This is a genomic window from Larkinella knui (assembly GCF_003858645.1).
Taxonomy (GTDB): domain Bacteria; phylum Bacteroidota; class Bacteroidia; order Cytophagales; family Spirosomataceae; genus Larkinella; species Larkinella knui.
The window spans coordinates 230,687-346,029 of sequence record NZ_RQJP01000001.1 but is presented as its reverse complement, the minus strand read 5'-3'; the positions used below and the strand labels follow the sequence as shown (position 1 = coordinate 346,029).

General features: G+C 50.8%; 95 protein-coding genes and 1 tRNA gene (2 of these 96 running past the window's edge). 57 read left to right on the top strand and 39 right to left on the bottom strand.

The window, feature by feature from the left end; translation table 11 throughout:
* The 4 genes from EHT87_RS01375 to EHT87_RS01360 form a co-directional block, all read left to right on the top strand.
* On the top strand, positions 1–3,397 hold the 3' portion of the coding sequence (locus tag EHT87_RS01375; RefSeq protein WP_124903097.1) for a methylmalonyl-CoA mutase family protein. It extends 8 nt beyond the left edge of the window; 3,397 of the gene's 3,405 nt are visible here — the last part of the coding sequence; the start codon falls outside the window, past its left edge; it ends in the stop codon at positions 3,395–3,397.
* A 139-nt stretch (positions 3,398–3,536) separates the two neighbouring features.
* Complete coding sequence (locus EHT87_RS01370) at positions 3,537–6,698, top strand: SusC/RagA family TonB-linked outer membrane protein (RefSeq protein WP_229320785.1); 3,162 nt, start codon at positions 3,537–3,539, stop codon at positions 6,696–6,698.
* A 50-nt stretch (positions 6,699–6,748) separates the two neighbouring features.
* Positions 6,749–8,074 carry a RagB/SusD family nutrient uptake outer membrane protein gene (locus tag EHT87_RS01365; protein ID WP_310587499.1) on the top strand — a complete coding sequence of 442 codons (1,326 nt, stop codon included), beginning with the start codon at positions 6,749–6,751 and terminating at the stop codon, positions 8,072–8,074.
* Positions 8,075–8,467: 393 nt separating this feature from the next.
* On the top strand, positions 8,468–11,143 hold the full coding sequence (locus EHT87_RS01360; RefSeq protein WP_124905947.1) for an MGH1-like glycoside hydrolase domain-containing protein: 2,676 nt from the start codon (positions 8,468–8,470) through the stop codon (positions 11,141–11,143).
* 66 nt (positions 11,144–11,209) lie between these two features.
* Here the strand turns inward: EHT87_RS01360 and EHT87_RS01355 are convergent, their stop codons facing one another.
* The gene (locus EHT87_RS01355; RefSeq protein WP_124903095.1) at positions 11,210–11,578 is read right to left on the bottom strand and encodes a hypothetical protein; all 369 of its coding nucleotides are present in this window, start codon (positions 11,576–11,578) and stop codon (positions 11,210–11,212) included.
* Positions 11,579–11,873: 295 nt separating this feature from the next.
* Between EHT87_RS01355 and EHT87_RS01350 the strand changes: the two genes are divergently transcribed.
* Positions 11,874–14,030 (top strand): tetratricopeptide repeat protein, encoded by a 2,157-nt coding sequence (locus EHT87_RS01350; RefSeq protein WP_124903093.1) that lies wholly within the window; start codon positions 11,874–11,876, stop codon positions 14,028–14,030.
* A gap of 143 nt (positions 14,031–14,173) precedes the next feature.
* Positions 14,174–14,608: a DoxX family protein gene (locus EHT87_RS01345; RefSeq protein ID WP_124903091.1), complete on the top strand. Its 435-nt coding sequence runs from the start codon at positions 14,174–14,176 to the stop codon at positions 14,606–14,608.
* 6 nt (positions 14,609–14,614) lie between these two features.
* Here EHT87_RS01345 and EHT87_RS01340 read toward each other — a convergent pair whose 3' ends face one another.
* Positions 14,615–15,544 carry an AraC family transcriptional regulator gene (locus EHT87_RS01340; RefSeq protein ID WP_124903089.1) on the bottom strand — a complete coding sequence of 310 codons (930 nt, stop codon included), beginning with the start codon at positions 15,542–15,544 and terminating at the stop codon, positions 14,615–14,617.
* A gap of 223 nt (positions 15,545–15,767) precedes the next feature.
* On the opposite strand from EHT87_RS01340, the gene EHT87_RS01335 reads away from it, so the two are divergent.
* The 7 genes from EHT87_RS01335 to EHT87_RS01305 all read left to right on the top strand — a co-directional run bounded on the left by EHT87_RS01335 (position 15,768) and on the right by EHT87_RS01305 (position 21,483).
* Positions 15,768–17,306 (top strand): aldehyde dehydrogenase family protein, encoded by a 1,539-nt coding sequence (locus tag EHT87_RS01335; RefSeq protein ID WP_124903087.1) that lies wholly within the window; start codon positions 15,768–15,770, stop codon positions 17,304–17,306.
* Between the two features lie 99 nt (positions 17,307–17,405).
* Positions 17,406–17,789 (top strand): DUF779 domain-containing protein, encoded by a 384-nt coding sequence (locus tag EHT87_RS01330; RefSeq protein WP_124903085.1) that lies wholly within the window; start codon positions 17,406–17,408, stop codon positions 17,787–17,789.
* 142 nt (positions 17,790–17,931) lie between these two features.
* On the top strand, positions 17,932–18,810 hold the full coding sequence (locus tag EHT87_RS01325) for a cell division protein FtsX (RefSeq protein WP_124903083.1): 879 nt from the start codon (positions 17,932–17,934) through the stop codon (positions 18,808–18,810).
* Positions 18,811–18,868: 58 nt separating this feature from the next.
* Positions 18,869–19,072 (top strand): DUF3098 domain-containing protein, encoded by a 204-nt coding sequence (locus EHT87_RS01320; protein WP_229320783.1) that lies wholly within the window; start codon positions 18,869–18,871, stop codon positions 19,070–19,072.
* Complete coding sequence (locus tag EHT87_RS01315) at positions 19,069–19,848, top strand: undecaprenyl-diphosphate phosphatase (RefSeq protein WP_124903079.1); 780 nt, start codon at positions 19,069–19,071, stop codon at positions 19,846–19,848. Before EHT87_RS01320 ends, EHT87_RS01315 begins: the two co-directional genes overlap by 4 nt.
* A gap of 4 nt (positions 19,849–19,852) precedes the next feature.
* Positions 19,853–20,551 carry a tRNA pseudouridine(55) synthase TruB gene (truB, locus tag EHT87_RS01310; protein ID WP_124903077.1) on the top strand — a complete coding sequence of 233 codons (699 nt, stop codon included), beginning with the start codon at positions 19,853–19,855 and terminating at the stop codon, positions 20,549–20,551.
* On the top strand, positions 20,548–21,483 hold the full coding sequence (locus EHT87_RS01305; protein ID WP_124903075.1) for a bifunctional riboflavin kinase/FAD synthetase: 936 nt from the start codon (positions 20,548–20,550) through the stop codon (positions 21,481–21,483). The genes truB and EHT87_RS01305 overlap by 4 nt, the downstream gene beginning before the upstream one ends.
* Before the next feature lie 96 nt (positions 21,484–21,579).
* Here EHT87_RS01305 and pheA read toward each other — a convergent pair whose 3' ends face one another.
* Both pheA and EHT87_RS01295 read right to left on the bottom strand, forming a co-directional pair.
* Entirely contained in the window at positions 21,580–22,656 is a 1,077-nt protein-coding gene (pheA, locus tag EHT87_RS01300; protein ID WP_185716165.1) for a prephenate dehydratase, read from the bottom strand.
* Positions 22,657–23,338: 682 nt separating this feature from the next.
* Positions 23,339–25,231 carry a DNA topoisomerase IV subunit B gene (locus EHT87_RS01295; RefSeq protein WP_124903071.1) on the bottom strand — a complete coding sequence of 631 codons (1,893 nt, stop codon included), beginning with the start codon at positions 25,229–25,231 and terminating at the stop codon, positions 23,339–23,341.
* Between the two features lie 320 nt (positions 25,232–25,551).
* Between EHT87_RS01295 and EHT87_RS01290 the strand changes: the two genes are divergently transcribed.
* The 22 genes from EHT87_RS01290 (at position 25,552) to EHT87_RS01185 (ending at position 49,819) form a co-directional block, all read left to right on the top strand.
* Positions 25,552–28,140, top strand: coding sequence for a polysaccharide biosynthesis/export family protein (locus EHT87_RS01290; protein ID WP_124903069.1), 2,589 nt, complete (start codon positions 25,552–25,554; stop codon positions 28,138–28,140).
* Positions 28,141–28,264: 124 nt separating this feature from the next.
* On the top strand, positions 28,265–29,287 hold the full coding sequence (locus EHT87_RS01285) for a hypothetical protein (RefSeq protein WP_229320782.1): 1,023 nt from the start codon (positions 28,265–28,267) through the stop codon (positions 29,285–29,287).
* Positions 29,288–29,402: 115 nt separating this feature from the next.
* Complete coding sequence (locus EHT87_RS01280) at positions 29,403–30,242, top strand: ABC transporter permease (protein ID WP_124903065.1); 840 nt, start codon at positions 29,403–29,405, stop codon at positions 30,240–30,242.
* A 95-nt stretch (positions 30,243–30,337) separates the two neighbouring features.
* Complete coding sequence (locus tag EHT87_RS01275) at positions 30,338–31,609, top strand: ABC transporter ATP-binding protein (protein ID WP_124903063.1); 1,272 nt, start codon at positions 30,338–30,340, stop codon at positions 31,607–31,609.
* A complete protein-coding gene (locus EHT87_RS01270) occupies positions 31,602–32,675 on the top strand; it encodes a DegT/DnrJ/EryC1/StrS family aminotransferase (RefSeq protein ID WP_124903061.1) in 1,074 nt (357 codons plus the stop codon). Before EHT87_RS01275 ends, EHT87_RS01270 begins: the two co-directional genes overlap by 8 nt.
* Positions 32,676–32,681: 6 nt before the next feature.
* Complete coding sequence (locus EHT87_RS01265) at positions 32,682–34,724, top strand: ArnT family glycosyltransferase (RefSeq protein WP_124903059.1); 2,043 nt, start codon at positions 32,682–32,684, stop codon at positions 34,722–34,724.
* Between the two features lie 56 nt (positions 34,725–34,780).
* Positions 34,781–35,479, top strand: coding sequence for a WbqC family protein (locus tag EHT87_RS01260; protein ID WP_124903057.1), 699 nt, complete (start codon positions 34,781–34,783; stop codon positions 35,477–35,479).
* Between the two features lie 14 nt (positions 35,480–35,493).
* Positions 35,494–36,147 carry an acetyltransferase gene (locus tag EHT87_RS01255; RefSeq protein WP_124903055.1) on the top strand — a complete coding sequence of 218 codons (654 nt, stop codon included), beginning with the start codon at positions 35,494–35,496 and terminating at the stop codon, positions 36,145–36,147.
* Between the two features lie 10 nt (positions 36,148–36,157).
* The gene (locus EHT87_RS01250) at positions 36,158–37,354 is read left to right on the top strand and encodes a glycosyltransferase family 4 protein (protein WP_124903053.1); all 1,197 of its coding nucleotides are present in this window, start codon (positions 36,158–36,160) and stop codon (positions 37,352–37,354) included.
* On the top strand, positions 37,338–38,048 hold the full coding sequence (locus EHT87_RS01245) for an NAD-dependent epimerase/dehydratase family protein (RefSeq protein ID WP_229320780.1): 711 nt from the start codon (positions 37,338–37,340) through the stop codon (positions 38,046–38,048). Before EHT87_RS01250 ends, EHT87_RS01245 begins: the two co-directional genes overlap by 17 nt.
* A complete protein-coding gene (locus EHT87_RS01240) occupies positions 38,045–39,028 on the top strand; it encodes a glycosyltransferase family protein (RefSeq protein ID WP_124903051.1) in 984 nt (327 codons plus the stop codon). The genes EHT87_RS01245 and EHT87_RS01240 overlap by 4 nt, the downstream gene beginning before the upstream one ends.
* A gap of 98 nt (positions 39,029–39,126) precedes the next feature.
* Positions 39,127–39,960: a DUF5672 family protein gene (locus EHT87_RS01235; protein ID WP_124903049.1), complete on the top strand. Its 834-nt coding sequence runs from the start codon at positions 39,127–39,129 to the stop codon at positions 39,958–39,960.
* Positions 39,944–40,972 carry a glycosyltransferase family 2 protein gene (locus EHT87_RS01230; protein ID WP_124903046.1) on the top strand — a complete coding sequence of 343 codons (1,029 nt, stop codon included), beginning with the start codon at positions 39,944–39,946 and terminating at the stop codon, positions 40,970–40,972. Before EHT87_RS01235 ends, EHT87_RS01230 begins: the two co-directional genes overlap by 17 nt.
* Positions 40,973–40,980: 8 nt before the next feature.
* Positions 40,981–41,955, top strand: coding sequence for a hypothetical protein (locus tag EHT87_RS01225; RefSeq protein ID WP_124903044.1), 975 nt, complete (start codon positions 40,981–40,983; stop codon positions 41,953–41,955).
* 197 nt (positions 41,956–42,152) lie between these two features.
* Positions 42,153–43,508, top strand: a complete 1,356-nt coding sequence (locus EHT87_RS01220; protein WP_229320778.1) for an O-antigen ligase family protein — start codon at positions 42,153–42,155, stop codon at positions 43,506–43,508.
* Between the two features lie 17 nt (positions 43,509–43,525).
* Positions 43,526–44,686 carry a glycosyltransferase family 4 protein gene (locus EHT87_RS01215; protein ID WP_124903042.1) on the top strand — a complete coding sequence of 387 codons (1,161 nt, stop codon included), beginning with the start codon at positions 43,526–43,528 and terminating at the stop codon, positions 44,684–44,686.
* Positions 44,687–44,703: 17 nt separating this feature from the next.
* A complete protein-coding gene (locus tag EHT87_RS01210) occupies positions 44,704–45,882 on the top strand; it encodes a glycosyltransferase (RefSeq protein WP_124903040.1) in 1,179 nt (392 codons plus the stop codon).
* Positions 45,879–46,802 carry a glycosyltransferase family 2 protein gene (locus tag EHT87_RS01205; protein WP_124903038.1) on the top strand — a complete coding sequence of 308 codons (924 nt, stop codon included), beginning with the start codon at positions 45,879–45,881 and terminating at the stop codon, positions 46,800–46,802. The genes EHT87_RS01210 and EHT87_RS01205 overlap by 4 nt, the downstream gene beginning before the upstream one ends.
* A complete protein-coding gene (locus tag EHT87_RS01200; RefSeq protein ID WP_124903036.1) occupies positions 46,762–47,337 on the top strand; it encodes a WcaF family extracellular polysaccharide biosynthesis acetyltransferase in 576 nt (191 codons plus the stop codon). The genes EHT87_RS01205 and EHT87_RS01200 overlap by 41 nt, the downstream gene beginning before the upstream one ends.
* Complete coding sequence (locus tag EHT87_RS01195; protein ID WP_124903034.1) at positions 47,334–48,086, top strand: glycosyltransferase family 2 protein; 753 nt, start codon at positions 47,334–47,336, stop codon at positions 48,084–48,086. The genes EHT87_RS01200 and EHT87_RS01195 overlap by 4 nt, the downstream gene beginning before the upstream one ends.
* A gap of 138 nt (positions 48,087–48,224) precedes the next feature.
* Positions 48,225–49,433 (top strand): glycosyltransferase family 4 protein, encoded by a 1,209-nt coding sequence (locus EHT87_RS01190; RefSeq protein WP_124903032.1) that lies wholly within the window; start codon positions 48,225–48,227, stop codon positions 49,431–49,433.
* 77 nt (positions 49,434–49,510) lie between these two features.
* Positions 49,511–49,819, top strand: coding sequence for a hypothetical protein (locus tag EHT87_RS01185; protein ID WP_124903030.1), 309 nt, complete (start codon positions 49,511–49,513; stop codon positions 49,817–49,819).
* A gap of 89 nt (positions 49,820–49,908) precedes the next feature.
* On the opposite strand, the gene msrA is transcribed toward EHT87_RS01185, so the two are convergent.
* Complete coding sequence (gene msrA, locus EHT87_RS01180) at positions 49,909–50,565, bottom strand: peptide-methionine (S)-S-oxide reductase MsrA (protein WP_124903028.1); 657 nt, start codon at positions 50,563–50,565, stop codon at positions 49,909–49,911.
* Between the two features lie 241 nt (positions 50,566–50,806).
* Positions 50,807–51,100, bottom strand: a complete 294-nt coding sequence (locus EHT87_RS01175) for a hypothetical protein (protein WP_124903026.1) — start codon at positions 51,098–51,100, stop codon at positions 50,807–50,809.
* Positions 51,101–51,303: 203 nt separating this feature from the next.
* On the opposite strand from EHT87_RS01175, the gene EHT87_RS01170 reads away from it, so the two are divergent.
* Positions 51,304–51,513, top strand: coding sequence for a hypothetical protein (locus EHT87_RS01170; RefSeq protein ID WP_124903024.1), 210 nt, complete (start codon positions 51,304–51,306; stop codon positions 51,511–51,513).
* A 15-nt stretch (positions 51,514–51,528) separates the two neighbouring features.
* On the opposite strand, the gene uvsE is transcribed toward EHT87_RS01170, so the two are convergent.
* Positions 51,529–52,464 (bottom strand): UV DNA damage repair endonuclease UvsE, encoded by a 936-nt coding sequence (gene uvsE, locus EHT87_RS01165; protein ID WP_124903022.1) that lies wholly within the window; start codon positions 52,462–52,464, stop codon positions 51,529–51,531.
* Between the two features lie 342 nt (positions 52,465–52,806).
* On the opposite strand from uvsE, the gene EHT87_RS01160 reads away from it, so the two are divergent.
* Positions 52,807–53,706 (top strand): bestrophin family protein, encoded by a 900-nt coding sequence (locus EHT87_RS01160; protein ID WP_124903020.1) that lies wholly within the window; start codon positions 52,807–52,809, stop codon positions 53,704–53,706.
* Here EHT87_RS01160 and EHT87_RS01155 read toward each other — a convergent pair whose 3' ends face one another.
* Positions 53,707–54,486: an SGNH/GDSL hydrolase family protein gene (locus EHT87_RS01155; protein WP_124903018.1), complete on the bottom strand. Its 780-nt coding sequence runs from the start codon at positions 54,484–54,486 to the stop codon at positions 53,707–53,709.
* A 184-nt stretch (positions 54,487–54,670) separates the two neighbouring features.
* On the opposite strand from EHT87_RS01155, the gene EHT87_RS01150 reads away from it, so the two are divergent.
* Positions 54,671–55,501: a phosphatase PAP2 family protein gene (locus EHT87_RS01150; RefSeq protein ID WP_124903016.1), complete on the top strand. Its 831-nt coding sequence runs from the start codon at positions 54,671–54,673 to the stop codon at positions 55,499–55,501.
* Between the two features lie 146 nt (positions 55,502–55,647).
* Here the strand turns inward: EHT87_RS01150 and EHT87_RS01145 are convergent, their stop codons facing one another.
* On the bottom strand, positions 55,648–56,190 hold the full coding sequence (locus EHT87_RS01145) for a lipocalin family protein (RefSeq protein WP_185716115.1): 543 nt from the start codon (positions 56,188–56,190) through the stop codon (positions 55,648–55,650).
* A 572-nt stretch (positions 56,191–56,762) separates the two neighbouring features.
* On the opposite strand from EHT87_RS01145, the gene EHT87_RS01140 reads away from it, so the two are divergent.
* A complete protein-coding gene (locus tag EHT87_RS01140; protein ID WP_124903012.1) occupies positions 56,763–57,959 on the top strand; it encodes a hypothetical protein in 1,197 nt (398 codons plus the stop codon).
* An 80-nt stretch (positions 57,960–58,039) separates the two neighbouring features.
* Here EHT87_RS01140 and EHT87_RS01135 read toward each other — a convergent pair whose 3' ends face one another.
* The gene (locus EHT87_RS01135) at positions 58,040–58,420 is read right to left on the bottom strand and encodes a DUF4242 domain-containing protein (protein WP_221621970.1); all 381 of its coding nucleotides are present in this window, start codon (positions 58,418–58,420) and stop codon (positions 58,040–58,042) included.
* Between the two features lie 839 nt (positions 58,421–59,259).
* Complete coding sequence (locus EHT87_RS01130) at positions 59,260–59,688, bottom strand: hypothetical protein (protein ID WP_124903010.1); 429 nt, start codon at positions 59,686–59,688, stop codon at positions 59,260–59,262.
* Positions 59,689–59,759: 71 nt separating this feature from the next.
* On the opposite strand from EHT87_RS01130, the gene EHT87_RS01125 reads away from it, so the two are divergent.
* Together EHT87_RS01125 and EHT87_RS01120 are read left to right on the top strand one after the other, a co-directional pair.
* Positions 59,760–60,383, top strand: a complete 624-nt coding sequence (locus tag EHT87_RS01125) for a Crp/Fnr family transcriptional regulator (protein WP_229320776.1) — start codon at positions 59,760–59,762, stop codon at positions 60,381–60,383.
* A 103-nt stretch (positions 60,384–60,486) separates the two neighbouring features.
* On the top strand, positions 60,487–61,323 hold the full coding sequence (locus tag EHT87_RS01120; protein WP_124903008.1) for a DUF2306 domain-containing protein: 837 nt from the start codon (positions 60,487–60,489) through the stop codon (positions 61,321–61,323).
* Positions 61,324–61,377: 54 nt separating this feature from the next.
* Here the strand turns inward: EHT87_RS01120 and ppsA are convergent, their stop codons facing one another.
* The 4 genes from ppsA to EHT87_RS01100 all read right to left on the bottom strand — a co-directional run bounded on the left by ppsA (position 61,378) and on the right by EHT87_RS01100 (position 68,070).
* On the bottom strand, positions 61,378–63,987 hold the full coding sequence (gene ppsA, locus EHT87_RS01115) for a phosphoenolpyruvate synthase (protein WP_124903006.1): 2,610 nt from the start codon (positions 63,985–63,987) through the stop codon (positions 61,378–61,380).
* 1 nt (position 63,988) lies between these two features.
* The gene (locus tag EHT87_RS01110) at positions 63,989–64,450 is read right to left on the bottom strand and encodes a MarR family winged helix-turn-helix transcriptional regulator (protein WP_124903004.1); all 462 of its coding nucleotides are present in this window, start codon (positions 64,448–64,450) and stop codon (positions 63,989–63,991) included.
* Positions 64,451–64,617: 167 nt separating this feature from the next.
* Positions 64,618–65,682, bottom strand: coding sequence for a DUF6268 family outer membrane beta-barrel protein (locus tag EHT87_RS01105; RefSeq protein WP_124903002.1), 1,065 nt, complete (start codon positions 65,680–65,682; stop codon positions 64,618–64,620).
* A gap of 12 nt (positions 65,683–65,694) precedes the next feature.
* Positions 65,695–68,070, bottom strand: coding sequence for a TonB-dependent receptor (locus EHT87_RS01100; protein WP_124903000.1), 2,376 nt, complete (start codon positions 68,068–68,070; stop codon positions 65,695–65,697).
* Between the two features lie 176 nt (positions 68,071–68,246).
* Here EHT87_RS01100 and EHT87_RS01095 point away from each other — a divergent pair, with 176 nt between their 5' ends.
* Positions 68,247–69,224: a helix-turn-helix transcriptional regulator gene (locus EHT87_RS01095; RefSeq protein WP_185716114.1), complete on the top strand. Its 978-nt coding sequence runs from the start codon at positions 68,247–68,249 to the stop codon at positions 69,222–69,224.
* 371 nt (positions 69,225–69,595) lie between these two features.
* Here EHT87_RS01095 and EHT87_RS01090 read toward each other — a convergent pair whose 3' ends face one another.
* Both EHT87_RS01090 and EHT87_RS01085 read right to left on the bottom strand, forming a co-directional pair.
* On the bottom strand, positions 69,596–72,394 hold the full coding sequence (locus EHT87_RS01090) for a PIN domain-containing protein (RefSeq protein WP_124902996.1): 2,799 nt from the start codon (positions 72,392–72,394) through the stop codon (positions 69,596–69,598).
* Positions 72,395–72,560: 166 nt separating this feature from the next.
* Positions 72,561–72,645: transfer RNA gene (locus EHT87_RS01085), tRNA-Ser, on the bottom strand.
* Between the two features lie 138 nt (positions 72,646–72,783).
* Between EHT87_RS01085 and EHT87_RS01080 the strand changes: the two genes are divergently transcribed.
* The 9 genes from EHT87_RS01080 to EHT87_RS01040 all read left to right on the top strand — a co-directional run bounded on the left by EHT87_RS01080 (position 72,784) and on the right by EHT87_RS01040 (position 80,391).
* Positions 72,784–73,029, top strand: coding sequence for a 4a-hydroxytetrahydrobiopterin dehydratase (locus EHT87_RS01080; RefSeq protein WP_124902994.1), 246 nt, complete (start codon positions 72,784–72,786; stop codon positions 73,027–73,029).
* A 77-nt stretch (positions 73,030–73,106) separates the two neighbouring features.
* Positions 73,107–73,775, top strand: a complete 669-nt coding sequence (gene rsmI / locus EHT87_RS01075) for a 16S rRNA (cytidine(1402)-2'-O)-methyltransferase (protein WP_124902992.1) — start codon at positions 73,107–73,109, stop codon at positions 73,773–73,775.
* 25 nt (positions 73,776–73,800) lie between these two features.
* Complete coding sequence (locus tag EHT87_RS01070) at positions 73,801–74,985, top strand: Lnb N-terminal periplasmic domain-containing protein (RefSeq protein WP_185716113.1); 1,185 nt, start codon at positions 73,801–73,803, stop codon at positions 74,983–74,985.
* Complete coding sequence (locus tag EHT87_RS01065) at positions 74,972–75,832, top strand: inositol monophosphatase family protein (RefSeq protein ID WP_124902988.1); 861 nt, start codon at positions 74,972–74,974, stop codon at positions 75,830–75,832. The genes EHT87_RS01070 and EHT87_RS01065 overlap by 14 nt, the downstream gene beginning before the upstream one ends.
* 11 nt (positions 75,833–75,843) lie before the next feature.
* The gene (locus tag EHT87_RS01060; RefSeq protein WP_124902986.1) at positions 75,844–76,827 is read left to right on the top strand and encodes a hypothetical protein; all 984 of its coding nucleotides are present in this window, start codon (positions 75,844–75,846) and stop codon (positions 76,825–76,827) included.
* Positions 76,828–76,831: 4 nt separating this feature from the next.
* Positions 76,832–77,368: a YfiT family bacillithiol transferase gene (locus tag EHT87_RS01055; RefSeq protein ID WP_124902984.1), complete on the top strand. Its 537-nt coding sequence runs from the start codon at positions 76,832–76,834 to the stop codon at positions 77,366–77,368.
* 90 nt (positions 77,369–77,458) lie between these two features.
* A complete protein-coding gene (locus tag EHT87_RS01050; protein ID WP_310587498.1) occupies positions 77,459–77,635 on the top strand; it encodes a FeoB-associated Cys-rich membrane protein in 177 nt (58 codons plus the stop codon).
* A 33-nt stretch (positions 77,636–77,668) separates the two neighbouring features.
* Positions 77,669–79,093, top strand: a complete 1,425-nt coding sequence (locus tag EHT87_RS01045) for a DUF4403 family protein (RefSeq protein ID WP_124902982.1) — start codon at positions 77,669–77,671, stop codon at positions 79,091–79,093.
* 86 nt (positions 79,094–79,179) lie between these two features.
* On the top strand, positions 79,180–80,391 hold the full coding sequence (locus EHT87_RS01040; RefSeq protein ID WP_124902980.1) for a metallophosphoesterase family protein: 1,212 nt from the start codon (positions 79,180–79,182) through the stop codon (positions 80,389–80,391).
* A 12-nt stretch (positions 80,392–80,403) separates the two neighbouring features.
* Here EHT87_RS01040 and EHT87_RS01035 read toward each other — a convergent pair whose 3' ends face one another.
* Positions 80,404–81,021: a DNA-3-methyladenine glycosylase family protein gene (locus tag EHT87_RS01035; protein WP_124902978.1), complete on the bottom strand. Its 618-nt coding sequence runs from the start codon at positions 81,019–81,021 to the stop codon at positions 80,404–80,406.
* A 259-nt stretch (positions 81,022–81,280) separates the two neighbouring features.
* On the opposite strand from EHT87_RS01035, the gene EHT87_RS01030 reads away from it, so the two are divergent.
* Entirely contained in the window at positions 81,281–82,261 is a 981-nt protein-coding gene (locus EHT87_RS01030; protein WP_124902976.1) for a c-type cytochrome, read from the top strand.
* A 16-nt stretch (positions 82,262–82,277) separates the two neighbouring features.
* Here EHT87_RS01030 and EHT87_RS01025 read toward each other — a convergent pair whose 3' ends face one another.
* The 5 genes from EHT87_RS01025 to EHT87_RS01005 form a co-directional block, all read right to left on the bottom strand.
* Positions 82,278–83,306 (bottom strand): sensor histidine kinase, encoded by a 1,029-nt coding sequence (locus tag EHT87_RS01025; RefSeq protein WP_124902974.1) that lies wholly within the window; start codon positions 83,304–83,306, stop codon positions 82,278–82,280.
* A 213-nt stretch (positions 83,307–83,519) separates the two neighbouring features.
* A complete protein-coding gene (locus EHT87_RS01020) occupies positions 83,520–83,819 on the bottom strand; it encodes an Ada metal-binding domain-containing protein (protein WP_124902972.1) in 300 nt (99 codons plus the stop codon).
* Positions 83,816–84,511, bottom strand: coding sequence for a 2OG-Fe(II) oxygenase (locus EHT87_RS01015; protein ID WP_221621968.1), 696 nt, complete (start codon positions 84,509–84,511; stop codon positions 83,816–83,818). Before EHT87_RS01015 ends, EHT87_RS01020 begins: the two co-directional genes overlap by 4 nt.
* A 25-nt stretch (positions 84,512–84,536) precedes the next feature.
* Complete coding sequence (locus EHT87_RS01010; protein ID WP_124905936.1) at positions 84,537–85,388, bottom strand: methylated-DNA--[protein]-cysteine S-methyltransferase; 852 nt, start codon at positions 85,386–85,388, stop codon at positions 84,537–84,539.
* Positions 85,389–85,467: 79 nt separating this feature from the next.
* Positions 85,468–86,202, bottom strand: a complete 735-nt coding sequence (locus EHT87_RS01005; RefSeq protein WP_185716112.1) for a T9SS type A sorting domain-containing protein — start codon at positions 86,200–86,202, stop codon at positions 85,468–85,470.
* 113 nt (positions 86,203–86,315) lie between these two features.
* On the opposite strand from EHT87_RS01005, the gene EHT87_RS01000 reads away from it, so the two are divergent.
* The gene (locus EHT87_RS01000; protein WP_124902966.1) at positions 86,316–87,734 is read left to right on the top strand and encodes a hypothetical protein; all 1,419 of its coding nucleotides are present in this window, start codon (positions 86,316–86,318) and stop codon (positions 87,732–87,734) included.
* Between the two features lie 80 nt (positions 87,735–87,814).
* Here the strand turns inward: EHT87_RS01000 and acs are convergent, their stop codons facing one another.
* The 4 genes from acs to EHT87_RS00980 form a co-directional block, all read right to left on the bottom strand.
* Positions 87,815–89,728 carry an acetate--CoA ligase gene (gene acs / locus EHT87_RS00995; RefSeq protein ID WP_124902964.1) on the bottom strand — a complete coding sequence of 638 codons (1,914 nt, stop codon included), beginning with the start codon at positions 89,726–89,728 and terminating at the stop codon, positions 87,815–87,817.
* Between the two features lie 47 nt (positions 89,729–89,775).
* The gene (locus EHT87_RS00990) at positions 89,776–89,997 is read right to left on the bottom strand and encodes a DUF6814 family protein (protein ID WP_124902962.1); all 222 of its coding nucleotides are present in this window, start codon (positions 89,995–89,997) and stop codon (positions 89,776–89,778) included.
* A 12-nt stretch (positions 89,998–90,009) separates the two neighbouring features.
* Positions 90,010–91,536 (bottom strand): MFS transporter, encoded by a 1,527-nt coding sequence (locus EHT87_RS00985; protein ID WP_124902960.1) that lies wholly within the window; start codon positions 91,534–91,536, stop codon positions 90,010–90,012.
* 162 nt (positions 91,537–91,698) lie between these two features.
* Entirely contained in the window at positions 91,699–92,583 is an 885-nt protein-coding gene (locus EHT87_RS00980) for a cation diffusion facilitator family transporter (RefSeq protein ID WP_124902958.1), read from the bottom strand.
* Positions 92,584–92,715: 132 nt separating this feature from the next.
* On the opposite strand from EHT87_RS00980, the gene EHT87_RS00975 reads away from it, so the two are divergent.
* A complete protein-coding gene (locus tag EHT87_RS00975; protein WP_124902956.1) occupies positions 92,716–95,283 on the top strand; it encodes a TonB-dependent receptor in 2,568 nt (855 codons plus the stop codon).
* A gap of 9 nt (positions 95,284–95,292) precedes the next feature.
* Here EHT87_RS00975 and EHT87_RS00970 read toward each other — a convergent pair whose 3' ends face one another.
* Together EHT87_RS00970 and EHT87_RS00965 are read right to left on the bottom strand one after the other, a co-directional pair.
* Positions 95,293–95,976 carry a carbonic anhydrase gene (locus EHT87_RS00970; protein WP_124902955.1) on the bottom strand — a complete coding sequence of 228 codons (684 nt, stop codon included), beginning with the start codon at positions 95,974–95,976 and terminating at the stop codon, positions 95,293–95,295.
* Positions 95,942–97,558 (bottom strand): SulP family inorganic anion transporter, encoded by a 1,617-nt coding sequence (locus tag EHT87_RS00965; RefSeq protein ID WP_124902954.1) that lies wholly within the window; start codon positions 97,556–97,558, stop codon positions 95,942–95,944. Before EHT87_RS00965 ends, EHT87_RS00970 begins: the two co-directional genes overlap by 35 nt.
* 140 nt (positions 97,559–97,698) lie before the next feature.
* Between EHT87_RS00965 and EHT87_RS00960 the strand changes: the two genes are divergently transcribed.
* Both EHT87_RS00960 and EHT87_RS00955 read left to right on the top strand, forming a co-directional pair.
* On the top strand, positions 97,699–98,946 hold the full coding sequence (locus EHT87_RS00960) for a THUMP-like domain-containing protein (protein WP_124902953.1): 1,248 nt from the start codon (positions 97,699–97,701) through the stop codon (positions 98,944–98,946).
* On the top strand, positions 98,943–99,653 hold the full coding sequence (locus EHT87_RS00955; RefSeq protein WP_124902952.1) for a hypothetical protein: 711 nt from the start codon (positions 98,943–98,945) through the stop codon (positions 99,651–99,653). The genes EHT87_RS00960 and EHT87_RS00955 overlap by 4 nt, the downstream gene beginning before the upstream one ends.
* A gap of 117 nt (positions 99,654–99,770) precedes the next feature.
* Here EHT87_RS00955 and EHT87_RS00950 read toward each other — a convergent pair whose 3' ends face one another.
* From EHT87_RS00950 to rbfA, 9 genes are all read right to left on the bottom strand, one after another.
* A complete protein-coding gene (locus EHT87_RS00950; protein WP_124902951.1) occupies positions 99,771–102,269 on the bottom strand; it encodes a bifunctional UDP-N-acetylmuramoyl-tripeptide:D-alanyl-D-alanine ligase/alanine racemase in 2,499 nt (832 codons plus the stop codon).
* A 97-nt stretch (positions 102,270–102,366) separates the two neighbouring features.
* On the bottom strand, positions 102,367–103,446 hold the full coding sequence (gene corA, locus EHT87_RS00945; RefSeq protein WP_124902950.1) for a magnesium/cobalt transporter CorA: 1,080 nt from the start codon (positions 103,444–103,446) through the stop codon (positions 102,367–102,369).
* A 111-nt stretch (positions 103,447–103,557) separates the two neighbouring features.
* A complete protein-coding gene (locus tag EHT87_RS00940; RefSeq protein WP_124902949.1) occupies positions 103,558–104,421 on the bottom strand; it encodes a universal stress protein in 864 nt (287 codons plus the stop codon).
* A gap of 157 nt (positions 104,422–104,578) precedes the next feature.
* The gene (gene polA, locus EHT87_RS00935; RefSeq protein WP_124902947.1) at positions 104,579–107,551 is read right to left on the bottom strand and encodes a DNA polymerase I; all 2,973 of its coding nucleotides are present in this window, start codon (positions 107,549–107,551) and stop codon (positions 104,579–104,581) included.
* Positions 107,552–107,667: 116 nt separating this feature from the next.
* Complete coding sequence (locus EHT87_RS00930; protein WP_124902945.1) at positions 107,668–108,162, bottom strand: hypothetical protein; 495 nt, start codon at positions 108,160–108,162, stop codon at positions 107,668–107,670.
* Positions 108,163–108,282: 120 nt separating this feature from the next.
* Positions 108,283–109,359 carry a 3-keto-disaccharide hydrolase gene (locus tag EHT87_RS00925; protein ID WP_221621967.1) on the bottom strand — a complete coding sequence of 359 codons (1,077 nt, stop codon included), beginning with the start codon at positions 109,357–109,359 and terminating at the stop codon, positions 108,283–108,285.
* 37 nt (positions 109,360–109,396) lie between these two features.
* Positions 109,397–111,955, bottom strand: coding sequence for a M1 family metallopeptidase (locus EHT87_RS00920; protein ID WP_124902943.1), 2,559 nt, complete (start codon positions 111,953–111,955; stop codon positions 109,397–109,399).
* Positions 111,956–112,022: 67 nt separating this feature from the next.
* On the bottom strand, positions 112,023–113,252 hold the full coding sequence (locus EHT87_RS00915; protein WP_124902941.1) for an ABC transporter permease: 1,230 nt from the start codon (positions 113,250–113,252) through the stop codon (positions 112,023–112,025).
* Between the two features lie 15 nt (positions 113,253–113,267).
* Positions 113,268–113,645: a 30S ribosome-binding factor RbfA gene (gene rbfA, locus EHT87_RS00910; RefSeq protein WP_124902939.1), complete on the bottom strand. Its 378-nt coding sequence runs from the start codon at positions 113,643–113,645 to the stop codon at positions 113,268–113,270.
* Between the two features lie 242 nt (positions 113,646–113,887).
* On the opposite strand from rbfA, the gene EHT87_RS00905 reads away from it, so the two are divergent.
* Positions 113,888–115,315 (top strand): hypothetical protein, encoded by a 1,428-nt coding sequence (locus EHT87_RS00905; RefSeq protein WP_124902937.1) that lies wholly within the window; start codon positions 113,888–113,890, stop codon positions 115,313–115,315.
* Here EHT87_RS00905 and rpiB read toward each other — a convergent pair.
* On the bottom strand, positions 115,305–115,343 hold the 3' end of the coding sequence (rpiB, locus tag EHT87_RS00900) for a ribose 5-phosphate isomerase B (protein WP_124902935.1). 396 nt of this gene lie beyond the right edge of the window; 39 of the gene's 435 nt are visible here — the last part of the coding sequence; its start codon lies off the right edge, out of view; it ends in the stop codon at positions 115,305–115,307. The genes EHT87_RS00905 and rpiB overlap by 11 nt on opposite strands.

Sequence of the window (115,343 nt, the reverse complement as noted above, 5' to 3'; positions counted from 1 at the left end):
TCAACAATCGCCAAAACCGTATCAGCCCCAAAATCACGTTCGCATCGTCACGGCGGCTTCGCTGTTCGACGGTCACGATGCGGCCATCAACATTATGCGCCGGATTATGCAGGCATCCGGTGCCGAAGTGATTCATCTGGGCCACAACCGTTCGGTCGCCGAGATTGTCGATTGCGCCATTCAGGAAGATGTGCAGGGCATTGCCATCACCTCGTATCAGGGCGGGCACCTGGAGTTTTTCAAATACATAATCGATTTACTTCGGGAACGGAAAGCGGCTCATATCAAGGTATTTGGCGGGGGCGGAGGCACCATTTTGCCCTCGGAAATTGACGAGCTACACGGCTATGGCGTGACCCGGATTTATTCCCCGGACGACGGGCGAACGATGGGTTTGCAGGGAATGATCAATGATCTGCTGGAAAAATGCGATTACGCAACGGGAGCGGCCAGTCACCTGAAGGAATTAAACGGTCAGCTTACCAATCTGGCCCGGACCAAGGATGCCAAACTGATCGGGCAGCTAATTTCTGTGGCCGAAAATGAACCGGATTCTTATGAGCAAACCGGTAAGGTCTTGAGGACTTTACCGGTTTCGAAAACCGTTCCCGTTCTCGGCATTACCGGCACGGGTGGCGCGGGCAAATCGTCGTTGGTCGATGAACTGGTGCGCCGGTTTCTGGTCACTATTCCCGACAAAACCGTTGCCATTATTTCCGTCGATCCGTCGAAGCGCAAAACCGGCGGGGCCTTGCTGGGCGACCGCATCCGGATGAATGCCATCCACCCCGACCTGGCTGCGGGCCGGGTTTATATGCGTTCGCTGGCCACCCGCCAGGCAAATCTGGCCCTGAGCAAACACGTTCGGGATGCCATTGAGATTTGTAAATTGGCCCAGTTCGACCTGATTATCATCGAAACGTCCGGCATTGGGCAGTCGGATACGGAAATTACCGAGCATTCGGATGTTAGTCTATACGTCATGACGGCCGAATACGGCGCGGCAACGCAGCTGGAAAAAATCGATATGCTCGACTTTGCGGATGTTATCGCCATTAACAAATTTGATAAAAGGGGTTCGCTCGATGCGTTGCGCGATGTTCGGAAACAATACCGCCGGAACCACGGGTCGGCCCATGCCGCCATCTGGGAAACCGCGGATGAAAATCTGCCCATTTTTGGAACTATCGCATCGCAGTTCAACGACGGTGGAATGAATGCCTTGTTCACGAAATTGATGCAGCTTGTTGAGCAAAAAACCGGTGTTCATTTTGGAGAGAACGCGATTATCAATTCTTCCGCCACTCCGCCTGCCTCCATCATTCCGCCCGAGCGCGTTCGCTATCTGGCCGAAATTGTCGAAACCAGTGGCCAGTATGACACGTTTGTCAACGAGCAGGTGGCGATTGCACGGAAAATGTATCAGTTAAATGGGGTTTTGGAAACCTTGTCTAACGCGTCCAATACCGCCGATTCGGTCGAGGTGGCGCTCAAAGATCTATTTGCGGATTTCGAAAACCGGCTTCACCACGATTGTCGGCAACTTTTGAAAGCCTGGCCGGAACTGAAGCTAAAATACCGGGCCGACACCTACCAGTACCAGGTTCGTGACAAAACCATTCACCAAAGCCTATTTTCGACGTCGTTGTCCGGGTTGCGGATACCGAAAATCAGTTTGCCCACCTACGAAGACTGGGGTGATATTCTGCGCTGGCTGCTGACCGAAAATGTGCCCGGCGAGTTTCCCTATGCCGCCGGTGTGTTTCCGCTGAAGCGCGAGGGCGAAGATCCGGCCCGAATGTTTGCGGGAGAAGGCGGGCCGGAACGCACCAACCGCCGGTTTCATTACGTCTCGAAAGGTATGTCGGCCAAACGGCTTTCCACGGCGTTTGATTCGGTCACGCTGTATGGCGAAGATCCGGATTACCGGCCGGATATTTACGGAAAAATTGGCAATTCCGGCGTCAACATCTGCACGCTGGATGATGCCAAAAAACTCTACAGCGGTTTTAACCTCTGCGATCCGGCCACGTCAGTTTCGATGACCATCAACGGACCGGCACCCATGCTGCTCGGCTTTTTCCTGAATGCCGCCATCGATCAGCAGTGCGAATTGTATGTAAAGCAAAAAGGAGAGCCTCTGCCAGATTTAACGAAAGACGGTTTAGCGGCTTATCAGGGCGAATTACCGGACAGCAACAACGGATTGGGCCTGCTGCTGCTTGGCACAACCGGCGATCAGGTAGTACCGAAGGAGGTGTATGAAAAAATCAAAGCCGATACGCTTCGGCAAGTGCGCGGAACGGTTCAGGCGGATATTTTAAAGGAAGATCAGGCGCAGAATACCTGCATCTTTTCGACGGAATTTGCCCTGCGGATGATGGGCGATATTCAGCAGTATTTCACCGATCAGCAGGTGCGAAACTTCTATTCCGTTTCCATTTCGGGGTATCACATTGCCGAAGCGGGGGCCAATCCGATTTCGCAACTGGCTTTTACGCTGTCCAACGGGTTTACATTCGTTGAATATTACCTCGCACGCGGCATGAAAATCGACGATTTTGCGCCGAATCTGTCGTTCTTTTTCTCCAACGGCATGGACCCGGAATATTCGGTACTGGGCCGGGTGGCACGTCGGATCTGGGCGAAAGCCATGAAATATAAATACAAAGGCAACGACCGTTCGCAAAAGCTGAAATACCATATCCAGACATCGGGCCGAAGTTTACACGCGCAGGAAATCGCGTTCAACGACATTCGCACCACGCTTCAGGCACTAACCGCCCTGTCGGACAACTGCAATTCGCTGCACACCAACGCCTACGACGAAGCCATTACGACGCCGACGGAGGAAAGTGTCCGCCGGGCCATGGCCATTCAGTTGATCATCAACAAAGAATTCGGGCTTACCAAAAACGAAAATCCGTTGCAGGGCGCTTTCATCATCGAAGAACTGACCGATCTGGTCGAGCAGGCGGTTTTGAATGAATTTCGGAGCCTCAACGAGCGGGGTGGCGTTCTGGGAGCCATGGAGCGGATGTACCAGCGCAGTAAAATTCAGGACGAGTCGATGGTGTATGAAATGCAGAAACACAGCGGCCAACTGCCGATCGTGGGCGTCAACACGTTTCTGGACCCGAACGGTTCGCCCACGATCGTTCCGCAGGAAATAATCCGCTCAACCGATGAAGAAAAACGCTACGCCATCGAGTCGCGCAAGGCGTTTCAGGAACGAAATCGGGAAGCCGCCGGTGCGGTTTTGAAACGGGTGCAAACGACGGCTTTGTCGAACGGCAACGTCTTCGAAGCCCTGATGGAAGCTACCAAAGTTTGTTCCCTGGGCCAGTTATCCCGGGCTTTGTACGAGGTGGGCGGCCAATACCGGCGCAATATGTAACCCGCAACCGATTCAACCGGGTCGATATAATAATGAAAAGTACTTGTTTTTAAATTCCAAGATAGTACCGGTCTGCTTTGTTAAAGTTGGGGAGAATGATGAAATTATGTCCAAATCTAACCTTCATCTTCCCACCTGTATGACAAAGATCTATACGATCCGGTATCATTGTATCGGGCTTCTTCTGGCAATGCTGTGTTTATCAGACATTGCTTTTGCACAAAATCAACGTTACACGCTAACCGGCCGCGTCACGGATGCCAACGGCCAGGCTTTACCCGGCGTCACCGTGGTCATAGTCGGAACCACGCTGGGTTCGGCTTCGGATGAAAATGGAAATTATACGTTCGGCGTTTCCCTGCCCGCGGGTACTTATTCCCTTAATTTCAGTTTCATCGGTTATGCGCCGGTCCGGCAATCCATTTCGCTGGGTAGCCAGCCCACCCTTACGACCAATGCGTCGCTGAAAGAAGACGTCATGAATCTGGACGAAGTAGTGGCTACCGGTTCGACCACCCAGACCTCCCGGCGCGAACTGGGCAACGCCATCAGCACCATCCGGGCCGAAAGTCTATCCCAAACCGGTACGGGAGGGCTCCTTAATAGCTTGCAGGGCAAAGTGCCGGGGGCGCAAATCACCCAGAACTCCGGCGATCCGGCGGGCGGTATGTCCGTCCGGTTGCGGGGGGTCAAATCCCTGACCGGCCCCTCCGATCCGCTTTATGTGGTCGATGGTGTCATCGTCAGCAATGCCAGTACCAACGTGTCGCAGCTGGCAGCTGGCGGCCAGATTGGTCAGTCCAATCCCAGTCAAAACCGGTTGGCGGATATCAATCCGGCCGACATCGAAACGGTCAACGTGCTAAACGGCGCGGCTGCTGCGGCCCAATACGGTTCAAGGGCGGCCAACGGTGTGGTGCTGATCACGACGAAACGCGGGAAGACGGGCGCGCCCCGAATTTCGTTTACCACCAGTTTCAGCACCAACGAGCTGCGAAAAAAAGTATACATCACCACGTATCCCAAGCAATTCGGTTTTGCCGATTTACGCCTGCACACCATCGGCGTACCGACAGCCGCCCAGCTCGCGGCCAATCCCGGCGTAACGACCACGCCCATTATCCGGGATGGTGTTCCTGCCAACCTTGCTACAAATCTGGTCGATGTAACCCGCTATGATTATTTTGACCAGCTATTCCGCCAGGGCATCGGGACCGACAACTCAATTTCGGTTTCGGGAGGTCGGGAAAACACCCAATACTACGTTTCCTTCGGGTATTTATACAACCAGGGCATTCTCAAAAACACCGACTTTCAACGCTACAACCTGCGCGCGCGGCTCGATCAGCGGCTGACCAACTGGGCTAAAATGACCGCCGGTTTGAGCTACAGCAATAGTTTCTCGAATGAGAAAGCCAACGGCAACGTGTTTTACAGCCCGATCAACTCGGTCAACATTACCAACAACATCTGGGACATTACTAAACGCGATGCCGCCGGGAATTTGCTGGCCGTTGAGCCGTCGCGCGTCAACCCGCTGTCGACAATCGAAGATATGCGTTCGACCCAGAGCACCAACCGCACCATCGGCGACGTTCAGTTGAACCTGACCCCTTTGAAAGGATTGAGCGTCGACTGGATTCTGGGCGTCGATTCGTATTCGCAGGTCGGGCAGAATTACATCCGGCCCTACCCCTATCAGGCCACGGCCAATTTGCCGCTGGAACGGTATCCGAACGGTTTTGCCGCTACGGCCAACAACCAGGTGCTGCTGCTGAATTCCGATTTCAACGTGTCGTATGAGCGTCAGTTCAATGAAAGTTTCAAGCTGAACGCCATCGCCGGTTTCAACTACCAATACAACCAGTCAGACATTACGGTGGCGAGTGGCCAGAATCTGGCGCCGTTTATCGAAACCGTCAGCGGGGCCGCCAGTACAACCGTTGGGGCGACTTACAACCTCGACCGGTATAATTTGAGCGGTTATTTTGGGCAGGTAACGCTGGGCTTCAAAAACCTGGCGTTTTTAACGGCGGCCGTCCGGCGCGACCGTTCTTCGAAATTTTCGCCCACCGAAACCAACCAGATTTACCCCAAATTCAGCGGTTCGTTGGTGGTATCGGATCTGAATTTCTGGAAAAACATTTCTTTCAATAATGTCTGGAACGGTTTGAAGCTCCGGGCCTCCTACGGCGAATCGGGTAATTTGTCGGGATTGGGCACCTACAGCCGGTTCTGGCAATTCAACCCGACGCCTTTCATCGGAAAAAACACCATCATTCCGGGCGGTATTCTCGCCAATCCCCGCGTGCGTCCCGAGCGCATGTCCGAAGTCGAAGGCGGTGCGGATTTGTCGTTTTTCAACAACCGGCTTAACGTAACGGCCACCGCCTATTACCAGAAAATCACCGATCTGGTGGTAAACCGGGTGTTGGCTCCCTCCTACGGCGGCACCACGATTGTGAACAACGTGGGCCAGATGGAAAACCGGGGCGTTGAACTCTCGCTCGATGTGACACCGATCAAAACCAAAGACTGGTCCTGGGATGTGACGTTCATTTACAACCGAAACCGCAACAAAGTACTCGAACTCGGTAGCCCGGTGATCAACATTTCAACCGCAGCCGGGTCGATTTACCTGTTGAAAGGGCAACCCGCCGGTGTTTTTTACGGAACGACTTACGCAACCAACCCCGACGGTTCGATGCTGCTGACGCCCCAGGGATTCACGCAGGTTGAACGCGGAACCCAAACCCCGGGATCGGTCGATTACGTGGTCGATCATACCGGCCCGGATGGACAGCCGAAAGGCACGCCGGTCAGTGCGGTCATCGGCAATCCGAATCCGAAATGGACGGGGTCGTTTTCGAGCAGTCTGTCGTATAAAAAGTTGTCGCTGCGGTTTTTGCTCGATGCCGTTCAGGGTTTCGACGTATACAATTCGGATAAACGGACCCGTCAGGGCGTCGGAATTGGTGAATACGCCGAGAAGGAGTTGAAAGGCGAATTGCCGCGCGGGTATATTTATTCGATCTACAACACCGAAGCCTGGCGGATTGAAGATGGCTCGTTTGTCAAACTCCGCGAGCTGGCGTTGAGTTACAAGCTGCCGAATCTGGTCAAAAACATGAGCAATTTCAGCATTTCGCTGGTGGGCCGGAACCTGCATTCGTGGGATAACTACACCGGTTTTGACCCCGAAACCAACGCGGGCGGCACCTCCGACCTGGTTCGCGGTCTCGACTTCGGGAATGTGCCTATTCCCAGAACGTACCAGGTGCAACTCTCGGCGACGTTTTAAGGCCGGTGAAAGATGCTAAATGAAGAGTCATTGTTTAACTTCTTACGATCATGATCCTGAAAAAATATAAGTTAATTCTTGGTTTGATTACCATCCTGATCAGCCAGAATGCCTGCCGGGAAGAATACCTGAATCCCAGCGCGGCCAGTGAACAACAGGTTATCAACTCCCCTGATGGCCTGATTGCGCTGGCCAACGGACTTCAATCGCGGTATACGTCCGGTCGTTTGGGGGCTATTTACAACGCCGTTGCGGCCGGAGGGCTCACCACCCGGGAATTCCGCGTGCTGAATGCGGGAAACGTCGATGAAATTGCGCTGGAAGCGGGATTGGCCAACGTCACGAATCAGAACTCGATTGTCCGCCAGCTCTGGACCAGTTGCCTGATCACGAATGCGAACGCCGACATTATTCTGGCCAATGCCGACAAGATAACTGAAGCCGGGACGCGAAGCGGTGTTGTGGCGTATGCGGCCATTTTCAAGGCGTTGTCGCTGGGAACTCTGGCCCAGTTTTTCGAGCAGGCTCCGATCAAAGCGGGCGAAAATGCCGCCTTTGTTCCCCGGGCTCAACTGCTGAAAGAAGCCGTCACCCAACTGGAAGCGGTCGCCACGCTGGTCGCATCGACGCCGTTGTCGGATAAGTTCAAACTTAACATTGCCCCCGGTATTGACATTCCCAATACGATTCAGGCCCTGATTGCCCGCTACAGCTTGTTTGCCGGTGACTATACCAAAGCACTGGAAGCGGCCGGAAAAGTCGATCTGACCAAACGATCCTTTTTCTCGTTTGACGACAATACGCGGAACCCCATTTTTGAAACCGCCTTCAGTAACCGGAACGTCATCGAACCCGTTAGTGCCACGCTCGGGTTGCCAGCCGGTTTAACGCCCGACCCGGCCGACAAACGCATTCCGTTTTACGTTCGGACCGCGCCCGGCACCACGCAGAATCTGGGTGCCGGTTTTGCCACGGCCAATACCGCTCCGATACCGGTCTATCTGCCGGGGGAGATGCTCCTCATCCGGGCCGAGGCCCTGATCCGTTCCATTGCAACGGGGGGATCGCCGAACAATGTCGATCGTGCGATTGACGAATTGAATAAAGTGCTCACCAAAAAACCGGCTGCCGATGTCTGGGGTGTAGGGGCCGACTTACCGGCTTATCCCGGGCCGGCTCAGGCTGCGAATGTGCTGACCGAAATTTACCGAAACCGGGCTATCGAGCTGGCTTACAGCGGCTTCCGCCTGGAAGACAGCCGCCGTTTTGGCCGTTCGGGGCCGAGTGTGACCGGCGAGCGCAATCGCAACTTCATGCCGTATCCGCGAACGGAGCGCGATAACAATACCAACACCCCCCTCAAAGATCCGGATTGACGGCGATTGCAGGACTTCTGAACAAACGCAACGGGCGATATAGGATTTTATATCGCCCGTTGCATTTCCGGACTCTGAACCGAATAAGAACATTTATCAGACATGCCGTAAGTATGGCTCGAAAAATGTACCGGGTTTCTTCAGGTCTAAAATCCATTTTGTTTTGTCTGGCAATCGTCCATTCACGCCGTTTTTGGTTGACAAAGAACCGCCGGTGGACGTATTTTGGACCGAAAAAAGCAAAAATAATAGCCGTTACAGGATACCAATTTTGGATCTGAACACTAAATTAAGGCGATAAATGACTTCATACCAGTTTATTCGTCTAACTTGTATACGAAGAGTTTTGCCGTAACACTGTACTTGAAGCTTCACATGGAATACAACCTCAAGATGGAAAATAGCATCGAACGCGAACGCATTTATACCCGCGCCGATAACAAAGGGTGGAAGAAATGGGGACCTTATCTGTCGGAACGCTCCTGGGGCACCGTCCGCGAAGACTATAGTGTCCACGGCAATGCCTGGGGTTTTATTACCCACGATATGGCCCGCTCCCGCGCCTATCGGTGGGGAGAAGACGGTATTGGGGGACTTTCTGACAATAAGGGGCACGTTTGCTTCGCTCTGGCGTTCTGGAATCACAGTGACAGCATCATTAAAGAACGGCTTTTTGGCCTGACCGGGCCGGAAGGCAACCACGGAGAGGATGTGAAGGAAATGTACTATTACCTGGATAGTACGCCAACGCATTCGTACATGAAAATGCTGTACAAGTATCCACAACAGCCTTTTCCTTACAGCCGTCTGGTGGACGAAGGCCGTCGCCGAAACCGGCTGGAGCCGGAGTTCGAACTGGTGGACACCGGCATTTTTGATTCGAACCAGTATTTCGACATTTTCATCGAATACGCTAAAAACAACGAGAACGATATTCTCATAAAAATTACGGCCCATAATCGCTATACCAAAGCCGCCAAACTTACCATGCTGCCCACGCTCTGGTTCCGGAATACGTGGTCGTGGGGGTATGAGCAATATGCCTACAAACCCATTCTGAACGGCATTGCGACAACCCAGATCGCAGTCGATCACAAGCTGTTGGGCAAGTATAAGCTGTATTGCGAAGAGGCCGACGAGTTGCTTTTTTGCGAAAACGAAACCAATACCGAACGGCTGTACGGTATTCCGAACGAGTCGCTTTTTTGCAAGGATGGTATCAACGACTACATCATTTCGGGAGAAAAAAAACACGTCAATCCGAATCAAATTGGTTCAAAAGCTTCAGCGCGGTATGTCCGGACGGTTCCAGCCGGTGATTCAGTAACGATTCGGTTGCGGTTTAGTCAGGATACGCACATCAGCCAGCCCTTTGCGGATTTCGATCCTATTTTCAATGAAAGACTCCGGGAAGCCGACGAGTTTTACGATCAGTTGCAAAACAACGTCACCGATCCCGAGTTGCGCATCATTCAGCGACAGGCCTACGCTGGGATGTTGTGGAACAAGCAATTCTACTATTACAACGTGAATGAGTGGCTGAAAGGCGATCCGAAAATGCCTACGCCCTTTCACGGGCGGGCCTACCAGCGTAACTCCGGCTGGCGGCATATGTATACCGCCAACATCCTGTCGATGCCTGACAAATGGGAATATCCCTGGTTTGCTGCCTGGGATTTGGCTTTTCATACGCTCACACTGGCCCGGCTCGACCCTAATTTTGCCAAGCGACAGCTGGCGGTCATCCTGCGGGAGTATTACATGCATCCCAATGGGCAAATACCGGCTTACGAGTGGAATTTCGGCGACGTGAATCCGCCCGTCCATGCCTGGGCCACATGGAAGGTCTACGAGATTGACCGGGATATGAACGGCAAAGGCGACATCAACTTTCTGGAACGGGTGTTTCACAAGCTGCTGCTCAACTTTACGTGGTGGGTAAACCGCAAAGACGTCAGCGGCAACAGCGTTTTCGGGGGCGGTTTCCTCGGTTTGGATAACATTGGGGTGTTCGACCGCAGCCAGCCCTTGCCGATGGGCGGTCACATTGAGCAGGCCGACGGAACGGGCTGGATGGCCATGTATACGCTGAACATGCTGCGGATTTCCTGCGAAATTGCGCTGACCCGCCCCACGTATCAGGATATGGCGTCCAAGTTTTTCGAACACTTCCTGCACATTGCCGCTGCCATGAAAAACCTGGGCGGACAAGGCATCAGCTTGTGGGACGAAGACGATCAGTTTTATTACGACGTTCTGCACACACCGGATAACGCCAGTATGCTATTGAAAATCCGCTCGATGGTGGGGCTGATTCCGCTGTTTGCGGTTGAGATTCTGGACGACAGTTTACTGGAAAAACTGCCGGATTTTAAACGCCGGGTCGAGTGGGTACTGACCAACCGCCCGGATCTGGCATCGATGATTTCGCGCTGGCACGAACCGGGTAAAGGCGCCACGCACCTGCTTTCGCTGCTGCGGGGTCACCGGATGAAAATGCTCCTCAAGCGGATGTTCGATGAAACGGAATTCCTGTCCGATTACGGTATCCGGGCGTTGTCGAAATACCACGGAGAAAAACCGTATGAGTTTAACCTGAACGGGGAGATTTTTCAGGTAAAATACGTCCCGAACGAATCGGAAACGAGCCTTTTTGGCGGTAATTCAAACTGGCGCGGGCCCATCTGGTTCCCTGTCAATTACCTGCTCATCGACTCGTTGCTCAAGTTTTACAATTATTACGGGGATGATTTCGAGATCGAATACCCGACGAATTCGGGTCAGGTGATGAGTATCAAGGAAGCAACGGTGCTGGTGGCCGAACGGCTGGTCAATATTTTCCGGCGTGATGAAAACGGCAAGATTCCGGCTTACAATGGCTACAAAAAATACCAGGACGATCCCCATTTCAAGGATATGCACCTGTTCTTCGAATATTTCCACGGCGATAACGGCAGCGGCCTTGGCGCCAATCACCAAACTGGCTGGACGGGTCTGGTTGCGGATCTGATCGAGTTCTTGTACCAACACCGGTTACAAAAAGAACCCGTACACGCGAAAGTGTTGTAAAAAAACGGTCAAAGGTTTAGGAAGACAGAAGTTTAAAACGCCTTCCTAAACCTTTGACCATCTAATTTACCGAACTTTAGGCGCGCATTTATACTGATACTGAAAGGTCGGTTTTGTAATTATAAGACTAGTCGCTTCTTTGGATGGCGCTATTTTGTTGCCTTTATAAAGGCAATCATCCCCTGCCGAAGAAATCTCATTTGGATCAAGCACGGCAGGCGCATCAGCGGCAGGAACAGCGCCGATGGGATCATTCGTTGTGGTATTGATGGTAACAAACAGTTGATAGCCACCCGAGCAACCGGCCAGCATGGCACTAATTTGTGAACAGGAATCAACCCGATAATGATCGGGCACGGTGCAACTTCCAAACACGCACGTTAAGAAAGTAAAACCTAAAAAAGTACGGGAAACTTGTGTGTAAATTGTTTTCATTTAGAATTGAGTTTAAGGGTTATTACGCAGCAAAGATAGATGTTCATTCAAGTTTCATACTATTTAATTATCAGACTCAATTAATTAGTATTCACTACTAAAAATAAATTTTGTATTATTTAATGATCCCCATCACAAATTAATCTTGAATTATACCCGCCAGAATTTCGCTTAAGTAAAATTCCCTTTCATTTTCCAGACGAACTGCCTGCTCAAAAGTACCGGCAGCTTACTTTTTTTGGCTCATAAAACCAAAAACTGTATCTTCACCTGCCCGTCCTAATAAAAGCCGCCAATGCCGAAACTTTTACGCCCTGCTAGTGTATTGTTGTGTTTTATCGTTTTTCAATCGATAGCAGGGAAGTCATTCGGGACGGTTTCTGATTTAAAACCGGATGCGGATTCCGTTTCGCGTTTAAACAATACCGCCATTAAACTGGCCCGGAACAAGAACTATTCCGGCGCCCTGCAACTGCTGCAACGGGCTTCTGCCGGTCGCCCTTCCGATACACTGCTTTACAATCAGGCCATTATCCTGAGTCGTTTGAAACGGTATGAAGAAGCCAATCAACTCCTGCAACAAATCCCGGCTTTTCCGCACGCACAGGCCAATCAAGGCATATTTTTTTGCATGAGTGGCGATGTTAAAGTGGGTATGGCTTTGCTGGAGACGGCCTCCGGTGGCAAAGGAGCCGATAAAGTATCCTTCAATCGGGCCGTTGCGCATCTTCACGCCGGCGAATTTGAAGAAGCCCATCGGCTGGCTGCGGAGGTAGTTCGGATGCGACCCGGCGAAGCGGTTTACCGGCTGGTTAAAGGCGATGCGTTGCTGGGTTTAGGAAAATACCGGGAAGCACTTCGCGCGTATGAGGCCGCTGAAAAAGAGCCGGAACTCACCCACATGCTGCCGGTTCGGATCGGGAATGCACTCCTGGGGCTGAAGCAGTATGAAGAAGCTGCCGAAAAGTTTACCAATTATCTGCTGTCGGGCGACCGTACGTTTCAGGCTTCCGCCCGCTTCGGCCTGGCGAATGCCTTGTATGGTCAGAAAGAATTTACCAAAGCCGTAGCCGAATACCGCCGGGCAGTGCAGTTTCGTCCCCAGTGGATTCAGGCCCGCACGGGCCTTGGCAACGCCCTATGCAGCATTCGCGATTACCGCTCAGCCCGAATTGAGTTTGAAACCGCGCTGGCTTTAGACCCTGATAACCAGCACATTCACCTCGGCCTGGGTGTCGTTAGCCACCGGCAGGGTTTACACGAGGAAGCGATGGAACATTTTGCCCAGGCACCGGACTTATTCAATGAAAAAGAAAAAGACCTGGCCGATTGCTTTCTGAGTCGTGGACTTACGCACCTGGAATTGAATCAGTTAGACACGGCTTTGGTGAATTTAAATACCGCCATGCGGTTGAACAAAGACCACCCGGCGGCTTACGCAGGCGCTAGTGAGGTGTATCGGAAAAAAGATAGTTACCGCTACACCTTAGTGTATTTGGAAAAAGCCATCCGCTTGTCTCCGCAAAACGATCGCATGCTGACCAACAAGGGAAACATGTATTTAAAGTCCGGAAATATGGAAGAAGCCTATGACAATTTTTCCTGGGCGCTACACCATAACCGACTGAATCTGAATGCGTTGAATGGACTATCCATTTCATTACTGGAAAAAGACCGCATTGAACAGGCCGAATCGGTGCTCGACAGTGTCATCAACCGGGGGCATCACAAAGCGTTTCTGTACAATAACCGGGGAATTGTTCGGTCGTATCTGGCCCTGAAACACGAAAAACAGAAGGATTTTCACAACGCGAAACAATACTATTATCGCTCCGTTCGCGATTACGAGCGGTCGCGCGACCTTGACTCAACCCATAAAACGTACTTCAATAATTTAGGAAACGTTTATAAAAACACGGAAGAATTCGACAAAGCCATTACGAGTTACCTGGGTCACCTGGACAAAAGTGCCATCAATAATTTGGGCGTACTGTATGCACGCAATGGAAAAGGCGAGTTTGGGCGGCATTACCTGGACATTGCCATGACGATTGATTCGGCCAGTATGGTCTACCAGTTTAACCGCTACAAGGTTTATAAAGAGTATTTTAAGGACTCGCTGGCAAAACGACCGGATATTATTCAGGCTCAGAATTTGATGCCAACGAACTCAATCAGTTCAAAATATAGCAAAGACGGTTACATCAATATTTATCTCTACGACTACGATTTCGACCGCTACGAGTTTCCGGGCGATCACTATTTTCCCGTTCAGACTGACGCGCCAACCCCACCGGATTACCGGCCGCTGGACGACCTGCTGTCGATGGAAATCATCGTTACGCCTTCTAAAGCCAAAGCCCCGGAACCGATCCGGCTCACCAGCAAACGGATGCCCAAACCCCGGCGATCCCGGCTGGCAGGAAGCACAAAGTGCCCCAAAATTATTTAATCGGCAAGCAATCCCGCCATTTATGCCAATCACTCACCCATTCGCTGAGAGGGTCTCATTCCATAAAAAATATCACAACTAAATCTTGCTTTTGTCTAATAAAAATACCTAACTTAGGCTAGTTATACCAAAAAAGCTAAGCCATGAATGTTCTACAACGGGTTGAACACTGGGGTGATACACACCATCCCGCCTGGATTGACGCTCTTCGCATTATGCTGGGAATTATCCTGTTCCTGAAAGGAATTAGTTTCATTGGTGACACCACGTATCTTTCCTCGCTCGTTGGCGGCAGCCGGTTTGGGTTGACACCGGTTATTCTGGTTCACTACGTAGCGTTCGCCCATCTGGTGGGCGGTTTGCTGATCGCCTGCGGTTGCCTGACACGGCTGGCCATTCTGGCTCAATTACCGATTCTGGTGGGAGCGGTTTTTTTCATCAACATCAGCAAAGGCTTCTCCGCGCTGAATTCGGAACTTTGGTTATCGATCGTTGTGCTGGGGCTGATGTTGCTTTTTCTGGTGGTCGGTTCCGGCAAGTTCTCAATGGATGACTACATGCGCCGGCACGAGCACTAAAACCGCTTACGACAATTGCTGCTTATACTGACGGGGGCTGATGCGTTCGACGGTTCGGAAGGCACTGCTAAAATGCGTCAGGCTGTTGAAGCCAGATTCATAACAGGCATCCGTTATCGACTTGGCCGGATTGCTTAAAATCTGTTTGGCCAGCCGGATGCGTTCCTGAAGAATAAACTGGATCGGCGAAATGCCAAGTTCATTTTTGAACAACCGAAAAAAATGCGACTTGGATAAACAGGCCTGATTGGACAATTCTTCGATCGCCAATGCCTTCGTCAGATTGTTGCGAATATACTCCACCACAAAGGCCAGCCGGTGCGAACTCATGTATTTCCGCGCCTGATCGACCAGCACCCGCCGGGCCTGCGTCTGCATGAGCCGCACGATCAGTTCTTCCAGCGAGTTATGAATGAAGAACGGTTTCAACACATTGTTTTCCCGGTAAAGCCGGATGATTTTATCGATCAGTGAGCTGATTTCGAAGTTGTTCTGTAAATGATAATTATTGGTATTCACTTCCCACACTTCGCTCGGCTCACAACGCGGGTATTCTTCATTCAGGTGGTTGACCGTCTGCTGAATAAATTCGTCTGAAATCGTCAGCGCAAGGCAGCGCGTTGGCGACTGAAGCGTGGCTTCCGGAAAGTCAATTTTCATCGGCTTGTTGGCCGGTAAAACCAGCGATTCACCGGGCAGGTAGTCGAACGGTTTCAGCGCATCGATGTGCATTACCTTCTTTCCTGTCAACATGCTGGTCAGAACCGGAGAATCAAATGTTAGTTCCACCAGTTGCGCCCGCTGAAAGGTTTCATACAGATGCAACTCGGCCACATCATGGCTTAATGTCAGTTTATTTTCGACAAGTGCATCCAAACGGCCACCCCAGGCCGGTAAGGCGTCCGAATTCGACAATGACTTTCTTCCCGATGACATAAATTACTGGTTCTATTCAGTTTACAAATCCGATTCCGGGTCGGTTGGCTCCCAAAAACCGGTCCCCTTTCGGGCGTTTCTCTTTTTTGAATCGCTATTCTTTACAAGCATAAAGAGATCATAGCGCAAGTTTTTGAGACAATACCGAAAAAACTTTAGAACGATTTCGGCAAAATTTGTCACAATTCAAATTTAGAAAATCAGTTTAACATATTCTTATTCCATGGAAACCTTAGAAGCACCCGTGGCCACCCGCCCGGCTACCCAACTGGAACGACCGCAATTCAAGAATCAGTATGAAAACTTTATTGGTGGCAAGTGGGTGCCGCCCGTCGGTGGTGAATACTTTGAAAATAATTCACCCATCGACGACAGCCTGATTTCGCGAATGCCCCGTTCAAAAGCCGCCGACGTTGAGTTGGCGGTCGATGCGGCCCACAAAGCGTTTGCGACCTGGTCGCGCACGTCGGCCACCGAACGCAGCAATATTTTATTGAAAATAGCCGACATTGTTGAGAAAAATCTCGAATTCCTGGCCCGGGTCGAAACCGTCGAAAACGGCAAGGCCGTCCGGGAAACGATGGCCGCCGACTTGCCCCTGGTAGTCGATCACTTCCGGTATTTTGCCGGCGTCATCCGGGCCGAAGAAGGATCAGTTTCGGAACTGGACGCCGATACGGTTTCGATGATTATCAAAGAGCCGATTGGCGTAGTGGCCCAGATCATTCCGTGGAATTTTCCGCTGCTGATGGCCACCTGGAAACTCGCTCCGGCCCTAGCCGCGGGCTGCTGTGTGGTGTTGAAACCCGCCGAACAAACGCCAACCTCAATTCTGGTCCTGATGGAGTTGATCGAAAACGTCGTTCCTCCCGGCGTCATCAACGTCATCAACGGTTTCGGGCCGGAAGCGGGAAAACCGCTGGCCCAATCGAAACGGATCGCCAAAGTGGCTTTCACGGGCGAAACCACCACCGGCCGGCTGATTATGCAATACGCGTCGGAAAACCTGATTCCGGTTACGATGGAACTCGGTGGCAAATCGCCCAATATTTTCCTGCCATCGATCATGGATGCCGACGATGCGTTTTTCGATAAGTGCATCGAAGGGGCCGTCATGTTCGCGCTCAACCAGGGCGAAATCTGCACCTGTCCGTCCCGTTTACTGGTCCACGAAAGTATTTTCGACGGTTTTATGGAACGGGTGATCGAACGCACCAAAGCCATCAAACTGGGCCATCCGCTCGATACAACCACCATGATGGGCGCTCAGGCTTCCAATGACCAGTACGAAAAAATTCTGTCTTACATTGACATTGGCAAACAGGAAGGGGCCGAAATCATGACCGGCGGTGGTGCGGCCAAACTGAACAATGGGTTGGAAAATGGGTATTACATTGAGCCGACGATTTTCAAGGGCAACAATAAAATGCGGATTTTCCAGGAAGAGATTTTCGGTCCCGTGGTTTCGGCTACCACCTACAAAACCGTCGACGAAGCCATTGAAATGGCTAACGATACGCTGTATGGCTTGGGTGCGGGGGTCTGGACGCGCGACGCCCACGAGTTGTACCAGGTTCCGCGGGCCATTCAGGCGGGTCGGGTTTGGGTCAATTGCTATCATAATTATCCGGCGCACGCATCATTTGGCGGGTACAAGAAGTCGGGCTTTGGCCGTGAAAACCACCTGTCGATGCTCAACCACTACCGCCAGTCGAAAAACCTGCTGATTTCCTACAGCAAGAATAAACTGGGATTCTTTTAATCAATTGTGAATGAGCGAATGAGTGATTGAGTGAATAGCTGACGCCTGCTTTTTTATTCACTCAATCACTCATTCGCTCATTCACCCATTCACAAAAACATGGAAATATCACGCGTTGAGGTTACGAAGGCGGGCGAAATCATCATCGACAAACTGCGCCGGGAGCACGGCGAACTGATGTTCCACCAGAGCGGAGGGTGCTGTGATGGCTCTTCGCCCATGTGTTTTGAAAAAGGCGACTTCCTGATTGGCTCCTCCGACGTCTGGCTCGGCCAGATTCACGGCTGCGACTTTTATATGTCGGAAGATCAATTTGAATATTGGAAACATACCCAGCTGACTATCGACGTAACGCCCGGCCGGGGTGCCAGTTTTTCGCTCGAAATACCGCTTGGGGTTCGCTTCTTAATCCGATCGCGGCTGTTTGAACTGGAAGAAATGGACCAGCTAACGCCCATCCGCGTCGGTGTTGACCAGGAATAACGTTCCGAAAGACGCACCTAATTCTTAATTTTTCCTAAATCTCCCGTCTCTAAACGACAGAATGGGTTGGGGTTTGGGCAAAATCCGTATTTTTGTGACGGATGTCGGTATGGCGGGATGAAACTGCCCGACGGAGTTTTATATGGCTTCAAAAAAGAAAGTGGGTGCGTATCCGAGCGGGATGATTCTTTTCAGCCTGACTTCGGCTTTGTTTTTGATTGGCTTTTGCGGAATGCTCGTGCTGCAATCAAAGAAATTGGTACGCTACATCCGGGAAAACAACGAAGTGCGGGTGTTTCTGGACAAAGATCTGGATGCTGACAAGCTCGAAAAACTACACGCAGAAGTCATCAAAAAACCGTACGTGCTCTACAACGGCACGACTCCACAGGTTACTTTTGTCAGCAAGGACGTGGCCGCCAAGGAATTCATGGCCGACACCAAAGAAAACTTCACTAATTTCCTGAACGAAAATCCGCTCCGCGACAGCTACCGCATCAAGTTGCAGGAAGATTATTTTGAGGAATCCCGGCTTCAGGATGTGAAAGCCGACCTCGAAAGCGTCAACGGCGTTTTTGAAGTCATTTACCAGGAAAATATCGTCGATGAAATCAACAAAAACATCACCAAAATCTACATCATCATGTCGGTTTTTGCGGTGATTATGCTGGTCATCATCATCGTTCTGATGAATAATACCATCCGGCTGGCCCTGTATTCACAGCGGTTATTGATCCGGAGTATGCAGCTGGTTGGGGCCACGAACGGTTTCATTCAGCTTCCGTTTCTGCGTCGCGGAATGACGCAGGGCCTTTTAAGCGGTCTTATTGCGGCATCCCTCCTGTTTATTTTGTTGCAGGTTGCCCTCCGGAATATTGACGGTTTGGCCACCTTGCAGGAGCCCGAAAAAATTGCCTATTTGCTCGGGGCCGTTATTATTCTGGGCATTATTATCGGTTTAATCAGCACCTTCCAGGCCGTTCACCGGTATTTACGTTTATCCCTGGATGATTTATATTAATCCGCTGGATGGGTTTCTAACTTGTTTAACCATTCGGCCATTCAACCATTCTACGTATATGAACAAACTTCCCTTCGGACGCGCCAACTACACCCTGATGGTGATCGGCGTGGTCATTATTCTGCTTGGTTTTATCGTCATGAGCCTCGACACGGAAGAATTCGGCTTCGGTGCCCTGGGCCTCACCATCGGACCACTCATCGTAATGGGCGGTTTTATCCTTGAATTTTTTGCCATCCTGCGCCGACCAACGAATCAATGAGTTTACTCCACGCGATTATCCTTGCCATTATTGAAGGATTGACTGAGTTTTTGCCGGTATCGTCAACGGGCCACATGATTATTTATTCGTCACTGGTCGGCATCAGCAAGTCGGAATTCACCAAATTATACACGGTCAACATTCAGTTTGGCTGCATTATTTCGGTATTGGTTCTCTACCGACGCCGGTTTCTTCAAACAACCGACTTCTATTTCAAGCTTTTCGTCGCTTTCCTGCCAGCCGCCGTTATCGGTTTTCTGCTCAACGACTTTATCGATTCCCTGCTGGAAAACGTCACGGTTGTGGCCGTTACCTTGCTGCTGGGCGGTATTTTACTGATTTACATCGACCGGATTTTCAAGCAAATCCCGCGCGATTACGACGTTACGTTCCCCGAAGCGTTGAAAATCGGATTTTTCCAGTGCATCGCCATGATTCCCGGCGTCTCGCGCTCGGCCGCTACGATTATTGGCGGTATGACCCAGGGACTGACGCGGAAACAGGCCGCCGAATTTTCGTTCTTTCTGGCCGTTCCCACCATGGCAGCCGCATCGGGCTATAAACTGCTGAAAACCTACAAAACCATTCAATCCGACGACATTCAGATTCTGCTCATCGGTAACGTCATTGCGTTTATCGTCGGCCTGCTCGCCATTCGCGGCTTTGTCGGTTTTCTGACAAAATACGGTTTCAAAGTCTTTGGTTATTACCGCATTGCGCTCGGATTGTTACTGCTTGGATTACTGGCAGCTGGCGTAAAACTGGATATAGTCTGAGCCGATGGATCAACCCGACGAAGGTCAGCTAATTCTCATCGACAAACCGCTGACCTGGACATCATTCGACGTTGTCAAAAAGCTCAAGTTTGCCTGCAAATTCAAAAAAATTGGTCATGCCGGAACCCTCGATCCCCTGGCGACCGGTCTTCTGATTCTATGCACGGGTAAAATGACCAAGCAGATTGACAGTTACCAGGCGCAGGAGAAAGAATACACCGGTACGCTCGTGCTGGGAAAAACCACGCCTTCCGTCGATCTGGAAACCGAGTTCGATGCGGAATTCGATGTTTCCGGTATCACAATGGAAGCCATTCAAACCGCTGTTCAGCAATTAACCGGGGTTATCGACCAGATTCCGCCCATTTATTCGGCCGTTCGCGTCAACGGCGAACGACTCTACGAAAAAGCGCGACGGGGCGAAACCGCCGATAAAGTAGAAGGTGGAATTAAATCCCGTACCATTACGGTTTCTACATTTGAAGTCGACACCGACCGATTTCCCGAAATTGATTTCCGGATTGTTTGCTCAAAAGGGACATACATCCGTAGCTTAGTACGCGATTTCGGACTGTTTTTGCAGAATGGGGCTTATATGAAAGCCCTCCGCCGAACCCGCATTGGTGAATTTCGGATTGAAGAAGCCGACACCATCGACGGATTTATCAGCAAAAACCGCCCGGTTGAGCCATTACGTTCATGAAGATTTACCACGGAACCGATACGTTTCAACCCATCCCCAACGCCGTTGTCACCAGCGGTACGTTCGATGGCGTTCATTTAGGCCACCAGAAAATTTTAACCCGGCTCACGGAGATTGCCCGCCGGGGTGATCAGGCGGGCGAAACCGTCGTGCTAACTTTTTGGCCGCACCCGCGCACGGTGGTTTCCAACGACAGCCAGGGGCTGAAATTACTGTCGACTCTGGAAGAAAAAACCGAGTTGCTGGCCGCTGCGGGCGTCGACAATCTGGTGGTTATTCCCTTTACGCGTTCTTTTTCGGAGCTGTCATCGGCCGAATTTATCGAACAGATTCTGGTTGATAAAATCGGTACCAAGAAGCTCGTGATCGGGTATGATCATCATTTTGGCCGAAACCGGGAAGGCAGTTTTGAGTATCTACAGCAGCATGCCCCAGAATACGGTTTTGAGATCGAAGAAATTCCGCGTCAGGATGTGGAAGATGTGGGCGTCAGCTCGTCCAAAATCCGGACGGCTTTGCTGGATGGTGATCTGAAAACCGCTACCAAATTTCTGGGACGGCCTTACAGCCTGAGCGGAACCATCGTTAAAGGCCAGCAGCTGGGTCGCACCATCGGTTTTCCGACCGCCAACATTCAGGTCGATGACCCGAGCAAACTGGTTCCGGCCAACGGGATTTATGCCACCGAAGTCATTTACAAAGGCGAAAAGCTGGGCGGAGCTATGAGCATCGGCACCCGGCCCACCGTCGGCGGAACCTACCGCACCATCGAAGTTTTCATCTTTGACTTCAATCAGGAAATCTACGGCGAACACCTGACGGTTCGGTTTATCGAATACCTGCGCCCGGAATTGAAATACGATGGATTACCGGCTCTGGTCGTTCAGATGAAGCTGGATGTGGAGAAGGCAAAAACGATTCTAGGGATTTAGACAAAATCGTGATAAACAAGAGAGGGCGAATGTAAACCTACCCGGTTGGGAAACGCATTTACATTCGTCCTCTCTTGTTTGAAAATCAGCCGGTTGTCAACCCTGCGACCGCACGTAACTTCCCAGCCATTTGACATCCGCGCCGTGGTGTTCCAGAATTTCCTGAACGCCGGGGTCGTTGGCGTGGCCTTCAAATTCAATCAGAAACCAGTACTTGAAAGTCGCTCCCTCGCGTAGCGGACGACTTTCGATTTTGGTTAGATTGATGCTGCGGGCGTCGAACTCCTGCAGGAATTGCGCCAATACCCCCGGTTTGTTCGTATTTGGTAGTCGGGCCACGATGGTTGTTTTGTCATGGCCACTTTTTTGATTTGTGAAATCCTTCGCCAGCACCAGAAACCGGGTCCGATTGAGGTCGGTATCTTCGATGTTGTCGAACAAAACCGGCACGCCAAACAATTTGGAGGCAATATTGGAGCAAATCGCGGCCGCCCGGGGCTGTTGAGCAGCCAGTTTAGCGGCTTTCGAAGTCGACTCAACCGGCACCAGTTCGGCGGACAACCCGTCGAAATAATCCCGCAGAAATTTGCTGCACTGACCAAAAGCGATGTCTTTGGAATAAATGTGCGTGATTTCGCTCAGCACGTCGGTTTGGGTGGCAAACGTGAAGTGAATCGGAATTTGAGCTTCGGCCGCAATCAGCAGGTCTTTTTCAAACAGCAGATCGATGGTTTCGTTGACCACGCCCTCCTGGTTGTTTTCAATCGGCACGACGCCAAACCGCGAGCGACCGGTTTCGACACTTTCGAAAACCGAACGAATGTTGGGCAAGGCTATGTAGTCACTCATCGCGCCAAAGCGGCTTTCGGCAGCCTGGTGCGTAAAACTTCCTTCCGGCCCCAGGTAGGCGACCCGTTCCGGCATTTCCAGATTCCGCGAAACGGCGAAGATTTCCAGGTAAATGGCGTCGATGGCCGCCGGTGTCATGAGCCCGGTATTCAGCTGGTGCAGCCGATCCAGAATCTGCTTTTCGCGTTCGGGACGGTAAATGACTGATTTATTTGTCTTTTTCAATTCGCCAACCTGGCGGACCACTTCCATGCGTTGGTTCAGGAGTTGCAACAACTGGTCGTCGATGCCATCGATCTGCGTACGGAGGGATTCGAGCGTCACTTTCAAAAAATTAGGAGTAAAAAGTTCGAAACGGTTTGAAAATCGGGCCGTTTTTTGTCGGGTTAGGCTCATCAAATGAACCCAGCACACAATATTACCCAAAAAGCCGCAAAAATGTATTCGTAAACGATGAATCAACCATTCGAACCATTTTCCAACAACTATTTTTTACATCTGGAAACCCGGCAGGACGGTTTTTTATCGTTCTGAATCCGGTCGCGTTCATCCGGCAAACCGCTGCCCGGCCTGCCTACACCAATCGTATCTGTTTTGTGCCGATAAAATAAAGAGCAAGGCGATTAGCGTCCCTCCAAGCCCATCACATTCCGATTAGCCGGAATGCCGACGCCCAGATCCTGACCGCTGTTTTCAACGACAAGCGTTGGAAAAAGAGTGAAGCATGAAGAGTGATAAGTTAAAAATCAACCAGCAAACGTAAACCAACCGCATTGACAACCCGGACTTAACGCGTTGAAGGCGTTTGAATTAACCCCGGAGAGGTTGGCTGTTACGAGTTACCACCGAGCAGCCTCATGTGGTTAGTTAGCTCCGGAGGAGCGGTCTGAGAATGTTTTTAGACCGCTCCTCCGGAGCTAACCGGTATTTACTTTTCTTCTTTTCTATCAACAGACCGCCCTTCCAGGGCACAGCGGTCAACTCTTCATTCTTACCTCATCACGCCTTACTCCAGCACCAGGGCCACTTCCTCCATATCTTTCTCGATGCGGAGGTTGTCGATGATAAACCGCTGACGATCAGGGGTATTTTTACCCATGTAATAGCTGAGCAGCTTCGGAACCGATGTTTCTTTCTCCATAATGACCGGCTCCAGGCGCATGTTATCGCCAATGAACAGGCCAAATTCTTCCGGTGAAATTTCCCCCAAACCCTTAAAGCGCGTTATCTCCACTTTTTTACCGCCTTTCATCAATTTATCGGTAGCCTGCTGTTTTTCCTGTTCCGAATAACAATAAATCGTCTCCTTGTGATTTTTCGGATTCCGAACCCGGAACAGTGGGGTTTCCAGAATGTAAAGGTGACCATTCCGAACCAGATCCGGAAAAAATTGCAGGAAAAAAGTCATCAGCAACAGCCGGATGTGCATTCCATCGACGTCGGCATCGGTGGCTACCACAATGCGATTGTAGCGCAGCGTCTCCAGACCGTCTTCAATGTCGAGTGCGTGTTGCAGCAGATTGAACTCTTCGTTTTCATACACCACTTTCTTAGTCAGCCCGAAACAGTTCAGCGGTTTTCCGCGCAGACTGAATACCGCCTGGTTTTGCACATTCCGCGATTTGGTGATGGAACCACTGGCCGAATCGCCTTCCGTGATAAAGAGCGTGGTGTTATAGCGGTCGTCGGATTTAGCATCAGGCAGGTGATTCCGACAATCGCGCAGTTTTTTATTGTGCAGGTTGGCTTTTTTCGCCCGATCATTCGCCAGCTTTTTAATACCGGCCAGTTCCTTTCGTTCCCGCTCCGACTGCTCGATCCGCTTCTTGAGAGCTTCCCGCGTTTCGTTGTTCATGTGCAGGAAGTCGTCCAGCTGATTTTTCACGAAGTCGATCACAAACGAGCGAACCGTCGTGCTGTTGGAGTCGGGGGCCATGTTGATCGACCCCAGTTTGGTTTTGGTCTGCGACTCAAATACCGGTTCCTGCACCCGGATACTGATGGCCGAAATGATGGACGCCCGGATATCGGCAGCGTCATATTCTTTTTTGAAGTATTCGCGGATGGTTTTGACGAAGGCTTCGCGCAATGCCGCCAGGTGGGTTCCGCCCTGGGTCGTATACTGGCCGTTCACAAACGAATAATATTCTTCGCCATACTGGTTGCCGTGCGTCAGTGCGATTTCAATATCCGGCCCTTTGAGGTGGATGATCGGGTAACGCAACGCTTCTTCATCCGTCTTGTTGCGCAGCAAATCGAGCAGGCCGTTTTGGGAAACAAATTTCTGGCCATTGAAACTGATTGTCAGCCCCGCATTGAGGTAACAATAGTTCCAGATCATGTTTTCCAGAAACTGGGGAATGTAATGGAAATTCTTAAAAACCGTATTGTCCGGCTCGAAAACCACCAGTGTTCCGTTGCGCTGATTCGTGATTTCTTCCCCCTGACGAACCAGAATACCGCGTTCGAATTCGGCCCAGACGGTTTTTCCTTCCCGATACGACTGCACGCGGAACAAGGTCGAAAGGGCATTGACGGCTTTCGTACCGACGCCATTGAGGCCAACCGACTTCTGAAATGCGCCCGAATCGTATTTCCCCCCCGTGTTGATTTTGGATACGACATCGACCACTTTACCGAGCGGAATGCCCCGGCCATAATCACGCACTTCGACACGGTGGTCGGTCACTTTAATGTCGATGAGCTTTCCGTTGCCCATGACGTGTTCATCGATACAGTTGTCAACTACTTCCTTGATCAGTACATAAATACCATCATCCGCAGCCGACCCGTCGCCGAGTTTGCCGATGTACATTCCGGGCCGAAGCCGGATGTGTTCCCGCCAGTCGAGCGACCGGATGCTGTCTTCTGTGTACTGAACCTGATTACTGTCTGCCATAGGACTGTTAAACTAATTTTTAGGTCAGAAAACACCGGAAGAACCGTTTTCCAGAGCAGAAGTCGGCCCTGTACAGTTCATCGTATGTTCGCAAAATATGAAATTTTAACCTTTAAAAAGAAAATGTTTAAAAAGTAGTAAAAGTTCGTTTACTTTGTAGCGCAAAGTGCGTTAAAAACCGTCAATGCACGATTTACTACCGACAGCAAACAAAAGCAAATGAGATTGAGCGCCTAAAAGCGGCCGTATACTTTCTTAAAAATATGCAAAAATCTCCACATTTACGTTGTTTTAGCTCAAATTTTTTCGCCTACTCTTCGATGCAATTTTTCCGTAAAACCATTCTTGGTGTACTGCTGGTCTGCACTGGCCTAAATGCGTCTGCTCAGGTCATTCAGGCCCCTTCTGCGCCTTCAGCCCCAGCATCGGCCCCGGCTACAATCCCGTCCGGCGTACCGCGCCCCACGCAAGGTCAGGCTCCGGCAGGCCAAACTCAGGGCCTGCCCGGCAACGCTCCCCGCAGCCAGCAACAAGGCACTACGGGAACCAACCAACAAGGAACCCGCGGCCAGCAGGGCGCTACCGGAACGAACCAACAGGGCACCAACCAGCAGGGTACGCGCGGACAAGCCGGACAACAGGGAACCGGTACAACCCAGCAGGGACAGCAAACGGGCACCGATGCCAACGGCACCAAAAGTGCCAACGCCACGGATGAACCCAATCAGGATCAGGCCGACGCCCAGCTAAAAACGGAACAGGAACTGCTGCGCGACCGCGAACTGGCGGCCCAACGCCGTAAACTGTTCGGCTACCAGCTTTTCAATGACCCCGCCAACGGCAGTGTTTTTCAGCCCAATGTAAATATAGCAACACCGAAAGGGTATGTTGTAGGGCCGAATGACCAGTTGAACATCAACATCTACGGTTTTTCGGAAGCCACCTACCAGACCACGGTCAACCCCGACGGTTTTATCTACGTTCAGCGGGTAGGGCCCATTCACGTTTCGGGGCTCACCATCGAGCAGGCCAAAGGTCGTATTCTGGACCGCCTGTCGAAGATCTACGTTGGCTTGAAAAGTGGCCCTTACGGCCCGGCTAACACGTACATGGTGGTTACGCTGGGCGACATCCGCAGCATCCGGGTAACGGTTACGGGCGAGGCTGTCCGGCCCGGAACCTACACGGTTTCGTCTCTTTCCACGGCCATGAACGTCATTTATCAGGCCGGTGGCCCGAGCGAAATTGGTTCATTCCGGAATGTGCAGGTCATCCGCAGTAACCGGGTCGTGGCTTCAATTGACCTTTACGACTTCCTGACAACCGGTATTCAGCGGAATGACATTCGCTTGCAGGATAACGATAACATCCGTTTCCAGACGTTCAAATCCCACGTTGAAATCAACGGATCGACCAAACGAAATAACATTTTTGAAATGCTGCCCGGCGAACCAATGTCCCGCTTGCTGGAACTGGCCGGTGGATTCAGCAGCAATGCCTATAAAGCGCGTATCAAGGTCACCCGTTTTACCAATCGCGAGTTGAAGGTGATCGATGTAGTGGAGTCCGAATTTCCGAATTTCCCCATGGAAGATGGTGACCAGGCAGTGGTTGAAGCCGTTTTGATTCGGTACGAAAACCAGGTCGGGATTCAGGGGGCCGTTTTTCGGCCGGGCATTTATTCGCTGGATCAAAACAAAACCCTGAAGCAGCTGATTACCAGCGCCGAGGGGCTGAAAGGTGAGGCATTTATCGGTCGGATTCAGATTGTACGTACCCGCGAGGATATGGCAATCGAAAATATCTCTTTAAATTTGGCAGATATTATAAACGGCAGTAAACCGGATGTGGAGTTGAAACGCGAAGATCAGGTCATTATTCCTTCCCGGTTCGAGATGGCTGAATTTGCCGAAATCAGTATTACCGGTGAAGTAATTACCCCCATCGAGGCCACGCCCTACGTTGCCAATATGACGCTTGAAGATTTGATTCTCCGGGCGGGTGGCTTGAAAGAGTCGGCTGCCGCTGCGCAGATTGAGGTTGTCCGCCGGAAGAAAGATGTCGATATCAACTCGAAATCGGCCCAGGTTTCCGAAATTTTCCGATTCAACGTCGACCGTGATCTGAGCATTAAATCGACCGACAGCAATTTTCCGTTGTTTCCCTACGATCAGGTAATTGTGCGCCGGTCGCCGAATTACCGCATCCAGACGTTTGTCAATGTTGAAGGTGAGGTCGTTATGCCCGGTGAATATCCGGTAATTACCAAAGATCAGCGGATTTCGGATCTGGTTAAAATGGCGGGCGGTATTACGCCTTTTGCGTATGTTCAGGGCGCCACACTGGTCCGGGAAATTCGGCTCAGCGAAGCCGAAAAGCAATTACGGCAGCAAACCATTACGGAATTGGCCGACGACAGCCCCAAAGCGGTTGTGGCCCCCGAAGTAACGTCCCAGGAGACGCAGCAGCTGATCGGCATCAGTTTACAAAAAATTCTGAGCAACCCCGGCTCGCTGGAAGATATGATTTTGCAGGAAGGCGACATCCTGCGGATTCCGAAACAACTGGAAACCGTACGGGTTGGTGGAGAGGTGCTGTTGCCAACAACGGCGAAATACCGCAGAGGTCAAACCTTTCAGGATTACATTTCCCAGGCGGGTGGTTTTACAAGCCGGTCGGCGCGGAAAAGAGCCTATGTCGTATACGCCAACGGGTCTGCCGATCGTACGCGCCGGTTTGGCTTTTTTAACGTCTATCCCCGGGTTGAGCCAGGTTCCGAAATCATTGTTCCTCAATCGACCAAGGGTGAGCTGACACCGTTGCAGATTATCCAAAGCACAACCGGGATTGCCGGCTCGATCATCGGATTGGTGACTACCTTAGTAGCCTTAAGAGCATTATCCAGATAATAACGGTCAATCAGTTTATATGGAAACCATTGATTCAAGAAACACAGACAAAAATCAGCTGCCTCCCGATCAGATATCGCCCAAGGTCGTTGTAAACCGGGTTATTTTATTCAAGAATCAACTGATGCGCAGTTGGAAACTGCTGGCCATCTTTATGGTGATTGGCGGGGCCATTGGTTTCATCATCGATTTGAATCTGGACAAGCGCCCTACTTACACGGGTTACATTACCTTCAACCTCGGTGGCGGTTCAAGCCAGGGCGGGATGGGCGAACTGGGCAACCTGGCCGGGATGTTTGGTCTGGGCGGTGGTGCTCCGGACGCCAACATCTTTACGGGTGAAAACTTCATGTACTACGTGGTTTCCAAGCCTATCATCGCCCGGTCGCTGATGAAAGAAGTCGATACGACGGGCAATTTTACCCCGCTCGCCAAAACACCGTCTAACCACAAGGACCTGATGATCAATTACTACATCCGGAAAAGTGGGATTCAGGATGATGAGTGGGAGAAAGACGATACGTTGAAAAACTTTCGTTTTATCCGGGGAAAAGGGCTGAAAGAGTTCACAAAACTGGAAAATAAAGCGCTCGACGGCGTTTTCAACCGCATTAAAGGCGAAACCTCGATTGCCCAGCTCGATCGGAAATCATCGTTTCTGACTTTACGAACGGGTATGCACGCGGAAATGCTGGCCGCCACCTGGTTGAATGTCCTGCTGGAAACCGTGCAGGAGGATTTTACGGAAAAACAGAATCGTAAAACCAATGAAATGCTGAAGTTGATGGAAGCCCGGCGGGATTCGCTGGGGAGTGTACTGGGTCGCAATGATTCGAATCTGGCGCGCTATATCGATCAAAACCAGCAAATTGTCGTTGCGGAAGGGCAGCTTCAGCAATCGAAGTTAACGCGTAACTCCACGTTTCTGCAGCAACTTTACTACGGAGCCGTTCAAAGTGTGGACAACCTGAAGCTCAGCCTGATCAAGGAAGCCCCTTTGTTTACCATTGTTGAACCCGTATCGCTGCCCCTCTTCAAGGAAGCACACGAACCATTTGCCATGCAGGCCGGTTTACTGTTGGGCCTGATGCTGGGGTTAGTCTTTATATTCCTGAGACAGACCTATCAAAGCATCATGCAGAGCTAACGTCACGAATGACCCCGTGCGGAGCCGATAAACTGAATTTTGTTTCCGGCGCCGTTGGCCAGATCTCTGTCCAGTATTGATCCTACATACTTACACTATTCACTGAATAAAGTTTGTGAAAACACACGAAGTGGTTATTGAATCCGGCCGGTCGGAAAAAAATTACTGGCGGGATCTCTGGAAAAACCGGGAGTTGCTGTATATTCTGTCGATGCGTGACATTTCCGTCCGCTACAAACAGACAATTCTGGGTACGTCCTGGAGCCTGATTCGCCCGCTGATTACGATGATGATTATGTTCTTCGTATTCAGCAAAGTAGCCAAACTCAAAGGCGATCCCGGCATTCCGTATCCCCTGATGATTCTGGCCGGTTTAACCATCTGGACCTTTTTCTCGAACTCCTTCACCCAGATCAGTACCAGCATCACCGCCAATTCGAACCTGGTGACGAAGGTGTATTTTCCCCGGCTGATCATGCCGCTCAGTTCCTCGGTCGTTAGTTTTATCGATTTTCTGGTGGCGCTGGGGCTGTTCGTTGTTCTGACCATCTGGTATCAGTTCTGGCCCGATTGGCACATTTTGTTTCTCCCTTTCTTTATAATTCTGGCGCTACTGGCATCGTTTGCATTTGGTCTTATCTTTGCGGTATTGAACGTCAAATTTCGGGACATTGGCCAGCTAATTCCCTTCATCGTTCAGATCGGTTTTTATGCCTGCCCGATTGCGTACAGTAGTCGGCTGGTGGAAGAAAACGCCGGCGAATGGTGGCACCCCATCTATTACCTGAACCCGATGGTGGGCATCATCGATGGATTCAAATGGTCGCTTTTGGGTGATAAAGCTTTTTTTAATCCGAACAGCGTAATCAATTCGGTCGTGGTCATCGGTATATTTTTGTTTATCTCCATCTATTTTTTCCGGAAACGGGAAAATTCATTTGTAGACGATATTTAAAATAGTTGCGACGTCAGTTATCGTTTTGAACAGAAAATGTTTATTTACCTTAGTAACTGAAAACAAACAACTTACAACGGGCAACTCAGTAAGCTATGGCGGTCATCACAGCAGAAGACATCAGCAAACGATACATTATCGACCATAAACGCGGCAAGGGCAGCAGCAGTATTAAAGATGCCCTGGGCGAACAGATACGGAAGATTTTTAATGGTAAAAAGTCTCCGCATCAGGAGGCTGAGCACATTGAGCATGAAGATTTCTGGGCGCTTCGGGATGTCAACTTTTCGGTTGAGCAGGGCGATCGGATCGGTATTGTCGGTCATAACGGAGCCGGAAAATCAACGCTTCTGAAAGTTCTCAGCAAGATTACCGAACCCACTACGGGCCGAATTCACATTCGCGGCCGAATCGCCAGCCTGCTCGAAGTCGGAACCGGTTTTCACCCCGAATTGACCGGTCGCGAAAATATCTTTCTTAACGGTGCCATTCTGGGCATGACCCGGGAAGAAATCCGCAAACAGTTTGATGCCATTGTCGATTTTGGCGGTATCGAGAAATTTCTGGATACGCCCGTCAAACGGTATTCATCGGGGATGTACGTTCGGCTTGGGTTTGCCATTGCCGCCCACCTCGACCCCGAAATCCTGATCATCGACGAAGTACTGGCGGTAGGCGATGCCGAATTCCAGAAGAAAAGCCTGGGTAAAATGCGGGACGTTTCGGCCAGCGGCCGGACCATCCTCTTCGTGAGTCACAACATGACGGCGGTGCAGGCGCTGTGCAACCGGACGCTTTATTTCGAACGCGGCCGGCTCATCGAACAGGGAGAAACCAATCAGGTGGTGGCTTCGTATCTGAGCAAAATTTCCAAAACCAAGCTCATCCGCGAGTGGAACACCCCGGAAGAAGCTCCGGGCAACGATTTGGTGCGGGTCAAGAAAATTGAAATCCTGCCCGAATACGTGGATAACCAGATTTTTATCGACGTTCGGACCCCGTTCCGCGTCCGCTTCGAGTACTGGAATCTCATGGACAAGGCCAACCTGAATCTGAGCCTGCACATGAACTCGATGACCGGCGAATGCATCTTTAACGTCGGTACGCAATCGCAATCCTATTCAAAAGGGCTGATTTCGGGCGAGTGCCTGGTACCGGGTCATTTTTTGAACGATGGAACGTATAACGTTTCCATGATGATCGTAAAAGATACCGTGACTCCGCTCTACAATATGGAAGAAGGACTTATCTTTGACGTTGCCGACTACCGCGATGGTGTGGCCTGGTATGGCAAATGGCCTGGCTATGTGCGTCCGCAACTGAAGTTCCACACCGAAATGATGGAAGAAAACATTCTGAATGATTAACATCACCAAATCGTACCTGCCTCCCCTCGAAGAATACGTCAAGCATCTGGAGGGAATCTGGGAACGAGTCTACCTGACCAATAACGGTCCGCTCGTCCAGCAACTGGAAAAAGAGCTGAAAGACTACCTTGACATTAAAAACCTGCTGTTTTGCGGAAATGGTACCATCGTTTTGCAGATGGCCATCAAGGCGCTGGGACTCACGAAAGAGATCATTACCACGCCCTTTTCGTATTGCGCCAGCACTCACGCCATCCTGTGGGAAAACTGTACCCCGGTTTTCGCCGATGTTCGGGCCGATGATTACACCATCGATCCACTCAAGATCGAACCGCTGATCACCGAACATACGGAGGCTATTCTGGCGACTCACGTCTACGGAAACCTGTGTCAGATCGATGCCATTGAAGCACTGGCCAAAAAGCACAACCTGAAAGTGATCTACGACGGAGCACATTCGTTTGGGGCCACCTACAAAGGTAAATCAGCGTTGTCGTATGGCGATATCAGTACGTGCAGTTTCCACGCGACCAAGGTTTTTCATACCATCGAAGGTGGTCTGGTGACCTGCAACGACGATGCCATTGCGGACAAACTCAACCTGTATCGCAGTTTCGGGCACCGTTTCGATGACTACATCGACATGGGAATCAACGGTAAAAACTCCGAATTTCATGCCGCGATGGGGCTTTGCAACCTGCCCGTCGTTCCGGCACTGATCGAAGCCCGCAAAGAGCGGTTTGCCCGGTATGATGCACAACTCGATCTTTCCAAACTGCAACGGCCGGTTATTCAGCCCGAAACAGGGTATAATTACGCTTATTATCCGATTGTGCTCGAATCGGAAGCTAAATTGCTGGAAATAAAAGCCGCACTGGAACAGGTGAAGATCAATCCCCGGCGGTATTTTTACCCCTCGCTGAATACCCTGCCGTTCCTGAAAACCACCCAGCCTTGCCCCATCTCGGAGGACATTGCGCTCAGGGCACTCTGCCTGCCGATGTATCCCGATCTGGAAGAGGAAGTGATCGATCAGGTTTGTACCATTGTTAATAGTTATTTGTAAAAGGGAATGACATTCTTTTACCTGCTTACGTTTGCCCTGTTCATCGTTTACATTGGCAACACCGCAGCCGGTATCAGCCGACGATCGCTGACCGAGTGGTTGCTGGTTTCGTTTATTCTTTTTGCCGCGAGTGTCATCCTGACCGGTTTTTGCCTGTCGGCTCTGTATCTGACGGCCAGCACGCCGGTTTGGGCCTTCTCCGTTTTCCTGACCGCAACGGTTCTTCGCGTCACCTTCGGGCGGTTGGTCAACCAGCCCCGCTGGTCGGTCAATCGTTTGCTGCGGGAACGGCGGGAAACGTTTGGCGACTGGTATCGCTCCCTATCCGTGTATTTCAAGGTTCTGTTCACCGTCTTGCTGGCAACGCTGGGCGTTATTGCCGTCACCAATCTGTTGCTCGTTCTGTTTACGCCCCCCAACGAATGGGACAGCATGACCGGCCACCTGAACCGGGTCATGCAATACATCCAGCGCGGAACCATGCGGCATTTTGGGGGTACGAACTGGAACATGGATACGTACCCGAAAAGCGTCTGTACGATCCAGATCTATTCGTTTTTGATCACGGGCCGCTTCGAAAATGCCTTCAAACTCATTCATCATCTGTCGTACTGGATGGCGATTATTGCGGTTTTCGGTATTTCGCAACGCATTGCCCGGAATCTGTCGGCGAGCTTTTTTGCCGCCCTGTGTTACGCGCTGCTGCCCGATTTTCTGATGCAGGCCGTTACCACCGAAACCGATATCGTGCTGACTGCCTATATGGGCAGCTTCCTGTATTTTCTGTTTGCCTACCGCGAATCGGGCACGGAAACCACCCGCGACGCCCGGTATCTGTACCTCGCCGGTATGGCGTTTGGTATTGCCTACGGTCATAAAATCACGTTTACGCTGCTCCTGCCGTCGCTGTTTGTCGTGATGATCTATACGGTTTTCTGGGCTCCGAACCGGCTGGTTTTCTTTGATCGGCTGAAACACGTCGTACCGGCTTTCATCGTTGGCGTGTGTTTGTGGATGCTGCCAACGGGTTATCTCAAGAACATCGAGGTATTTGGTCACCCCATCGGGCCACCGACGGCCCTCCGCCACCAGTCGGTAGAACGGGCGGGGCCGTTGCGGAATTTGCTGGAACAAGGCACCCGCAATGTCATTCGGTATGGCTATGACCACATCAATCTCGACGGATTACGGAACACGCAATGGGGGCTGGACGCGAACGTAGCCATGCGAAAACCGCTGGTTAAGTTGGAAGAAGTGACCAAACTGCGGCTGGACGAGGAAACGGATTTCACCATTTTCCCGTTTGTTTTCAGTCGGCGGTTTGAGTTTTACAACGCCAATCCGTATTGGAGCATCATCGGCTTCGGCCTGATTCTGCCTCTGGTTGCGTTGTCATTGCTGGGTCTTATGCGCTCGAAAGCTCATTTTTTTCTGGCGATAGCCTTCGTGCTCCATTTCCTGGCCCTCTCCTACTCGGCTCCATACGATCCGTTCAAAGGGCGGTATTTCATCGAAACCGGTTTGATTGGTTCTTTATTTCTGCCTATTCTCTTCACCAACCGCTGGCTTACCATTTTAAAACCGGGCCGCGTAGCCTTGAAAATGTATGTGGCTTTAGTCATTGGCGTTGGCAGTCTTTCGGCCCTCTTTACGGTCTTTCTAAATGAGCGTTGCCTGCCGCTTCCGGCCTACGGTCGGCCGTCGGCCTTTCGTGCCGAACGGATGTATCTGCAAATGATGTTCCGCCCCGATAGCTACGTGCCTTATAAGCGGTTCGATACGCTGGTGCCCGAAAACGCAACCGTTGCCCTGGGAACGATCAACGATGATTTTGAATATCCCCTGTACGGAAAACACCTGTCCCGGCGGCTCATTCCGATCAACCCTTTCGAAAAAGGGGTGCAGCCGATTCCGAAGGACGCCGATTATCTGTTTTTCTCTAAAAACGTTATCAAACCGCAGCCGGGTGATCTGCGACTCGGCACGGATACGACGATGACGCACCTGATTGTACCGGGCGAAGATTACTATTTACGAAAGCTAAAATAGAGCGGTTTAAATACCGCACACCATACTAAAGGCGGTTTTCAAACCGTCCGATCGAGATGACAATTGCCATCATGCAACCCTATTTTTTGCCCTACATCGGTTATTTGCAACTGATGAATACCGTCGATAAATTCATTTTCTACGACGATGTTGCCTTCATCAACCGGGGCTGGGTGAATCGGAACCGCATTTTGGTCAATGGAAAAGACTTTATGCTGACCGTTCCGCTTAAAGAAGCCAGCCAGAACAAACGGATTGCGGACATCGACCTGAGCGACGACCCGAAATGGCGGCAAAAACTCCTGCAAACCCTGGGGCAATCCTACCGAAAAGCACCTTTTTATAAAACGGTATATCCCTTGCTGGAAAAAATTGTAAACTTGGAGGTTCGTACGATTGCCGAACTGGTTCGTGATAGTTTCCCGTTGATAAACGACTACCTGGGCATCCAAACCGAACTCGTTCCGTCGTCCGCCATTTACAACAACCATGAACTGCGGGGTCAGGAGCGGATTCTGGATATTTGTCGTCAGGAAAAAGCCACGCGGTACATCAATCCCATCGGTGGAATGGAACTGTATGACCGCCAACGGTTTGCCGATGCGGGCATCGAGCTGTTTTTTATTCAATCGAGACGAGTTGACTATGCCCAGTTTCAGAACGAATTCGTTCCCTGGCTGTCCATCGCCGATGTGCTGATGTTCAACGACGTGCCGACGGTGCAGAAGATGCTGGATGAATTCGAATTGGTTTAACAACATTACTCGCTATGGCAAAAGTTATCATATTTGGCGTACTGGATACCGCCGAACTCGCGCATTTCTATTTGACCCACGACTCGGAACACGAGGTCGTTGCGTTCGCATTAAACCGCGAGTATCTGAAAGAAACCGAGTTCAAGGGGTTGCCGGTCGTTGCCTTTGAAGACGTTGAGACGGTTTATCCTCCGCAGGAGTTTAAGTTTTTCGCCCCGATGACGGGTCGGAAAATGAACAAAAACCGGGAAAAAATCTACCTGGAAGCCAAAGCAAAAGGGTATGAATGCATCTCGTACATCAGCTCAAAAGCGACGCTTTTCAATAATCAGATTGGCGAAAACTGCTTTATTCTGGAGGATAATACCATTCAGCCCTTCACGACCATTGGCAATAACGTTGTTTTGTGGAGCGGCAACCACATCGGTCACCACGGAGAAATCAAAGATCACGTCTTTTTTACGTCTCATGTGGTGCTTTCGGGCCACTGCGTGGTCGATTCCTACAGCTTTTTTGGCGTCAACAGCACCATTCGCGACTACCTGCACATCGCCGAAGGAACGTTGGTAGGCATGGCCGCAGCCGTCATCAAGTCGACCGAAGCCTGGGGTGTGTACATGGGCAATCCGGCCGAAAAACGCCCGATACCGAGTCATAAAGTTTATTAAACGTTTTCTCTTGACGAAGATCCTTTTCATCGGCCACGATGCCAACCGGGCCGGAGCGCAATATTTACTGCTTCACCTGCTGACTTTTTTACAAAAGGCGGGGGTGGAAACAGCCCTGTTGCTGGGTGATGGCGGACCACTCGTTTCAGACTATGAGCGCGTGACCACTGTTTACGCCGGTTTTGTGCCGCCCACTCCTCCGCAACCCAACAGCCTGATTACCCGGGCCATTAAACGCCTGGGCGTGGGTTCTTCGAACCCGGAAAGTGATCCGAAAACTGAACTTTTTACCGAACTCCTGCCGGTTTTACGGGCAAAGGCCTTCGACCTGATCTTTTCAAATACCATTGCCAACGGTGGTTTACTCCGACGGCTGCAACCCTTAGGCCTGCCCTTCATATCGTACGTCCACGAACTGGAAACATCGATTCACATCTACACCAAACCGGACGAACTGCGGTATCAGCTCGACCACGCCACGTTGTTTCTGTGCGGCTCGGATGCGGTTCGCCAGAATCTGGTTCAGAATCATGGGCTGGCGTCCGAAAAAACCGAGGTACTCAACTCGCTCATTCGCACCGAATCGCTGCTGAACACGCTGCAAAGCGTTGATCGGCCTGCCGTCCGTACTCGCCTGGGAATCCCACTCGATGCCGTCGTGGTGGGCGGCTGCGGCAATGCGGAATGGCGCAAAGGTGTCGATTTGTTTGTGTTGATGGCCCAGCAAGTTCTAAAAACCCATCCCGATGCATATTTTGTCTGGATCGGCGTCCCCAAAAAGAGCGAAGAATACCGGCGACTGACGTATGATCTGGAACGGATGCAACTCAATGACCGGGTTATCCTGATTGAACCGGGGGGTGATTACCTGACTTATTTTGCCTGTTTCGACATCTTTACGTTAACCTCCCGCGAAGATCCCTATCCGCTGGTGATTCTTGAAGCCGGGCTGAACCAGATTCCCGTTCTCTGCTTCCGGGATTCAGGCGGGAGTCCGGATTTTGTCGGCGAAGATACGGGGTGTCTGGTGAATTATTCCGATGTTGCCGCCCTGTCGGACGTGATCCGTCGGCTGGCCGACGCGCCGGAGGAACGCCGTCGGCTTGGGGCTATTTTTTACCAGCGAGCCATGCATCACGACGCCGGTGTGCTGGTGCCGCGTCTGCTGGCTATCCTTGAAACCGCTTTGAATGAACACAATACGTAGCATGGTCGTTGGAAACGGTATGATTGCCCGGCGTTTTTCAGATTTTGACGACCGGGATGACGTCCTGATTTTTGCCTCCGGGGTTTCCAATTCCAAGGAAAACCGCCCCGCGGAGTTTGCCCGGGAGCAAAAGCTCGTCGAAGAAAGCATCGCGTGGTCCGAAAACCGGCTTTTTATTTATTTCAGCACCTGCAGTGTTACCGATCCGACCGAACAGGGTTCGCTTTATGTTCGGCATAAGTTGTTTCTGGAAACGTATATCGCGGAAAATTGCGCTCACTACCTGATTATCAGAGCGTCCAACGTGGTGGGCGGAACCGAAAATCCGCATACGGTTTTGAATTTTTTTGTCAACCGCATTCGGAACCAGGAACCGTTCGACGTCTGGCAGGGAGCCAGCCGGAATCTGATCGATGTCGATGATGTATACCGGATCGTGACGGACTACATCGCCCGGGGACCAAACGACTGGAATCAGATCATCAATGTCGCTAACCCGTACAGTGTCAGACCGTTGGAGATTGTTCAGGCTATTGAAACTCATCTGGGTGTAACCGCCCGGTACCGGTTGATCGACAAAGGTGAACCGTTTGCCATCGACACGACAAAAAGTAAAGCGGTTTTGCACAACAAACTGACCGAACTTCAACCCAATCGCTACCTGCCATACCTGTTGCAGAAATATTACGTATGACGCTAGCCTTCACCATTTGTTCGATCAATTACCTGGCCCAGGCCCGAACGCTGGGCGATTCGCTGCGGCAAACCAATCCCGACTGGCAGTACGTCATCGGGTTGGTCGACAAGCTGGATCAGGCCAACCTGCCAGCCTCGCTCCTGCCCGACTATCCGATGCTGGAAATCGACCAGATCGAGATCGAGGATTTTGCGGGTATGTGCGACCGGTATGACATCACGGAGTTGAATACCGCCGTCAAACCATTTTACATCGACTACTTTTTCAAGCACAACCCCGAAGCTACCGAAGTCATTTATTTCGACCCGGACATCATTGTTTTTCAGCCGCTTACCCGGCTGAAGCAACATTTGGGCGAATACAACCTGGTGGTGACGCCCCATATCTGCCAACCCATCAATGACTGGCTGATTCCCAACGAGTTAAACCACCTCAACACCGGTACGTTTAATTTGGGATTTATTGGGCTGCAAAAAACGGAAGAATCAAACCGGTTTGTTCAGTGGTGGAAAAAACGGCTGGTGAACGAATGCCGCATCGATCTCTGCAACGGTTTATTCGTCGATCAGCACTGGGTTAATTTTGCCCCTATTTACTACGATAAAGTCTGGATTGAAAAACATCCCGGTTACAATGCTGCCTACTGGAACCTTCACGAGCGGCATTTCTCGGAACAGAATGGCGTCTGGCGGGTCAACGAAACGGCCGATTTGCAGTTTTTCCACTACAGCGGTTACGGCATTCATAAACCGAAGGAAATTTCCAAATACCAAAACCGGTTTACGTTTGAACAGCGCCCGGATGTGGTTGCGTTGTTTGACCTATATCGGCAGCGACTGCTTGATAATCAGAACGAAACGTACCGGAATTACCCCTGCTTTTACATTAAACCGCCGAAGACGCTCTATTACCAGAGTATCCGGAAATCGCTGAAATCTCCGATCAATACGTTAATTTCGGCACTCGAAAACCGGTAATTAGTTTACAGTTTTCGGATAACCGTTTTCGGTGCTAACGCGATCCTTTGAATGCGTCAGCCTCCGTAAACTGAAAACCGAAAACCGAAAACCAAAAAATGAACACTCTACGTAAGACTCCGCAGCTGGCCTGTGTCGTGATTCCGGTTTATCAATCGTCACTGACGGACTATGAACAAATTGCGCTCACCCAGTGTCTGCGTGTTCTGGGGCATTACCCGGTTATTCTGGTCAAACCCAGGTCGCTGGATGTTTCGTACCTGACCCAACCGTATCCCCAGCTTCAGGTTCGGGAATTCGACAATGCCTATTTCAAGGATGTACAGGCTTATAACCGGCTGATGCTGTCGGAGGAATTTTATCAGGCTTTTACGGACTTCGAATACATGCTAATTTACCAGTTGGATGCGTTTGTGTTTCGGGATGAACTGGCCGACTGGTGCCGGAGCGGCTACGAATACGTCGGCGCACCCTGGCTCCGCGACCGTGATTTTACCGGCTGGAAGGATGAAACCGTGTTTAACATCAAGAAAAAGATTGCCATCTGGCTGGATCTGAAGAAGGACGACGGCGTTACGCCCCGGGAAATTACGGCCCTGAATGGCGTGGGAAACGGCGGTTTTTCGCTGCGAAAAATTCCGTCGCTCCTGCGCTGGATTCGCTTTTACAAGAAAAAAATTGCCAATTACGAGAAAATTCACGCCCATCAATACAACGAAGATGTGTTTTGGGGCATCGAAATCAACCGGTATTTCCCTATTCTGAGCGTGCCGGATTTCCGGACGGCCCTGCGGTTTTCAGTTGAGTTTTATCCCGAGCGGGCCATTCAGACGTACAACAAAGGCCAGCTTCCTTTCGGTTGTCATGCCTGGAACATCCACGGAACCGACTACTGGCGACCCATTTTTGCAACCTATGGCTATACCATCTGATCCGACCCACCCAACCATCTCGGTGGCGCTTTGTACGTATAACGGCGAAGCGTATCTGGAAACTCAGTTGCAAAGCCTGCTGAAACAGAGCCGCTTACCGGATGAACTTATCGTTTGCGATGATGATTCGACCGACCAGACGCGAGCGGTTTTGGAACAGTTTGCCGCCAGAGCGCCATTTCCCGTACAGATTTTTCACAATACGACGCGGTTGGGCTTTAACAAAAATTTCGAGAAAGCCCTTTCGCTTTGCCAGAACGAATTAATCTTTATCTGTGATCAGGACGATTGCTGGTTGCCCGAAAAAATTGCATCCCTGAGTGATTACCTGATTCACCATCCGAACGTCGATCTGGTGTTTTCTAACGCCATCATTACCGACAGCAACCTGAATGACACGGGTCGTCTATTCTGGGACACCGTGCGGTTTACCGAGCCCATCCGCGAGCGGTGGCGCCGGGGTGAAGCCGTGGAAGTGTTGCTGGATGGCAATCGGGTGATGGGCTGCACATCGGCTTTGCGCCGGCGGTTGCTGGCGTCGTTTTTACCGATTCCCAACCTGCCCAATTACATCTATGATGGCTGGATGGGCCTGGTTGCGGCCGCCAAAGGCACCATTGATTTTTACGAAAAACCGTTAATCTGGTACCGTACCCACGAAAAACAGCAAGTGGGCACCCGTCCTCCGGTGGCGGGCAAACTGGTAAAGTTCACCGATCGGTTTTCACGCCCGCACAGCGAGAAGCTCGGCCCTTTGCTTCATAAATACCACGAATTGCGTAGCTTATACGAATTAGTAAAAGCGCGCACGCCGGTCAAAACGCCGGGAATCGAACAGTTTGAACGGCGGCTGGCCCATTATAACCGCAGAAGCACCCTGCCCGACGGGCGGTTTTTGCGGATTGGTTCGGTCATTCGGGAGTTAGTTGCCGGCAACTATCACCGGTATGCCGATCAGGAAGCCAACCAGTACGCACCGTATCTGGCGGCATTAGGCGATTTATTAGAGTAACGAAACGTATGATTACATTTCTGTCCGTTTGCACCATCCGTCAACTGCCTCAGGCACTCGCCCTGGGCGAAAGTTTGCAGCGCCATCACCCCACCGACTCGTTCGTGATCGGGCTCTGCGATGACATTTCGCAGTTGCCGACCGGTTTTCAGCTGCCGTTTCCGCTGATTTCGATGAACGATCTGGTCATTCCGGATTTGGAGCAACTTTCCCAGCAATATACCCCGGCGGAGTTTGAAGCAGCCTGCAAACCGTTCTTTATCAGCCATCTATACCAGAGCCAACCTCAAAGCGATTGGCTGGTTTACCTCGATCCATCCGTTTATCTGTACCAACCTCTGACGGATTTATACACCCGGTATTCCGATGCGGCTCTTTTGCTGACGCCACACCTGCTCAAGCCATTGACTGACCAGGCTTTCCCCGACGAGAAGTATCTTCAGAACATTGGCTTGTACAGCTCCGGTTTTATCGCACTGAAACGTTCGGACGAAGCGGCCCGGTTTCTTGGCTGGTGGGGTCAGCGGGTGCCGGAACGGGCCTTTGCCCGGCCCTGCGAGGGCATGTATACGGACCAGATCTGGCTGGCCCTCACACCCGGTTTGTTCGATGGGGTTACGATTGTCAAAAATCCCGGCTGGCACCTTGGTTTGTGGAACCTGCACGAGCGGCTGATTACAGAAGAAACACCAGCTGTATTCTTTAATTACAAAGGATTGGCCGATCAGGAAGGGTACTTTCAGGCCCAGGATCGGGTCCGGATTTCGTCGTATCCGTCGATAAAAAAACGGCTCCAGGCCTATCAGGACCGGGTGCGTCACTTCGATAAAGCGGGTCTGGCCAACCCGCTGAGTGCCGTCGTTCCGGCCTATGGCCGTCAGCCGTTCAAACCGCCGGTCAAGGGATGGCGCAGGAAAGCCGTTGCCACGCTTCGGCAGACCGTTCAGTTTATCGAAACGGTTGACGTACCCCGAAAAATGTAGGCGAAACAAACCGGTTGAATTGGCAATTCACGAAATTGGAAAAGTGAAACTTAGGTGGGCTGCTTTATTCCTCGATCCATATTCCTTACTTCAGTATTCTTTTCTTTATATTTGTACTGATATTAAAAAAATACAATTGCCTAAACCATGCAGTCAGGCCTGTGAGGTGTTTTGAAATCGATCCAACCATTTGATTTATGCTGCCATCATCCTTCTTAGAACTATTTACCTGGCGAAAACTGCACCTGATGCGGTATGTAGTTGGTATTTTAATGGTTATTGACGGCTACCCATTAATTTTCTTTTTCAAGGAAACGTTACGCATTGCCCCGGGAAGCACGGCTTTTACGGCGGCCTTCCTGGCCCTGGGCTTCATTCTGATGATTCCATTTCACTTCATGCGTAAATTATACCGGCTGAATACCAACCTGTTGAACATGGCACTGCTGTTTTTTGCCGTCATGATTTTCTACATGGCTTTCTACCGCGATCAGTGGTTCAAAGATGGTACGATGGACACGATCTATTACATTTACGTAGCGTTATTCCTGTTTTTACTGATCAACATCCCCAACGATATTATCGAAGTATTCGTCCCGATCGTAATTGCCTTTACGGTGGTTTCCAACCTGGCCCTGGTCTACGCCTTATTGACCGACCCAACCTGGAACATTGGCCAACGGGCTGCTATTCAATATGGTGAAGGCGAATACCGGTCTGGTAATCCGCACGTTTTTGCCAGAAATGCCCTGATGAGTGTAGTGGCCTGCGGGATTTGGGCGTTTCGACCCCAAACGGGCTTTATTCTTCGGATTATGTCGCTGGGAGCCTGTATTTTCAGTATGGGGATTCTGGTTATGACCCAAACCCGTTCGAGCATTGTGGCCCTGATTTTGATTATTGGGCTGTTTTTTATGTTCAACATTCGCCCCCGGCAGATCAAAGACGCCGTGAAAGGATTGATGCGACCAGCCTCACTGGTGATGATTGCCATCGTCTTTCTGGGTATTGGTTACTTTATGCGAAAAAATGGCGACCTGATTGCCATTCTCTACGGCTATGCCGTTGCCTTCATTGAACGAAATATGGAGAACGTGTACGCGGTATTGGGCATAAAAGTCCAAAATCAGTTTGCCGCCACCCTGGATGCTTCGGCCGGCAACCGTGCAACCAGTTTTCAGTACCTGCAAAACATCATCGAAGGCCATTTACACGTCATTCTGGTGGGCCAGGGCTATAAATCGACCTACCTGGATGTACCGCTCCTGGAAGCACTCATCAACCACGGTCTTCCCGGTTTTGTGACATTTACCGCCTTCTGTTTCTCGGCGCTTTTTTACAGTCTGAAGACCATCCGCGATAACCCGGACTCGCTTTCCACCTTTCTGGCGTATTTCTACATCATGCTTTTCGTGCAATTATTCACAAACGGGCGTCCCTACGAAATTTCGTTCTGGCACCCGTTCTGTCTGATGATCCGGTTTGTGGGAATCAGCCACCTCTACCCGCCCAATCTGCTTAATCACCCGCCGGTGGTTAAACCGGCCCTTTGAGGCATTAACCCATCTTTATGAAGATATTGATTGTTCACAACATTTTGTGGGCACATTATAAAGCAACGGTTTTCAGCGAACTGAATCGCCTGGCTTCGACTTTCGGCGCGTCGGTACATGTGCTGCAGATTGCCCGAAACGAACAGTCACGGGCTTTGCTGGGAAAACCGGACCAATTGCCAGACCAGTACAGTTACGAGCTGCTTTTCGATGCTGATATCGAGCAGGTCAGTACATCCGCCAAAATCAGGGCCCTGGTGAGCCGGATGCGCGCTTATGGCCCCGATGTCATTTTATTGACGGGCTATTACGACCCGGCCCAACTGGTTTTGATGCTGCTGGCCAAAGCAAGCGGGATCAAAGTTATTATTCAAACCGAATCTACCCCCGTCGATCAGACGCGAAGTACAGGGCGGGAATGGCTAAAAAGCCGGATCATTTCGCTGGCCAATGGTTTTTTCTGCTTTGGCACACCGCAGGCCAATTACCTGATTCAGCTGGGCGCCCGACCGGAGCAGATCCTGGTTCAGAACAATGCGGTAGTTGACAATGCGAAGTTGCGCCAGGTTTACGAGCAGGCCCGACCCAACCGGTCGGCAAAACAACGGGAACTGGGCTTAAAACCGGCTAATTTCATCTACGTTGGCCGCCTGGCGGCCGAAAAAAATCTGACGGTTTTGCTGAATGCCTTTCAACAGGTCCGGCAAAAAACAACGGCTCCAGACCACTGGGGACTCCTGCTGCTCGGCGACGGCGACCAGAAGGCATCCCTGGAAACCCAAATCGAACGACTTGGTTTGCAGGATGTTGTCAGAATTTTACCCAATCAGCCCTGGCACCGGGTTCCGGAAACGCTGGCATTGGCCGACGTGCTGGTGTTGCCCAGTCTGTCCGAACCCTGGGGTCTGGTTGTCAACGAAGCGATGGCTTGCGGGATGCCGGTGGTCGTTTCAACCCGTTGTGGTTGCGCCACAGACCTGGTGAAAGACGGCCGGAATGGGTACGTTTTCGATCCGCTCCGGCCCGATGAACTGGAACATTGCCTGCTCAACTTCACCAGCAACCAGGCTAACCGGGAAGCCATGGGACGGGTTTCGGCGGAGATCATTGCCGGTTTTACGCCGGACGCCGTTGCCCGGGAAATGCTGGCCGGATTTGTGAAAGTGACCCGTACTTAGTTATTTCGACCCAACGTATGCGAATCCTCCACATTTGTGCTTATACCTGGTCCATCGGTGGCCCGGCCCGGATGATTTACGACCATACGCAAATTGCGGTGGCGGCAGGCCATCAGGTCGATATTCTGAGTCCGATGTCCCCCAACGACCAACTCTACCCGGCTCCCGAAGGCAGTCGCGTCATTCCCTGTCTCCGTACCCCCGTTATCAGCCGGTTTTTTCGGGAAGTTTCGCTGGATTTATACCGGTATCTGAAAGCACACAGTTCCGATTACGACATTATCCATTGCCACGGCCTGTGGCATTTTGGTAGCATCGCTCCCTTTCTGGTGAATAAAACCGTACCAAAAGTGATTACGGTTCATGGTGTTCTGGACGCCTGGGCGTTGCGGCAAAGTCGCTGGAAAAAGCAGCTGATGGATTTTCTGGTCCAGAAAAAATTCATGGCGCAGGCGGATTTGATTCACATTCTGAACGAAGACGAACGGCAGGATGTGGAGCGCTATCTGGGTTATCAACACCCGCGGATCGTTTTGATTCCAAACGGTATTCGGGTCTCCGATTTTTCAAATTTGCCGCCCCGTGGCCAGTTCAGAAACGAATTCAATCTGGACGCTGGTCAGCGAATGGTGCTGTTTATGAGTCGATTGAACATCAAAAAAGGGCTCGATTTGCTATTGCCCGCTTTTCGGGACTACTGCCGTCGGCACTCGGATGCGGTTTTGGTACTGGCCGGGTCGGATGATGGCTATCAGCAGGAAGCCCAGCAGTTTATCAGCCGGAATGGATTGGAAAAACAGATTCGACTGGTAGGAATGCTCACCGGCGAAACCAAGCTGGCGGCCCTGGCCGACGCCGATGTGTTCGTGCTGCCTTCGTATTCCGAAGGCTTGTCGATGGCGGTTTTGGAAGCCATGGCCGCCGGCGTTCCGGCGCTGATTTCGGACCGGGTGGGCCTGGGGCGTCGGGTGGGTCAAATCCAGGCGGCTTGCCTGACCGACCTGAACCCGGAATCCATCGCCCAAAATCTGGATACCGTTTTGCACAACGCTACGCTTGCCGAAACGCTGAAGAACAACGCCCGGCAACTCGTGCAAAACCAGTACGACATCAACGTGGTTGGCAGCCAACTGCTTCAGGAATATAAAAATCTGGTTTTCAGTTCTCATCAACGCTCTGAATCCCATCCCGCATGAGTACAATCTCGGTTATCATATTGACCCACAACGAGGAGAAACACATTGGCCGGTGTATTGCCAGCCTGCTGCCGTTTACGGATCAGATTTTTATCGTTGACTCCTTCTCCACCGATCAAACCGTTGAAGTTGCCCGGGCTATGGGGGCCGTGGTCGTACAGAATCCCTGGGTCAATTACGCAACCCAGTTTAACTACGGAATCCGACATACGCCGTTTCAATCCACCTGGCTGATGCGGATGGATGCCGACGAATACGTTTTACCCGAACTGGCTACCGAAATCACTACCCGATTGGCCATGCAGCCCCATGACGTCAGCGGTATTTACGTCAAGCGTCGGGTCATGTTTATGAACCGCTGGATGCGCCACGGCGACTACTACCCGATCTGGTTGCTTCGCATTTGGCGCAGTGGACAGGGTATTTGTGAAGAAAGCTGGATGGACGAACACATTAAACTATCAACCGGGCGCTCCATTCAGTTCGATCACGATCTGGTGGATCATAACCTCAACAACTTAACGTGGTGGACACAAAAGCATAATCTGTATGCCATCCGCGAGGTGATCGATATTTTAAACATTCGCTATAACTTTGACCAGACGATCCGGGTTGAACCCAAATTGCTGGGAACGCAGGAACAGCGGAAGCGGTATTTGAAGATGCGGTATGCATCGTTGCCGCTTTTTACCCGGCCCGTGCTGTATTTTCTGTACCGCTATATTTTGCGGTTGGGCTTTCTCGACGGACGTCCGGGGCTGATGTGGCATTTTTTGCAGGGACTCTGGTACCGGTTTCTGGTCGATGCCAAACTGTATGAAGTTTACCACCGGGTAGGCACTGATAAACAAGCAATTATTGATTTCTTCCGAACAGAATATGGAAAAGACCTCCAGGCCCGGCAACCGGGTCAGCACTGACCTGTCGGTTTATGACAACAGCTGGTGGCGACCCGGACCAAAATGGAAAGTCATTCTGTGGTTCCTGGTCAGTTCGGTTACCATCAACTCGTATTTACCCCTGCCGGTTCGTGTAAAAAAATGGATTTTGACGCTTTTCGGGGCTAAAATCGGGGTTGGCCTGGCCATCAAGCCCGCCGTCAATATCAAATTCCCGTGGATGCTTTCCATCGGTGATTACGTCTGGATCGGTGAACACGTCTGGATCGACAACCTGGCCCCGATCACCATCGGGAATAACGTCTGTATTTCACAGGGAGCCATGCTCGAAACCGGCAATCACAATTACCGAAGCCGAACGTTTGATTTATTCGTAAAACCTATTCAGCTGGAAAATGGCGTCTGGATCGGCGCCAAGTCGGTCGTCTGCCCCGGCGTCACCTGCCACTCCCATTCCATTCTTTCGGTTGGATCCGTGGCCACCCAGTCGATGGAAGCCTACGGAATATACCAGGGCAATCCGGCTGTTTGGGTTAAAAACCGTGAAATTTCATGAAAATAACCATTATAACCGTCGTTTTTAACGGAGCCGCCACGGTTCGGGACAGCATCGAATCGGTGCTAAACCAGACCTATCCGGACATTGAATACATCGTCATCGACGGCAACTCGACCGATAACACGGCCGAGATTGTCCGCTCGTATGGTTCGCGCATCACCCGCTTCGTTTCGGAGCCCGACAAGGGGCTTTACGATGCGATAAACAAAGGAATACGATTGGCAACGGGCGACATCATCGGACTCATCAATGCCGATGATTTTTACCACCATAACCAGGTGGTCGAAAAAGTTGTCCAGCGTTTCAAGGCCACGAACTGTGATGCGGTATACGGCGATGTCATCTACGTCAATCCGGAAAACACGGAGAAAGTGGACCGCTACTGGAAAGTGGGCGAATACAAAGAGGGCGCTTTTCTGTGGGGCTGGATGCCCCCCCACCCAACCTGTTTTATCAGGCGGTCGGTGTATGAGGAACTGGGAAATTATACGCTCGAACTCAAAAGTTCGTCCGACTATGAGCTCCTGTTGCGCTTCATCCACAAACACAAAATTAAACTCAGTTATCTACCCGAAGTGCTGGTTACGATGCGGTCGGGCGGCATGAGTAACGCGACGCTGAAACACCGGTGGCGGGCCAATCGCGAGGATCGCCAGGGGTGGAAACTAAACGGACTGCGTCCTTACTTTTTTACACTTTTTCTTAAACCTTTAAGAAAAATCGACCAGCTATTACCAAAGCTGTGAAAAATAACCGTCTTTTGCACCGCATGATAAATATACCGTACCATTTAGTCATTTTTAATTGTACAAAACGCATAAAACGGTAACATTTACGCTCTGTCTATGTGATTTTATAACGAACGTATCATCACACCTGCCGCTATGAATCTGGAATTACTTCTTTCTTATATACAAAATAAATTAACCGACGATCTTTTTCAGCTGGGTCTTTACCAGTGTCTGTTATCCTTTCTGGTTGCCTGCTTTGTTGCCGTCGTTTCCATCCCGGTAGTCATCAAAATTTCGGAATTGAAGTTTCTCATGGAGAAACCCGGCTCCCGGAGTTCCCACAAAACCGCTACGCCAACGTTTGGCGGAATTGCCATTTTTGCTGCCATTCTGATTAGCTATTTCCTGTGGCCAGCCATCGACCAGACCGACATTTACCGAACCAACCTGTCGATTGTTGGCATGTCGATTTTATTTTTTATCGGCATCAAGGACGACATGGTGGGCATTGACCCCAACAAGAAAATTTTCTTTCAGGTCTTGCCGTCTTTAATTCTGATTTTCTTCGGTAAACTGCGCATCGACTATCTGTACGGTATTTTCGGAATGTACCACATCAACAATGTGTTTTCCATTCTGATTACCTGTCTGATCTTCATTACCATTATCAACGCCATTAACCTGATCGACGGCATCGACGGGTTAGCCGGGGCCATTTCTACCCTGGCGAGTCTGACGTTTGGAAGCTGGTTTCTGCTCACCAATCACTTTGCCATGGCTTGTCTGGCGTTCACGCTGTCGGGTGCCTTGGTCGGCTTTTTGCGGTTCAATTTTTCGCACACCAGCAAGATTTTCATGGGCAATACCGGATCGCTCATTCTGGGTTTTCTGCTGTCGTTTTTTGCCGTGCGGTTTATCAACCTGAATAACTCGTTCCGGTTCGATCCAACTTCGTTTTTCAATGCGCCCATTATTGCCATTGTCATTCTGATTGTGCCCATTTTCGATACGCTGCGGGTATTTCTGGTTCGGATCATGGCGGGCCGTTCGCCCTTCTCGGCCGACCGAAATCACATGCACCACATCATGATCGACAACGGGTTGACCCACGCTGCCGCCACGGCGGTATTGTGTACGATCTCATTGGCCAATACCGTATTGTTTTTCCTGTTTCACCGGGACATTTCCAACACCGTCTCGCTGTTCATTCTGATTGGAATGTTTTTCCTGTACATGGCCATCGGTGTGTTCCTGAAAATGCGGGCCCGCGTTCAGGCAATCGACAAGCCACGCCGGAAAGGGCTTTATTTCAGCCAATTGGCCAGCGCCTTCTCCGGGAAAAACATTTTGCGGTACCTGTAAAAAACCGCCAATTTTCGGCCGCTCCCAACAATCGGTTGCTCCGGTTGTTATATGTCCATAATCAGAATTTTTGAATTATGGAAAATCAGAAAACTGAAGATTTAAGCTCCAACGCCCCTAAACCCGGAAATTACCATCAACGGCACACTTCGGAAGATGAGGATGGATTGCCGCCACTTTCTGAAGCGGATGTGGCACCCATGTATACGGATCTGGGCCTGGGTTCGGAAGACACGTATAACAAAGGCGATGATGAAGCGGCTGATACTCTGCTCTATACAGATACGCACACGGCCATCAATACCGCCGAAAACCGCTCCAATTCGTTGGCATACGACGGCGATAGCGACGACTTAACGATCGAGATTGACCCCGATGAAGTATAACATGACGGTATTTGGTATACCGTTTACGGTCGCTTGTTCAAGTACTGCGTCAGCCATCGTAAACGGTATACCCGCTACTGTGCATTCAATTACGAGTTTGTTTTTCCTTCACTTTTTAGCTTCCCTTTCATCGCTTTCCGAAGCTTCTCCACTTTAGGCAGCGACACACTCTGAATATAGGGCTGGTTGGGATGCAGTTTGCAGTAATTTTGGTGGTAATTTTCCGCCGGATAAAACTCCTTGAAAGCTACCACTTCGGTCACAACCGGGTTTTTGTAATGCTTTGACGCATTGGTGCGCTGGATAGCAGCCTCAATGGCCTGTTTCTCGGCGGGCGTCCGATAAAACGCCACCGAACGATAATCACGCCCGACATCGGGGCCCTGCCGGTTGAGGGTGGTGGGATCATGGCCGGCAAAAAAAGCATCGAGCAGTTCGCTGTAACTAATCACACTTGGATCGTAATACACCTGCACCGATTCAGCATGGCCGGTTTGATCGGTTCCGACTTGCTCATACGTTGGGTTTTTAACCGTGCCACCGGCATAGCCCGAAATCACTTCCCGAACGCCTTTCAGTTGGTCAAAGCCTTCTTCCTGCGCCCAGAAACAGCCCCCCGCAAACGTCGCAACCGCTTCACCGGGTTTTAACGCCGGAAGTTTAGCCGGATTGGTATCCTGGGTTTGCGCTGGCGTACAGCCCATCAGGAGTAAAAAGCTTACGGCAACAATTTTGATGGATTTCATAGAAAAGATTGGTTTATAGATTTTTAACAAAATCCAAAGCAAGCCCGTTCATGACCAGCTGCAATGCTCCAAGCGGTAACCAACCTCCAAAAAGTAGTTCCGGGAAACCGTTTACAATGGATGAAAAAAAGTGAAAATCCGGCCAGTTTTTACGGTAAGGAACCTCTTTAAATGCCCGCGCCTTTAAGGTGAGTGTTTTCGGATGTGCGGGAAATCGGAAATTTCAGAAAGAAAGCGATGCTTACACCGCCACGGTTTCGGCCAGGTACTTCTTCAGGAGTTCGTGAAACCAGATACGGTCGCTGTCTACGAATTTTATGTAAAGCCGCGCATTGCCAACGGCACTCTCGTAGGTAAATTTTCGGCTGGTATCTCCTTTTCGGAGCGCATACTTTACGATTTTATCGACAACTCTAATGAACCGATCCTCATCATCCCGCGCAAATTTTTCATCCCAGGATAAAAGCGCCGGGGAAGCGTCCAACACCTTGAAGGACATCTTAAATTTTGACAAACCCATTTCTAAAGTCTCCATATCGATCAGTTGGGCCGGTTGTTTCCGACCTATGTATAAGATAGTCAATTTGTTTCACTTAAACAAATGGCGGTTTATCAAATCACCAGCTGTCACAGACAGCTCCGTTGGATCAGCTTTGGTTTTGCCCCAAACCCTGCTGCCGGATTGTCCAAAATTCGGTAGAAACGACTATCTTGGAGACGAACTCAATCCCGCAGATCATGAAAAAACTGGCCGGAATCGGTTTGATTCTTCTCTCTTTCTCATTCGTTTACATGGCGGTTCAGGTCTACGCCAACCAGGAAGCCATGCGGGTGATCGACGACTATGGGTGGATGGCGGTTGTGGCCAAAATCGGCAGCGTCATTTTGTTCACTTACCTGGCATTTATGGCACTGATGAAAGGAATTGCCATGCTGCGGGAAGAGTAAGAAGCCTTTTCGCAATCAGGCTTGCTGCTTCATCAGTTTTTGAACGGCGGGCGGAAGTTCCGGCTCCTCCCCCCGCAACCGCAGCACTGAAAGTTCTTTCATTTTTGATTCAAAAACGATGTCGACATCTTTTCCATACGTGTTCACGGACGAATACAACCAGTCGGCGTGGGCTTCGCGTCGGGCGCGGGGATCTTCATGCGCCTGGCGCGAATCGGAGTAATGAAAAACCGGTCGAACATCCCAGGTAGCATAAGCCGTCAGAAAAGCCTCCTCCTCGGTCTGGTGGCCGGGATTGAGCGAATGGTGAAAGTAGTCGAATACAATCGGAATGCCGATGGCTTGATGCAACCCCACCAGATCAGCCACGGTATACAGACTCGGGCGGTCGTCATTTTCAACCGTCAGGCGGGCGCGCAGGTTTTCGGACAGGAACCGAAAGTTCTGGGCAAACCGGGCCAGCGTCGCCTTTTTATCGCCGTACGTCCCGCCCACATGAATATTGATCTTGTTCCAGTGTGAGGGCTTCAACCCCATCAGATCGAAGAGTTCGGACTGATATTCCAGATCTTTGATGGTGTTGTCGAGCACCTTTCCCTCTCCGGCCAGGTGATTAAACGGACCGGGGTGCATGGTCAGGCGGATGGGACGGCTGCCGATTTCCTCCAGCGTTGCCCGAATGGTCACAAAATCGGGCAGATCGGCCATCCGGTATTCGGACGCCCAGGGAAAAAGATCCGACGAAACGCGAAAAAGCCGAAACCCGTGCTCGATATTCCAGTCGACAATGGTCAGTAAATCCCGGACATTTTTAAGCGCCAGTTCGGATGCATAGGCCAGCCCCTTTTCGGCAAACGTCTTTTTAATCATGCCCCGATTCGAGGTGATGTTGCGGGCCTGCAAGCTCAGATTAATGCAGGCATAGCCCATGTTGCTTGGCGTCAGTGTCATATTGATTTAACCACAAACCGGCCCCAGCGGTTTTGAAGCGTATCATTTGAGCCACTGCTGGCCGGTTGCAACCTTTTTATTCCAGAAAGAGGGAAGCCTTTTATCGAAAAAAAGTTTTTTTTGTCCTCTTCAAAAACAATTCGTTTCAGGGCTGGTTTTATAAACGTAAATCGCTGCTAACCGGGGATACTGTGAAAAGTACCTGATTGAAAAAATAACCGTTTAGCAAGCGATCAAAAAGCCAGGTGACTTCCGTCGTCTGGCTTTGTTTTTGGATCCCCAATCCGTTAAAATAACCGTACTCCGCTAAAAAACCGGGCGACTTGCGCCAACCAAAACCGTATGTTACTTGACAAACCGATTCCGTTTACTTTTTTAATTCGAAGAATTCGCCGGGAGGCTCTGCTGGTGTTCCTGTTTGCCAATGTGGTTGTTCTGGCCAAATACTACTTTAAACTCCGGTATCTGACGATTCCGATCGCCATTCCGACCTTGCTGGGTACCTGTATTTCACTGCTGCTCGCCTTCCGTACCAACCAGGCCTACGACCGCTGGTGGGAAGCCCGCACCATCTGGGGGGCCATCGTCAATGACAGCCGTAGTTTTGTCCGGCAACTCCTGATGTTCCTGCCCGATGTTCCAGACCGCAAAGCTGTGCTTCATTCGTTCGTGCAACGGCAATGTGCCTGGTGTTTTGTGCTGGGCGACTCACTACGGGGTCACGAAGTGGACCGGCGGTTGCAGGAATTCCTGCCTCCGGCTACGGTTGAGTCGATTCTGGCAACCGACAATCGCCCCAACGCGTTACTGCTCGACCACGGATTAGCCATCGGCCAGCTTTACCGGGAAAAACAACTGTCGGATTATCAAATGGTCCAGCTTAGTACCACACTAAACAACTTTACAGAGTCGATGGGGCGGTGCGAACGGATCAAAAATACCCCATTCCCGCGCACGTATGCGTTCAACATGCAGGTATTTATCTATCTCTTTGCGGCCGTTTTACCGCTCTGTTTCGAAGCCGATCTGTATTATCTGGATGTGCCGCTGGTGACGCTGATTTCCTGCGCGTTTCTGCTGCTTGAAAAAAGTGCCATTCAACTTCAGGACCCGTTTGCAAACACCCCCACCGACACCCCGATGACGTCGCTGGCCCGCACCATTGAGATCAATCTGAAGACGATGACGGATTATGAGGAAATACCGGAAAAGCTGCCCCCCTACGACTACTACGTGTTGTAACTAGTACTTTTTCAGGAATTTAAGCCGCGAGCTAACCCGTTGAATCCACTCCCGGGCCATCAGTTCATGGGCGGCAACGGTGGGATGAATACCGTCCCAGATCCAATAATCGGCCGGTGTTTTTCGGATGGCCTTGTCAAAGACGGCAGGGTAATCCACCAGTACGGCGTCAAATTCCGTGGCCAGTTTCCGAACTCGCTCGGCTCGTTGTCGGGTGCCCTCCCGCCAGAGTTCCCAGTTTTCCTGCCGCTTCCCAACCGGATACACGAAGGGCAGCCCCAGCACAAAAAGTGTATCCGGATTTTGAGTTTTGCTTTCGGTAAGCAACTGGCGGTACCGGGATTCGAACTCGTCGACCGGAATAGCTTCGTCGGATTTATTGATGCTGGCCGCCGTGTCGTTGATGCCAATCAGGATGCTCAACACGTTGGGTTTGAGGTCCAGCGTATCGGTTTGCCAGCGTTTCTGGAGATCGGTTACTTTGTTGCCGCTGATGCCCCGGTTATAGAAAGCGAAATTCCGATCCGGAAAATCGGCCCCAATGCGGCTGGCAATGGCAAACGCGTAGCCGTGTCCCATAATGTGGTTGGGGTCCGTGCTGCGCCCCCGGTTTCCGTCCGTGATGGAGTCGCCCTGAAAAAGAAAGATGAGATCCTTCTCCAGAGCCCGGTTTTCTACAAAATCCTCAACCCGGTTTCCGGACGGAATTCCGGCAGATACCGCCAGGCCGGTTAGAGCGGACTGGCTGACAAAAAACCTCCTCGACCATTTGGTTTTCATTCGTTCCGTGACATCATGATCCAATGCATCATAGCCTAAAAATCGACGCCCGGCACATTTTATTTTCAAAAAAACGGAGTTGATGCGCCGGGGCAAGCTAATTTTACCGGTTCTGACGGTAGCGATTACCGTTCTATTTCTCAAAAAATGATATACTTGTTATCCCGTAACCCGATTTGATGCTTTGAAAATCTATCTGACGCTGATTTTGTGGTTGACTCACTACCTGGTTGCTTTCGGACAGCCAGACAGTGTCAGCCGCTCGCCATACCGGGTTTATCGAGCCTACGAACTGTCGGGCTCGTTTGCAATACTTGGGGCTTCTATTTTTGGTTATCGGGCACTCGACCGCCATTCCAACTTTAACGCGGATGACGTTGCCAAGCTGAATCCGGCCCGAATTAACGCTTTCGACCGACCAATCGCCTACCTCGACCCAAGCCGGTTTGAGGGTGCTCAGAAGCGGTCGGACCGGTTTTTGAACCTGTCGATTGCCAGCCCCATTCTGCTGATGCTGAGCAAAGACCTGCGAAAAAATGGGCTCGACCTGCTGGCAATTTACACGACGACCCACGCCGTAAACAACCTACTGTACTTCGCTACTGCTTTCCCGATCCGCCGGGCCAGACCACTGACCTACAATCCGGCGGTTTCGATAACTGACAAAACGGGCAATGCCAAAAGCAATTCGTTCTATAGCGGCCATGTTTCCTTCAGCACCACCGCTACGTTCTTCGGTGCCAAAGTTTTGACGGACCACTACCGCATCAAAGGCTGGAAACGGATTGCGATTTTTTCGGTAGCCGCCGTGCCGCCCATTCTGGTTGGTGTAAACCGGATGCATGCCGGAAAACACTTCCGAACGGACGTGATGACCGGTTTTCTTGTTGGTGCGGCCTGCGGAATCGGAGTTCCGGAACTGCACAAAATCAGTCGAAAAAAGGGTCAGCTGTCGTTTCGGCCCAATCTGTCGCTCACCGGCCAGCGTGGCGCAACGGTTACGTATTTGTTCTGAGCAGGTGGTGTACTTTTTCGCTGAGAGAATTGTCCACTTTAAAAACAGGGCGGACTTCCGGGTCAATCAACAGAAGCTTCTAAACATAAAAGGGGCAGATTCTTCAATCCGCCCCTTTTATACTTGTCTCATGGATAGCTCCTGATTTACAGCGCTTTGCCTTTAAGCAATACCTGGAGCGATTTAGGTTCTGGCTCTTTCGTAAAGTCAACCGTTCCTCCATACGCTTTATCCGTCGAATACAGTAGGAATCCGGCTACAAAGGCAATATTCAGCTCTTCAGGTGAGGGATTGGCTTTGGCCATACTTACACTGGCGGTGGCCAGTTCGATGTTTGTACTGGTCAGGGTATTGACCGTCATGTCCGTCGTGATCTTGTCAATATCGGTCAATGTCAACGTTTTATTGCTATTGGACAACTTCCATGTACCCGCATTTACTGTTTTACCGGCCTCAACGGTGGAATAAGTATTATCCTTATTGAAAGTTACGGTATTATCTTCCCCAAAAAAAGTGGCGCCGTCAGCCGGTATTTTGTAGGTTTTGGCGTCGGTTTTAACACTAACCTCACTGAAAGTCCATTTGCGAAGCAGCAGGTTGGTCGTATCCGGTGTTACCGGATCATCGGATTTGGAACAGCTCAACAGCGTCGCCATAAACAGGGTCGTAATGAGCAGGTAATGCTTCATTTTCATAGTAATTAAAAGGGAGAACAGGATGAAATAAATAAAAAGAGTAGCCCCAAATCTACGATAAATGTTTGCATAACTAAATAGTATAAAATAAAAAAAAGCCTGTTTTTGGCCCAGATAAATCAATTTTTATCGGTGTAAAAGAGGACTAACAAGCAACGAAGGCGGCCCCTTATTTGCACGAAACAGCAACTTTATACTACGACTGAGGATACTATATCAATCAACGACTATCCCGACTTTAGCCCTATTCGGCTTCCCTCCGGATTCGTTCTCAGATTAACCCGGAGCGATCCGCATCCTACCGGTATTCAAAATTCATCCGAATTGACTGAGGCTCCTTCGATTGGGTATCGATCAGGTGGACGGGCTGTCAGGCTTACCAAACTGTACCCCTTTTAGCAGAATTCATTTTTAGCATAATCATCTATTAGCTAATACCTTACTAACAGATTAACTAACGTACGATAAGTTTATTTAAAAGAATATTTCAAAAAATCCGCCTTCTTTTCTAATAAACTTATCTTGAATGGTAAATCCGTATTTCCAGTTTCAAACACTCAACAAACATGAAAAACTTTAGATTTCTGACCATTGTCATTGCCTTTTCGGTGTTTCTGATTGCCAGTTGTGAAAAGGCCATTCCAACCGATGGTACGCTTACTCCGCATCCATCAAATTCTTCCGCCCGACAATCAGCCGAACTTTCGCCCGAATTAAAAGCCCGGCTTGACCAGTTACATTCTTTATTAGTGGCTGAAAACCAAGGAAAACTGCAACCTAAACCCAATCTTTCATCCAAAGTCAATCCGGAATACCGGGACCTGATAAGCCGGGTTTTGAAGGTAATTGAACCGACGCCCTGTGATGCCAATACGCCAGTGAACCAATGGCTGGATACGCAATTGTCAGACTGGAACAGTGACGTGATCGGCTATGCGCTCGAAACCGCCATGCTGGATTTACCCACCTACGATGCATTGGTTTTCGAGAACAGTTCATCGAACCAGTCCTTTGGGGTGAACGGCGAATATACCCATCAAGTCACAAAAACCTTCAAAGATTTAAAGCGGTTCTGGAACATCGAATCCGATGACCTGGTGCTGGCGGCTATGCACGGAAGTATGCTGCGTGACCGGACCAAACTGATCCGTACCTACACAACTGTTTATGGGTTGAGTGCGCCCCTGGCGGCCGCTTATGCCGACCTGGTGCTCGCGTTGCTGGATTATTTTCCCCAATACCGGAACGGTGACCATCCTATCTTTACCTTCAATGCCTTTGCCCAGGAATCCTTTACTTTTCCTCCGGTTGGCCTAATTCCCGACAAAATCATCATGGGGGATGGCATTCTGGAAGCGTTTACCGCCATTGGCTACGGCGATGTGGCTCCGCAGGCGATACTGGCCCATGAATTCGGACATCAAATTCAGTTTCAACTCGGCGTGTTTGGGGATGAAACCAGCCCTGAAGCGACTCGCAGAACCGAATTGATGGCAGATGCCTATTCTGCCTATTACCTCTCCCATGCCCGTGGAGCTTCCATGCAATGGAAAAGAGTTCAAAAATTCTTTCAGGTATTTTTTAATATTGGCGATTGCGGATTTACCAGCGATGGCCACCACGGGACGCCTACACAACGGCTGGCAGCCGCAGAATGGGGGTATAATCTGGCCAATGATGCGCAGAAACAGGGGCATATTCTGACCAGCCAGGAGTTTACCGCCCGCTTCGAAGCAGCCCTGCCGACTATTGTCGCGCAGTAATCAGGACGTTATAAAACCGCCAAACGCCACGAGGTCGACACTGGATGTCGACCTCGTGGCGTTTGACGATCAGCCGGTTCCTACTGGCCCTGCTTCACCGGGTGAACCTCGACCGGGATCAAGCCGTGCGCTTCCTTGTGCGTATCGATCACCGATTTGGCATCTTTTGCCTCCGAAAGACACATCACAACGCCTGATTTTTCATCGACCCAGTAATTAATAAAATTGACACCATACTTGCCCTGAGCCGCCAGGTCCTTGGCATGAGCCTCCGCCACCGCTTTTGCGGTGACATTCCCGGGCCCAAGTTGATGAATGTCGAGAAACAGGGTGGGGTTCACACCGGTTGCCGCTTCGTGTCCCGTACTAACGGGCTGTACCAAATCCGGAACCAATCCGTGCGCTTCCTGATGGGTTTTGTAAACGGATGCCGAATCCGGGGACTCGGACAGACAATACACTTTACCGGCCTTTTGGACACTATTTCCCGGGTTGAGAATCAGATTGTAAGTCCCTTTTAGCGATGCACCGGAAGCGAATGGGGCTGTTACCGCTGGCGACCGATCGGACTTTGACTGGGTATTCAGGAACCAGGAGGCAGCAGCCCGGCACGAAGCATTCAGAAGTCTTTCTACAAGAGGAGATCTACGTTAGCTATTCATCAGGCACGGAGGAAAAACGCGCACGAATTAAAGATGGGATGGACAGAATGGCAGTCGACAGGAATCAAACCGGTTATTTTATAAGGATTAAATGAAAATGTATCCAATAATATTGATTCGGTAACATTGGTATTTATTTTGCTCTCGACTAATTCTTATCTACCATGGCAACATGTTTAGGTAGGACAGAGATAGTTTCTTACAGCCCGGCTCCCTGAGCCGGGTTTGTTTTGGAAAGGCCACTTACCATTTTTTAACGTTCATGCACGATTTAGTGTTGTTGATGTTTTTTATAGTGGATTTCATACTAATAAATAGGATATTGCTCAACCAACGTAACAATTCCTATGCTCCCCTTAAAATTTACCCTGAAAGACAATCAGTGCCCTTATTGCGGCCGAAAGCATGCACTGGAACGCATTAACCGTTCATTGTGGGTTCGAGTCGGTCTGTTCTTTTTAGACACCCGCGCTTACCTCTGCACCGGTTGCCGAAAGCGATTTCTCCACCTCTTGACATTCGCCCCAAAAGGATCAAAACAAACGGTGGTTTGATCGGGTCCGTACGGTTCGGAGCCACCACTTCGGGGCAAACCGGTTTCCGGCTTTACATCAGCTGACGCTTAAGAAGGATTGCCGTCACCGAATGCGTTCAAATTCGTAGCCCGGATTGTCACTTGCCATCCCGGTATCCAGAACCAGCCGGTTTTGGCAAAGCCGCATGGCTGGATTATAAACAGACCACCAGGTGGTCTGGGGATGCGAATCGGTTTTGAGTTGCAGGGTTTTGAAGGGCGTTTTTTCGATCGTATACCGGTACTGATCGGTCTGTCGACCGGTTTCCCAAACGGTGATATAGGTTTTATCAACCACCAGTTTTACATCCGGAACGATTGGATTCGGGATCATGGCGTAAACCGTCGTTAATTTCCATTCGCCCCGAAGCTGGTTTTTAGCACGTAGAACATTCGTAAGGTAATCTGTACATTTCGCCCTGGCATTCACATCCGTTTTATCACAGCCCACGAAACTGACCAGTACTAAAAAACAAAGCAAACTAGTTTTCATGACGTTTGAGGGTTTTAGACAGGACCCGCCGTTGCGGCTGGGGGTTGGAAACACTAGGCCCATTGCCACCAATGAGTTATCTTTATGATCTTCAGCAATTCCCCTTCGGCATGGAACAGTATTACGAGCGGTTTTTCAGCTATGTCGCCGAGATTCTGATTTTGCCCGAAGCCGACAAGCGGTCAATTCGTGACTTATTCAAGCCGGTTTTTGTGCCCAGAGACACCATTATCGAACCGGCGGGCCACGTACCGCAATACCATAACTTTATTGTTTCGGGGTACATGCGAAACTTTCATCTGGGCCCGGACGACCAAGAAATTACGACCGACCTCAATGACGGGTCCCGGTTTTTTACGTCGTATTTCCATTTTATGAACCGCACGGTGTCCAATGAAAACCTGCACTGCATTACGGATTGCGAACTTCTTCGCATTAGCCGGGATGACGTGGAGGTTGGGGCCCAACGCAGTAGTACCCAGAAAGATTACACGATTCAGATTTTGCAGAAACACCTGGAAGCCGAAAAAATGCGGATCAACGACCTGACCACGCTGACGGCCGAAGACCGGTACCGCAAATTCCTCCGGGAGAAACCGACCATCATCCATCACGTCCCTTTGCGGTACGTGGCGTCTTATCTGGGCATCACCCAACGTCACCTGAGTCGGCTCCGGGGCGGCTTTAAGTCCTGACGCCCACACCAGCATAAAACCGCTCATCCGGATTGGACATTTGTCTAATCAGCGAAAAACAGGCTGGCCTTAAGTTTATGGAAAACTAAACGGCTTTCCCGCGATGACGACTTCGACTACACTCTTTCCGCCCGAAAAGGTAAACATCCCGTATGCAACCCGAATCCTGACTTTTGCCGCAACCGCCTGGCTGGTCGTGGCGACAGTGGGCCAATGGCTGTTTGGCCTCTATATCCTGTTGTTCTACGGAAAATCCGCCCTGACCGGCGATTTTGAACGCTGGAACAACGTTCTGCCCCACGGCTACGTCGAAGGCGACTGGAAAGGAAATACCATCGTGAGCCTGCACATCCTCCTGGCCGCCATTCTGGTGATGGGTGGTCCCCTCCAGCTTATTCCGGCAGTCCGCCGACACGTTCCCCGGTTTCACCGCTGGCTCGGCCGGCTCTACGTCACCACGGCCATCGTGGTCAGCACGGCGGGGTTGATCATGACCTGGACCCGCGGAACGATCGGTGACACCACGCAGCAAATCAGCATCAGCATCCAGGCTCTCTACATCATTTCGTTTGCCCTGCTCACCATCCGCTCCGCCAGAGCCCGCCAGGTGGCCCGACACCGCGCCTGGGCGCTGCGGCTATTCATGGTGGTCAACGGTGTCTGGTTTTTCAGAGTGGGTCTGATGGGCTGGTTGCTGATCAACGGCAGACCGGCCGGCTTTGATCCCGAAACCTTCACCGGCCCTTTTCTCACCGCCCTTTCGATCTTCACATACGCCATTCCGTTTTCACTGATTCTGCTGGAACTGTATTTTTTTGCCCGGACAAAACAGAACAAAGCCCTCAGTCTCGTCACGGCGGCCCTTCTGTTTCTGTGTACCCTCATCACGGGCATCGGGATTGCGGGGGCTACGATGGGGATGTGGCTTCCCAGGCTGTAAACACCAATCGACTTGTCCGTTTGAAAACCGGACCCTGATGAGTCATAAAGCCCCTCACAGGATTTCAATATACCCATCCGTCCCGTTCACCCGGATACGCTGCCCGTCTTTAATCAGCCGGGTCGCCTGGTCTACCCCGACCACGGCGGGCAAACCGTATTCCCGGGCGATCACGGCTCCGTGGGTCATCAGGCCGCCCACTTCGGTAACCAGGCCTTTGATGGCGACAAACAAGGGTGTCCAGCTGGGGTCTGTAAAGGCAGTGACCAGGATATCGCCTTCTTCCAGATCGGCTTCCTCCATGCTCAGGATGACCCGGGCCCGCCCCTCGATCACGCCCGACGAAACCGCCAGCCCCACAATGGCGTCGGCCGGAAGGTTTTCGCGTTTATACTGACCGGTAATTACCTCCCCCTCCGACGTGATCACCCGGGGCGGTTTTCGTTTTTCGTAGTGTTTGTATTCTTCTTTGCGTTGGTTGATGATGCCGTGATCGACTTGATGCGTGCGCAACACATCACCCAGTTCGTCGAACGTGAGGTAATACACGTCCTCCTTTTCAGACAGGACACCCGCTTGCACAAGGCGTTCGGCTTCCCGAAGAATGGCCTGTTTGAAAACGAAGTAGCGGCTCACGATGCTGTATTTGGGGTATTCCCGGTAGCCACTCAGGTTGCGGACCAGGTCGATCATTCGCTTCGTCTCGCGGGCTTTTTGTTCTCCATCCGGTAAGTGGGTCAACCGTTCCAGCAACTCCCGTTCTTTTTTCATCGCTTCCTGCCGCCCCTGCTCAAATTTCCGCTTGCCCTCACCCGGCTCAAAGTGTTTGAGGTTCGTAAGAATGACGGGGATCAGTGTCGCCGGTTTTTCGCTCCAGCGGGTTCTGGTAATATCGATTTCCCCGGCACATCGCATGCCGTATTTTTCCAGAAAAGCCAGGATCGCTTCCTGCGTTTCCTTTCCCCCTTCCAACGAAATCAGCTCCTCCAGAAAATTACCGGACTTTTCGCGTTGTAAATACGCAATGACTTCCGGATACGGGCGGATCACATCGGCGACGTCCAATAGCGCCAGACCCATTTCCGACGTAATGTTGTTTTCGACCGATTGAGACAGGGTGTCGGCCACGTTTTTTTCGCCCAGCCACGCCCCTATATTCTCATTGATCCACGACGCAGCATTCATCGCCGTCATGATCACTCCCATACTTTGCGGTATGCTGCTCTTTATTTCCCCAATAGCCTCCCGGATAAAATCAATTAAATCCGGCCCCGATTTGGTCAGGATCGCTTGTTTCAAGGCCGGCAGGGCGGTTTCACTACGCTGGATCAAGTCAAAAACAATCGCCGGCTCATAGTCTTTCAGCGTTTGATAATCCCGAAGCGATGCCGCCGGATTGCTTGTACCGGTTTCTTTGTCGGATCCGGTTTCGTCAAAATCGCCCCGTTCCACGATGGTCGTCAGGGCGTCTTTGACGAGCGGATCAAATTTTCCCAGTACATTCAGAATGTTTTCCCGACCCGCCGGTGAAGCCAGCATCGGGGCCACATCCACAAACAAGCGACCACCGGCGGATCGCATGGGCGCACTCGCCATAAACTGCCACATCGACAGGCCCAGCGGTTTCATGGCATCCGTCATCATCTGCTGGTGACCAACCGAAATGTAGACGTGCTTCGTTTCGGGGTCATCCGCTTCCGGGATCGGGTACAAGGTCGTGATGGGCCGGCTCTGAACCACATTAAAAATACCGTCTGCCAAACACCATTCAATGTCCTGCGGGTTGCCAAAATGGGCTTCGATCGCCCGGCCGATGTGCGCAAGCTGTAAAATCTGCTCGTCGGTCAGTGCTTGCCGGTTCTGTACTTCCGGCCTTAGCTCCTGTTCTTTCGTGCCGCCTGCTGCTACGACATAGATTGCCCGCTTTTTGGTGGGAATTTTCCGGTCAACAATCCGGCCCGCGCGAACTTTATACGTATCGGCATTCACCCGGCCCGAAACCAGTGCCTCGCCCAAGCCGAAGCTGGCATCGATGGAAACCACGTTCCGGTTGGACGTGACGGGGTCGGCCGTAAATAGAATCCCGGCCACCTGCGGAAACACCATTTTCTGAACCACCACCGCCAGTTGGACATGCCGGTGGTCGAAGCCCTGTTGAAGGCGATACAGGACGGCCCGCTCGGTGAACAGCGAGGCCCAGCATTGGCTGATGTGTTTCAGAATGGCGTCTTTCCCAATGCAATTCAAATACGTATCCTGCTGACCGGCAAAGGATGCCGTCGGTAAATCCTCGGCGGTGGCGCTGGACCGTACGGCATAGGCGGCATCTTCGCCGAACTTCGAGAGGTGGCGGGTGATGGCTGACTGAATGTCCTGCGGCATGGGGATGGCTTCGATGGCCCGGCGGATTTCACCACTCAGGACGCCGATTTTCTCCCGGTCTTCCACCCGCAAAAGCGACAACTGATCCAGCAATTCGCTGATCGACGGCGTTTCTCCCAGAATGCGGTTAAAAGCTTCCGTTGAAATGCAAAACCCATCCGGTACGTGGATTCCATCAAGCCGGGTCAGTTCCCCGAGGTTGGCGGCTTTTCCTCCGACCCGTGCGGTTTTGGTCGTATCAATTTCCTGAAAATCAAGAATATAGAAACTACTGTCTTCCATTTTAAAGTTTGTGGTCGTTGAGTTGATCGGTTGTCTCCTTCATGATGTCGATCGCTTTTAAAAAGTAGGCTTCAATCACTTCGCTTTCCTGGTCCGAAAAGGAAGCCATCAGCTGTTCCGACTTGCTTCGGAATTCTTTGTAGAGCGGCACCAGGAGTGCCATGATGCGATCTGTATCAGGCTCGATGATCACCTTCCGCCGGTCGTCCTGAGCAAATCGTCTTTTCACCAGGTCTTTCTTTTCAAACCGGTCGATTAAACCCGTCACGGCACCGGTCGTCAGCCCCGTCAGGGTGGCAAGCTCGCCCGCTGTCATCTGCCCTTTTTCCATTAAAAATCCCAGGTATTTATGGTCCGTACCCGAAAGCCCCGCCTTGCGGGCAACGGCTTCGTGCATCTGAATGGAGGTGTAGGCATAGTGCTGACTCAGTTTCCGTATCCGGTTGAGGAGTTCATCATTCATCTTATATCTTAGTTTCTAATTATCTTAGTCACAAAGATAATTGAAGGATCGCGAGGTATCCAAGTAAGAATTGAAAAAATAAAAGAACGGACACGCTTTCAGCCCGATCCAGAACTGGATCGGGCTGAAAGCGGCAGCTATGAAAATCCGTCGAATGCAAGCCGATTTCAGCGATCGGATAGCCGATACCGAACTCCTGCATGCACAAAGAAGTTGGCCGACATCATATGGCCGGGCACCGACTTGAACATGTTGGAAATACCGCGCTCGTAAAATTGAAAGCTGCGCAAGGCCATAAGCCCCCCCGCTGCGGTAAGATCGAACCGCTTACCTTGCCACCGGCTTTCGAGTCCAATGGGCAGTTCCCAATAACTCAGGGCGCGCTTTTCGGGATCGACCTTGTTTGTTACGTCGTAATTGATGTTGCGGGGGCGGAAGGCTAGTTTCAGCATCGTTTTGGCACTGGCTTTATAGCCGACACTGATTTCAGTAGGCAGATTTACCGTCACGTTGAACTTCCCCGTGGTTTGCCACTGAACCACTAAACCCGGCATGAGAATGGGAGTACTGAGGGCGTTGTACATAAATCCACCGAAGCCCAATGAAAACTGCGGACTGTAGGTTTTCAGCAGGATGAAACCGCCGTTGATAAACAGATCATGGGTCGTGATGCGTTGCAGATCCGTGTTCAGGCCCGCGGATACGATGTAGAGCGTAGACCACCGATTTCGTCCCGACCGGTAATGGGTTAAGCCAAGTTCGGTAAACAGCAACCGGGCCGGGATCAGCGGATCGTCGCTGCCCTTCTGACCCAGGTGGGTGTAGTGACCGCTGATGGTTCCCGTCCAGCTTCGAACGCTTCTGGTAGCGGTATCGACCCGGGCCGCTATCGAAAAACCGTAGCCGAGGCTCAACCGTTGAAAGGCGGTTTTGGGGTGCCGGGCCGTGTTTTCTTTCGTCTGCAGGTACCCCGTAGAAGGCACATAGACCGCCGATACATCGAGCGTATTCACCGGGACCGGCTGGGCATAAACCGTTGTCCAGGTGCTCGTAAGCAGCCCCACGGCAATCATGCTGGCCCAGCGCGCTTGTCCGAGGCTGGCGATTAGTCTGGTAAAAAGCCGGGACAGGAGAATGAGAATCGTCCAGTGGACGGAATGAAAAAGAACGGTTGAGGAAAAGGAAACCAGGTGCCGGGAAGACCCGGCCGGGAAAAATTCAGAACGGACCATGATCGTTTGCGGTTAGAATTGAAGCTTGTATACAAAATTTGGGATGAAGCCAATCTGGTAGGCGGTATTCACCTGGCGGGTCACTTTGTTGTACTGCCGGGCGAACACATTTTGGTTGTTCGTTACATTCTGCAGATCGTAATAAATGGCGTGCGTCCGCTTTTTTTGTTTGCTATTGAACGTGACGCCAACCTTGATATCCATCCGGAAAAAATCCGGAAGCCGCTGGCTGAACGCATCCGAATCACCCAGCAGCACTTCCTTCCCCGCCCGTTGGGAAGCCGCCAGATCCACGGGAGTGTAGGGACGGCCACCGGCATGCGTTACCTTGTAATCGACCGTGAGGGCATTTTGCTTCAGACGACCTATCTTAAACTCCTTCCCCACCAACAGATTATACACAAACCGGCCGTCAAAAGCCGTACTGCGCCTGATCTGATCGCTGCCCTGGTAGGTCGACTGGTAAACCGAGCCCGTCAGGAGTCCATAAAAACCCCGCGAGAAAAACTTTTCGACCGTCAGTTCGACACCCCGATTCGTCCCTGTGCCGTGGTTGATGAGAAAACCCTGTTCGGTTTGCTGGTAAGACGCTCCTTCGTTCAATAGCGAGAAGCTGCTCCTTTGTCTGGTTACCGGCACCTGGCTGAGTCGCTGGTAGTACGCTTCCAGTTTAATACGCCAATTCTCGAAGGGCAGCAGATCATACCCCAGCACCCAATGCTGACTCGTCGTAAAATCGAGTTGCTGATTCGATTCGTCGTATTGCCCATCGGGCAGCAGCCCGCGGTAGAAATAAACGTTCAGGGGTTGCATCTGGCTGTGGTACCCGTAGGCCGCGCTCAGCGACGAGCGTTCATTGATCTGATACTGCAAGCCAAGCCGGGGTTCCAGAGAGGTATGCTGATTCAACGTCAGGTGCTGCGTGCGAACCCCGGCGTTCAGGGTCAGGCGGCCGGTCAGGCTGTAACGGGCCTGTAGATAAGCCGACCAGAGCTGCGTGTTGCGTTTGCTGTCCCACACGTAATTCCAATCGGGCGTATATTCGCGGTCCCGCAGCAACAAATTCAGTTGGTAGAACTCTCCCTGCAGGCCCGCCCGGGCGGTGAAACGGGCATTTAGCTTGGCATTGACAACCGTGTGGAAGGAGTAGCGGGTTTCGCGGCTGTTCACCTCCCGTACGCGAACGCCGGTCGCCGGTTCCTGAAGGGTGTCCTGCCGACTGGCATTGCCCGAATAGCTTGTGCCCAATACCGTGTTCCAGTAGGCATCCTTACCGAGCCGGAGCGTATGCCGCAGGCCCACAAACCCCAGCTTGCTCCGGGAATAGGTATCCCGTCGGGGATCGGCAAATACGTCCGACGAATCAATCTCATCGTGTTTGATGGCAATATCACTGAGGCCGCCAACGCCAAACAGCGTAAAGCGTCCAACGCGCGTCGTGCCCGAGTTGATCTTGAAAGACACATCCTGGTAATGAGGAATGGCCGTGGAGCCGATGGGAATTCCGAGTTCTTTGGCCAGCCCCGTGAATGAATACCGGTAGGCCACCAGATACGATGCGTTGCCGCCTTTTCGCAGAGGTCCTTCCGAGACGGCTTCCAGTCCGGTAAAAAGGCCAAACTGGAGCGTGTGTTCCGGTTTGTCGGTCGTCCCGTTCCGGAGTCCAACATCAAAAACGCCCGCAGTGGCATTCCCGTATTCGGCCGGGAATGCGGACGTAAAGAAGTCGGAACTACGCAACACGTTCGTATTCAGCAGCGTAACAGGCGCACCAGTGGCCGACAGGGTTGCAAAATGGTTGGGGCTGGGAACGTTCAGGCCCTCGATCCGCCACAAAACCCCGGTTGGTGAGTTCCCCCGCACGATGATGTCATTTCGGTAATCGTTGGGCGCACTTACGCCCGCGAAATTCGCCACGAGCCGGGCGGGGTCCGCGCGTCCGCCAGCGTACCGGCTGGCTTCTTCCATGGAAAAGGAGCGGCCGCTGACGGTGGTCATTTCATTGGCCGTTGCGTTTTTCCTGGTACCCCGAACCACCACTTCCTGCAGGGCGCCGGCGTATTCTTCCAACCCGATTTCGAGAACGACTTGTTTGCCGGCCGTCACCAGCACGTTCGGCAGGAGGAGTTCTTTGTAGCCCACCCCGGATGCTTTCAGGTCATACCGGCCCGGCGTGACGTCCGTGATTCGAACGTGCCCTTCGCCGTCCGACGTGGCCCCTTTCTGGGGAGATAAGCCGACCACAATCAGATTGACGCCCGGCAGGGGAGCCTGGGATTGCCGGTCGAACACAAGCCCTTTGATGGTTTGGCCGGTTGTTTGCGCGCGGCTTCGGTATGAAACCAGCAGGGCCGCTGCCAAAAGGAGTAAAAAAACGATCCGCTTCATGTTGCTTGATGGTTGATTCAATTCGCTCACAAAACAAGGGCACAAGGCAACGGCAGACGTTACACCAAACGGAGTCAAAACTTATAAATTCGGGAGTTTCGGGATGGACATAGGGGGCAATGACCCGGTGGGTGTCATCGGTAAACAAACCAGAAAACGAAAGCAGCGTATTGACCATGTCAACCGAAACCGATCTTCTCACCCCGCTTTCCCGGCAGTTCTTCGATGGAAAACTCAGCACGGACGACGTCCTGGAAACCACGCAGACGCTTCAGTTTCCATTTGCCGACGTTCACTCCCGCGAATGGTATGTGGGGGGCCTGCGCGTTGGCTATTCAGACTGGCGGGTTAACCAGCGGGTCCAGCTGGACTGGGCGATGGAGTCGCCTACCGATGTCATCACCCTGTATATCAACCTGCAGGGAAAAACCACGACCCGGCGCATCCTGAAAGAAAGGGCCTTTGAACTGGGCCCGCACCAACACAACCTGTTCTATTCACCGGTAAACGAGGGAATGCTCCAGAGTGAAAACGACGGATTGACGACCTTCATGATTCAGTTCTCCCTCGATACCTTTCTCGGTCTGTCCCGAGAGGCCAATGACGGATTAAAACGCTTTGCCGATCAGGTGGTCCTGCAAAAACCGGTCGCCCTGTCGCCGACGACCCTTTACCTGACGACCGGTATGCGGCAAGCCGTCACGGCGATCATTCAATGCCCTTACGAGGGTGGTTTAAAGAAGCTTTTTTTGCAGGCTAAAACCCTGGAACTGCTGGTGATGCAGGCCGAAGCCGCGAGCCAGACGCCACCACCGGCGGGCGGTTATATCAAAACCGCGTCGGACAAGGAGCGGCTCTGGTTTGCCCGCGACTACCTGACCCGGCACCTAGCCAGTCCACCCAGTCTGTCGCAACTGGCCCGGGAAGCCGGTATCAACGAATACAAGTTGAAGCGGGGTTTTAAAGAAGTATTCGGCACGAGCGTCTTTGGCTATTTGTCAGACCAGCGCCTGGAACTGGCAAAAACCGAATTGCTGGAGAATAAGCGAACCGCCGGGGAAATTGCCTTTACGCTGGGCTATTCTTCCCTGCAGCACTTCAGTACGGCCTTCAAAAAGAAGTTCCGGGTAGCTCCCAGTAAAGTGCGGGCTTGACGCTGGCGTCAAGGATTGATGTGAAGGATAAGGGTAAGGCGACTATTCTGTAAACCAATGCAAACCGGATCAACTGGTTTTACTAGTAAAGCTAAAGTTCTAAAACAGGTTGTTTTTGGGTTAGTAGTAATGCACTTATTTAAAAATTGCGGGAGCAGGAGAAAACCGGCGACGGTATGAGTGCCGATGAATGGGAATGGTATAAACGCAAGCAGAAGGAAAGCGACAAGTACAAAGGCCGAATAATTAGCGGAACGTACAACCCAGACAAAATAGGTGGCTCGGATTCGGAATCAAATTAACGTTAAGTAAGTAACAATCCTGGTTGGCATCTGCTGGCAGGGATTCTCTCATCTCAAATATCATATACTTTAAAATTTACCAGAAAAGTACATAATTTTTAACAATACTTCTTTTATAAGAGGATCATCATTTCCACTTACATATTTAAATAATTTCTTAATTAAAAGATCAGAACTACCCATTTCTCTGAAATAATATTCAGAATTATAATTAACTATCCATTCTGGTCTAAACAAATCATAATTGAAATTATTAACATCAATCAACCATTCATAATACAAATTAAGCGATTTTATTTTACTTATTATATCTTCATTCAACTTAAACTTGAATCTAAAGTACAAGTTTAACAATTTATCAAGATTGTAATCTTGATATTCTACAACCCCATTAAATATACTTTTAAATCCATGCCTTTCAGATTTAAATTCGGTACTAGTAAACAATTCAATAACTTTATCTACATCTAATGGTATAACATCATAAATTGTAAAAAAAATAAATAAGTCAAAATTAAAATCAGAATTTAGTTTATTTATAATATTTTTCTTTATTATTTCCTGTCTTTTAATTGAAGACTTTCGATATAATGACAATAAAGAATCATTAGAAAAAAAATATTCCCCTTGAGGGTGTATTAAAGCTGTTTTCAAAATAAAATTAAATTTTGAATAATCAATTCTTAGCGGATCTGTTTGACGAAATGAATTAAATAAATACTTAAAAAAAGATTGATCAAGTCTATTATCACGAACCTCTTTAAGGAAAATATCTACAAATCTATTTAATGTATTTTCGTTTATACTTTTACCTTTAAGAGCAATAAAAACCTTTGTTGATGAATAAAATTTTGTATTTAAAGATTTATTTTTCGAGAAAAAATTAAGCAAATTTTCTGAAAAAATATTTAAGTTATCTTCATTTAAATCAAGTAATGCGGCTAATGTGATTATATTCTCAAATAAACGACTGTAAAAATCAGTAAAATAACTATTTCTGTTTTTACTTCCTTCAAGTTCAAGATTACCTTTTTCGTTTCCTAAAAATAATCGCGCCTTTACAATAAACCCATTTTCAACTTTTTCAGAATTACTATATTTAATACTCCTAAGTTTATAATCTTGATAATATTTAATTAAACTTTCTTTTCGTGCATAAAATATAATTTTTTCTATCCAATAATCATCAAACTGATTCAGCTTTGCCCCTTGGTCTTCTTTGATCGCATGAGAAGACAAAAGACCTTTTAATACCAAATCAAATAGATCTTCAAAATTAAAGTATTTATCATATACAATAAAATTCTCATTTATAAATGAATCAAGTTTGGTATACTCTTCAATTAATTCCCAAACATATTTATTAGATGCCCAACCCCCTTTTAATTGACTAAAATAGTGCTCCAAAATATCACTTACCAATTTAGAAATTTTTTGAAACGCTAAGTTAAAAAAACTCTCATTTGATATATACATTAATAAATTATAATCAGTTAACGGCTTTAATCGAGCTAACTCCTCATTTATATCAATATTCTTAATCTCGTCCAATACTCTAATATTTTTATCTTTATTGTAATAAGAACTATTTAAGAATGAGTATATTCTTTTTAAATTACACTGTGATATAAAGTAAAAAATATAGTACTCTTGCTGTAATGATAATTTAGAAATTTCAAAATACAAATCTGCAGCAACGGAAAAATTTCCAATTTTATAGTTGATATATGCATTCAATAGTTTACCATGGATATCTTTAACGTCTTCTTTAAGAGTATTAAAAATTTTTAAAAAATCCAGTCTTTTATAGCTACACCTTGCACATTCGCATTTATTATATTCGGTATAGTATAAACTTTTTAAAGAGCCATCCCTTTCATCTCTAATACTATAAATTAGATTATGCGTTAATTTATTTAATACAAACTCAAGTTCTTTCTTATTTTCAAAATATTCAAATTCAGTTTCTTTTAATATTATATTAGATGAATCATGTATTTCAAACATTTCGACAAATTTCAATAAATCATCATGAACGTTATATAAACTAAAGATTCTAAATCGACCATTTGTATCCTTTGACTTAGAAAATGGATAATATTTCATTAAAATATGAATTGGCACAAATGAAAGCTCTTTATACAAATCTTTAAATAAATAAAGTATGCTTTCAAATGCATTCTTTTTTACCGATACTTTGTGAGTAAATATTTCATTTTGAGGCAAATTATAACTATTCACTTCATATCGATATTCTACTTTAATCTCTTTAAAAAAATCAGAATAATTTATATAGTATTTAAATTTAAGTTTATGAAATCGCTCTTGAATATCAGGGTGTATTGTCTTAAAGCCATCATTCGGATTTCCAAAATCATTAAAGTTTTTTGAAATAAAATACACTTCATAAATTCCATACATATAACAATAATGCCCTAATGATCCAATAATTTCCCAATCACTTGCGCTGTCAAGCTTCTTATGAAAAGGAGCTTGACGTTGTTTAATTCGTTTATGAGATTCATTTGTTATCCCTTCTGGAGTACTAAGTACTTTCGCATTTTCTAATAATATATCAATTTGTTGTGTTTGGTACTCAAGATGTAAAGTTGTATTAAAATTACTTGGCAAAATCTCTGCAGAAGAATTAATTGATTCAACTCTTGACTTTGGGTTTAATAGTTTTCTTTCTTTATGATGTTTCAGTTTTTCCTTATGATTATCCCACTCTATTATAGTTACATCATGTGTTAAAAAAGATATTTTATCGGTATTTATATAATTTTCGAGATCAGCGAGATAGATATTATATCCACCATCACTTACCATGTGTTGAAGACTACAATTATCAATAAATAGGTGTATCATGGCTGAGTACAGATATACAAAAGCAGGTACACTTCAATATACTGATTATCTGTATAATAATTTACTCAAAAAAAACAATAAAGTATCAACTGATCTTAGAATTAGGTACACTAAAAACAGAAAAGCCCCCAAAACAGCTTGTTTTGGGGGCTTTTGTTCATTTCAGCAGAGGGAGAGGGATTCGAACCCCCGGACCTGTTACAGTCAACAGTTTTCAAGACTGCCGCGATCGACCACTCCGCCATCCCTCTGGGTCAATTATTGTGGTGCAAAAGTAAGACGGTTTTTTTATTTTCCCAAGACACTTCGCAAGAATCCGCATTTTTTCCTTCCGATCCCCTAACTTGCCACCACACAAACAATCCGGGCTAAACCCCGCTGGTACGGCTATGTGGCAGGAAGAAAACAACCAACTCACCCGAATCTTCGTGTTTCGGGATTTCAGCGAAGCCTTCGCGTTCATGACCCGCGTGGCCCTCATCGCCGAAAAAATGGACCACCACCCCGAGTGGACCAATACCTACAACAAAGTCACCTTCCGCCTTAGCACCCACGACGCCGGCAACACGGTGACGGATAAAGACCGCCAACTGGCGGAAGCGATCGATCAACTTATTGAGCGGTTGAGTGATTGAGCGATTGAGTGAAAAAAGGCGACGATGCTCTCCTTCACTCAATTGCTCAATCACTCAACCACTCAATCACTTAAAAAATGAAACTTTACCTCGTCCCCACGCCCATCGGTAATCTGGATGACATTACGCTGCGGGCGGTGAATGTGCTGAAGTCGGTGGATGCCATTCTGGCGGAAGATACGCGCACGTCGGGTTTTCTGCTCAAGCACCTCCAGATCAGCAAACCGCTCCAGAGCTACCATATTTTTAATGAACACCAGACCGTGCAGCGCGTCATCGCCCAACTCAAGGCGGGTAAAACGCTGGCGCTGGTGTCGGACGCCGGAACGCCCGCCATCTCGGACCCCGGTTTTCTGCTCGTGCGCGAGTGCATCAAAAACGACATCCCGGTCGAGTGTCTGCCCGGCCCCACGGCGTTTGTCCCGGCCCTGATCAACTCCGGTTTGCCCGCCGACCGGTTTACGTTCGAGGGATTTTTGCCCCACAAAAAAGGCCGCCAGACCCGGCTCACGGAACTGGCCGACGAAACCCGCACGATGGTTTTCTACGAGTCGCCCCACCGGCTGGTGAAATCCCTGACCCAGTTTGCCGAGATTTTCGGCCCCGACCGGCCCGCCAGCGTCTCGCGCGAGCTGACAAAACTATTTGAAGAAACCGTTCGCGGTTCGATCCAGGAAATTATTACGTACTTTGCCGAAAAAACGATAAAAGGTGAACTTGTCATTGTTGTTCAGGGGAAATCGTAAAGGGCTCGTCCGTGCCTTTTGCCTTTTGCATTTTACCGTCTGCATTTTCCACTCCTCGTTCGCGCAGTCCCTTTCCCCGCAGGCTAAAGTCAGCCTGATCACGGTGGCACCGGGGCCTGATTTGTATTCATCCTTCGGTCACAACGCCATCTGGATCAGCGATCCGATGTACGGCATCGACCGGGTGTATAACTACGGCGCATTCAATTTCCGGGAAGGCAATTTCTACGTCAAATTCCTGCGCGGAACGCTCCCCTATTACGTTTCCGTCCAGCCGATGATGAATCAGCTGTACGAAGCCCAGTACGAAAACCGCACCGTCAAGGAGCAGATCCTGAACCTGTCGGCAACGCAGCGGCAACGGCTGTACGACTTGCTGGAAACCAACGCGCGGCCCGAAAACCGGGAATACCGCTACAAGTTTTTTTACGACAACTGCGCCACCCGACCGCGCGACATGCTCGCCCAGGCCTGTGGCGACAGCCTGCGGTTTGCCAACGTGGTCGATTCCACGAAATCATACCGCGACTGGATGAACCAGTACATTTCCAACCAGGCCTGGGCGCGGATGGGCATGAACCTCGGCATTGGCTACCCGGCCGACGTGACGGCTTCGTCGTGGCAGGCCATGTATTTGCCCGACAATGTCTATACGGAAGCCGACCACGCCCGGCTCAAAACCGCCAATGGCCAGGAAACCCCGCTCGTTGCCAACAGTCTGATGCTGTTTCGGGCCGTGACGGTGGAAGAATCCAACGCCTTTCTGACCTACCTCCTGTCGCCGGATTTCTTCTTTGCGGTTTTGCTGGTGCTGGTATTTCTCATCACCCGCCGTCAGCGTCGGCTCAAAAAGCGCGGGTTCTGGCTCGACCGGCTGCTGTTTGGCTTCTCCGGTTTCTGGGGCTGGTTTCTGGTGTTCCTCTGGTTTGGCACCGACCACGGCGTTACGACCTGGAATCCGGCGCTGCTGTTCATGATGCCGCTGCACATGCCGCTGATTTTTTGGGTAACTCGCCAAGGCAATCCCCAAACCATTCGGACCTATTTCCTGTTAACGATGGTATTTCTGGTACTCTTCTTTTTGTACGCGTTTTTTCAGGATTACCTCTACGGTTTCAATTTCTTTTTATTAACCTTGCTCTTTCGCGCGTTTTACCACTATCGTTCTGCATCCACCCAAACCGAACAGCCAACGTATGCCAGGTCGTGATCTCCAATTGGCGGGTTTATCCCAGCAAATTAACGAAATAGCGAAGAAAGCCGGCGCTTTCATCCGTCAGGAACGGCTTTCTTTTTCGAGTGAAAAGATTGAATATAAAGATGTTAACAACCTGGTTTCGTACGTCGACAAAGAAGCCGAGAAGCAAATCGTTGAAGCTCTGAGCACGCTGCTGCCCGAAGCCGGTTTTATTACCGAAGAAGGAACGACGGGGCAAAATGCCGACCGCACCGGCCTGAACTGGATCATCGATCCGCTTGACGGAACGGCCAATTTCATTCATAATCTGCCGGTTTTCTCGGTCAGTATCGGGTTGGCCGACGGCAAAACGCCCATCGCCGGTACGGTATACGACATCAACCGCGACGAGTGTTACCACGCCTTTGCGGGCGGTGGCGCGTGGTGTTCGCGGACTGGCGGGGCCAACGAGCGCATTCGCGTTTCGCCCATCACCCGGCTTCAGGAAAGCATGGTGGCCACCGGTTTTCCGTATGCCAGCATGGACCGAATCGAGCGGTATCTGGCCATTCTGGCGTCGCTCATGCTGCGGACGCACGGGCTGCGCCGGATGGGTTCGGCCGCCATCGACCTGGCCTACGTCGCCTGCGGGCGGTTTGAAGCTTTCTACGAATTCAATCTGAACTCCTGGGACATGGCTGCGGGCGTGCTGCTGGTACGCGAAGCGGGCGGCATCGTCACGGATTTCAACGGGGGGGATGAGTTCCTGTTCCGGGGTGATGTGCTGGCCGGATGCGCCATGCAGCCCGAATTGCTGGCCGTGATCGAGGAATACTGGAACAACGAGGGTACGCTGCCCATTCCGCATCCGATCGGATAAGCTTACGGGTTATGATTCCACTTGTTTTCATTCATTCCGGTTATCAGTCGTATCTGGAATACAGTCTGCGGCAATGCAAGCTGGCGAATCCGGAATCGGCGGTATTTTTACTGGGAGACGATGCCAACAAAAACCGCTTTCCGTTCGTCACCCACGTTCCGATTACGGCTTTGAACGCGGAGCAATCCGACGAATTTACCCGCCTTTACGTACATCGGTCCACAAATCCGCACTGGTACGAACTGCTCTGTCTGGTCCGCTGGTTTTACGTGCAGGCCTTTATGGAAGAGTGGCAGCTGGATGCGGTTTTCGTGGCCGATTCGGATGTCATGCTGTATAAAAACTGCAGCCGGTATGCGGCCTGGGCACACCGCAACGACCGGCAACAGTCGGCCTATTGCCGGGCCGATTATCAAACGACCAATCCCTATAGCTGGCTGGCTTCGGCCCATTCGTCGTACTGGAGTCGCCCGGGAATTCGTGATTTCTGCCAGTATCTGCTGCATACGTACCAGACGCCCGCCAACCAGAGTCGGCTGGAAGAAAAATGGCAGTATCACCAGAAAAATGCCCTGGCAGGTGGCGTTTCCGACATGGCCTTGCTGTATTTATATGCTGACGATTATCCGGACCGGGTCATCAACCTCCTCCAGCCTTCGGCCGAAACCAGCCAATCCCTGCCGGAAGTATTCGATCTGAATATCAGCATTGCCAACAATCGGCTGGAAAATGAGTATGAACTGGATAGCCGCCAACTCAAAAAAGTGGCGTGGAATCAACACCAGTACGTTGGTTTCAACCGGATTTTGAACCAAAACTGCCTTTTTAATTCCCTGCATTTTCAGGGTTTGAGCAAACGGTATATTCACCGCTATTATCAGGGAACCGACCTCCGGCTCCACCGGCTGGGCCAGGAAGTAGCCCACCGGTTTTCACCGGTTTTGAAACCGGTTTACCGATTAAAAAATGGATTGAAGCGCATCTTAAACTCGTAATACCATGCCAGAAAACGACGATCTCCGGTATCCCATCGGCCAGTTCACATTCGGCCACTCCTATACATTCGACCAATCGAAGGAACACATAGCCGCCATTGCCATCATGCCGCACAACCTGACCGAACTCGTGGGAAAATGGGGCGATAACCGGCTCGACACGCCGTATCGGCCCGGTGGCTGGACGGTCCGGCAGTTGGTTCACCACATTGCCGACAGCCACATGAACGCCTATGTTCGCACGAAACTGGCGCTCACCGAGGAGGTTCCCACCGTCAAACCGTATGAGGAAGGTGAATGGGCCATGCTTCCGGATTATGAACTGTCCGTGGCTCCTTCGCTGGTCATTCTGAGCAACTTGCACCAGCGCTGGGTAGCCGTACTGGACTCGTTGACCGAACAGCAGCTCCAACGGCGGTATTTCCATCCGGCGAGCAAGAAAGAATTTTCACTCGCCGAAGCCGTATCCAACTATGCCTGGCACGGCGAACACCACTACCAACACGCCTACCAACTCGCCCTGAGGAACCATTGGATTTAGTTAAGAGTTAAGAATGAAGAGTTGGCTGACGCACGCTTGAATACGTCAACCAACTCTTCACTCATCACTCTTAACTCCTAACTAAAGAAGGTGTTGCAGCAACTGATCATCGGTCTTATTTTTCTGGCTGCGCTGGCTTATCTGGGCTGGCGGGCCTGGAAGAGTCTGTTTCGGAAAGAAGCCGGTTGTTCGAAGGGATGCGGTTGTAGTGCCGACACAAAAACAGCGTCGGCTAACAAATCAGGGCGGTTGCCAGTTAACTATTAGGCATATACGTTTTTCAGCTATTCCTGCCCTGACATGATAAGTGAAGAAAGTGAGCAAAACCGTCTCTCTTATACTCTTTTTAGTACCGTCCTTCTGGCCTTTTTGCTCGCGGGCCTGTTTTCCTGCAAAAAAGTAAATCCCGAGCCACCAGCCGCCCGCAATTTTGATGACTCCCTGCAAGCCGACAGTTCGTACGTCAGTGCTTCCATTCTGTTTGATATTGCCGAACTGGAAGAAAAAATCAATACCGCCCTGGGCGTCGTGCTTGTCAATAATGTTGACATCAAGAGTGGGAAGTCCCGGTTTTTAAAACTGCGGGTTGAACGGGCGGGCCCCATCAAGCTGGCTTTCGACGGGACTCGGCTGACGTTCACGGCTTCCCTGAAAATCTGGACCAGCAACCCCCTCAATCTGGTTAACGATCCGAAGGATACGGCCAACTGGGTTTTTAGCGCCATTCAGGTTCGTTTTCACAGTCCATTGACGGTTCGCAACGACTGGCGCATGGAAACCAGCATGGAGCTGGAGCACTATCGCTGGGTTACCGAACCCCAAATCCGGTTGTTGGGCATCAACATTCCCGTTACCAGGCTGGCCAACCACATTCTGGCGAAACGTGAAGATGGCATTGAAAACGCCATCGACAAAGCCATTTTCAACGAACTTCGGCTGGATCGTGAATTGGAAAAAATCTGGAAAGACCTTCAGAAACCGCTGCTCATCAACCGCGCCTTCCAACAGGTCTGGCTGCGGCCCCGCCCTTACGCCGTGCTGGTTGGCCCCATTCGCGGCAATCCGACCACCATCGTCATTCCCATGCGGCTCAAGCTGGCCGTCGATTCCGAGTTTGGCAGCAAGCCGGTTTATACGCCCGATGCCCGGCTGCCGCGTTTGCAAAAAGTCGCGTCGCTGCCCATGATGTCGCATATCAATCTACTGAGTCGCATTCCTTATCAACAACTGAGTTCGGTTCTGAACACCTACATCAGCGGCCGGAAACTGGACGTCATCAACCACATTGTGGACATTAAGCAAGTCCGTGTCTACGGCGGTGAACACGCGCTAATTGTTCAGATGGACATCAAGGGGGCGCTTGGTGGCAGTTTGTATTTTCGGGGCAAACCGGCTTTCGACACCGTCCGTAACGAACTGGTTATGAAGGATATCGACTATGATATCCACACGGAACAGTCGCTGGCAAAAGCGGCCGACTGGCTTCTCCACGACACGCTGAAAGACACGCTTCAGGCGACCCTGCGAATACCGCTTCAGGAATATTTCACGCTCCTTCCCAGCCGAATCGAGACGGCTTTTTCGAAGGCAAAAGTTGGCCGCAAAGCCCGCATCGATATTCCAAAATTCCAGTTAAGTCCCAAGGCAATTGCCGTTCGGCCGGATGGTCTCTACATTCTTCTCCACGCCGACGCAGCATTGACCCTTGAAGTTGTAGATTTGTAAGCAGTATGTCATCTAGTCGCCCCTAACCTCCGAAAGAAAAGTCCGCAGCGGCCAACCGTCCTTTGGAATTAGGGGCATTTCCATCCATGAAGTCAGAAAAAAGAGATCCGGAGCAATACGTCGATTTGGGGCATACAGAGCTGGAAAACCACCTCAAAACGCAGGCGGCCTTGTACGAAAAACGCCTGAAAGAAGGCACAGCCGCCAATAAAGTAGCCGCGTTTTTTGCCACCAACCTGTTTGGATTTGCCTATCATTACCTCAAAAGCCGCTTTGGGCCCAAAGCCGCGTACCAGTTTTACCCCCGCAACGGCGACGATGGCCTTTATCCCATCCACACCTATTCGGACACCGTAACCCTGGCGCTGGTGTCGGATTGGGCCACCGACACGCCCGAATCCGATCGGATTGGCCACTTAATCCGCGATTACGACCCGGACTACACCATTCACCTCGGTGATATTTATTTCGTTGGTACGCCGGAGGAAGTGGCGGTTAATTTTACCGACCCCGATGCGTCCTGGCATTTCGGCAAGCACGGCAGTCTGGCCTTGTCGGGCAACCACGAGATGTATTCCAACGGAACGGCGTATTTCAGGAAACTGCTGCCCGCCATGAAAATTCGGAAAGGCAATCAAATAGCGACGCAGCAAGCCGGTTTTTTCTGTCTGGAAAACGAGCACTGGCGCATCATCGGACTCGATACCGGCTATAATTCCACCAACCGGCCTTTGCTGGAAGTACTTTTCAAACCCGACTGCAACCTGCGCGACGAACAGGTAAAGTGGCTTACGGAAACGGTTAACCTGGGCAATCCTGACGACAAACGCGGGATTATTTTTCTGAGCCACCACCCGTATTTCTCCTCCTTCCGCGATGATCATCCCGTACTTGGCCGCCAGCTGAAAACCATCTTTGGCGCAGCCGAACGGCCGGTATTGTGGTTTTGGGGCCACGAGCACCGTCTTTCGTTCTACAACAAATTCGGCTTTCCGGACGGTATTCAGGCCTGGGGGCGTTGCGTGGGGCACGGCGGTATGCCCGTCGAAACCAATCCGCCGGACCGCGGCCACCTGGGGCAACTCCTGTTTTACGACCAGCGGATTCGGGAACGCATTCGCCGACGGGATGTCGGCTACAACGGGTTTGCCCTTCTCGCCCTGACGGGAAAAACCGTCGACATCCAATACATCGATCAAAACAAGCACACCGTCATTTCCGAACGCTGGACCGTCGACCAGGCAGGCGGTTTATCCATGGAAATCCTGGAAGTCCACCCGGAAGTAACCAAATACTGAGGGAGTTAACTCTTAACTTCCTTCCGGTTTCCACCGCCACAGATACCGGGATGCCAGCGTGCGGTGGGGGCGCCAGAGTTCGGCAATTTCGTGCAGTCGTTTGTATAAGGCCCGGCCGGTTTCGGTCAGCCCGTAGGCTTTCACCATCTTCTGCCGGATCACCAGATCATCGATCGGAAACACGTCGGGGCGGTCCAGCACAAACATCAGCAGCATTTCGACCGTCCAGCGACCCACGCCTTTGATCGGCAGCAGGTACTGCACCACCTCTTCATCGGTCAGCTCACTCAGGTAAGCATTCGTCATCGGATTTTTCAAGGCAAACTCGGCTACACTCTGCATGTAGACGGATTTCTGGCCGGAAAGCCCGGCACTCCGCAACTCTTCCAGCGACTTGGCAACCAGTTGTTCCGGGTGCGGGTAGCCGTCGGGAAATAGCCCCAGAAAGCGGTTAAAAATGGAATCGGCGGCTTTTACGGAAATCTGCTGGGAGACAATGCTCTCCAGTAAGGCCAGATACACCCGGTTTTTCGCCGGATCATCTTCGTAGTCAAAAGCAATTTTTGGGAAAGGGGTTGAATCGATAATCTGCTTCAGAATCAAATCCCTGGAGAGATGGTCAAGTGGCATGACGAACGTACTTTCTGATCAGTAAATGGCTGGATAAAGATCGGAAGGAATGCGCATAGCTGCACGGTTTTTTGCAGAATTCGCCCAGAAAATCCAGGCGCGTCAGTCGGCCAGGTTATCGACAGAAATTGACACTTCACGACCAAGTTGTTACGGTTCAGCCGGTTAGAAATAGGCTTGGAAGAGGCTATGGGGCAATTTTGTTACCATCTGTTCAAAACAGACTCTTTTACACCATCCAATTCCAAGTATTCACATCATGAAAAAGGTCTTGAAAGTTATCGGTTACGCTCTCCTCTGCGTCGTTCTGCTGCTGGGCGGTTTCTGCGCGTACGTAGCCACCGTAGGCACCCCAACCTACGACCCACCCACCATTCCGGAACTAACGGTTGAGAGCACGCCCGCCCGCGTGGCCCGGGGCGAAGTCATTGCCCAGATTCAATGCATGGCCTGTCACGCCAATAATGAAAACCGGCTGACGGGAAAACATCTGGCCGAAGTACCGGCGCTGTTCGGCACGCTCTATTCAAAAAACATTACCCAGGACAAGGAAAAAGGCATCGGCAACTGGACCGATGGCGAATTGATCTATTTTCTGCGAACCGGCCTCCGGCGCGACGGCACCCACGCTGCCGTGATGCCCCAGTATCCCAACATGGCCGACGAAGACCTGAAGTCGGTGGTGGCCTGGCTTCGCTCCGACCGCCTGCCGGTTCAGCCGTCGAAGGAGGAAGCTCCCAACTCCGAGTTGAGTTTTTTCTCAAAATTGCTGACTCATACTTTGATGAAACCGCTGCCGTATTCGCCGGAACTTGTGGCCCTGCCGGATAGCAACGACCCGGTTGCTTTAGGCCGTTACACCGCCGATGCCATTGGCGACTGTTACGGCTGCCATTCGGGTGATCTGATCGATCAGGACAAACAACATCCCGAACGCAGCAAAGGGTATTATGGCGGTGGGATCGAAATGAAAGGCGATGGCGGGGAGTCGGTTTTTACGGCCAACCTAACGTTTGACGATCAGACCGGTATTGCCAAAAAATACACCAAAGAGCAGTTTATCCGGGCCGTGCGGCTCGGGGTCCGGCCCGACGGTTCCATTCTCAAACAACCCATGTTTCCCCGCCCGATGTTGTCGGAACGGGAGGTCGGCGCGATTTACGACTACCTGAAAACCGTACCGAAAATTCAGAACGATATCGCCAAAAAGAACGCGGAAGTCCAGCTGGCGGGCAACTAATGATCCCCGCCGGTTTTCAAACCAGTGGCAAAGTGACCCGAAACTCCTGTTCGTCTTCCTCGATCTTCGGGATGGGCTGGCCCAGCATCTGGTATTTGCTCAGGATATTGGTCAGCCCAATGCCATTGGAAAGAATCCGGCTGGCTTTGCGCTGCAGATTGTTGCTCACGACCAGATGGAATTGTTCATCGGTGGTGAGCACAATCGTGAGGGGTTGTTCGGGCAAAATGATGTTGTGCTTGACGGCATTTTCGATCAGCAGTTGCAGCGTCAAGGGTGGCAACTGCCTCATTTCGGTGCCAGGTCGAATCTGCGTGACGAGCGTCAGAGCCTCGCCGTGGCGGGTTTTCAGCAAATGATAGTACGACTCGATGAATTCCAGCTCGTTGGCCAGGGGCGTCAGGGCGCACTCGTTGCTCCGCAGCAAATACCGGTATACCGAACTGAGTTCTTCGGCAAACGTCTCGGCCTTTTGCGGATTTTCGCCAATCAGGGCGGTTAGGGAATTGAGGCTGTTGAATAGAAAGTGCGGATTGACCTGCTGACGCAGGGAGGTCAGTTCGGCCTGTAGCTGGGCTTTGCTGAGCGTATCCACCTGCTGCTGCGTTTGCTGCCAGTTGCCAAACGTGTCGATGCTTTCGTACGTGATCACCACAATGGCCACAATAATGACGGTATACAGCAACGCCAACCCCAGCCGGAGCGGCTCCGGTTCAAAGCCGGGCAAACCAATAAACCAGTAGACAAAAAAGAGAACCGTCACGTGCAGACCGGAACTGATGGTACAGGCCATAAACCGTCGAAAAGCCCGAACGACATAATCCCTGGGATGGGGATGCAGCTGGTTTATTTTTAGCGCAATGCTGTTGTTGATATACCAGTTCATCAGCGAGTCAACCAGCGCAATTCCGGTGGCCACGCCCAGCGTCGCCCACGTCTGCCAGTACGCATCTCCGAGCAACAACCAGTTTAATACGCTGATATAGAGCGGCAATACGATGAGCTGCAAAATCCAGTCGTAGCTTGAATAGGCGGATAGTTTCATAGTGGGCCGAAAGCAGGGCTGCTTCCCAAAGCTACAAAATTCTGCAGACAGGTCAAGGCCTGAAACCGCTTCCGCAGATACCGAAAGCGGTTTCAGGAACCGAAGCCGTTGAAAAATGGATGTATGGCTCGCCATGAGTGAATCGGCACGACGGGAGCTACCCGGTTCCGCAAGCGCAGCCGGTTCACAACAGCCGCTATAGACCGCACGGGTTTATAGCGGCTGTTCGTTGGGCGCATGATGGACAGAACCGGTGGCCCGGCCTATTTTCCAGCGCCGGTATTCCATCCGCATACAATGTCCGCAAGGCCGAAAGCCGGACAAAATCGCGTCCTGTTCCGATTGAAAAAATACCCGGTTTTTTCGCAACATTCGCCGGCCGGATTGGCAATGCAGGGTACCGTAGATTTTTAACGGCCAATTCCCGCCGAATGCAATGGCGCCCGCTTTGATCAAACCGCGAAGCCGGGCTTTCCCGAGGTTGTTGTCGGCAAAATCGGTATGTCTGATCATTTGGCATCGTGAAAAATGATGCCTAACGTATACCGGTTTCCGGAATGAATGGTACTAACGCCATGTTTCATCGTCACCCGGAAATACCCTCTCGTGCTCTTTTTGGGCCTGAACTGGGTGGTAAAAATCAGCAGATCGCCTTGCTTTGGGGCCAGAACCGTGGCTTTTGATTGCGCCCGGGGCACCTGCTCGGTCAAAACAAACTCGCCCCCGGTATACCCGACGCCCGGTTCACTCAGGAAAACAACGGCCTGCAGCGGGAAATACACATCCCCGTATAAATCCTGGTGCATCGCATTGTATCCGCCTTTTCCATACGTCAACAACAGCGGAGTGGCCCGTTGCTGACCATTCCGATGGCATTCTTCCAGAAAATCGGCGTGTTCATCGGGGTACTGTATACCGAGTTTCAACAGACTGGACCACTGATTAGCGACGGGAGCAACCGCCTTATAAACCGCCGTTCGCAGCGCCTGAATGGGTTCAGGCAGCGGATAGGTGAAATACTTGTATTCGCCCATCCCATAGCCGTGGCGCTCCATGACCACGGTTTTCCGGAACCGTTCCGATTCATCATACATCGAAACCAGGTGTCGACATTCCTGCGGATCCAGCACCTGAGGGAGTGTAGCAAAACCGTTCGCCTGGAGCGATTCGCGTACCGTTTCCCAGTTGATTGGGTCGATTTTCATTCTGCTTTCTTTTTTTTTCTGAACACTACTTAGCGGCATAAGCCGCTTCCCAGCCCAACAAAGCGGTTTTCCGGGTCGTACCCCAGCGGTAGTTTCCAAACAAACCGGTTTTTCGGATCACGCGGTGGCAGGGAATCAGGTACCCCACCGGATTAGAACCAATGGCTGTTCCAACCGCCCGCGATGCCGCCGGCATTCCGATGGCTGAAGCAATCTGGTCATAACTAACCACCTGGCCTTCCGGAATCCGGAGCAGGGCTTCCCAGACTTTCAACTGAAACGGGGATGCTTTCACCAGAATTCGCAGCGGTTTCCGGCCGGTTTCCGCGAAAATGGTGGTAGCCAGCGGGCGGAGCGATGCGGCATCCGGAAGCAGCCGGGCTTCGGGCCAGTCGGTGATAAAGCGTTCGGCAAGGCTGATTTCATCGGTGGGTTCAACCTCGTCCAGAAATTCCAGTTTGCAGATTTTATCGCCAATGGCACCCAGCACATACGGTCCGAACGGGCTTTCAAATACCGCATAGCGAATCGTCAACCCGTTGCCAGCCTGCTTGAACTGCCCCGGCGTAACGCCTTCCAGCACCACAAACAGATCGTGCAACCGGCCCGTGCCGGAAAGCCCGGCTTCGTCGGCGGCTTCGGCCAGTGTGAGGCCACGGCGCAGCCGTTCCTTGGCAAAATCGAGGGTCAGGTACTGCAAAAATTTCTTGGGACTCACACCCGCCCAATCCGAAAATAACCGTTGAAAATGGTATTCGCTGAGGTTCGCCCGGTCGGCCACATCGGCCAGGGAAGGTTGCCCGCGAAAGTTTTCGGTTAAAAACTCAATTGACCGGGCGATCTGCTGATACGTGGGATTGGTTTCTGTTTCGTACATGGTTGTTGTCGTTTGCATGAAACAAAAGTACCACCCGAAAACCGGCCTGAAAACCCGATTCTTGCGGACCTGTCCCGAACTATTTTTTGATCAGCCGACGGGTATAAAACTGGTGTTCTGTCCGGAACAGAATGATGTAAATGCCGGTCGCCAGGGTAGAAACGTCGATTTGATGTTGCCTGCCGACTTCCAGTTGCCGGGTTTGTAGGGGTTGGCCCGCTAAGGTAATGATTCGGGCCGAAAGCGTGGAATCCGGAAGGTCGGGGACGCTGATGGTTAGCAGATCTTCGACCGGGTTCGGAAAAATCCGGGCTTGATCCGGGCGGTTTTTGCCGATTATTTTATCCAGTTCGCCGAAGAATTTAGTTTTAGACATTTCCTTGTCGGACGCCGTAATCCGGCCGGAGATGTTTTGCGCTTCCCGAACCACGAAGGTGCCGCAACCGCTCAATTCGTAATCGCCGTTCTGTTCGTCCAGATAAGTCGCGTTTTCAATCCGTCTGAGGATCAGGACCAGCTTTTCACCTTTTTTAAAACCGGTGGTATACGTCCGGCACATAAATCCGGGATCGCCCCAAACCCGGATGACGGATTTCTCCTCACTTCCATTCAAAACCGCCAGGATTTTCACCTCCATGCCGTGAGCCTCCTGATCTCTCACCTCCGCCCGCACCATCAGAACACCGGGTTTCCAGGCGGCTTTTTCGGCAACGGTCAAAAATGCGCCGGCATCAATGCAGCTGCAGGCCCGGGTGTTTGTTGCTAAACCCAGCCACGCACCGCCCATCATCCAAACTAGTAGTAATCGCGCCATAGTCGTTTTTTTGACAGAGATTCCATTTCGGGCCGATTCGTTGGAAAAGGAAGAGCCGTGTCGGGAATAAATTTTCATACATTTATAGCATCATCCACCCACCACTTGCAGTAATGATACCTTCAAAAAAGCACCTTTCTATTCTTTTAGGCTTTCTTGTTACGTTAACTTTCCTTACCTATTACCACCGAAACCCCACCGGAGACGACGCCTGGTTTGCCGAACAGGCTTATTGGCTGCAGAAAATTGGAATTATCCGCTCTAACTTTTTCAGCGGTTTGTTAGGATGGGATAACCAGATACTGGTCAGTCATAAACTGTTTCTACTCGTTGGTGCCAGCTTTATTAAGTTGTTTGGCTACCAGCTTCCCGTTGTTCAATTTGTCGGTTTTTTGTCTTTCTGTATTTTTATTGGAGAAGTAGTTTTCTATCTATACCGGAAAGAAAAAGCGATCTATTCGTGGTATTTACTTGCTCTTTTGATTTTGATTTTCTCGAATAGATTGCTGATAAAGATGAGCTTTGAAAACCGCCCCGAAATTATGCTGGCGGCATTGGGATTCGGCTCGTTTTTAGTTTTACAAAACGAAAAACCATCACTCTGGAAAGCCATGTGGGCCGGGTTATTAGCCGGGTTAGCGCTGTTGGTCCATCTGAACGGGGTGATTTATTTACTGGCGGGCCTGGGCAGCCTACTTTATCTGCGACACTATAAACCGGCCATCACTTTTGCCTTCGCAGGGGGACTAACGGGACTACTTTATTTTATGGATGTCTTCCTCGCCACCGACGGATTTAATGTCTGGTATCATCAGTTTCGTCACGATCCCGCCACGCAGAATGCGTTTGGATTGTATTCAAAACTGGTTGTTATGCTCACTTATCCTAGATTGTTTTTTTATTCTCCGGAAGAGATTGCCTTGTCCTTATTGCTGGTATTTCTTCTCTGGAGCCAACGCAGCGTTATAAAGGCCGTTCCCCTTGGTTTAAAAGTATACTCCTTTTTTCTTTTCTTTTCTTTCTGGCTGATTACCAAAAAAAACTCCGGATTATATTGTGTTCTATTTATGCCATTTATGTTTGCTTTGGTGTATGAGTTATATCGTTCGAGACCCTTCATTACGGTTGGCTTAAAAATTGTCTTAAGTCTCTATTTCATTATAGGTTTATACGGAACGATTGAAATTATTATTAAAAATTTTACTACCGAATACTTGCCGGTTTCTTACAAAAATTTAAGAAAATCTATTCCCACAGCGAAGACGGGGCTGGTTCCGCTAACCTTCTTTTTTAACGAATACGAGCAATACCCTTTTTTACTTGGATACGATACCTATAAACACACCATGAAAGACTCGGTTAGTTCTTCTGACGGAATGGCCAAATGGGCTAATCAAAACGGCGTCGGATTTATTCTGATGGATTATAAACTTAGCAAAGAAGATTGGTATCCCAGAGCGGGTACTGCCAGATTACCCTTTTATCAGCTTCATTTTTTTGACGGAAGATTTGCCGTTTACGCGCATCAATAGTGACCTTATTTGAACTAAAAGCCGGTATTTCCAGACTATTCTATAGCTTGGAAATACCGGCTTTTAGTTAACACTAAGTATCACTTCACCCCAATCAGTGCTCCGGCCTTGATGTCATCGACCACCGCCGGGTCGAGCAGCGTCGAGGTGTCGCCCAGGTTTCCGGTTTCGCCTTCCGCAATTTTGCGCAGAATCCGGCGCATGATTTTCCCGGAACGCGTTTTGGGTAACCCGTTGACAAACTGAATCTTGTCGGGTTTGGCAATGGGACCGATCACCCGGCTTACCGTCGCCAGAATGTCCCGCTTCATCAATTCGGCATCGCTGTGCGACACCTGGCTTTCGGCAATCACGTAGGCGTAAATGCCCTGCCCTTTGATGTCGTGCGGATAGCCCACCACAGCGCTTTCCACCACACCGGTGTGCATGTTGATGGCATTTTCCACTTCGGCAGTTCCGATGCGGTGGCCCGACACGTTCAGCACGTCATCGACCCGGCCCGTGATGCGGTAATACCCGTCCTCGTCGCGCAGACAGCCATCGCCGGTGAAATACAGTCCTTTGTAGGCGCTGAAATACGTCTGTTTACACCGTTCGTGGTCCCCGTAGGTCGTCCGGATGATCCCGGGCCACGGAAACTTGATGCACAAATTTCCACTCACGCCATTCCCCTCGATTTCCTGCCCGTTTTCGTCCACCAGCAGAGGCTGAACACCCGGCAGCGGCAGGGTGGCGTAGGTCGGTTTTGTTTTTGTAATACCGGCAATTGGCGAAATCAGAATACCGGCAGTCTCGGTTTGCCACCACGTATCGACGATCGGACAGCGGTTTTTACCAATGTGATCGTCGTACCAATGCCAAGCTTCCTCGTTGATCGGCTCACCCACCGACCCCAGAACTTTGAGGGAACTCAGGTCGTGATTTTCCACTTTATCCAGCCCAAAACTCATCAGCGACCGAATGGCCGTTGGAGCCGTATACAGAATATTGACCTGGTGTTTGTCGACAATATCCCAGAAACGCCCACAGTCCGGCCAGGTGGGAATCCCTTCGAATAAAAGCGAGGTGGCCCCACAGGCCAGTGGCCCATAGACGATATAACTGTGTCCGGTAATCCAGCCAATATCCGCCGTACAGAAATGCACCTGACCCGGCTCATACTGAAATACATTCTGAAAGGTGTAGGCGGTATAGATCATGTAGCCACCACAGGTGTGTACAACGCCTTTGGGCTTGCCCGTCGATCCGGAGGTGTAGAGAATGAAGAGCATGTCTTCGGCATCCATTTCTTCGGCGGGGCATTCGGCGGTGACCTGTTTCAGCTCCTGTTCCATCCACAGATCCCGGCCTTTGATCATCGAAACCGGGGTTCGGGTACGCGTCAGGACAATAACCCGTTTGACGCTCGGGCACTGCACGAGGGCGTCGTCGACGGTTTCCTTCATCGGAATTTCCTTGTTGCCCCGGTAGGCACCATCGGATGTAATAACCAGACAGCATTGCGCATCGTTGATCCGGTCGGCAATGGACTGCGCCGAAAAACCGCCAAAAACCACCGAGTGAATGGCCCCGATCCGGGCGCAGGCCAGGACGGCAATGGCCAGTTCCGGCACCATCGGCATGTAAATACAGACCCGGTCGCCTTTGCCAACGCCATTGCGTTTGAGCACGTTAGCCATCCGGCAAACCTGATCGTGCAGCATCCGGTAAGTCAGCGTAACGCCCGCTTCATGCGGATCGTTGGGTTCCCAGATAATGGCGGGCTGATCACCGCGTTCGGCCAGATGACGGTCCAGGCAATTTTCGGTAATATTCAGCTTTCCGCCGACAAACCATTGCACATTCGGCTCGTCAAAATTCCATTGAAGTGTTTTCTTCCACGGCTTCCGCCACTGAAAATTCTGAGCAATTTCTGCCCAAAAGCCTTCGGGATCTTCGACGCTGTAGCGATACGCTTCCTGGTATTCGTCAAAGGTTCGGATTTGAAAATTCATAGTATTCCAGTACTAAAGTTCAGGCTGCTAAACTACACTAATTTGCTCTAATTTTTATTGTATTCTCCCTCCCAGGCATACCGCCCGAACAAGGCCAGACCGGCGGTGATGGGAAAAAAAATGACGACAATTACGAGCCAGAAAACATAATCTTCCGCACTGGCGGTCGCTGACGTCAATTTCTGGATGGTTTGATACGGTAGCCCGATCATCAGGGCCAATCCGGCCAGTATACAGACCAGACCGAGGAGTTTTTTCAGGAGGTTCATGGCGGTAAGGAATTAATCATCAGCGGTTTTATACTGCTTTTTATCGATATACAAGGCCCCGATGACGAAGCAGACGGCGGCAATGCCAATCGGATACCAGAGTCCTTGCAGGTACGCTTCCAGCGTGTGGGTTTTCTTGGCCGTTTCTACCAGGCTCGTGGCAATAAAGGGCGTTAAACCGCCAAAAACACCGTTTCCGATGTGATACGGCAACGACATCGACGTATACCGGATTCGGGTGGGAAACAGCTCAACCAGAAAAGCCGCGATGGGGCCGTACACCATCGTCACGTACAGAACCTGCACAAAAACCAGCACCGTCATGAGCCAGAATGCTTCGTATCCCAGCGTCACTTCTTTCACAACCGCCGTTGGCGCGGCCCCGGTTTTGGGAACGGTTTCGCGGTATACCGTACCGTCGTCATAATATGAAACGGATGCCGTGGTGGTTTTGAATTCCTTCGTGTCACCGATGCGTTCCTGTTTGGTTTCGATGCTTCGCCGGAAGGTTTCTTCATTTTTCTGCGTCAGATCGGCCAGACTGTACATGGCGCGGTAAATGGGTCGGTATGTCAGAACGCCCAGCAACATACCCGCCAGCATGATGTTCCGACGGCCGATGCGGTCGGACAAACCGCCAAAAATGACGAAGAACGGGGTGGCCACCAGTAAGGAAATCGCGATGATGTAGTTCGACTGCACGAACTCGACGTTGCAGACCTTCTGAATGAATGACAACGCATAAAACTGGCCGGTATACCAGATAACGCCCTGTCCGGCCGTAGCACCAAACAAGGCCAGCAAGACCATTTTCAGATTCGCTTTTTTGCCAAAACTCTCCTTCAACGGATTGGCCGAGACTTTCCCTTCCTTCTGAAGCTTCTGAAACAGAGGTGATTCCGACATCCGCATCCGGATGTAAATGGAAACACCAACCAGCACGGACGACAGCAGAAACGGCACCCGCCAGCCCCAGCTATTGAAGATGTCGGTGCCCAAAGCCTGCCGGGTGAGCAGAATAACGCCCAGCGAAACGAACAAGCCCATCGTGGCCGTCGTCTGAATGAAACTCGTAAAATAACCCCGCTTGCCGTCGGGCGAGTGTTCCGCCACGTAGGTAGCCGCCCCCCCGTATTCACCGCCTAACGCTAACCCCTGAACGAGCCGGAGCAGCAGAACGAGCGCCGGAGCCAGCATACCGATGGTTTCATAATCCGGCACGCAGCCAATCAGAAACGTTGAACCGCCCATCAGAACGAGCGTCAACAAAAAGGTGTATTTCCGCCCCACCAGATCGCCCAGCCGACCGAATACGAGCGCGCCGAACGGTCGGACGATAAAACCGGCCGCAAACGTCGCCAGGGTCGATAAAAAACCGGCGGTTGGATTGTCTTTCGGGAAAAATTGGGCGGAGAGAATAGTGGCCAGACTGCCGAAAATGTAAAAGTCGTACCACTCGATGAGGGTGCCGACCGAGGAGGCCGTTATGACCCGCCAGACCCCGGTTGCTTCGGAGGGTGCGGATTGTTTGATACGCATGTACTGTGTAGGGTTTTGGAATGCGGCATAAAAAAGCAACTTAAACCGCTTTTTTCCTAAACTTGAGTTAAGAATTAAGAGCCAGGAGGTAAAAGTGAAGAGTTGGCTGACGCATTAAACCGAACAGGAAGCATGCGTCAGCCAACTCTTTACTTTTAACTGCTAGTCCGGTTCAATATGAACCAGGACATCGTATACCGCCGGTTTTTCCGCCAGAATGGCCGCTTTAACCCCATGCGCGATTTCGTGGCCCACCCGAACCGAAATGTCGCCCGATACCAGCACGTGCAGATCAATGAAATACTCAAAGCCGGTTTTGCGGACCCGGAACTTATCGATTCCTTTCACGCCCGAAACGCTCAGCGCAATCAGTTCCAATTCCTGCTCCCAGTCACCGGGGGGCGTCTCGTCCATGATTTCGCCGAGCGAAGGCCGGAAAATATGGTAGGCGTTGTAAAAAATAATGCCCGAAGCCAGCAGAGCCGCCCAGTCATCGGCGCTCTCGTAACCCGGTCCGCCGATCAGCGCAATGCTGATGCCGACAAAAGCCGTTAACGACGTAATGGCGTCACTGCGGTGGTGCCAGGCGTCGGCTTTCACGGCGCTGCTCGCCGTTTCGGCCCCTACCTGACCAACCTTCCGAAACAAGACTTCTTTAATGATCACGACGGCGGCCAGCACCACCAGCGTAAAAGGCGCGGGAATCTTGTGCGGAATCCGGATATTTTCAATGCTTTGGACGGCAATCAGAATAGCCGCCCCAACCAGCGCCAGGGACACTACGATGGCGGCCAGCGGTTCGGCTTTGCCGTGGCCGAACGGGTGGTTTTTGTCGGGTGCACGCGCAGCCGTTCGCAGGCCCACCCAGACAAAGATCGAGGTAACGATGTCTGTCGCCGACTCCATCGCATCCGCTATCAGGGCGTATGAGTTGCCCAGCCAGCCAGCGGCTCCTTTAACCAGCACCAGCCCAATATTGACCGCAATACCGATCAGGGTCGTTTTCTGCCCCCGTTCGGCCTGGTGCGGTTTCGTGGATTGTTCCATGTTAGTTCTATAAAGTACAAAGGTAAATAAACCGCGTTGAAACGTTCCTCTCCTTCATTTTTTACAGTTTTTAAAACACGTTTTCATTTAAAACGACAATAGCGTTATATTTCGTTGGAAATAACGCTTCTGATGAAACATTTTTTCATTGCATTACTCCTGATGGCCCAGCTTGCCCAGGGAAAAGTTTTTCCAGACAGCACCGGTTTGCGCCGGGATTCTCTCCGAAAAGTCCAGCTGAACGAAGTGGTGGTGACGGCTTCGCGGGTGCCGGAGTCCATCCTGAAATCGCCCGTCAGCATCGAACTTCTCGACGCGCGGCAAATCCGGATGTCGGCCCAGCCGTCCTATTTCGACGCCATTGAAAACCTGAAAGGCGTTCAGCTGCTGACCTCCAGCCTGGGTTTCAAAGTGTATAACACGCGGGGTTTTGCCAACCCCACCAACGTGCGGTTTGTGCAGCTCGTGGACGGAATGGACAACCAGGCTCCGCACATCGGTGCGCCCATCGCCAATGCCCTGGCGCCCTCGGATCTGGACATTCAGCAGGTTGAAATTGTGCCGGGGGCGGCTTCGGCCCTGTACGGCATGAACGCCCTCAATGGGCTGGCTCAGTTGATTACCAAAGATCCTTTTACATCGCAGGGTTTGAGCGTCAGTCAGAAAACCGGGGTGAATCACGTCCATGATCCGCTGGTGTCGGCCAAGTTGTATACAGAAACCAGTTTGCGTTACGCCCGAACACTCGGCTCCCGCCTGGCGGTTAAAGTAAATCTGACGTATCAGAGCGGCTATGACTGGATTGCCCGCGATGCCAGCGATCTTAACCCCAATGCCAATGCGTCGCTCGGACTCACCGGAACGACGAATCCCGGTCAGGATCGGGTCAATGTGTACGGCGACGAATCGGCTAACCGCCGAACCCTGACCCTCGACGGCAGGAAGTACGTCGTTGCCCGAACCGGTTATTTTGAAAACGAAACCGCCGACCTGGGACTCCACAATCTGCGGGGCGACGCCGCTATTTTCTGGCGCATTCGGCCCCATGTAACGGTTTCATACCGCTATAAAGCCGCTACGCTGGCTACGGTTTACCAACGCACCAACCGCTTTCGGCTGGATGATTACCGGCTCGACCAGCACGGCATAACGCTTGAATCACCATCGGTTCACATCAGGGCGTACCGTACGCACGAAAATACCGGTAATTCGTACAACATTCGCTCGATGGCCGAGAACATTGATCGGTCGTTTAAGTCCGACAATCAGTGGTTTACCGATTTTTCCAACCAGTTTCTGGCGGCAACGAAAACCGGACAACCACTACCACAGGCTTTGCAACTGGCCCGCACCACCGCCGATCAGGGCCGGCCCCAGCCCGGTTCGGCCGCGTTCAGGTCACAAATCGACCACCTGCGGAAAATCAATAACTGGGATATCGGAGCCGCTTTGCAGGTGCAATCGTGGCTCTACCACGCGGAGGGCCAGGTTGAGCCAACGAAAGTGTTGTGGTCGGGTTTTCGCCAGAAAACCGGTATCAATCTTCTGGCGGGGGTGGATTACCGGCAGTATGTTGTTTTTCCGGATGGCAATTATTTCATCAATCCCGAAGAAACGGGCCAGAATCTGATTTATTACAAAACCGGTGGCTTTGTCCAGGCATCGCGGTCGTTTTTCGGTGAACGTTTGAAGCTGACCGGATCGGTACGGGTCGACAAAAACCGGTATTTCGATGCGCGGCTGAATCCGCGTATATCGGCGGTATTTTCGCCAGCGGAACGGCACAACATTCGGGCTTCCTACCAGACGGGCTACCGGTTTCCCTCGCTGTTCGAAGCGTTTTCCAACGTTAATTCGGGCGGTGTAAAGCGGGTCGGTGGCCTGAAAATCATGTCGCAGGGGCTGTTTGAACGTTCGTATTTCCGGACCTCCATCGACGCGTTTCAGGCAGCTATCAATACCGACGTCAACACGAACAAGCTGACGACGGAGCAGGCCATTCAAAAAAACAAAGGATTGATCAAGGCCAATACCTACACCTATATCAAACCCGAGCAGGTGAATAGCATTGAGCTGGGATACAAGGGGTTGTTTCTGGAAAACCGCCTGTATATCGATGTCGATTTCTACTACAACGTCTACCGGAATTTCATCGCGCAGGTCGAAGTGAACGTTCCTAAAAGCAAGAATCCGGATTCGGTGGCGTATGCCCTGGCCGACCGCACCCAACAGGATCGTTACCGGCTCTGGACCAACTCCAAAACGAACGTATTCAATTATGGGTCCAGTCTGGGGCTCCGGTATTCGGCCGGCCGCCACTGGGTTTTAGCAGGAAATGGTTCGCTGGCCCGGCTTGACCGCACCGATCAGGGCGATGGGCTGGAAGAAGCCTTCAATACGCCCAAATGGATCACCAACATGAGCATTGCCAACCCAACCCTCTGGAAAAACCTCGGTTTTTCGGTCAACTACAAATACCAGAGTTCGTTTTTGTGGCAATCGTCACTGGCAACCGGGCGGGTTCCGGCAATTCATACGGTTGACGCGCAGGTTAGTTATGGGCTGTCGAAACCCAGTTTGTCCTTCAAACTTGGCGGAACCAACCTGCTCAACCGGCCTTACACCACCTTCGCAGCCGGGCCAGCCGTTGGAGGGCTGTATTATGCCACGGTGGTGCTGACGGTGCTGGAACATAACTGATGGTCAGGCTTATTTCAACAGCCGAATATCGGTCGTCAATGCATTCGACAGGCTGTCTTCGGTGCCTAATTGCCGGACAAACTGCACGTCGGAAGCATCTGACGGTGACAGATTGACAATTTCTTTCAGCTGACCATTGTGCAGATCGAAAACCCAGCCGTGCAGCCACACATCCTGTTTCCGGTTCCAGGCATCCTGAATAATGGCCGTATGAACCAGATTATAAACCTGTTCCCGCGTGCTCAGTTCCACCAGGCGATTAAACCGGTCAAGCTCACTGGTGATGCTTTGCAGTTCATTGTAGTATTTCGCCTTGACGATGTGAATATTTTGCAACCAGTTGTCAATCAGCCCATAGCGTTTTTCGAGCAGGGCGGCTTTCACGCCCCCGCACTCATAATGGCCACAGACGATGATGTGCCGGACGTTTAAGACTTCAACCGCATATTGCAACACACTGAGCAGGTTCAAATCCGACGAAATCACCTGATTGGCGATGTTCCGGTGCACGAACATTTCACCGGGCATCGTGCCCGTGATTTCTTCGGCAGAAACCCGGCTGTCCGAGCAACCAATCCAGAGGAAACCCGGTTTCTGGTCCGCAGCCAGGTTGTCAAAATAGAACTCATCGAGCTCCAGTTTGTCCAGTGCCCACGCCTTATTCGCTAACAGTAACTTCTCGTGTTCTTGCATGATTCCGTAAGCTGCGTTTTTTTAGTGAGACATTCTTCAGTTCATACTTGATATTCAACGTATGCGCGGTTTCCTTGAAATCCTGGAGGATGTTGTAAATATCCTGGTCGATAAAGGCGGCATGGGTACCATCGACGAGCACTTCATCGCCCGGTTGTAGCTCGCGCAGCGTTTGTTTCAACTGCGGTTTTATCAAGAAATACTGATCTTTCTGGAGTTTGATCAACACCTTGTTATTGTCCCGCACCACCCGGAATGCCGCCTGAAAATTGGTATAAAGCACGAAGAGAATACCGACCACCAGGCCAATGCCGATTCCAATTAACAAGTCGGTAAACACAATTCCTACCACCGTGACAATGAACGGAATAAACTGATAAATGCCTTCTTGGTAGGTTTTTCTGAATATCTCCGGTTTCGCCAGTTTATAGCCTACCGTGATGAGCAAAGCCGCCAGACACGACAGCGGAATCAGGTTGATCAGCGGAGCGCCCAGAAAAACGGCGATCATCAAAAACAAGCCGTGAATAATGGCCGAAACCCGGGTTTTACTCCCTCCGTACACATTGGCAGACGTGCGGACAATCACCGACGTGAGGGGCAAACCGCCAATGAGGCCCGAAACCAAATTGCCGATACCCTGCGCCATCATCTCCTGATCGGGCGATGAAACCCGTTTTTGGGGATCGAGTTTGTCGGCAGCTTCCAGATTCAAAAGGGTTTCCAGACTCGCCACAATGGCAATGGTGAATGCCGTGATGTAAACTTTGGGATTGGTCAGCGCACTGAAATCCGGAAAATAGAAAATCGAAAACAGGCTTTTGCCTTTTTCGATTTCGGGAATCTGCACCATATGCTGATGCGCCGAAGTACCCAGATACCAGTCGGGCATAATGACACGGAAAAGTTCGTTCATGCCAATTCCCAAGACCACCACGGCCAGCGCACCCGGAAAGTTCTTGAAAAATCCCAGGCCTTTTCTGGCCGCTTTTTCCCAGAAAAAAAGCAGTAAAAACGACGCGAGGCTGATCACAACGGCACCGGTACTGGCCGTCACAATGGCCCGGTAAATCTCGGAAATGGTATTTTCGCCGTCGGCTAACTGTTGAAACTCAAACTCACCTTCAAAATCATTATCGCGGCCCAGCGCGTGGGGAATCTGTTTGAGAATAATAACCAGACCGATAGCGACCAGCAACCCCCGGATGACGCTGTCCGGAAAATAACCGCTGAATTTTCCGGCTTTCAGAACGCCCAATCCTAATTGGATGATCCCGGCAATCACCACCGCCGTCAGGAATACTTCAAACGAACCCAACCCGCTGATGCTGTCGGCAACGATCACCGCCAGACCGGCCGCCGGACCACTGACGCTAATTTCCGAACCCGATAGCAAACCAATAACCAGCCCGCCAATCATGCCGGCCACCAGACCGGAAAACAACGGAGCACCCGATGCCAGCGCAATTCCCAGACAAAGCGGCAGCGCCACCAGAAAAACCGATAGTCCCGACGGTAAATCCGAACGAAAAGTAGAAAGTGAATACGTCGATAAGGTCTTTAGGGGTCTAAAGATTTTCATAAGTATTTTAATTACAATGAAAATTAAGAGCGGTAATTATTTGTTCCGAGGTCAGTAGAACAGTTTCATAACCACAAAACTCGTCATAAAATTTTAATCCTTTTTTAATCTTTTCATAGTTACTAATTTTTCTTTAATTAATGACATTTTTAACGGCTGCGGAACAAACATTTATTCAGGAACACTTACACGCTGATCCCCACACGTTGCTCCTGCATACGTCAGCCCCGGCAGATGTTCGTTTAAAGGTAGTGGCCGCTCAGTTGGTAGCCCGGCAAAAAGCTAAAATCAAACTGCCAACCTGGTATGCCAACCCCGCGCTTGTATTTCCGCCGGCTCTATCGGTCGAACAGGCTTCCTCGGAACGGACGGCGGCTTATAAAGCGTCAATTGTGGCTAAAAATGGTGGCCAACCTTCTTTATTAATCGACTTAACCGGCGGCATGGGCGTCGATTCGCTGGCCTTTTCCCGGCAGGCGGATCGGGTCATTTATATTGAGCATCAGCCCGATCTGGCCGAACTGGCGGCTTTTAACCTTCCTAAACTGGGGGGAGATACGATTGATTTCCAGGCGAATCAGGGCCGGAATACCGATGCAAACGATTTTTTGGCCCGTTTCACGGATACGGCCGACTGGTTTTATCTGGATCCGGCCCGGCGCAACCAGCAGGGCGGGAAAGTGGTGCTACTGGAAGATTGTGAGCCTAACATTCTGGATTGGTACGGTACCGGAATTTCGACCGGTTTTCGAAAAAAAGCCACTTCAGTATTGTTAAAAACATCACCGCTGATTGATATTGAAGCCGTTATACGGCAATTGCCCGACGTGGCTGCGGTTCATATTGTTTCGGTCGATAATGAATGCAAGGAAGTTTTATTTGTTTTGAAGGCTCATGAAGATCCGGACGTTGCGGTTACCACGATCAACCTCCGGTCAACCGGACCGGACGAAGTGTTTATTTTCCGTCGATCCGAAGAACGAACCGTTCCTGTTCAATTCGGCGACCCGATGCGTTACTTATACGAACCCAATGCGTCTATATTGAAAGCAGGGGCATTTCGGGCAGTAGCGGAGCGGTTTGGTTTATATAAATTAGCACCCAATAGTCATTTGTACACCAGTGATCAATGGATACCCGACTTTCCGGGCCGTTCATTTGAAGTAGTGGGAAATTGTAAACCGGATCGCAAAGAGGTTCAGTCGTTTTTGCCAGAACCCAAAGCTAATCTGAGTGTTCGGAACTTTCCAGAACCGGCCGAAATGCTGCGTAAAAAACTCGGTTTAGCCGCCGGTGGAGTGCATTACCTGTTTGCCACCACACTAGTTGATAAGAAGAAACGAATTTTAATTACACGAAAACCAATTCATCCATCGTTACTCAAATGAAAACATTATCGATTAAATCGTTCTTACACGTCTTGTTTTGCTCAGTTTTTCTGGGAATTGCTGCTGCCGTTCAGCCGGTTCTGGCCCAAACGGTATCTTCGGCTACTGAAAAAGTAGACCAGATTTCGCTGATGGGTCTCTCTCTCAATCTGCCGATCGAAGGCAAATTTGTTGAAAAAGAATGGGAGACGTTATTAAAATCGTACGGCAAAGTTACAACGGGCCGTGGTGGCATCTATAAGGTTCCAGCCGCCAATGTTCCGGCTCTTTCAAACGAGCCGCTGAACGTGGCCAGCAAGGTTTCTTCGGATAAAAACAAGGCTACCGTTTTTCTGGCAGTCGACAAAGGCAACGCCGATTATGTTAAACCCGGGGATGCCCTCTATGGTCAGGTTGAAACGGTATTGAAAGAGTTTGCGGAACGCACCCGAATCAATTACGACATCAAACTGGCGGACGATACGTTCACGGAAGCGCAAAAAAAGCAGGAAAAATTAGTCAAGCAAGGCGAAAAACTGGTTCGTGATCTCGAAAGAAATAAAAAAGAGAAAGACAATCTGGTTAAAAAAATGGACGAGAATGCCCGTGAGCTGGAGCAGTTAATCCGTGATACGGAAACCAACAAGAATGATCAGATCAGTTCAGCGAAGGATTTTGACACCAAAAAACAGGCCCTGGAAGCAGCCAGAGCCAAGTTACCGAAATAATTTTAAGTGTGGAGTTGGCCAGGTCATGACCTGCCAACCCGGAAGAACCCTGTGAGAGCGGTTTGTGGGGACAGATGAGGCCCGTCAGTCGGATTCCGGCTGGCGGGCTTTTTTATTTTACTCCCTGAAAAACACCCGTTTAACGCGCTCGCTGACGCCCGTCAGGATTTCGTACGGAATGGTCCCGATGCGCCCGGCGAGGTCAGCAATGGAAACGGGCTGACCAAACAGGATAACCTCATCGCCTTCCCGGGCCGCAGCCTGCGTAACATCGATCATGGTCATGTCCATGCAAATACTGCCAACCGTAGGACACAAAACGCCATTGACCCAAACCTGTCCGACGCCGTTGCCCAACCGGCGGTCGTAACCATCGGCATAGCCAATGGCCAGCGTAGCAATCCGGGCGTCGTGGGTCAGAACGCCCCGGCGGCTGTAGCCCACCGTTTCACCGGATTTGAGTTCTTTGATCTGGCTGATAACGGTTTTCAACGTTCCCACAGCCTGTACCTGTTGTGGCTCCAGTTTACTGACTTCGACCCCGTAGAGGCCAATGCCGAGCCGCACCATATCCAGTTTAAATTCGGGCAAACGTACGATTCCCGCCGAGTTGAGTAGGTGCCGCAAGGGCCGGTAGCCAACCAACTGCTCCAACTCCGTGGCTCCGGCGATGAATTGCCGGTATTGTTCCTGCGAAAATGGGGTGTGTTCCGCTTCATCCGAACCCGCCAGATGACTGAATACGGAAGCCACCCGGAGTTCCGGATGTGCCTTCAGCAACTGGCCTAAAAGCGGTATTTCAACCGGCAAAAATCCCAGCCGGTGCATCCCGGTATCCAGTTTGATATGAATGGGCGGAAAGGTCACGTCCGGTTTTTCGCCGGATACCGGAGCGTTTTCTTCTTTCAGAAACCGGGACCATTCTTCCAAAATCCGAAAACTGAAAATTTCCGGTTCCAGCTGGAAGTCAATCAGTTGCCGAAAAGACTCCGGGGCCGGATTCATGACCATAATGGGCAACTTAATACCATTCTGGCGAAGGCCAACGCCCTCATCGGCATAGGCAACAGCCAGATAATCGACGCGGTGGTATTGCAGCAAACTGGCGACCTCCGCACTGCCGCTTCCGTAGGCAAACGCCTTGACCATCACCATGATTTTCGTTTGCGAGCCGACTTTGTTCCGGTAAAAATTCAGGTTGTGGGTTAGAGCATCCAGGTTGATTTCCAGCACCGTACGGTGTGATTTCTGCACGAAACGGTTGACTACGCTTTCGAACGAAAACCGGCGGGCACCTTTCACCAGAATGACCGAGTCCGTCAGTTCGTTGAGATATCCCGACTGCAGGAGGGCGTCAGTGGTTGAGTAAAGATGCGTTGGAACGGTGAAAACCGACTGATAGTGACCGATTTCGGGACCGACGCCCACCAACTGCCGGACTCCTTTTTCGGTCACCATCCGGGCAATGGCCGGATACAGCTCGTCGGGCTTCATACCGGTTTCCAGCAAATCCGACAGAACCAGCACTTTCTGCCGCGAAGCATCCTGCTGGTTCAAAAAGTCGAGCGCAATCGACAGGCCCGCGAGGTCGTTGTTATACGTATCGTCGATCAGCAAATTACGATGAATGCCCTCCTTCAGTTCAAGACGCATCGAAACGGGCCGTAAACGGGCAAAACGGTCCCGCAAAATGGTTTCGTCCGTGACACCCAAAACCAGCGTAGCCAGCAGAACATGCGTCGCATTTTCGAGCGATGCGGAGTCCGAAAACGGTACCCAAACCGTGCAATCGCGTCCCTCCCACCGCACGCCGATCTGCGCCCCCCGGGCTTGCGGGGTAAATAAGACCGATAGTTCGGCGCTTTGATCCGTCGACCAACCGATGAGCCGGATGGCCGGATTGACGGCTGTGAGCAGCAGATGAATTTCTTCATCAATTTCTGAATAGGATTTCCGATAAATCAACGTATCTGCATTTCGAAACAGGCGGAGCTTTTCGGCAACTTTCTGTTTGCAACTCCGAAAACCTTCATCGTGGGCCGGGCCGATGTTCGTAAAAATGCCGATGGTAGGCTGAATAATCGATTGAAGTGCCTGCATTTCAGCCGGTTTTGAAATACCGGCTTCAAAAATACCCAGCGTGTGCTTTTCATTCATCGGCCAGACCGATAGCGGAACCCCAAGTTGCGAGTTGTAACTTTTCGGACTTTTCTGAATCAGAAAATCAGGCGCAAGCACCTGCGCCAGCCACTCTTTAACGATGGTTTTGCCATTGCTTCCGGTTATGCCCACAACCGGAATGGCAAACCGGCTGCGATGCCGGGCGGCCAAATCCTGCAACGTTCTCAAACTGCTGCCAACTTCCCAGATCCGGGCGTCGGGAAGTTTCGCCAGTTCGTGCCGGAGTTCGGGCGTCAGGGCGGCCGTTTCAACCACAAACTGCCGCACATTTTTGGCATACAACTCCGTAATAAACCGATGACCATCGTGGTGTTCGCCCTGAATGGCAAAAAATACCGGTTTAGCCGATCCGGTTTGGGTCGGCGATAACACCTGACGACTATCGGTCAACGGATACACGTCGGCTGTACTGATGTCAAATTCCTGAATTGTCATAAAAATTGGTATTCAGTTTACGGTATTCGGTTTACAGTGGCTGACGCACGAACAGAATGCGTTAGCCACTGTAAACCGAATACCGTAAACTGTAAACTTAGAACCACCGCCTTCGGCGGAAGTAAATAACCATTAAAACCAGGAGAATGAACATGATTCCCAGCACCACAAAGTACCCGTTGCGGGTGTGTAGCTCGGGCATGTTGTCAAAATTCATTCCGTAAACACCCACAATGAAGGTTAACGGCATAAAAATCGCCGAAAAAATCGTCAGCGTTTTCATGACCGAATTCATGCGGTTGCTGAGGGTGGACAGGTACACATCCAGCAAACCGGTCGCCAGTTCGCGGTACGAATCGATGCTATCCAGGACCTGAACCACGTGGTCGTAAAGATCGCGCAGGAAGGGCATTGTTGTAGGCCGAATTAGGTCGCTATCCTCCAGAATCAGGCGGTTTATCATTTCCCGAACGGGCCAGACCACTTTACGCATCAACGTCAGTTCGCGCTTCAAGGTATACAATCGCGTCAGCGTTTGCTGCCCGGCCACCTGTTGAATGATGCTGTTTTCCAGAATTTCGAGCTTCTCGCCGATGCTGTCGAGCACGACAAAATAGTGGTCGACCACTAAATCCATCAACGCATACAGAAGATAATCGGGACCGTTGCGCCGGGTTTTACCAGAAGAAGCCTCGATGCGGCCAAGAATCGGTTGAAATAAATCCTCTTTCCGTTCTTCCTGAAAGGAAATCAGGTAGTTTTTTCCCAAAACGAAGCTCAGATGCTCATTTTCCAACTCCTGACTCGTGGTATTGAAATGCAGCATTTTGAGCGTTGCAAACAGGTAAGCCCCATCGTATTCCTCCACTTTGGGCTTTTGCTGCGAATTCATGACATCTTCGAGCAGCAAACTGTGCAAATGATACTGCTGGCCAATGCGTTCCACAACGGCGGGCTCGTGAATCCCATCGACATTTAACCAGGAAACAAAGGGCGAATCGGCCACCGGCCGACCACAGGAGTCCAACCGCTTCAGGTTTTCGACGACATACGTAGCTTCGTTGTACAGAATCCGGCGAATCTTGGTTTTATAATCGATCTCCTGACCAACATAAATGAGTGTGCCCGGCGAAGCGCCCACTTTTTTTTCAGAATGTTTGTACCGGTGTCTGCCCATCGTTTTTTATGTACCCACAGACTTCAGTCCGTGTTTTGTAGCACGCTGAAGACGGATTTTGAATGCCGGGAATGGTGGTCTAAAACACGGACCGGAGTCCGTGGGTATTTCTTATTTCTCTTCGGCGTGATAGACCAGCACCGGCACGTCAGAACTCAACACCATGCGCTTTGTCAGGCTGGGATTGAGCAGTTTGCTCAGGAAATCGCGTTCGCGGGTGGCCATAATCAGTAAATCAATCTGGTTGGTTTTGATGTATTTCGTCAGCCCTTCGGTCACATTGTCGGCATTGACGGTATCTTCCACAAACCGCTCGCGGCCAAATTCCGACTCGATCTGATCCAGATATTGCCGGTCGTCGTACACGTTTGGCTGATTGAGGGCCTTGATTTTAACCAGACGCAGATTGGAATTGAAGGTTCGAACGAGGTTGACCACCGGCCGCAGAATGTGATTTTCGTCAAATTCCAGCTGCGTTGCATAGGCGATATTCTGCAAACGAACCGGGTGGCTCTGGCCATGTTCCAGAGTCGGAACGACCAATACCGGGCAGTGGGCAGTCATGGCAACATCGGCGGCCGAGCTACCCGCCAGCCAGTCAAAAAAAGTATCGATATGGCTCCGACCCATCACGATCAGATCCGGTTTCAGCTCATCGGCAACCTCAACAATCTCCCCGTCGATTGAGCCAAAACGCGTTTCAATTCGCGTGGTAAACCCTTCCCGTTCAAGCTGTTCGGCCATTTCATGGAGGTTCAGCTCGCCCACATCTTCCATTTCCTGAGCGGCCAGAATACCCGCACCCACCTCACCCGTCGGCAGCGTAGTATCCGGAATATAAGGCTGCGTTACGTGGGCCAGAACCAGTGTTGTTTCCAATCCATCGTGGATATATTGCTTGGCGATGAATTTGGCCCAGGCAAGCGCCAGGTCAGAAGTGCCGGTAAAATCAGTTGGGACCAGAATATTTTTCATGTAATGAGGGATTAGTGATTCAATACTAACAAAAAAATAAGGCTTCCGTCACTGGAAGCCTTATTAATTCTATATTATTTCGGCTTACAGTAGCTGACGCGTTCTTGATGGTCTGCGAAGTGTAACGCGTCAGCCACCGTAAACCGAAACCCTTCTTTCAATGCGCCACCAGCCAGTTTTCGCCAACGCCGATTCCGGTTTCCATTTTTACCGGCAACGGAATGGCATTTCGCATCAGTTCGCCGACATTTTCCCTCAATAATTCCAGTTCATCTTTGTGGGCGTCGAAAACCAGTTCATCATGAACCGTCAGGATCATGCGCGATTTCAAGCGGTTTTCACGAATAAATTTATCAATATTGATCATGGCGATTTTGATCATATCAGCCGCCGACCCCTGAATGGGCGCGTTGATGGCGTTGCGTTCGGCAAAACTCCGATCGGTCATGTTGCGGGAATTGATGTCGCGCAAATACCGGCGCCGTCCCAGAATGGTTTCGGCATATTCACATTCGCGGGCTTTTTGAATGGCTCCGTCCATGTACTGCTTGATAGCCGGAAAACCCGCGAAATATTCCTGAATAATTTCGGCCGCTTCCTTGCGCGGAATCCGCAGCCGTCGGGAAAGTCCGAAGGCCGAAATACCGTAAATAATCCCGAAATTGACCATTTTGGCTTTCCGGCGCATGTCTGCGTCGACTTCCGTCAGCGGTACTTTAAACACCTTGCTGGCGGTTTGGGTGTGAATATCGATGCCGTTGTTGAACGCATCGAGCATGGTCTGATCACCGCTGAAAGCCGCCATGATGCGGAGTTCGATTTGTGAATAATCGGCAGACATGATCAGAAAATCCTCACTATGCGGCACAAACGCCTTGCGGATTTCGCGCCCACGGGGTGTTCGGATTGGAATATTCTGCAGGTTCGGATTGGTCGAACTCAGCCGCCCGGTTGCGGCCACCGCCTGATTGAACGAGGTATGAATCCGGCCGTCGTGCTTGCTCATCATGAGCGGAAGCGCGTCAATGTAAGTATTTTTCAGCTTCACCAACTCCCGGTAATCCAGGATCTTACGGGCAATTTCGTGGTCAGCTTCCAGATCCGTCAGAACTTCCTCGCCGGTTGCATACTGACCGGTTTTGGTCTTTTTGGCTTTATTATCCAGCTTGAGCTTATCAAACAGAACTTCGCCCAGTTGCTTCGGTGAACCCACATTGAAAGGACCACCCGCCAAGTCAAAGATCTCACTCTGCACCTGCCGAATGTCGGTCTCCAGCGTCGCCGAGAGTTCCGCCAGCGCGTTCATGTCCACCTTGACGCCCTCCAGTTCCATATCGCTGAGCACCCGCACCAGTGGCATTTCAACCTCGTAAAACAGTTTGGTGAGCTGGTTTTTTTCCAGCATCGGCAAAAAAGTGTCTTTCAACTGCAGCGTAATGTCGGCATCTTCGCCGGCATATTCAACCACTTTCTGAATCTCCACATCGCGCATCGTTACCTGTTTGGGACCTTTCTTGCCAATCAGCGTTTCGATGGAAACTGGCTCGTAGTTCAGGTGCGTCATGGCCATAATGTCCATGTTGTGCCGCTGCTCGGGTTCGATGAGGTAATGCGCCACCATCGTATCGAACAGTTTCCCCTGCACTTCAATGCCGTATTTTTTCAGCATCAGCATATCGTACTTGAGATTCTGGCCGATTTTAATACTCTCCGGATTCTCAAATACCGGCCGGAATTCCTCCACAATCGCCTGCGCACCCGCGCGGTCGGGCGGCACCGGCACATAGAACGCTTCGCCCTTGCGATAGGCAAACGACAGGCCCACCAGATCCGCTTCGACCGGGTCCATGGAAGTCGTTTCGGAATCGAAACAGAGCGTATCCTGCTGATTCAGGTAATATACCAAACTTTTCCGCAGTTCGGGCGTATCGACAAGGCGGTAATCGTGAACCACCGAGTGGATAGTCCGACGGCGTTCCGGCTGGTTTTCGTCGGGTTCGACTTCCGTCCAATCGGCTTGATTTTCGTCCGAAGCAGGCATGACCTTCGGTCGGGTTGCTTTTTCAAAAGCCGAAATGGCCGCACCCACACTTGATTTTTCATCCAGTGAAAACGGCAAATCATCGGCCCCGGAGGCATTTTTGGCGTTCGGTTGTGCTGCTGGTGCCAGAATAGCTTCATCAAATAAACCCATCTGCCCCTTTGGGCCCGGTTGAGCCGAAACCGGAAACGGGCTCGGTTCCGAATCGTCGTCACCCACCAGCCGACGGCGCAGTTGCCGAAACTCAAGCTCATCCAGCAGAGCGGATAATTTGGGTTTATCAACTTCGGTATGCAGCAGGGCGTCTTCGTTAAAATCAAGCGGAACGTCGAGGTGAATGGTCGCCAGTTGCTTCGACAACAGGCCCTGCTGCGCAAATTGCACGACGTTTTCTTTCAGTTTTCCTTTCAACTGGCTGGCATTGGCAATCAGGTTTTCGACGGTGCCAAACTCGGCGATGAGTTTCTGGGCGGTTTTCTCGCCCACGCCCGGAATCCCCGGAATGTTATCGACCGAATCGCCCATTAAACCCAGCATGTCGGTCACCTGGCTAATTTCCTGAATCTGCCAGCGGTCCAGCACTTCTTTGACACCCAGTTTCTCAGCACCTTTGCCCATAAAAGCCGGGCGGTAGATGTAGACGTGTTCTTCAACGAGTTGCCCGTAATCCTTGTCAGGCGTCATCATAAACACCTCAAAACCAGCTTTCGACGCCCGTTTGGCGAGGGTTCCGATGATGTCGTCGGCTTCGTAGCCATCCAGAATCAGGATGGGAATATTCATGGCTTCCACCAACCGTTTTACATACGGAATGGCGATGCTGATGTCTTCGGGCATGGCCTGGCGGTTGGCTTTGTATTCCACAAAAGCCTCGTGCCGGAAGGTCTTTTTACTGCTATCGAACGCAACACCGATGTGGGTCGGTTTTTCTTTCTGAAGGATTTCCAGCAAGGCGTTCGTAAATCCGAAAACGCAGCTGGTATTGAGGCCCCGGGAGGTGATGCGTGGTGCCTTGCTGAAGGCGAAATGGGCGCGATAAATCAGGGCCAGCGCATCCAGCAAAAATAATTTCTTTTCTGGTTTATTCATTGGTAAGTTGCCGAAAAACAGTCTGCACAGTGGGCAGAAAACGACCCTCGCAAATAACGAAATATCGTCTCCGTATCAAAATAATAACGCCGGTGCCGGGGGATTGATTCCGCACACTACTGCTCCCGAATCGCGTTTAAGTACACTTGTTGCAGGGATTTATAAGCGGCTGTCGTACCCGAAATTATATCCTGAACCGGTCCAGGCTTGTCATCAGAAAAGAAGCGTTTCCTTTTATGAAGGTCAATTTCATACGGGCGATAATTCCACGAAAAAATATCGAAATCGCTGGCGTTTTCATCATCCAGCCCCCATCCGGCCACTATGGCATACTTCCCGATATCCCCTTCGATGGATTTCAACAGGGAATCATCGGTATAAAAAAAAAGATGAAACCCTGCTAAAAAACCGGAATCCGGTAAAATATACACCCTGATCGTTTCGATTTTCAATCCATAAAGAAAGAGATTGTTTACCGCCAGTTCTTTATTCGATAGATATAGCAACCTGTATAACCCATCAATAGACACAGGACGCACGTTCGAATCAGTCTGAAAGTCTATCTTTTCAAGATATGCAATGCTTTCGTTCAGGTTTTTAAAGTCTGCCATCACGCCACTTGATTAGGTTGAACCTGAATGTTGACCACCGGAGAAATACAGGGCGGTTTTAAAAGAAAAAGAGCGACCAAAGCCGCCCTTTTCCAAAAATTGGTTGTCCGTTGCAGCACACTACAACTCCCGCACCCAGATATTCCGGAAGCTGATCGGTTCGCTTTTATCGCCGTGCGCCTGTAATTTGATTGGTGCCGATTCGTATTTTTTGTATTGGGGCTGACCGATGTAGGTCGTTTCGCCTTTCAGTTCATAATTGTTTTGAATAACCGCTCCGTTGTGGATGACGGTTACGTGCGCCGGCGTCTGCACCGAGCCATCTGCATTGAATTTCGGAGCATTCCAGATTACGTCGTACACCTGCCATTCACCCGGCTTTTTGCTGGCGTTGGCCAGCGGAATCGCCTGTTTGTAGATACTGCCCGCCTGACCGTTCGAGTAGGTTTTGTTTTCGTACGAATCCAGCACCTGCAACTCATAACCCGCATCGCCCTGCCCAGTGGAAGCTAAAAAGATACCGCTATTGCCCCGGGCCTGACCGCTCAAAGAGATATTTTGAGGAATTTTCCACTCGATATGGAGTTGGTAATTCGTAAATGAGCGCTTTGTTTCAATGTTTCCCGCAGCCTTGTTCACCGTCAGAACGCCGTTGGAAACCGTCCAGTTGGCCGGTGATTTGTCCTTTACCGTCACCCACTGATCCAGGTTCTTGCCATCGAATAACACAACGGCGTCGGAGGGTGCATCAAGCGGTGATTTCCCCGGTGTGATCACCTTTGGAACCGGGTCCCATACTTCCGTTTCTTCCGGTTTTCCTTTCGGACGACTGGCCGTTGCCGTGTTTCCGGCACCGCCTTGCCGCGTCAGCGTTCCAGGAATCTCGTTGCCGTTGTAATTAACGGACAGGATCATTTTATCACCTTCAACGGTCCCTTTAATGGGAATAACGTTTCCCTCATGTTCCGTTTTAAATGAAAAACTGGCACCATCCGCCTTTCCTTCCTTGATTGGAATGGCACCGTCTGCGTTACCAATCGTTCCGGTCAATTGGTTGCCGTCCGTTTTCAGGTCCAGGGTTAATGCATAATCGTCGCCTATTTTTCCGGTCCACTTTCCGTCAATCGGACCAGCGGCCAGCACAGCGGTAATGCCAAAAAAAGCAACTAAAATCGAAGTAAAAAGGGGTTTCTTCATAGGTTTTGTTGGGTTTGTTTTTGCGATTAAGTGGTTTTTAAAAATCTTTAAACTGCTCGTACATTTCCTTTAACTTCGGGTCACGCTCACTCAGACGAATGTCTTTCCGCATGGATTTGACGCCTTCAATATCCTGTAATAAACCCAGAACCTGGTAGGCACCAAACCGGACGAAATAGGCCGGACTCGTCCGGGCCATCACTTCCAGCATGGGAATCGCCTGCCGTTGCGTATCGGCACCGGATCGGATCAGATACTTTCCGAAAACCTGCAGAAAATTATACAAATCCTGCGATTTCATGGTGTTCATCTTGTTGATGAACCAGCTATACCGGCTTGAATCGGTCGAATTGGCGTAATAGTTGGCCACGGCCGTCACAATATCGCCATTCGGCACATTTTCAAACCGGGCGGCAATTTCACCGGCATCGCCCGGTTTTGACAACAGATAGGAATCCAGCGCCGACGATACCACCGCATACGAGGTGTCGTTCAGCGCTTCCCGAAACAGCGGATCATTGACGTTGTCGGCATACGAAGCCAGCGTATTGATTCCCTCCTGCCGCACCAGGGAGCGCTCGTCGTTGCGGGCTTTGCTTTGCACAATGCGCTCCACTTCCGCAAACTCCTGCCCATCGTATTCGGCAAAATTACCAACGGCCACCTGACGGATTTTCCAGAATTTATCCTGCATCGCATCCATCATCATGTGCCGAACCGTCGAATCGATCAGGTTGCTTTTATCCTCAAGCCGGGTAATCGACTCGTATTTATCTACGTAATTGTCAGCGTGGTAATACTGAAAAATCAACTCCGGTTTGTTCTTTTCCTGCTCCACCGTACCGACAATGCGGTGATCCGCGTCAAATACAATCAAATCCGGGCGCTGTTCCACCGAGAAATTCAGCACCTGTTTGGCTTTGTCAACTACCACATCGTAGGTTTTCTTCTGGCCTTTCACCCAGACATCGACTTTGACCGGCAACCGATAAATCGGGGTCTTCGTAGAATCCTGCTGTTGAATTACCGTCAACTGCACCCCACCCTGCCGGTATTCTTTTTCAACCTTGATCACCGCATGGCCCGGTTTCAGAAACCACTGGTCAAAGAACCAGTTGAGGTCTTCACCCGTCACCTCTTCAAACGCTTCGCGCAAATCACTCAATTCGGCGGTTTTGAACCGATGGCGTTTCAGATAAAGTGTCAGGGCTTCGAAGAAAGCGTCATCGCCCACGGTTCGGCGGAGCAGGTGCAGAACCCGCCCCCCTTTGGCATACGAATGGCTGTCAAACATCTGCTCGCGGTCGGTATATCGATAGCGAATGAGCGGTTCCTGCTTGATTTCCGATTCGGCGATGTACTGATTCAGATCGTCGAGACCGTGCATATCGGCGGAGTAAGCGCCCTCGCGGTGTTCGCGCCACAGGTATTCAGCGTAAGTGGCAAAGGCTTCATTCAGCGGCAGGTTGGCCCAGGATTCGGCGGTCACCAGGTTGCCAAACCAGTGGTGCGACAGTTCGTGCGAAATTACATCGTCGGAATTCCCATCGACCAGTTGACGCCCGTCCATCTGAACGGTTTCACCGTGAACGGTGGCTGTGGTATTCTCCATGGCACCGGTCACAAAATCACGGACGGCAATCTGACTGTATTTCTCCCAGACGTACGGAACCCCAAATTTCTTTTCAAAAAATTCAACCATCGCGGGCGTCCGGCCAAAAATCGCACGGGCATCCTTCTCGTAAGCCGGTTCCACGAAGTAGCTGATTTCCAGAGGCCCACGCTCGGGTGTAGCCGCCAGAGAGTCCTTCACATAGGCAAATTCGCCGACGGCAATCATGGCCAGATAAGGCGCGTGGGGCAGCGTTTGCCGCCAGTAATCGGTGCGCAATCCTTCCTGGTTTACGGTCGACGAAATCAGTTTCCCATTCGAAAGGGTGCGGTATTTAGTCTCGACGGTCAGGTAAATTTCCTGCGTCATTTTTTCATTCGGCGTATCGATGGTCGGAAACCAGCACGAGTTGGCTTCGGTTTCGCCCTGCGTCCAGATCTGGCGGGGTTTGTTTGGTTCGGCCCCGTCATGGTTGATAAAATACAGCCCTTTATCCTGCGTAATAGCCGCACTGCCCCCCAGCGGTCGTTCATTCGGTTTGGCGGTATAAACGATCTGAATATCGAAGGTATCGGCCCGGGTATAGGTTCGCGGTAAAAGAATGTGAATCTTTTGCCGGTCGTTGTAGGTATAATTCAGCGTGTCGAAAACCGTTTCGCCGGTTTTGAGGGTATCGAGCAGAAAAACCCCTTTGATGTCAAACCCTTTTGCATCGACATCCAGCGTATTCTGGGGGTAGAAATGGGGTTTAAACCGCAGCCGGGCAATTCCGTGCACCCATTGGCGCACCCAATCGAAGCTCAGATCGAGCCGGGTGTGCAACAGGTCGTTGGGCAGCGTACGGCTCGGATTATACGGCCCGTTGACCGATACCGGAGCGTTTTTTTTCTCGGGATCGCCAACACGGTTTGTCTGCCCCAGTGCCCATTGGCTCCCGATTAGCAGTAGAAGTAAGAACCCGCTATTTCGGATAATTTTAAGCATACTGATCATTCACTTAGCCTTATTCAAAACGAGAAAAACCGTTTTTTAGTAAGTAATTTTCATTCGTCTACTGCACACTATCAACGGCTTTCGATACGGCAGCCGCTTTCCGGGCCGGAAACCACGAAACCACGCTGGTAACCACAATCACAATGACGGTGGTTATCACCAGATCGCTGGCCTGCAGCTTGACCGGGTAAGCGTCGATCAGCGAACTTTCAATGCCCATCGATACGAAGCCAAACCGTTGCTGCAACAAACACAGCGCAATACCGAGCACCAGGCCAAACAGGCCCCCAATAAAAGCGACAATTAAGCCTTCGAATAAAAAAATCCGCCGGACAAGCGAAGGAGACGCCCCCATCGCATACAAAATAGCGACGTCGTCTTTCTTTTCGATGGCCAGCATCGACAACGAAAAAAAGATGTTGATCGATGCGATCAGCACCAAAAACGTCAGCGTTACCGTTACAAATAATTTCTCAATGCGGATGGCCCGAAACAAATCCGGATTCAAATCATCGCGGTCCTTAATCACCACCTTTCCGCCCAGTTGCTGTTGCAGCGTTTTTTTCAAGGCGGGTAAGTCAACCTCCGGTTTCACCTGCAATTCCAGCGAAGATAACTGATTTTGCTGATAGCCAACCAGTTCACGAACCACGCTGATGGGAGCCAACACGTAATCGTCGAAATTATCTTCGATGAAAAAGACGCCCGAAACCGCAAAATCCGCCCGGTTGAAGGCATCCGATGACAACACCGAGTAGGTTTTCCGGTTTTGAGGATACCAGAGTTCGAGGGGTGTCAGCATGTCCTCGGGCGAGATCAGCAGTGCATTTCGCACTCCTTCGGCCACCAGCGCATAATTAATGCCATCTTCCTGCAACCGCAATTTTCCCTGCACCAACGCCGTATCCAATTGCCGGCGTTGCAGGTACGAATTGTCGATTCCTTTCAGTTTGACAACCGTCTGCCCATCCCGGTATCGCGCCAGCGCATTGTCCTCAATGACCTGGGTAATCAGAACAACGTCACCGGTTTTCTGGATTTTCTGCATCAAACCGGGCGAAACCGTCAGGCGTTTTCCCTGCGCGGGTGCCACGGTCAGATCGGCTTCGAACGTCTTGAAAATCATCCGGTTCAACTCCTCCATGCCATTAAATACCGACAACACCACCACCAGCGCCATGGTGCCGACACCAACGCCCAGCATCGAAACCAGCGAAATCAAATTGATGAAACTACGCTTGCGTTTCGAGAAAAAATACCGTCGGGCGATCCAGAGGGGAAGGTTCATGGTGTGGGACAGGACTTATTCCTCATCTTCTTCTTCCGGAGCGGGTGGAATTTCGAGGTTGGCAAAAATAGCGTCCATCTTGGCAGCATATTCGGCGGTATCATCGAGGTAAAAATGCAGTTCCGGCATGATCCGAAGCTGGTGGCGCACCCGGTCGGCCAGTTGCTGACGAATGGATTTGCTTTTTTCCTTGATCAATTCCAGAAGTGACTCCTTATTGGGGGTGGCCAGAAAGCTCAGATACACCCGGGCAATGCTAAAATCGGGTGACACCCGCACGCTCGTAACGGTAATAAAGGCCCCGTTGAACAGGTGTCGGCTATCACGCTGAAAGATTTCACTCAGATCTTTCTGCAACAACCTCGATACTTTCTGTTGTCGTTTCGATTCCATACTCTTTTAAAATTAACGAATAATGAAGGGTCCGCCTGTGCGATAATGACTACTGAAATTGCTCTAAAATCCTCCTTCGATAGTCAATAGCCCGTATTCAGTGTTCATTATTCATTCGGGGTTGCCCGCGCGATTCATTTAATCACTACCGCAAATATCCGCCTTTTATTCGACTTCTTTCACCTTAAAGGTTTAATTTCGTCGTTCCATTTCCGCGTACATACGGTAAACCAACTAGGCCATTGTTAAGTTTTTTTCGGGTAAACGCCACCCTTCAGATCGTCGGTCTGCTGCTTTTGCTGATCCTGATTCGATTGCCGTTTTTGCTGTCTCCCCCCCCGCTGCTGATTCCGGAACTAAACTGGATGCTGGTTGGGGAACAGATGCACAACGGAAATCTTCTGTATCGTGATATCTGGGACAGCATCAGCCCGCTGTCGGCCCTGGTCTACTGGCTGCTCGACCTCACGTTTGGGCGGTCGATAACGGCCTATCACATGGCCGGAACGGCCGTGGCGGCTTTCCAGATTTTGTATTTCAACTGGGTGATGAACGTGCGCGACATTTACCCCGACCGCAACTGGATTCCCGGCCTGATCTACGCGGTATTCCTGAACATGTCGTTCGATTGCAGCACCTTGTCGCCGGTGCTTTTATCGACCACTTTTTTACTGCTGGCTTTCGGAACACTTATCAAGCAAATGGACCGGCGGGGTGCCACCGATGAAGTGTTTGAAGTGGGTTTCTACATTAGTCTGGCCGCCCTTTTTTATCTACCTTCTGCCTTGTTTATTGTCTGGGCACTCATGGCGCTGCTGCTCTTCACCGGGGCGAGTTTCCGGCAACATTCCCTCCTGCTTTTCGGCTTTGCTTTCCCGATTTTACTGACGGTTTTGTATTATTACCTGGCCGACAGTCTGGATGATTTTAACCGCAATCTGCTGTCGTCGGTTTTTCGGGTGCGGCAGTACGACCTGACCGATTTCCAGACCCTGCTGGCATCGATGTTTCTCCCGTTCGCCATGGGAACACTGGGGCTGCTGAGCCTTTTTCGTCAAACGACCCGGTACGTAAACTTCCAGCAACGTTGCCAGCAAATCATGATGATCTGGGCGCTGACAGCCTTTATTTCGGTCGGTCTGATGCCTTTTCTGGCTCCAATGCTATTCATTAGCTTTGTTCCGGCGCTGGCATTTTTTGCCTCCTATTACTTTCAGGGCATTCGTCGGGAGTGGGTCGCCGAGCTGATTTTTCTGGGCGTTTTCATTTTTACTCTCCTCATTCTCTATCAGGGTGCCTTGCCGCTGGTTCGAAATTGGGAGTTGGGCCGGTTGAGCGCGTTACAGGTGAAAACTTCGCCCATCGACCGGCATATTCAGAAACAGAAAATTCTGGTGATCGGCGAAGATCTCAGTGCCTACCGCAATAACCAGGCGGCAACCCCCTACCTGAACTGGGATTTAGCGAAATATGACCTTCGCAATCTGGATAATTACGAAAGTGTGATCAGCGTTTACGATCATTTTCGAAAAGACCCGCCGAGTTATATCATTGACAAAGAGGGGGTTATGAAAAAGCTATTTCAGCGAGCCCCCTCCTTGTCCACCCTCTATGAAAAGACCGATCTGGACGGTGTGTATCGCCGAAAAGAAGAAGCGGTCAACAACTGATTTTTCCGACGCGCGTCTGGTGACGACC

Bases quoted from the DNA above. Each gene is read 5' to 3' on its own strand.
- EHT87_RS01370 (WP_229320785.1), top strand. From the start codon at position 3,537: ATGACAAAGATCTATACGATCCGGTATCATTGTATCGGGCTTCTTCTG.
- EHT87_RS01365 (WP_310587499.1), top strand. From the start codon at position 6,749: ATGATCCTGAAAAAATATAAGTTAATTCTTGGTTTGATTACCATCCTG.
- EHT87_RS01360 (WP_124905947.1), top strand. From the start codon at position 8,468: ATGGAAAATAGCATCGAACGCGAACGCATTTATACCCGCGCCGATAAC.
- EHT87_RS01355 (WP_124903095.1), bottom strand. From the start codon at position 11,578: ATGAAAACAATTTACACACAAGTTTCCCGTACTTTTTTAGGTTTTACT.
- EHT87_RS01350 (WP_124903093.1), top strand. From the start codon at position 11,874: ATGCCGAAACTTTTACGCCCTGCTAGTGTATTGTTGTGTTTTATCGTT.
- EHT87_RS01345 (WP_124903091.1), top strand. From the start codon at position 14,174: ATGAATGTTCTACAACGGGTTGAACACTGGGGTGATACACACCATCCC.
- EHT87_RS01340 (WP_124903089.1), bottom strand. From the start codon at position 15,544: ATGTCATCGGGAAGAAAGTCATTGTCGAATTCGGACGCCTTACCGGCC.
- EHT87_RS01335 (WP_124903087.1), top strand. From the start codon at position 15,768: ATGGAAACCTTAGAAGCACCCGTGGCCACCCGCCCGGCTACCCAACTG.
- EHT87_RS01330 (WP_124903085.1), top strand. From the start codon at position 17,406: ATGGAAATATCACGCGTTGAGGTTACGAAGGCGGGCGAAATCATCATC.
- EHT87_RS01325 (WP_124903083.1), top strand. From the start codon at position 17,932: ATGGCTTCAAAAAAGAAAGTGGGTGCGTATCCGAGCGGGATGATTCTT.
- EHT87_RS01320 (WP_229320783.1), top strand. From the start codon at position 18,869: ATGAACAAACTTCCCTTCGGACGCGCCAACTACACCCTGATGGTGATC.
- EHT87_RS01315 (WP_124903079.1), top strand. From the start codon at position 19,069: ATGAGTTTACTCCACGCGATTATCCTTGCCATTATTGAAGGATTGACT.
- truB (WP_124903077.1), top strand. From the start codon at position 19,853: ATGGATCAACCCGACGAAGGTCAGCTAATTCTCATCGACAAACCGCTG.
- EHT87_RS01305 (WP_124903075.1), top strand. From the start codon at position 20,548: ATGAAGATTTACCACGGAACCGATACGTTTCAACCCATCCCCAACGCC.
- EHT87_RS01295 (WP_124903071.1), bottom strand. From the start codon at position 25,231: ATGGCAGACAGTAATCAGGTTCAGTACACAGAAGACAGCATCCGGTCG.
- EHT87_RS01290 (WP_124903069.1), top strand. From the start codon at position 25,552: ATGCAATTTTTCCGTAAAACCATTCTTGGTGTACTGCTGGTCTGCACT.
- EHT87_RS01285 (WP_229320782.1), top strand. From the start codon at position 28,265: ATGCGCAGTTGGAAACTGCTGGCCATCTTTATGGTGATTGGCGGGGCC.
- EHT87_RS01275 (WP_124903063.1), top strand. From the start codon at position 30,338: ATGGCGGTCATCACAGCAGAAGACATCAGCAAACGATACATTATCGAC.
- EHT87_RS01270 (WP_124903061.1), top strand. From the start codon at position 31,602: ATGATTAACATCACCAAATCGTACCTGCCTCCCCTCGAAGAATACGTC.
- EHT87_RS01265 (WP_124903059.1), top strand. From the start codon at position 32,682: ATGACATTCTTTTACCTGCTTACGTTTGCCCTGTTCATCGTTTACATT.
- EHT87_RS01260 (WP_124903057.1), top strand. From the start codon at position 34,781: ATGACAATTGCCATCATGCAACCCTATTTTTTGCCCTACATCGGTTAT.
- EHT87_RS01255 (WP_124903055.1), top strand. From the start codon at position 35,494: ATGGCAAAAGTTATCATATTTGGCGTACTGGATACCGCCGAACTCGCG.
- EHT87_RS01245 (WP_229320780.1), top strand. From the start codon at position 37,338: ATGAACACAATACGTAGCATGGTCGTTGGAAACGGTATGATTGCCCGG.
- EHT87_RS01240 (WP_124903051.1), top strand. From the start codon at position 38,045: ATGACGCTAGCCTTCACCATTTGTTCGATCAATTACCTGGCCCAGGCC.
- EHT87_RS01235 (WP_124903049.1), top strand. From the start codon at position 39,127: ATGAACACTCTACGTAAGACTCCGCAGCTGGCCTGTGTCGTGATTCCG.
- EHT87_RS01230 (WP_124903046.1), top strand. From the start codon at position 39,944: ATGGCTATACCATCTGATCCGACCCACCCAACCATCTCGGTGGCGCTT.
- EHT87_RS01225 (WP_124903044.1), top strand. From the start codon at position 40,981: ATGATTACATTTCTGTCCGTTTGCACCATCCGTCAACTGCCTCAGGCA.
- EHT87_RS01220 (WP_229320778.1), top strand. From the start codon at position 42,153: ATGCTGCCATCATCCTTCTTAGAACTATTTACCTGGCGAAAACTGCAC.
- EHT87_RS01215 (WP_124903042.1), top strand. From the start codon at position 43,526: ATGAAGATATTGATTGTTCACAACATTTTGTGGGCACATTATAAAGCA.
- EHT87_RS01210 (WP_124903040.1), top strand. From the start codon at position 44,704: ATGCGAATCCTCCACATTTGTGCTTATACCTGGTCCATCGGTGGCCCG.
- EHT87_RS01205 (WP_124903038.1), top strand. From the start codon at position 45,879: ATGAGTACAATCTCGGTTATCATATTGACCCACAACGAGGAGAAACAC.
- EHT87_RS01200 (WP_124903036.1), top strand. From the start codon at position 46,762: ATGGAAAAGACCTCCAGGCCCGGCAACCGGGTCAGCACTGACCTGTCG.
- EHT87_RS01195 (WP_124903034.1), top strand. From the start codon at position 47,334: ATGAAAATAACCATTATAACCGTCGTTTTTAACGGAGCCGCCACGGTT.
- EHT87_RS01190 (WP_124903032.1), top strand. From the start codon at position 48,225: ATGAATCTGGAATTACTTCTTTCTTATATACAAAATAAATTAACCGAC.
- EHT87_RS01185 (WP_124903030.1), top strand. From the start codon at position 49,511: ATGGAAAATCAGAAAACTGAAGATTTAAGCTCCAACGCCCCTAAACCC.
- msrA (WP_124903028.1), bottom strand. From the start codon at position 50,565: ATGAAATCCATCAAAATTGTTGCCGTAAGCTTTTTACTCCTGATGGGC.
- EHT87_RS01175 (WP_124903026.1), bottom strand. From the start codon at position 51,100: ATGGAGACTTTAGAAATGGGTTTGTCAAAATTTAAGATGTCCTTCAAG.
- EHT87_RS01170 (WP_124903024.1), top strand. From the start codon at position 51,304: ATGAAAAAACTGGCCGGAATCGGTTTGATTCTTCTCTCTTTCTCATTC.
- uvsE (WP_124903022.1), bottom strand. From the start codon at position 52,464: ATGACACTGACGCCAAGCAACATGGGCTATGCCTGCATTAATCTGAGC.
- EHT87_RS01160 (WP_124903020.1), top strand. From the start codon at position 52,807: ATGTTACTTGACAAACCGATTCCGTTTACTTTTTTAATTCGAAGAATT.
- EHT87_RS01155 (WP_124903018.1), bottom strand. From the start codon at position 54,486: ATGAAAACCAAATGGTCGAGGAGGTTTTTTGTCAGCCAGTCCGCTCTA.
- EHT87_RS01145 (WP_185716115.1), bottom strand. From the start codon at position 56,190: ATGAAGCATTACCTGCTCATTACGACCCTGTTTATGGCGACGCTGTTG.
- EHT87_RS01140 (WP_124903012.1), top strand. From the start codon at position 56,763: ATGAAAAACTTTAGATTTCTGACCATTGTCATTGCCTTTTCGGTGTTT.
- EHT87_RS01130 (WP_124903010.1), bottom strand. From the start codon at position 59,688: ATGAAAACTAGTTTGCTTTGTTTTTTAGTACTGGTCAGTTTCGTGGGC.
- EHT87_RS01125 (WP_229320776.1), top strand. From the start codon at position 59,760: ATGAGTTATCTTTATGATCTTCAGCAATTCCCCTTCGGCATGGAACAG.
- EHT87_RS01120 (WP_124903008.1), top strand. From the start codon at position 60,487: ATGACGACTTCGACTACACTCTTTCCGCCCGAAAAGGTAAACATCCCG.
- ppsA (WP_124903006.1), bottom strand. From the start codon at position 63,987: ATGGAAGACAGTAGTTTCTATATTCTTGATTTTCAGGAAATTGATACG.
- EHT87_RS01110 (WP_124903004.1), bottom strand. From the start codon at position 64,450: ATGAATGATGAACTCCTCAACCGGATACGGAAACTGAGTCAGCACTAT.
- EHT87_RS01105 (WP_124903002.1), bottom strand. From the start codon at position 65,682: ATGGTCCGTTCTGAATTTTTCCCGGCCGGGTCTTCCCGGCACCTGGTT.
- EHT87_RS01100 (WP_124903000.1), bottom strand. From the start codon at position 68,070: ATGAAGCGGATCGTTTTTTTACTCCTTTTGGCAGCGGCCCTGCTGGTT.
- EHT87_RS01095 (WP_185716114.1), top strand. From the start codon at position 68,247: ATGTCAACCGAAACCGATCTTCTCACCCCGCTTTCCCGGCAGTTCTTC.
- EHT87_RS01090 (WP_124902996.1), bottom strand. From the start codon at position 72,394: ATGATACACCTATTTATTGATAATTGTAGTCTTCAACACATGGTAAGT.
- EHT87_RS01080 (WP_124902994.1), top strand. From the start codon at position 72,784: ATGTGGCAGGAAGAAAACAACCAACTCACCCGAATCTTCGTGTTTCGG.
- rsmI (WP_124902992.1), top strand. From the start codon at position 73,107: ATGAAACTTTACCTCGTCCCCACGCCCATCGGTAATCTGGATGACATT.
- EHT87_RS01065 (WP_124902988.1), top strand. From the start codon at position 74,972: ATGCCAGGTCGTGATCTCCAATTGGCGGGTTTATCCCAGCAAATTAAC.
- EHT87_RS01060 (WP_124902986.1), top strand. From the start codon at position 75,844: ATGATTCCACTTGTTTTCATTCATTCCGGTTATCAGTCGTATCTGGAA.
- EHT87_RS01055 (WP_124902984.1), top strand. From the start codon at position 76,832: ATGCCAGAAAACGACGATCTCCGGTATCCCATCGGCCAGTTCACATTC.
- EHT87_RS01045 (WP_124902982.1), top strand. From the start codon at position 77,669: ATGATAAGTGAAGAAAGTGAGCAAAACCGTCTCTCTTATACTCTTTTT.
- EHT87_RS01040 (WP_124902980.1), top strand. From the start codon at position 79,180: ATGAAGTCAGAAAAAAGAGATCCGGAGCAATACGTCGATTTGGGGCAT.
- EHT87_RS01035 (WP_124902978.1), bottom strand. From the start codon at position 81,021: ATGCCACTTGACCATCTCTCCAGGGATTTGATTCTGAAGCAGATTATC.
- EHT87_RS01030 (WP_124902976.1), top strand. From the start codon at position 81,281: ATGAAAAAGGTCTTGAAAGTTATCGGTTACGCTCTCCTCTGCGTCGTT.
- EHT87_RS01025 (WP_124902974.1), bottom strand. From the start codon at position 83,306: ATGAAACTATCCGCCTATTCAAGCTACGACTGGATTTTGCAGCTCATC.
- EHT87_RS01020 (WP_124902972.1), bottom strand. From the start codon at position 83,819: ATGATCAGACATACCGATTTTGCCGACAACAACCTCGGGAAAGCCCGG.
- EHT87_RS01015 (WP_221621968.1), bottom strand. From the start codon at position 84,511: ATGAAAATCGACCCAATCAACTGGGAAACGGTACGCGAATCGCTCCAG.
- EHT87_RS01010 (WP_124905936.1), bottom strand. From the start codon at position 85,388: ATGTACGAAACAGAAACCAATCCCACGTATCAGCAGATCGCCCGGTCA.
- EHT87_RS01005 (WP_185716112.1), bottom strand. From the start codon at position 86,202: ATGGCGCGATTACTACTAGTTTGGATGATGGGCGGTGCGTGGCTGGGT.
- EHT87_RS01000 (WP_124902966.1), top strand. From the start codon at position 86,316: ATGATACCTTCAAAAAAGCACCTTTCTATTCTTTTAGGCTTTCTTGTT.
- acs (WP_124902964.1), bottom strand. From the start codon at position 89,728: ATGAATTTTCAAATCCGAACCTTTGACGAATACCAGGAAGCGTATCGC.
- EHT87_RS00990 (WP_124902962.1), bottom strand. From the start codon at position 89,997: ATGAACCTCCTGAAAAAACTCCTCGGTCTGGTCTGTATACTGGCCGGA.
- EHT87_RS00985 (WP_124902960.1), bottom strand. From the start codon at position 91,536: ATGCGTATCAAACAATCCGCACCCTCCGAAGCAACCGGGGTCTGGCGG.
- EHT87_RS00980 (WP_124902958.1), bottom strand. From the start codon at position 92,583: ATGGAACAATCCACGAAACCGCACCAGGCCGAACGGGGGCAGAAAACG.
- EHT87_RS00975 (WP_124902956.1), top strand. From the start codon at position 92,716: ATGAAACATTTTTTCATTGCATTACTCCTGATGGCCCAGCTTGCCCAG.
- EHT87_RS00970 (WP_124902955.1), bottom strand. From the start codon at position 95,976: ATGCAAGAACACGAGAAGTTACTGTTAGCGAATAAGGCGTGGGCACTG.
- EHT87_RS00965 (WP_124902954.1), bottom strand. From the start codon at position 97,558: ATGAAAATCTTTAGACCCCTAAAGACCTTATCGACGTATTCACTTTCT.
- EHT87_RS00960 (WP_124902953.1), top strand. From the start codon at position 97,699: ATGACATTTTTAACGGCTGCGGAACAAACATTTATTCAGGAACACTTA.
- EHT87_RS00955 (WP_124902952.1), top strand. From the start codon at position 98,943: ATGAAAACATTATCGATTAAATCGTTCTTACACGTCTTGTTTTGCTCA.
- EHT87_RS00950 (WP_124902951.1), bottom strand. From the start codon at position 102,269: ATGACAATTCAGGAATTTGACATCAGTACAGCCGACGTGTATCCGTTG.
- corA (WP_124902950.1), bottom strand. From the start codon at position 103,446: ATGGGCAGACACCGGTACAAACATTCTGAAAAAAAAGTGGGCGCTTCG.
- EHT87_RS00940 (WP_124902949.1), bottom strand. From the start codon at position 104,421: ATGAAAAATATTCTGGTCCCAACTGATTTTACCGGCACTTCTGACCTG.
- polA (WP_124902947.1), bottom strand. From the start codon at position 107,551: ATGAATAAACCAGAAAAGAAATTATTTTTGCTGGATGCGCTGGCCCTG.
- EHT87_RS00930 (WP_124902945.1), bottom strand. From the start codon at position 108,162: ATGGCAGACTTTAAAAACCTGAACGAAAGCATTGCATATCTTGAAAAG.
- EHT87_RS00925 (WP_221621967.1), bottom strand. From the start codon at position 109,359: ATGAAGAAACCCCTTTTTACTTCGATTTTAGTTGCTTTTTTTGGCATT.
- EHT87_RS00920 (WP_124902943.1), bottom strand. From the start codon at position 111,955: ATGCTTAAAATTATCCGAAATAGCGGGTTCTTACTTCTACTGCTAATC.
- EHT87_RS00915 (WP_124902941.1), bottom strand. From the start codon at position 113,252: ATGAACCTTCCCCTCTGGATCGCCCGACGGTATTTTTTCTCGAAACGC.
- rbfA (WP_124902939.1), bottom strand. From the start codon at position 113,645: ATGGAATCGAAACGACAACAGAAAGTATCGAGGTTGTTGCAGAAAGAT.